88 protein-coding genes and 1 pseudogene (2 of these 89 only partly in view) are annotated in these 115343 nt (G+C 70.8%); 53 read left to right on the forward strand and 36 right to left on the reverse strand.

Going from position 1 to position 115343, the window contains the following annotated elements; all coding sequences use genetic code 11:
- Nucleotides 1-237, forward strand: the 3' portion of a protein-coding gene (locus ACGFNV_RS18355; RefSeq protein WP_393623639.1) for a LysR family transcriptional regulator. It extends 729 nt beyond the left edge of the window; only the last 237 of its 966 coding nucleotides appear in the window; its start codon lies beyond the left edge, outside the window; it ends in the stop codon at nucleotides 235-237.
- 84 nt (nucleotides 238-321) lie between these two features.
- Here ACGFNV_RS18355 and ACGFNV_RS18360 read toward each other — a convergent pair whose 3' ends face one another.
- The 5 genes from ACGFNV_RS18360 to ACGFNV_RS18380 form a co-directional block, all read right to left on the reverse strand.
- A complete protein-coding gene (locus ACGFNV_RS18360) occupies nucleotides 322-1638 on the reverse strand; it encodes an MFS transporter (RefSeq protein ID WP_393623640.1) in 1317 nt (438 codons plus the stop codon).
- A gap of 318 nt (nucleotides 1639-1956) precedes the next feature.
- Nucleotides 1957-4173, reverse strand: a complete 2217-nt coding sequence (katG, locus tag ACGFNV_RS18365; protein ID WP_393623642.1) for a catalase/peroxidase HPI — start codon at nucleotides 4171-4173, stop codon at nucleotides 1957-1959.
- A 33-nt stretch (nucleotides 4174-4206) separates the two neighbouring features.
- A complete protein-coding gene (locus ACGFNV_RS18370; RefSeq protein ID WP_393623643.1) occupies nucleotides 4207-4644 on the reverse strand; it encodes a Fur family transcriptional regulator in 438 nt (145 codons plus the stop codon).
- A 117-nt stretch (nucleotides 4645-4761) separates the two neighbouring features.
- Complete coding sequence (locus ACGFNV_RS18375) at nucleotides 4762-5994, reverse strand: glycosyltransferase family 4 protein (protein WP_393623644.1); 1233 nt, start codon at nucleotides 5992-5994, stop codon at nucleotides 4762-4764.
- Nucleotides 5995-6729: 735 nt separating this feature from the next.
- Nucleotides 6730-6906: a hypothetical protein gene (locus tag ACGFNV_RS18380; RefSeq protein ID WP_393623646.1), complete on the reverse strand. Its 177-nt coding sequence runs from the start codon at nucleotides 6904-6906 to the stop codon at nucleotides 6730-6732.
- A 437-nt stretch (nucleotides 6907-7343) separates the two neighbouring features.
- Here ACGFNV_RS18380 and ACGFNV_RS18385 point away from each other — a divergent pair, with 437 nt between their 5' ends.
- From ACGFNV_RS18385 to ACGFNV_RS18395, 3 genes are all read left to right on the forward strand, one after another.
- Nucleotides 7344-7919 carry a tetratricopeptide repeat protein gene (locus ACGFNV_RS18385; RefSeq protein WP_393623647.1) on the forward strand — a complete coding sequence of 192 codons (576 nt, stop codon included), beginning with the start codon at nucleotides 7344-7346 and terminating at the stop codon, nucleotides 7917-7919.
- A 77-nt stretch (nucleotides 7920-7996) separates the two neighbouring features.
- On the forward strand, nucleotides 7997-8659 hold the full coding sequence (locus ACGFNV_RS18390) for a hypothetical protein (protein WP_393623649.1): 663 nt from the start codon (nucleotides 7997-7999) through the stop codon (nucleotides 8657-8659).
- A 154-nt stretch (nucleotides 8660-8813) separates the two neighbouring features.
- Nucleotides 8814-9458: a sigma-70 family RNA polymerase sigma factor gene (locus ACGFNV_RS18395; protein ID WP_393623651.1), complete on the forward strand. Its 645-nt coding sequence runs from the start codon at nucleotides 8814-8816 to the stop codon at nucleotides 9456-9458.
- 145 nt (nucleotides 9459-9603) lie between these two features.
- Here the strand turns inward: ACGFNV_RS18395 and ACGFNV_RS18400 are convergent, their stop codons facing one another.
- A complete protein-coding gene (locus tag ACGFNV_RS18400) occupies nucleotides 9604-12864 on the reverse strand; it encodes an FAD-binding and (Fe-S)-binding domain-containing protein (protein ID WP_393623653.1) in 3261 nt (1086 codons plus the stop codon).
- Nucleotides 12865-12975: 111 nt separating this feature from the next.
- Complete coding sequence (locus ACGFNV_RS18405; protein ID WP_393623655.1) at nucleotides 12976-13506, reverse strand: MarR family winged helix-turn-helix transcriptional regulator; 531 nt, start codon at nucleotides 13504-13506, stop codon at nucleotides 12976-12978.
- A 121-nt stretch (nucleotides 13507-13627) separates the two neighbouring features.
- On the opposite strand from ACGFNV_RS18405, the gene ACGFNV_RS18410 reads away from it, so the two are divergent.
- A complete protein-coding gene (locus ACGFNV_RS18410; RefSeq protein ID WP_393623657.1) occupies nucleotides 13628-14143 on the forward strand; it encodes a YceI family protein in 516 nt (171 codons plus the stop codon).
- 6 nt (nucleotides 14144-14149) lie between these two features.
- On the opposite strand, the gene ACGFNV_RS18415 is transcribed toward ACGFNV_RS18410, so the two are convergent.
- On the reverse strand, nucleotides 14150-15838 hold the full coding sequence (locus tag ACGFNV_RS18415) for a hypothetical protein (RefSeq protein ID WP_393624063.1): 1689 nt from the start codon (nucleotides 15836-15838) through the stop codon (nucleotides 14150-14152).
- 257 nt (nucleotides 15839-16095) lie between these two features.
- On the opposite strand from ACGFNV_RS18415, the gene ACGFNV_RS18420 reads away from it, so the two are divergent.
- The 4 genes from ACGFNV_RS18420 to ACGFNV_RS18435 all read left to right on the forward strand — a co-directional run bounded on the left by ACGFNV_RS18420 (nucleotide 16096) and on the right by ACGFNV_RS18435 (nucleotide 18870).
- A complete protein-coding gene (locus ACGFNV_RS18420) occupies nucleotides 16096-16485 on the forward strand; it encodes a cell division protein SepF (RefSeq protein WP_393623659.1) in 390 nt (129 codons plus the stop codon).
- A gap of 205 nt (nucleotides 16486-16690) precedes the next feature.
- Nucleotides 16691-17902 (forward strand): ATP-binding protein, encoded by a 1212-nt coding sequence (locus tag ACGFNV_RS18425; protein WP_393623661.1) that lies wholly within the window; start codon nucleotides 16691-16693, stop codon nucleotides 17900-17902.
- A complete protein-coding gene (locus ACGFNV_RS18430) occupies nucleotides 17899-18225 on the forward strand; it encodes a nucleotide pyrophosphohydrolase (protein WP_393623663.1) in 327 nt (108 codons plus the stop codon). Before ACGFNV_RS18425 ends, ACGFNV_RS18430 begins: the two co-directional genes overlap by 4 nt.
- A gap of 183 nt (nucleotides 18226-18408) precedes the next feature.
- Complete coding sequence (locus ACGFNV_RS18435; protein ID WP_393623664.1) at nucleotides 18409-18870, forward strand: DUF6099 family protein; 462 nt, start codon at nucleotides 18409-18411, stop codon at nucleotides 18868-18870.
- A gap of 96 nt (nucleotides 18871-18966) precedes the next feature.
- On the opposite strand, the gene ACGFNV_RS18440 is transcribed toward ACGFNV_RS18435, so the two are convergent.
- On the reverse strand, nucleotides 18967-19146 hold the full coding sequence (locus tag ACGFNV_RS18440) for a hypothetical protein (RefSeq protein WP_393624064.1): 180 nt from the start codon (nucleotides 19144-19146) through the stop codon (nucleotides 18967-18969).
- A 186-nt stretch (nucleotides 19147-19332) separates the two neighbouring features.
- Between ACGFNV_RS18440 and ACGFNV_RS18445 the strand changes: the two genes are divergently transcribed.
- The 6 genes from ACGFNV_RS18445 (at nucleotide 19333) to argF (ending at nucleotide 27938) form a co-directional block, all read left to right on the forward strand.
- Nucleotides 19333-20253, forward strand: a complete 921-nt coding sequence (locus tag ACGFNV_RS18445; RefSeq protein ID WP_393623665.1) for an LLM class F420-dependent oxidoreductase — start codon at nucleotides 19333-19335, stop codon at nucleotides 20251-20253.
- 133 nt (nucleotides 20254-20386) lie between these two features.
- Nucleotides 20387-21268, forward strand: a complete 882-nt coding sequence (locus ACGFNV_RS18450) for a DUF4232 domain-containing protein (RefSeq protein WP_393623667.1) — start codon at nucleotides 20387-20389, stop codon at nucleotides 21266-21268.
- A gap of 163 nt (nucleotides 21269-21431) precedes the next feature.
- The gene (locus ACGFNV_RS18455) at nucleotides 21432-22901 is read left to right on the forward strand and encodes a 3' terminal RNA ribose 2'-O-methyltransferase Hen1 (RefSeq protein ID WP_393623669.1); all 1470 of its coding nucleotides are present in this window, start codon (nucleotides 21432-21434) and stop codon (nucleotides 22899-22901) included.
- Nucleotides 22898-25459: a polynucleotide kinase-phosphatase gene (locus tag ACGFNV_RS18460; protein WP_393623671.1), complete on the forward strand. Its 2562-nt coding sequence runs from the start codon at nucleotides 22898-22900 to the stop codon at nucleotides 25457-25459. Before ACGFNV_RS18455 ends, ACGFNV_RS18460 begins: the two co-directional genes overlap by 4 nt.
- 164 nt (nucleotides 25460-25623) lie before the next feature.
- The gene (locus tag ACGFNV_RS18465) at nucleotides 25624-26847 is read left to right on the forward strand and encodes an arginine deiminase (RefSeq protein WP_166662547.1); all 1224 of its coding nucleotides are present in this window, start codon (nucleotides 25624-25626) and stop codon (nucleotides 26845-26847) included.
- A gap of 83 nt (nucleotides 26848-26930) precedes the next feature.
- Complete coding sequence (argF, locus tag ACGFNV_RS18470) at nucleotides 26931-27938, forward strand: ornithine carbamoyltransferase (protein WP_393623673.1); 1008 nt, start codon at nucleotides 26931-26933, stop codon at nucleotides 27936-27938.
- Nucleotides 27939-27956: 18 nt separating this feature from the next.
- Here the strand turns inward: argF and ACGFNV_RS18475 are convergent, their stop codons facing one another.
- Entirely contained in the window at nucleotides 27957-28409 is a 453-nt protein-coding gene (locus ACGFNV_RS18475; RefSeq protein ID WP_393623675.1) for an ATP-binding protein, read from the reverse strand.
- A 285-nt stretch (nucleotides 28410-28694) separates the two neighbouring features.
- Between ACGFNV_RS18475 and ACGFNV_RS18480 the strand changes: the two genes are divergently transcribed.
- A complete protein-coding gene (locus tag ACGFNV_RS18480; RefSeq protein ID WP_393623676.1) occupies nucleotides 28695-29522 on the forward strand; it encodes an enoyl-CoA hydratase family protein in 828 nt (275 codons plus the stop codon).
- Between the two features lie 80 nt (nucleotides 29523-29602).
- Entirely contained in the window at nucleotides 29603-31870 is a 2268-nt protein-coding gene (locus ACGFNV_RS18485; protein ID WP_393623678.1) for a bifunctional salicylyl-CoA 5-hydroxylase/oxidoreductase, read from the forward strand.
- 48 nt (nucleotides 31871-31918) lie between these two features.
- Here ACGFNV_RS18485 and ACGFNV_RS18490 read toward each other — a convergent pair whose 3' ends face one another.
- Complete coding sequence (locus ACGFNV_RS18490; RefSeq protein WP_393623682.1) at nucleotides 31919-32731, reverse strand: PaaX family transcriptional regulator C-terminal domain-containing protein; 813 nt, start codon at nucleotides 32729-32731, stop codon at nucleotides 31919-31921.
- Nucleotides 32732-32762: 31 nt separating this feature from the next.
- Nucleotides 32763-34355 (reverse strand): AMP-binding protein, encoded by a 1593-nt coding sequence (locus ACGFNV_RS18495; RefSeq protein ID WP_393623683.1) that lies wholly within the window; start codon nucleotides 34353-34355, stop codon nucleotides 32763-32765.
- Between the two features lie 178 nt (nucleotides 34356-34533).
- Between ACGFNV_RS18495 and ACGFNV_RS18500 the strand changes: the two genes are divergently transcribed.
- The 3 genes from ACGFNV_RS18500 (at nucleotide 34534) to ACGFNV_RS18510 (ending at nucleotide 37641) form a co-directional block, all read left to right on the forward strand.
- On the forward strand, nucleotides 34534-35802 hold the full coding sequence (locus ACGFNV_RS18500; protein ID WP_393623685.1) for an acyl-CoA dehydrogenase family protein: 1269 nt from the start codon (nucleotides 34534-34536) through the stop codon (nucleotides 35800-35802).
- The gene (locus tag ACGFNV_RS18505; protein ID WP_393623687.1) at nucleotides 35799-36227 is read left to right on the forward strand and encodes a RidA family protein; all 429 of its coding nucleotides are present in this window, start codon (nucleotides 35799-35801) and stop codon (nucleotides 36225-36227) included. The genes ACGFNV_RS18500 and ACGFNV_RS18505 overlap by 4 nt, the downstream gene beginning before the upstream one ends.
- A gap of 139 nt (nucleotides 36228-36366) precedes the next feature.
- Entirely contained in the window at nucleotides 36367-37641 is a 1275-nt protein-coding gene (locus tag ACGFNV_RS18510) for an MFS transporter (protein WP_393623689.1), read from the forward strand.
- A gap of 138 nt (nucleotides 37642-37779) precedes the next feature.
- Here the strand turns inward: ACGFNV_RS18510 and ACGFNV_RS18515 are convergent, their stop codons facing one another.
- A complete protein-coding gene (locus ACGFNV_RS18515; protein WP_393623691.1) occupies nucleotides 37780-37974 on the reverse strand; it encodes a DUF5999 family protein in 195 nt (64 codons plus the stop codon).
- Between the two features lie 238 nt (nucleotides 37975-38212).
- Between ACGFNV_RS18515 and ACGFNV_RS18520 the strand changes: the two genes are divergently transcribed.
- Nucleotides 38213-38683 carry a DUF6299 family protein gene (locus ACGFNV_RS18520; RefSeq protein ID WP_393623693.1) on the forward strand — a complete coding sequence of 157 codons (471 nt, stop codon included), beginning with the start codon at nucleotides 38213-38215 and terminating at the stop codon, nucleotides 38681-38683.
- A 77-nt stretch (nucleotides 38684-38760) separates the two neighbouring features.
- Here the strand turns inward: ACGFNV_RS18520 and ACGFNV_RS18525 are convergent, their stop codons facing one another.
- Nucleotides 38761-39339 carry a TetR/AcrR family transcriptional regulator gene (locus ACGFNV_RS18525; protein ID WP_393623694.1) on the reverse strand — a complete coding sequence of 193 codons (579 nt, stop codon included), beginning with the start codon at nucleotides 39337-39339 and terminating at the stop codon, nucleotides 38761-38763.
- Between the two features lie 117 nt (nucleotides 39340-39456).
- Between ACGFNV_RS18525 and ACGFNV_RS18530 the strand changes: the two genes are divergently transcribed.
- On the forward strand, nucleotides 39457-40518 hold the full coding sequence (locus tag ACGFNV_RS18530) for an aldo/keto reductase (protein ID WP_393623696.1): 1062 nt from the start codon (nucleotides 39457-39459) through the stop codon (nucleotides 40516-40518).
- Nucleotides 40519-40648: 130 nt separating this feature from the next.
- Here the strand turns inward: ACGFNV_RS18530 and ACGFNV_RS18535 are convergent.
- Nucleotides 40649-41437: pseudogene (locus ACGFNV_RS18535) on the reverse strand (allantoin permease); the annotation flags it as partial.
- 382 nt (nucleotides 41438-41819) lie between these two features.
- On the opposite strand from ACGFNV_RS18535, the gene ACGFNV_RS18540 reads away from it, so the two are divergent.
- A complete protein-coding gene (locus ACGFNV_RS18540) occupies nucleotides 41820-43358 on the forward strand; it encodes a serine/threonine-protein kinase (RefSeq protein WP_393623698.1) in 1539 nt (512 codons plus the stop codon).
- Nucleotides 43359-43383: 25 nt separating this feature from the next.
- Here ACGFNV_RS18540 and ACGFNV_RS18545 read toward each other — a convergent pair whose 3' ends face one another.
- From ACGFNV_RS18545 to ACGFNV_RS18560, 4 genes are all read right to left on the reverse strand, one after another.
- Nucleotides 43384-43788: a tautomerase family protein gene (locus tag ACGFNV_RS18545; protein WP_393623700.1), complete on the reverse strand. Its 405-nt coding sequence runs from the start codon at nucleotides 43786-43788 to the stop codon at nucleotides 43384-43386.
- A gap of 38 nt (nucleotides 43789-43826) precedes the next feature.
- Entirely contained in the window at nucleotides 43827-44630 is an 804-nt protein-coding gene (locus ACGFNV_RS18550) for an MBL fold metallo-hydrolase (protein ID WP_393623702.1), read from the reverse strand.
- 140 nt (nucleotides 44631-44770) lie between these two features.
- Nucleotides 44771-45628 carry a LysR family transcriptional regulator gene (locus tag ACGFNV_RS18555; protein WP_393623703.1) on the reverse strand — a complete coding sequence of 286 codons (858 nt, stop codon included), beginning with the start codon at nucleotides 45626-45628 and terminating at the stop codon, nucleotides 44771-44773.
- A gap of 202 nt (nucleotides 45629-45830) precedes the next feature.
- Nucleotides 45831-46754 (reverse strand): LysR substrate-binding domain-containing protein, encoded by a 924-nt coding sequence (locus ACGFNV_RS18560; protein WP_393623705.1) that lies wholly within the window; start codon nucleotides 46752-46754, stop codon nucleotides 45831-45833.
- Between the two features lie 116 nt (nucleotides 46755-46870).
- Between ACGFNV_RS18560 and ACGFNV_RS18565 the strand changes: the two genes are divergently transcribed.
- The 4 genes from ACGFNV_RS18565 to ACGFNV_RS18580 all read left to right on the forward strand — a co-directional run bounded on the left by ACGFNV_RS18565 (nucleotide 46871) and on the right by ACGFNV_RS18580 (nucleotide 51197).
- Nucleotides 46871-47992 (forward strand): diaminopropionate ammonia-lyase, encoded by a 1122-nt coding sequence (locus tag ACGFNV_RS18565; RefSeq protein WP_393623707.1) that lies wholly within the window; start codon nucleotides 46871-46873, stop codon nucleotides 47990-47992.
- A gap of 328 nt (nucleotides 47993-48320) precedes the next feature.
- The gene (locus tag ACGFNV_RS18570) at nucleotides 48321-49361 is read left to right on the forward strand and encodes an ABC transporter substrate-binding protein (RefSeq protein ID WP_393623708.1); all 1041 of its coding nucleotides are present in this window, start codon (nucleotides 48321-48323) and stop codon (nucleotides 49359-49361) included.
- Between the two features lie 56 nt (nucleotides 49362-49417).
- Nucleotides 49418-50383 (forward strand): FecCD family ABC transporter permease, encoded by a 966-nt coding sequence (locus ACGFNV_RS18575; protein WP_393623710.1) that lies wholly within the window; start codon nucleotides 49418-49420, stop codon nucleotides 50381-50383.
- A gap of 4 nt (nucleotides 50384-50387) precedes the next feature.
- Nucleotides 50388-51197, forward strand: coding sequence for an ABC transporter ATP-binding protein (locus tag ACGFNV_RS18580; RefSeq protein WP_393623711.1), 810 nt, complete (start codon nucleotides 50388-50390; stop codon nucleotides 51195-51197).
- Nucleotides 51198-51271: 74 nt separating this feature from the next.
- Here ACGFNV_RS18580 and ACGFNV_RS18585 read toward each other — a convergent pair whose 3' ends face one another.
- Both ACGFNV_RS18585 and ACGFNV_RS18590 read right to left on the reverse strand, forming a co-directional pair.
- Entirely contained in the window at nucleotides 51272-52801 is a 1530-nt protein-coding gene (locus tag ACGFNV_RS18585; RefSeq protein WP_393623713.1) for a helix-turn-helix domain-containing protein, read from the reverse strand.
- A gap of 64 nt (nucleotides 52802-52865) precedes the next feature.
- Complete coding sequence (locus tag ACGFNV_RS18590) at nucleotides 52866-53063, reverse strand: DUF4236 domain-containing protein (RefSeq protein WP_393623715.1); 198 nt, start codon at nucleotides 53061-53063, stop codon at nucleotides 52866-52868.
- 280 nt (nucleotides 53064-53343) lie between these two features.
- Here ACGFNV_RS18590 and acnA point away from each other — a divergent pair, with 280 nt between their 5' ends.
- Both acnA and ACGFNV_RS18600 read left to right on the forward strand, forming a co-directional pair.
- The gene (gene acnA, locus ACGFNV_RS18595; RefSeq protein ID WP_393624066.1) at nucleotides 53344-56061 is read left to right on the forward strand and encodes an aconitate hydratase AcnA; all 2718 of its coding nucleotides are present in this window, start codon (nucleotides 53344-53346) and stop codon (nucleotides 56059-56061) included.
- Between the two features lie 248 nt (nucleotides 56062-56309).
- Nucleotides 56310-57401, forward strand: coding sequence for a lytic polysaccharide monooxygenase (locus ACGFNV_RS18600; RefSeq protein WP_393623717.1), 1092 nt, complete (start codon nucleotides 56310-56312; stop codon nucleotides 57399-57401).
- A gap of 58 nt (nucleotides 57402-57459) precedes the next feature.
- Here ACGFNV_RS18600 and ACGFNV_RS18605 read toward each other — a convergent pair whose 3' ends face one another.
- The 3 genes from ACGFNV_RS18605 to ACGFNV_RS18615 form a co-directional block, all read right to left on the reverse strand.
- Nucleotides 57460-58008: a hypothetical protein gene (locus ACGFNV_RS18605; protein WP_393623719.1), complete on the reverse strand. Its 549-nt coding sequence runs from the start codon at nucleotides 58006-58008 to the stop codon at nucleotides 57460-57462.
- A complete protein-coding gene (locus ACGFNV_RS18610) occupies nucleotides 58005-64298 on the reverse strand; it encodes an RHS repeat-associated core domain-containing protein (RefSeq protein ID WP_393623721.1) in 6294 nt (2097 codons plus the stop codon). Before ACGFNV_RS18610 ends, ACGFNV_RS18605 begins: the two co-directional genes overlap by 4 nt.
- A gap of 423 nt (nucleotides 64299-64721) precedes the next feature.
- Nucleotides 64722-65711, reverse strand: a complete 990-nt coding sequence (locus tag ACGFNV_RS18615) for an acetylxylan esterase (RefSeq protein WP_393623723.1) — start codon at nucleotides 65709-65711, stop codon at nucleotides 64722-64724.
- 223 nt (nucleotides 65712-65934) lie between these two features.
- Here ACGFNV_RS18615 and ACGFNV_RS18620 point away from each other — a divergent pair, with 223 nt between their 5' ends.
- From ACGFNV_RS18620 to ACGFNV_RS18645, 6 genes are read left to right on the forward strand one after another with little or no spacing between them, the layout of a single operon-like run.
- Nucleotides 65935-66924 carry an ABC transporter permease gene (locus ACGFNV_RS18620; protein ID WP_393623725.1) on the forward strand — a complete coding sequence of 330 codons (990 nt, stop codon included), beginning with the start codon at nucleotides 65935-65937 and terminating at the stop codon, nucleotides 66922-66924.
- The gene (locus ACGFNV_RS18625) at nucleotides 66921-67817 is read left to right on the forward strand and encodes a carbohydrate ABC transporter permease (RefSeq protein ID WP_393623727.1); all 897 of its coding nucleotides are present in this window, start codon (nucleotides 66921-66923) and stop codon (nucleotides 67815-67817) included. Before ACGFNV_RS18620 ends, ACGFNV_RS18625 begins: the two co-directional genes overlap by 4 nt.
- A 37-nt stretch (nucleotides 67818-67854) precedes the next feature.
- Nucleotides 67855-69510 carry an extracellular solute-binding protein gene (locus ACGFNV_RS18630; RefSeq protein ID WP_393623729.1) on the forward strand — a complete coding sequence of 552 codons (1656 nt, stop codon included), beginning with the start codon at nucleotides 67855-67857 and terminating at the stop codon, nucleotides 69508-69510.
- Complete coding sequence (locus ACGFNV_RS18635) at nucleotides 69507-71015, forward strand: xylan 1,4-beta-xylosidase (RefSeq protein ID WP_393623731.1); 1509 nt, start codon at nucleotides 69507-69509, stop codon at nucleotides 71013-71015. The genes ACGFNV_RS18630 and ACGFNV_RS18635 overlap by 4 nt, the downstream gene beginning before the upstream one ends.
- Complete coding sequence (locus ACGFNV_RS18640; protein WP_393623732.1) at nucleotides 71012-71692, forward strand: hypothetical protein; 681 nt, start codon at nucleotides 71012-71014, stop codon at nucleotides 71690-71692. Before ACGFNV_RS18635 ends, ACGFNV_RS18640 begins: the two co-directional genes overlap by 4 nt.
- Nucleotides 71689-73695: a beta-galactosidase gene (locus ACGFNV_RS18645; protein ID WP_393623734.1), complete on the forward strand. Its 2007-nt coding sequence runs from the start codon at nucleotides 71689-71691 to the stop codon at nucleotides 73693-73695. The genes ACGFNV_RS18640 and ACGFNV_RS18645 overlap by 4 nt, the downstream gene beginning before the upstream one ends.
- Nucleotides 73696-73713: 18 nt before the next feature.
- On the opposite strand, the gene ACGFNV_RS18650 is transcribed toward ACGFNV_RS18645, so the two are convergent.
- The 4 genes from ACGFNV_RS18650 to ACGFNV_RS18665 all read right to left on the reverse strand — a co-directional run bounded on the left by ACGFNV_RS18650 (nucleotide 73714) and on the right by ACGFNV_RS18665 (nucleotide 79907).
- Entirely contained in the window at nucleotides 73714-74916 is a 1203-nt protein-coding gene (locus ACGFNV_RS18650; RefSeq protein WP_393624068.1) for a VWA-like domain-containing protein, read from the reverse strand.
- A 131-nt stretch (nucleotides 74917-75047) separates the two neighbouring features.
- Nucleotides 75048-76265 (reverse strand): AAA family ATPase, encoded by a 1218-nt coding sequence (locus tag ACGFNV_RS18655; protein ID WP_393623736.1) that lies wholly within the window; start codon nucleotides 76263-76265, stop codon nucleotides 75048-75050.
- Nucleotides 76266-76362: 97 nt separating this feature from the next.
- A complete protein-coding gene (locus tag ACGFNV_RS18660; protein WP_393623737.1) occupies nucleotides 76363-77787 on the reverse strand; it encodes a hypothetical protein in 1425 nt (474 codons plus the stop codon).
- Nucleotides 77788-77897: 110 nt separating this feature from the next.
- On the reverse strand, nucleotides 77898-79907 hold the full coding sequence (locus tag ACGFNV_RS18665) for an alpha-glucuronidase (RefSeq protein WP_393623739.1): 2010 nt from the start codon (nucleotides 79905-79907) through the stop codon (nucleotides 77898-77900).
- Between the two features lie 314 nt (nucleotides 79908-80221).
- On the opposite strand from ACGFNV_RS18665, the gene ngcE reads away from it, so the two are divergent.
- The 10 genes from ngcE to ACGFNV_RS18715 all read left to right on the forward strand — a co-directional run bounded on the left by ngcE (nucleotide 80222) and on the right by ACGFNV_RS18715 (nucleotide 93826).
- On the forward strand, nucleotides 80222-81670 hold the full coding sequence (gene ngcE / locus ACGFNV_RS18670; protein ID WP_393623741.1) for an N-acetylglucosamine/diacetylchitobiose ABC transporter substrate-binding protein: 1449 nt from the start codon (nucleotides 80222-80224) through the stop codon (nucleotides 81668-81670).
- Nucleotides 81671-81737: 67 nt separating this feature from the next.
- Entirely contained in the window at nucleotides 81738-82673 is a 936-nt protein-coding gene (locus tag ACGFNV_RS18675; RefSeq protein ID WP_393623743.1) for a carbohydrate ABC transporter permease, read from the forward strand.
- A 17-nt stretch (nucleotides 82674-82690) separates the two neighbouring features.
- A complete protein-coding gene (locus ACGFNV_RS18680; RefSeq protein ID WP_393623744.1) occupies nucleotides 82691-83614 on the forward strand; it encodes a carbohydrate ABC transporter permease in 924 nt (307 codons plus the stop codon).
- A 194-nt stretch (nucleotides 83615-83808) separates the two neighbouring features.
- Complete coding sequence (locus ACGFNV_RS18685; RefSeq protein ID WP_393623746.1) at nucleotides 83809-85008, forward strand: ROK family transcriptional regulator; 1200 nt, start codon at nucleotides 83809-83811, stop codon at nucleotides 85006-85008.
- Between the two features lie 136 nt (nucleotides 85009-85144).
- Nucleotides 85145-86245 (forward strand): sugar ABC transporter substrate-binding protein, encoded by a 1101-nt coding sequence (locus tag ACGFNV_RS18690; protein WP_393623748.1) that lies wholly within the window; start codon nucleotides 85145-85147, stop codon nucleotides 86243-86245.
- 232 nt (nucleotides 86246-86477) lie between these two features.
- Complete coding sequence (locus tag ACGFNV_RS18695) at nucleotides 86478-87269, forward strand: ATP-binding cassette domain-containing protein (protein WP_393623750.1); 792 nt, start codon at nucleotides 86478-86480, stop codon at nucleotides 87267-87269.
- Nucleotides 87266-88582 carry a sugar ABC transporter permease gene (locus tag ACGFNV_RS18700; protein ID WP_393623752.1) on the forward strand — a complete coding sequence of 439 codons (1317 nt, stop codon included), beginning with the start codon at nucleotides 87266-87268 and terminating at the stop codon, nucleotides 88580-88582. Before ACGFNV_RS18695 ends, ACGFNV_RS18700 begins: the two co-directional genes overlap by 4 nt.
- 195 nt (nucleotides 88583-88777) lie before the next feature.
- Nucleotides 88778-90706: a 1-deoxy-D-xylulose-5-phosphate synthase gene (dxs, locus tag ACGFNV_RS18705; protein WP_393624070.1), complete on the forward strand. Its 1929-nt coding sequence runs from the start codon at nucleotides 88778-88780 to the stop codon at nucleotides 90704-90706.
- Nucleotides 90707-90853: 147 nt separating this feature from the next.
- Nucleotides 90854-92377, forward strand: a complete 1524-nt coding sequence (locus tag ACGFNV_RS18710) for an amino acid permease (RefSeq protein ID WP_393623753.1) — start codon at nucleotides 90854-90856, stop codon at nucleotides 92375-92377.
- Nucleotides 92378-92695: 318 nt separating this feature from the next.
- A complete protein-coding gene (locus ACGFNV_RS18715; protein WP_393623755.1) occupies nucleotides 92696-93826 on the forward strand; it encodes a methyltransferase in 1131 nt (376 codons plus the stop codon).
- A gap of 22 nt (nucleotides 93827-93848) precedes the next feature.
- On the opposite strand, the gene ACGFNV_RS18720 is transcribed toward ACGFNV_RS18715, so the two are convergent.
- Nucleotides 93849-94226, reverse strand: a complete 378-nt coding sequence (locus tag ACGFNV_RS18720; RefSeq protein WP_393623756.1) for an NTP pyrophosphohydrolase — start codon at nucleotides 94224-94226, stop codon at nucleotides 93849-93851.
- Between the two features lie 58 nt (nucleotides 94227-94284).
- Nucleotides 94285-95178 (reverse strand): NAD(P)-dependent oxidoreductase, encoded by an 894-nt coding sequence (locus tag ACGFNV_RS18725; protein ID WP_393623758.1) that lies wholly within the window; start codon nucleotides 95176-95178, stop codon nucleotides 94285-94287.
- 292 nt (nucleotides 95179-95470) lie between these two features.
- On the opposite strand from ACGFNV_RS18725, the gene ACGFNV_RS18730 reads away from it, so the two are divergent.
- Complete coding sequence (locus ACGFNV_RS18730; protein WP_393623760.1) at nucleotides 95471-96487, forward strand: hypothetical protein; 1017 nt, start codon at nucleotides 95471-95473, stop codon at nucleotides 96485-96487.
- A 71-nt stretch (nucleotides 96488-96558) separates the two neighbouring features.
- On the opposite strand, the gene ACGFNV_RS18735 is transcribed toward ACGFNV_RS18730, so the two are convergent.
- From ACGFNV_RS18735 to ACGFNV_RS18745, 3 genes are all read right to left on the reverse strand, one after another.
- Entirely contained in the window at nucleotides 96559-96783 is a 225-nt protein-coding gene (locus ACGFNV_RS18735) for a cold-shock protein (RefSeq protein ID WP_393623762.1), read from the reverse strand.
- A gap of 761 nt (nucleotides 96784-97544) precedes the next feature.
- Nucleotides 97545-97640: a DUF5959 family protein gene (locus ACGFNV_RS18740; protein ID WP_393623764.1), complete on the reverse strand. Its 96-nt coding sequence runs from the start codon at nucleotides 97638-97640 to the stop codon at nucleotides 97545-97547.
- An 18-nt stretch (nucleotides 97641-97658) separates the two neighbouring features.
- A complete protein-coding gene (locus ACGFNV_RS18745; RefSeq protein ID WP_393623765.1) occupies nucleotides 97659-98774 on the reverse strand; it encodes an LCP family protein in 1116 nt (371 codons plus the stop codon).
- Between the two features lie 202 nt (nucleotides 98775-98976).
- Here ACGFNV_RS18745 and ACGFNV_RS18750 point away from each other — a divergent pair, with 202 nt between their 5' ends.
- The 7 genes from ACGFNV_RS18750 to ACGFNV_RS18780 all read left to right on the forward strand — a co-directional run bounded on the left by ACGFNV_RS18750 (nucleotide 98977) and on the right by ACGFNV_RS18780 (nucleotide 110865).
- On the forward strand, nucleotides 98977-100176 hold the full coding sequence (locus ACGFNV_RS18750) for a hypothetical protein (protein WP_393623766.1): 1200 nt from the start codon (nucleotides 98977-98979) through the stop codon (nucleotides 100174-100176).
- A gap of 58 nt (nucleotides 100177-100234) precedes the next feature.
- Nucleotides 100235-101818, forward strand: coding sequence for a hypothetical protein (locus tag ACGFNV_RS18755; protein WP_393623767.1), 1584 nt, complete (start codon nucleotides 100235-100237; stop codon nucleotides 101816-101818).
- 350 nt (nucleotides 101819-102168) lie between these two features.
- Nucleotides 102169-103404 (forward strand): CDP-alcohol phosphatidyltransferase family protein, encoded by a 1236-nt coding sequence (locus ACGFNV_RS18760; RefSeq protein WP_393623769.1) that lies wholly within the window; start codon nucleotides 102169-102171, stop codon nucleotides 103402-103404.
- Complete coding sequence (locus ACGFNV_RS18765) at nucleotides 103401-108065, forward strand: glycosyltransferase (RefSeq protein ID WP_393623770.1); 4665 nt, start codon at nucleotides 103401-103403, stop codon at nucleotides 108063-108065. Before ACGFNV_RS18760 ends, ACGFNV_RS18765 begins: the two co-directional genes overlap by 4 nt.
- 4 nt (nucleotides 108066-108069) lie before the next feature.
- A complete protein-coding gene (locus ACGFNV_RS18770; RefSeq protein ID WP_393623772.1) occupies nucleotides 108070-108864 on the forward strand; it encodes a rhamnogalacturonan acetylesterase in 795 nt (264 codons plus the stop codon).
- A complete protein-coding gene (locus tag ACGFNV_RS18775) occupies nucleotides 108861-109589 on the forward strand; it encodes a hypothetical protein (protein ID WP_393623774.1) in 729 nt (242 codons plus the stop codon). The genes ACGFNV_RS18770 and ACGFNV_RS18775 overlap by 4 nt, the downstream gene beginning before the upstream one ends.
- Nucleotides 109582-110865, forward strand: a complete 1284-nt coding sequence (locus tag ACGFNV_RS18780; protein ID WP_393623775.1) for a phosphodiester glycosidase family protein — start codon at nucleotides 109582-109584, stop codon at nucleotides 110863-110865. Before ACGFNV_RS18775 ends, ACGFNV_RS18780 begins: the two co-directional genes overlap by 8 nt.
- On the opposite strand, the gene ACGFNV_RS18785 is transcribed toward ACGFNV_RS18780, so the two are convergent.
- The 3 genes from ACGFNV_RS18785 to ACGFNV_RS18795 all read right to left on the reverse strand — a co-directional run.
- Nucleotides 110852-112534 (reverse strand): hypothetical protein, encoded by a 1683-nt coding sequence (locus ACGFNV_RS18785; protein ID WP_393623777.1) that lies wholly within the window; start codon nucleotides 112532-112534, stop codon nucleotides 110852-110854. The genes ACGFNV_RS18780 and ACGFNV_RS18785 overlap by 14 nt on opposite strands.
- Nucleotides 112535-112710: 176 nt before the next feature.
- Nucleotides 112711-114837, reverse strand: a complete 2127-nt coding sequence (locus ACGFNV_RS18790) for a 3-hydroxyacyl-CoA dehydrogenase NAD-binding domain-containing protein (protein ID WP_393623778.1) — start codon at nucleotides 114835-114837, stop codon at nucleotides 112711-112713.
- Nucleotides 114834-115343 carry the 3' portion of a thiolase family protein gene (locus ACGFNV_RS18795; RefSeq protein ID WP_393623779.1) on the reverse strand. The gene runs 711 nt beyond the window's last position, so 510 of the gene's 1221 nt are visible here — the last part of the coding sequence; its start codon lies beyond the right edge, outside the window; the stop codon is at nucleotides 114834-114836. The genes ACGFNV_RS18790 and ACGFNV_RS18795 overlap by 4 nt, the downstream gene beginning before the upstream one ends.

Below are 115343 nucleotides of genomic sequence, written 5' to 3' on the forward strand. Positions count from 1 at the left end.
CAGGAGCGCCTGGCCCGCGGGGCGGTCCGCTCCGCGGCGGTACGCGTCCTGCCCTGCCCCTTCGAGGCGGTACCGGTGCGGGAGGCGATGTGGTGGCACCCGGTGCACGCCCAGGACGCGGCACACATCTGGCTGCGCCGGAAGGCCGCGGAGATCGGCGCGACGCTGACGGGCGACGGGCCGGAGGGGGCGGTGCCGCCGGCGCCGGGCGGGGGATCGGCGCAGGTCCGGTTCTGATCCCGGGGCCGAGCGCACATCCGGACGCACGGCGGGCTGGGCGGCCCACCGGTCTCGGTGCGCCGCCCCGCCCGGTGTCGCGTCTCAGGCCGGCCGCTCCGGCAGCGCCCGGAGATCGGCGGCGTCCACGCGGCGCCGGGTCAGATGCAGGGCCGCTGCCACGACAGCGGCGGCCAGCCCCAGCATGCCCACCGCACCGGCGAGGCCGCCGACCACCGACTCCCCGGCGAGCAGCACCAGCGGGCAGACGAACTCGCCGCCGAAGAAGGCCGCCAGCCACAGGCCCGTGCCACGACCGCGGTCCTCGAACGCCAGCCGGGACATGGCGCTGGTGAGGAGAGCGGGCAACAGCATGCCCGTGCCCAGGCAGTTGACCACCGCTCCCACGACCAGCAGCGGCGCGTTGCCCGCGACGGACATCACCCCGAAACCGGCCGCGCAGACCGCGAGAACGGCGGGCAGCATCGGGTCCGGGGAACGCTTCAGCCGGGCGAAGGCGACCGCTCCGCCCACGGTGGCGGCACTCGCGACCGCCGTGGCCAGCCCGATCACACCGGTGTTCGCCACGCCGAGGTCGTCGAGCAGGTACGACATCTCCACCGGGACCGTGTAGAAGACCATCGCCCCGAAGAACGTGAGCGCGCAGACACCGGCCAACTGCCGCCAGGGGAACGGACGTCGGTCCCGCACCGAGGGCGCCTCCGTCGTCTCCGCCCGCTGCGGGGCGTCGCCGGAGGTCGCGCGGGCCGCCGGGGAGGGCAGCGCCGCCGGGGAGGGCAGCGCGGAGGCCATCAGCGGGGCGAGGGCGAGGCTCACGGCGTAGATCCAGAAGGGCAGCCGCCAGCCCGCCGCGCCGACCGCGCCGCCGAGCACGAAGAAGACGGTGGCGGACGCGGACGCGCACATGGTCTGCAGGGCGAGGTACTTCACCCGCCGTCGACCGGTGTAGTAGTCGCCGATCAGCGTCGTGCAGCACGTCATGATGGCGGCCTCGGTGACGCCGACCAGCACGCGGCTGCCGATGATGGCGCCCAGCGAGTCCAGCCAGAGCGGGGCCGTGCCGAACACGGCGTACAGCAGGGTCGCCACGATCAGCAGGCGCTTGCGGCCCAGCCGGTCCACGATCACCCCGGCGAACGGGGCCAGCAGCGCCAGCGCCAGGGCGGGCACGGTCAGCGCGAGGGGAACCAGCGCCTTGGCCCCCGGCGTGGACGCGAAGTGGTCCTGCATCCGCGGCAGCACGGGGGCGATGAGCACCGCCCCGAGGATCGGCAGACAGCTGCCCGCCATCAGCAGGGTCACGCGCAGCAGATGGGCGGGGCCCGACACGGCGACGGGTGACACGGTGGTCTCGTCGGTGTCGTCCACCACGGAGGTGGGCGGGAGCAGGGAACCGGGCATGGCGACTCCAGGGGGCGGCGTACGGGAGAGGGCATGCCGTCGGGGGCGCCGCCGACGGCGCCCGGCACACCGGGGGAGGCCCCGCACCGGCGGCTGGTCCGGACAGCGGCGGGCGGGTTGGGACGACTATGAGCGGTCCGCGGACCTGCCGCCATCCTCCCGGCGATCGCAATCCCGTATCCGGCTCATCCATGCCGTGGATGTGACCGGGAGGCCGGCCCGGTCGAACGCCGGCCACAAAAAACGCCGGGCCGGCCCATGAGGGCCGGCCCGGACGGTGGCTGATCAGACCTGGTCGCGTCGGACCAGGCCGAGGAATCAGACCAGGTCGAACCGGTCGAGGTTGGAGACCTTGACCCACGCCGCGACGAAGTCCTTCACGAACTTCTCCTTGGCGTCGTCGCTCGCGTAGACCTCCGCGAGGGCGCGCAGCTCGGAGTTGGAGCCGAAGACCAGGTCGGCACGGGTGCCGGTCCACTTGACCTGGCCCGAGGCGTCGCGGCCCTCGAAGGTGGTCTGGTCCGCGGACGTGGACTTCCAGGTCGTACCCAGGTCGAGCAGGTTGACGAAGAAGTCGTTGGTCAGCTTGCCCGGGGTCTCGGTGAAGACGCCGTGCGACGAGCCGCCCTGGTTGGCGCCGAGGACGCGCAGGCCGCCGACGAGGACGGTCAGCTCGGGGGCGCTCAGGGTGAGCAGGTTGGCGCGGTCGAGCAGCAGGTACTCGGCGGGCAGGCGGTTGCCCTTGCCGACGTAGTTGCGGAAGCCGTCCGAGGTCGGCTCCAGCGCGGCGAAGGACTCCACGTCGGTGTGCTCCTCGGTGGCGTCCACACGGCCCGGCGTGAAGGGGACCTCCACGTCGAAGCCGGCGTCCTTGGCGGCCTTCTCCACCGCGGCGGCACCGCCGAGGACGATCAGGTCGGCCAGGGAGACCTTCTTGGCACCGGCGTTGAACTCGGCCTGGACGCCCTCCAGGACGCGCAGGACCTGGGCGAGCTCGTCCGGGTCGTTGACCTCCCAGCCGCGCTGCGGCTCCAGGCGGATACGGGCGCCGTTGGCGCCGCCACGCTTGTCGCTGCCGCGGAACGTCGAGGCCGACGCCCACGCGGTGGACACGAGCTGCGAGACCGTCAGGCCCGACTCGAGAAGCTTGGCCTTCAGGCCGGCGATGTCGGCGGCGTCGATGACCTCGCCCGTGGCCTCCGGCAGCGGGTCCTGCCACAGCAGCGTCTCCGCCGGGACCTCCGGGCCGAGGTACAGGGACTTCGGGCCCAGGTCACGGTGGGTCAGCTTGTACCAGGCGCGGGCGAAGGCGTCCGCGAACTGGTCCGGGTTCTCGTGGAAACGCTTGGAGATCTCGCCGTAGATCGGGTCGAAGCGCAGCGAGAGGTCGGTGGTGAGCATCGTGGGCCGACGCTTCTTCGACGGGTCGTGCGCGTCCGGGATGATCTCCTCGGAGTCCTTGGCCACCCACTGGTTGGCGCCTGCGGGGCTCTGGGTGAGCTCCCACTCGTAGCCGAAGAGGATGTCGAAGAAGTCGTTGCTCCACTGGGTGGGCTTGGTGGTCCAGGTCACCTCGAGGCCGGAGGTGATGGCGTCGCCGCCCTTGCCGGTGCCGTGGGTGGACTTCCAGCCCAGGCCCTGCTGCTCCATGGAGGCGGCCTCGGGGTCGGCGCCGACCGCGTCGGCCGGGCCGGCGCCGTGGGTCTTGCCGAAGGTGTGACCGCCGGCGATCAGGGCGACGGTCTCCTCGTCGTTCATCGCCATGCGGCGGAACGTCTCGCGGATGTCGCGGGCCGCGGCCAGCGGGTCCGGGTTGCCGTTGGGGCCCTCCGGGTTGACGTAGATGAGGCCCATCTGGACGGCGCCGAGCGGGTTCTCCAGCTCACGGTCGCCGGTGTAGCGCTGGTCGTCGAGCCAGGTGGTCTCGGGACCCCAGTACACGTCCTCGTCGGCCTCCCAGACGTCGGCGCGGCCGCCGCCGAAGCCGAAGGTCGTGAAGCCCATCGTCTCCAGCGCGACGTTGCCCGTGAGGATCATGAGGTCGGCCCAGGAGATGGACTGGCCGTACTTCTTCTTGACCGGCCACAGCAGACGGCGGGCCTTGTCCAGGTTGCCGTTGTCCGGCCAGCTGTTCAGCGGCGCGAAGCGCTGCTGACCGCGACCGCCACCGCCGCGGCCGTCGCTGATGCGGTAGGTGCCGGCGCTGTGCCAGGCCATACGGACCATCAGCGGGCCGTAGTTGCCGAAGTCGGCGGGCCACCAGTCCTGCGAGGTGGTCAGTACCTCGGCGATGTCCCGTTTCACGGCCGCCAGGTCGAGGGCCTGGAACGCCTCGGCGTAGTCGAACTCCTCGCCGAGCGGGTTCGCGACGACGGGGTCCTTGGCGAGGATCTTCAGGTTCAGTCGCTCCGGCCACCACTGACGGTTGCCGCCGCCCTGAGTCGGGTGGGGGGCGCGCCCGTGCGCGACGGGGCAGCCGCCGCTCGTCTCCTCCGGCTTCGGGTCGGTGACGATCGCGTCGTGGTTCTCAGTCATGGAAGTCCTTCCGAACTGGGTGGATCACGGTGCTCAGGAACTGCGGGCGGTGGAACAGGCAGGGCACAGGCCCCAGTAGATGACCTCGGCCTCGTCGATCGCGAAGCCCCGGTCGTCGGACGCGCTCAGGCACGGGGCGTGGCCGACCGCGCAGTCGACGTCGGCGACGGAACCGCACGACCGGCACACGAGGTGGTGGTGGTTGTCCCCGACGCGTCCCTCGAAGAGGGCCGGGCTGCCGGGCGGTTCTATACGGCGCACGAGTCCCGCCGTGGTCAGCGCGTGCAGCGCCTCGTACACGGCCTGCAGGGAGATGTGGCCCACGCGGTCGCGCACCCCGCCGGCGATCGCGTCGACACCGAGGTGATCACCGGCCCGGACAGTCTCCAGCAGCGCGACCCGGGCCGCCGTCACCCGCAGGCCGGCACCACGCAGCTCCTCGGCGGTGGTTGGAGGCTGGGGTGAAGTCATGGAGGAGAACCTACCGCCTTAAACACGAACGATTCAAGAGAACGAATGGTTTAAGTCAGATGGCGCGTCGGAATACGTTCCGTGTTCCAGGGCGCGGCGCGGGTGTCCTGCGGGTGCTCAGGAGGAAGCGAGGGTCGCCAGGGCGCCTGCCGCCGAGGTGGTCCAGGTGTAGCGCCGCACCAAGTGCGCATGGATCCGGGCGGCGTTGGCGAAGGCCGCGGTTCGGTCGCCGAGAACGGCCTCGACGGCCCGCGCCCAGCGATCCGTGTCCTCGCGGACGCTCCCTGAGACCGGGATCACATGCCGGACCGCGTCCTCGGCGGGCAACGCCTCGCGCAGGAGCGCGCCGAGACCGCTGACGCCGCTCACCAGCACCGGGGTGCCGGCCATGATCGCCTCGGCGCCGGCCAGGCCGAAGGCCTCCGAGCGTGAGGGCATGAGCACCAGGCTGGCCCGCCGCAGGTCGGCCCCGAGCCGGTCGGTGTCCGAAGAGAAGGGCCGTACGACGATGTTCAGGGACGCCCGTTCGGACCATGCGGCCAACTTGCGGCGCAGCCGCGCCGATGTGTTCGGTGGCGCACCACGGACGATCAGCTCGATCTCGGGGCCCTCGCGGCGCCGGCGCGCGACGACGCCGAGGGCTGCCGCGGCGATGTCCAGGCCCTTGAGCGTGTCGTCCTCGGCCCGGCCCATCAGGAGGATCTTCCACGGCTCCCCGGGAGGCGGTCGGCGCGGCCCCTGCGGCGCGTCGGGTGCCGGCGTCTCGGGATCGAACCCGGGATCGAAACGAAGCGGTGCCGCACACGCGAAGGCGGACAGCTCATTCAGATAGCGGTTGTGCAGGCGCGGTCCGACCGCCAGTACGCGATGGGCCGTGCGGCCGAGCTCGAGCTCGACGGTGGTGCGTTCGTCGGCCCGTGCGCCCGGGTCGTCGTCCCGGCCCGTCTTGTGCCATTCCGTTTCGTCCGGAACCGTGTGCACGACGTGCAGGCGTCCGGCCGTCGGGAAGTGGTCTTCGGCGAGGGCCTGCGCCGCCGGGCCCGTGAAGCGGCCGTGGCCGACGACGTAGTCGGGGGTGAAACCGACGGGCAGCAGCGGTTTGCGGGCCAGCGCCAGGAGGTGCGGCGTGCCGGGGACGACCGGCGCCTCGATGAGGTGCACCCCGCTCTCGGCCGCGTCCTTGCGATCCTGCTCGGTCGCGTGGCAGACCAGGCAGCAGACCTCCGCGCCCGCTTCGGCGAATCCCCGGCAGAACCGGCGGTTGAAGGTGTTGACGCCGCCGTGGGTCGAATTCCAGGCGGTCGCCACCGCGAGGAACCGCCGCGCTCGCGTCCTGCTCTCGTTGTCCATGTCTTCAGGGTCGAGGCGAGGGGCCCTATGAAACGAGCCCGTGATCTATGAAACGCCGTGCCCGGACGACCGGCCCCGCCGGGTATGCAAGAGAGGAACCCGAACCGGCGAGGGGGCGAGCGTGGTGGATCCCGAAGACTGGAACAGTCTGCGTGACGGACTCGTGTTGGTGAGGGACGCGGTCTGGGCGCGGGGTCGATCCCCGATCGAGGAGGAGCGCGCCCTGCTGCGGAGGATCGCGCGCCTCCCCGCGTTCAGCGAGGTCGGCCCCCCGGCCGATCCGCTCCCGCGCGGCACCTGGATCACCACGCGAGTCGTCCAAGCGGTCACCGGGCTGCGTGCGGAACTGCCGCCCACCGCCTGGCGGGACGCGGGCCGGGCGGCCGACAAGGCGGTGCTCCTGTGGGCCCACGCGCTGGAGCACGGGTGGCGGCCGGCGGAACTGGCCGGGGAGTTCCCCGACCTGTTCACCCTGCGTACGCGGTCGACGGACGCCCGGGCGAGAAGGACAGCACTGGAGCTGCGCGTCCGTGGCGCCATGTGGCTCCAGGGAAACCGGCCTCTCCTGCGGGCACAGCAAGGCATCGAGCGGGTCTACTACGCGGTCCTCGCCGCGCTGCGCCAGGACGGGGACGCGGGCGCGCCCGGCCTGGACGACGCCGGGTTCACCTACGAGTGGCGGCGGCTGACCGAGGACCAGTACCGGGACCAGCGCCAGCTGCTGAGCGTACTGGCCTACCTCGCCCCGGAGCCGCTGCCGCTGAGCGCGCTCGGCGACGGTTGGGAGGCCCTGCCGTCGCCGTTGCGGCGCAGGGTCCGGCAGGAGTCCGAAGTGGCGGAGCTGGTCGCCTCGCTGTCGAGCCGCGGGCTGGTGGCCACGGACGGGGAGTCGGTGCGCTGCGGAGCGGGCACGCAGGAACGGCTCCGGCACGCCGTCGGCCTCAAACCGGGCGGTGAGAACGCCGCATGCTCCTTCGCCGTACGCTTCCTGCGGGCCGCGCTGCCCCCGGACACGCACTTCCACGAGTCGTGGGCGCGGTGGCGCACCGGGGCGCCCCATGTGGAGGCCGCTTCGGCCCACGCCGAGAGGCTCGGCGTCCGCCTCGGGGACGTGGCGCATCTGCTCGACCGCCTCGCGGTGTACCGGCGGGAGTCCGACCACGACACCGACGCGGCGGTCGCCTTCTCGCGGCGGGCGGTCGCCGTGGCGGAGGGGGCGGGCCGCCCCGACGAGGAGGAGTACGGCATCTACCTCGGCAACCTCGCCATGGGCTTACAGCTGGGGGATCGCGTGGGCGAGGCCATCGAGGTCATGGACCGCTCCCTGCGGGTGACCGAGCAGAGCGGTCATGGACCGCTCCCTGCGGGTGACCGAGCAGAGCCTCGGCGTCCAGCACGAGGAGTACGCGGGAAGCCTCAACATCAAGGGCAGCATGCTGGAACGCGCGAAGCGGTACGCGGAGGCGGGGGCCGCGCACGAGCAGGCGCTGGAGATCATCAGAGAGGTCTTCTCCCGCCGCTCCGAGCGGTCCGTCGAAGGCACACTCGTGGAGATCCTCAACGACTACGCGGCCTTCCTGCTGCGGAAGAACCCGCACGGGCCGGCCGACGCACTGCCCCGGGCCGTCGCCCTGCTGGACGAGGCGAACGCGCATCTGGAGCGCGGGGAGTACGGCTGGCGGCAGGTCACCATGAACCGCGCCCACGCGCTGCACCAGTCGGGTCGCCTCGATGAGGCGGAGGGGATCTTCCGTGATCTGGTGGGCTTCTGCGAGGAGAACCACGGCCCCGAGTCCTACGAGCTGTCCGTGGCACTGCGCGACCTCGCCGACGTCCTCGAGGACCAGGGCAAGGACGAGGAGTACGAGGCGGTCCTGCTGCGCGCACACGAGGTCGACGACGCGGAGAGCGGCGAGCTTCTCTAGCCTCACGGTGAGTGCACCGGGCGTGAATTCCGTACCCAGGCACGAGGATCGACGCCTGGATGCGAGGATGAGGCGCCATGACGACAGGGTGGGGCGCTCGCGCAGTACGGGCCGCGGTGTTCGCGGCCGTCTGTGTGCTGCTCGCCGCCCTGGGCCACGTCATGATGTCCGGCGTCCACGTGCCCTGGTGGACCCTGGCGGCCGCCTTCGGCGTGACCGGCGCGGCGGGCTGGGGCCTGGCCGGGCGGGAACGCGGGCTGCCGCTGATCGTGTCGGTCGTGGTCGCCGCCCAGACGGCACTGCACTCGGCGTTCTCGCTGGCGCAGCCCGACACGGGTGCCGTGCGCCATGTCATGGGCGCGATGGCCATGGACTCCCTGGACATGGCGCACACGGGGCACGGACAGATGGGCTCCATGGGGCACATGGGCCACATGGACTCCCTGGGCCCGGGCGCGGGTGACGGCACCTCGTCCCTCGGCATGCTCGGCGCCCACCTCCTGGCCGCACTGCTGTGCGGCCTGTGGCTGGCCCACGGGGAGCGGGCCGCCTTCCGCATCCTGCGGGCGGTCGCAGGATGGCTCGCCGCTCCGCTACGACTGCTGCTCGCGCTGCCCGCGCCGTCCCACCACCCCCGCCCGCCGCTGCGCCGACGCCGCGCCACGAGCGCCCCTCGGCTTCTCCTCCTCGTCCACTCGATCATCTCCCGGGGTCCCCCGGCGGGGACCGCTGTCGCCTGACGACAGCCGGCACCCCGAGGCTGCCCCTGCGCGCCTCGGGTCTCGGCCGTACGCCCACCACGGACGTCGTACGGCCGTCTCCCCACCCCGGACGGCGGACCGCCGTGCCCACACCTGGGCCGGCCCGCCCCGGGACGACCGAGAAGGACCCCAAGTGATCGCCACCGTCCTGCCGACGGCCCCGGAGAAGGCCGCGAGGGCCAAGAAGAGCGAGTTCGATAGGGAGGAGGCGCGGTCCCGTGACGCCTCCATCACCGCGTGGGCCCTGGCCGCCCGCGGCGGCGACCGTGCCGCCGGTGAGCACTTCGTGCGGGCGTTGCACCGGGACGTGCTGCGCTACGTCGCCCACCTCTGCGCCGACCCCGAGGCGGTGGACGACCTGGCCCAGGACACGTTCCTGCGGGCGCTGGGCAGCCTGCACCGCTTCGAGGGCCGTTCCTCGGCGCGCACCTGGCTGCTGTCCATCGCCCGCCGGGCGGTGTTCGACAGCTACCGGTACGCCTCCGCGCGGCCCCGTCCCGCCGACGTCCCGGACTGGCAGGCGGCGGTCGAGCGGGCCCAGCCGTGCGGCCTGCCCGGGTTCGACGACGGGGTCGCGCTGCTCGACCTGCTCGCCGCGCTGCCCGAGGAGCGCCGCGAGGCGTTCGTCATGACCCAGCTCCTGGGAGTGCCCTACGCGGAGGCGGCCGAGGCCGACGGCTGCCCCGTCGGCACGATCCGCTCCCGCGTGGCCCGCGCCCGCGCGACCCTGACGGACCTCTTGGCCGAGGCGGAGGGCGCCACACGGGCCGTCGCGTGACCACGGGGCCACTGCCACTGCTCGCGGCGCCATGGCCCGGGCGAAGGGCGCCACGGGGGCCGTCGCCTGACGATGGGGCCGCCGTCCACGGCGCATGGCCCGCCCCTCCCATGCAGGGAGGCGGGCGGTGCGGCGCCCGGTCCTGTCACCGCCTCCGTCCTGCCGGTCGACCCAGGCGTCGGGCGTGCCTTGAGGCGAGGGCGCGGCCGGGCGCGCCGAGGCCGCTGCCGGCGACCCCCGCTGCCCCCGTCGGCTCAGCCGCGGAACCTGCGTCGCACGACCCCGCCGAGCCCCGCCGCCGCCCCCACTCCCACGAGCCCCGCCCCCGCGACGGCGAGGGCGCGGGCCGTGCGGCCCGGGGGCGTGGGGCGGGCGTCCGGGGCGGTGGCGTGGGGCGGGCGTCCGGGGCGGTGGCGTAGGCGCTGGCGGGGGCGTGGGGGAGTGCGGTGGCCAGCAGTTCGGCGAGGTGGACGCCCTCGTGGCCGCCGCTGTCGAACTCGTGGATCTGGGTGCGGCAGCTGAAGCCGTCGGCGAGGACGACCGTGCCGGCGTCGGCCTCGCGCAGGCGGGGCAGCAGGACGCGTTCCGCGCAGGCCTCGCTGACGTCCAGGTGGCCGCGTTCGAAGCCGAAGTTGCCGGCCAGGCCGCAGCAACCTGACTCCAGCTGTGCGGCGTCGACCCCGGCGCGGCGCAGCAGCTCACGGTCGGCGTCCCAGCCGGTGATCGCGTGCTGGTGGCAGTGGACCTGGGCGAGGGCATGGGCGGCGTGGGCGGGGACCTGCGGCGGTTCGTACCCGGGGCTGTGCTCGGTGAGCAGCTCGGCCAGGGTCACCGTCTGGCTGCTCAGCCTGCGCACGTCACGGTCGCCGGGGAACAGTTCCCCGGCGTCGGAACGGAAGACGGCCGTACAGCTCGGCTCCAGGCCCAGCACCAGACCGCCCTCCCGCAGATGCCCGGCGAGACGGCGCACGGTCCGGGTCAGGACGCGCTCGGCGGTGGCCAGTTGGCCGGTCGAGATCCAGGTGAGGCCGCAGCACAGCGGCTCCTGGGGGATCTCCACCCGCCAGCCCGCCTCCTCCAGCACATGGACCGCCGCCCGGCCGATGTGCGGGTGGAAGGAGTTGGTGAACGTGTCCGGCCACAGCATCACGGTCCCGCGGGAGCCGTCGCCACGCGGCTCGTGACGCCGATGCCACTGCTGGAGCGTCTCCTTCGCGAACAGCGGCATCTCCCGGTCCTCGACGCCCGCGACCGCCGTGGCCGCCCGCGCGAGGCCCGGCGTATGGGTGAGGGCGTTCACGGCCGGCCCGAGCCGGGTGCGGCCCACCACCTGCGCCACCGCCGGCAGCCAGCCCATCGACCAGTCCGAGCGGGGCCTGCGCCAGGGACGGCCCTCGTAGTGATGGGACAGGAACTCCGCCTTGTAGGTGGCCATGTCGACGTCGGCCGGGCAGTCCTTCTTGCACCCCTTGCAGGCCAGACAGAGGTCGAGGGCGTCCTTGACCGCCTCCGACCGCCAGCCGTCCCGGATCGCGCTGTCGCCGTGCCCGTCGACCATCTCGAACAGCAGCCGGGCCCGCCCGCGCGTGGAGTGCTCCTCCTCCCGGGTCACCTGGTACGACGGGCACATCACCGCACCGCCGTCGTTGGTGTGCTGACGGCACTTGCCGACGCCGACGCACCGGTTCGTGGCCTGCGCGAAGGAGTTCCCGTCGTGCGGGAAGCGGAAGTGCAGCTCCCGTTCGTCGTACGGCGCCCAGTCGGCGCCGAGCCGCAGGTTCTCGTCGAGCCTGTACGGCGCCACCACCTTCCCGGGGTTCATCCGGTCCAGCGGGTCGAACACCGCCTTGAGCCGCCCGAACGCTTCGACGAGCGTCCGCCCGAACATCCGCGGCAGCAGCTCGCCCCGGCTCTGCCCGTCCCCGTGCTCCCCGGAGAAGGACCCGCCGAACTCCGTGACGAGATCGGCCGCCCGCTCCATGAACCGGCGATAGGTCGCCACCCCGTCGGCGGAGTACAGGTCGAAGGGGATACGGGTGTGCACGCAGCCCTGCCCGAAGTGGCCGTACAGGCTGGGCCCCGTGTCGCTCTGGTAGCCGAACTCCTCGAACAGGCCCCGCAGTCGGCGCAGGTAGTCGCCCAGCCGGTCGACCGGGACCGCCGAGTCCTCCCAGCCCTCGAAGGTGTCGGGCTTGTCGGGGATGTGCGCGGTGGCGCCGAGACCGGCCTCGCGCACCTGCCACAACTCGTCCTCGTGGGCGGGCTCGTCGAGGAACGCGACCTCCGGGTCGTGCTCGCTCTCGTCGAGCCCGTCCAGCATCCGGTGGGCCCGCTCGTCGGCCTCCTCGACGGTGTCCCCGCCGAACTGCACCATCAGGAAGGCGTTTCCGTCCGGCATCTCCGCCAGCGCCTTGGTGTTGAGCGACTTGATCCGCTCGTCCCTGACCAGCCGCGCGTCGACGCCCTCCAGCGCCATCGGCTCGTACGGCAGGATCGTCGGTACGGCGTCGGCGGCCCGGTCGATGGTCTCGAACCCCAGCACCACCAGGGTCCGTTCCTTCACGACCGGCACCAGTTCCAGCTCCGCCCGCAGGACGGTCACCAGCGTCGACTCGCTGCCGACGAGCAGCCCGGCGACGTCGAAGCCGTGCTCGGGGAGCAGGGAGTCGAGGTTGTAGCCGGAGACCCGGCGCGGGATGTCCGGGTAGCGGCGGCGGATCTCGTCGGCGTAGGTGTCCCGCAGGGCGCGCAGTCGCCGGTACACGGTGGCGCGCAGGTCCCCCTGCCTCTCGATCTCGGCGTACTCCTCGTCGCCGGTCTCGCCGCACCAGAAGCGGGTGCCGTCGTACAGCAGCACCTCCAGGCGGGCGACGTTGTCGACGACCTTGCCGGTCGCCTGTGCGGTGGCGCCGCAGGAGTTGTTGCCGATCATGCCGCCGATGGTGCAGTTGGCGTGGGTGGCGGGCTCAGGGCCGTAGCGCAGCCCGGTCGGCGCGAGTTGCCGGTTGAGCGCGTCCAGCACGATGCCGGGCTGGACGACACAGGTGCGGGCGTCCTCGTCGACGGACTCCAGCTTGTCGCAGTACTTGGACCAGTCGATCACCACGGCCGTGTTGGTGCACTGGCCGGCCAGACTCGTCCCGCCGCCCCGCGACAGCACGGGCGCGCCGTGCTCCCGGGCGACGGCGACGGCCTCCGCGGCCGCCTCGGGCGTCCGGGGGACGACCACGCCGATCGGCGTCTGCCGGAAATTGGAGGCGTCCGTCGCGTACGCGGCCCGGCTCCCGGCGTCGAACCGCACCTCTCCGTCCACGCGTTCGCCCAGTGCCCGTGCCAGCGCGGCCGGGTCCACCGGAGGAGCGGCCGAGGGTCGGACAACGGGATCGGGCAGGCTCGGCGCGCCCATGGAGTCCTCCTGTGAAAGCCCGGCAACGAACGACGACCGCACCCGGGGCACGGCAGGCGCCGGGTACCCAGGCGGCCGGGCGGGCAACCTCGGCCTTCCGCCGCGTGCGCCTCAGTGGTCCGCCGCGGGCGGTACGGGTGCCGGGCAGCCCGCGGCGGGGTCCGGCAGCAGCGCCGACACCGCCTCCCGTTGGGCCGGGCCCGTGAACCTCTCCAGCGCCTGGGTGACCGTCTCGGCGAGGGGCCCGGAGGCCTCCTCCAGCAACTGCCGGGCCTTGGCGGTGAGGGCGACCTCGACGCCGCGTTTGTCGCCGCAGACCGACCGGCGGGTGACGAGGCCGGCGTGCTGGAGGCAGGCGATCTGGTAGGTGAGCCGGGTCTTCGGGCGGCCGAGGAGCTCCGCGATCCGGGTCATGCGCAGGCTGTGGCTGTCCGCGGGCTGCTCCGCCAGCAGGCACAGGATCAGGAACTCGTCGTGCGAGACGTCCAGGCTCTCCTTCACGGCGGAGCCCAGCCGCTGCTCCACCGCGCCCGTCATGGCCAGCATGAGCATCCAGGCGCGCAGCTCGGGCGGCAGCAGTCCACCGCCCTGGGCGTTGGGGCATTCGGGCAGGTCGGCGGGGTGCTCATCGGGGTCTGCCATGCCTCCGAGTCTATCTGTTGTCCAAATTTGCAGAACATGGGTTGTTCAGATTTGGATAAATGGCTAGCCTGTCCGTCATCGCCGTCATCCAAATTTGAACTACTCCGGCAGGAGAAAGATCATGACCGTCGCCGTGGAAACCGGTCTGTGGCAGCTCGACGCGAGCGCCTCCACCGTCGCCCTCCAGCACAAGACGATGTGGGGCCTGGTGACCGTGAAGGGCACCTTCACCGGCGTCGCCGGCCAGGGCGAGGTCCGGTCCGACGGGTCCGCCGTCGGCACCCTGACCCTGGACGCGGCCTCCCTCGACACCAAGCACGCCAAGCGCGACACCCACCTGAGGTCGGCGGACTTCTTCGACGTCGACAACCACCCCGAGATCACCTTCGCGGTCCGCAGTGCCGAGCTCCGGGCGGACTCCACCGTGCAGGTCGTCGGTCAGCTGACCGTGCGCGGCATCAGCAGGCCGCAGAGCCTGACCGCACGCCTGGTGCAGGCCGACGGCGACGCGCTCACCGTGGAGGCGGAACTCAGCGTGGACCGCTCGCAGTTCGGCATGGGCTGGAACCAGCTCGGCATGATGCGCGGTCTGACCGCGGTCACCACCACGCTCCGCTTCACCCGTACGCCGGCCTGACGCCCGTCACCTCGAAGGCTCCAGGGCATCCCGCACGTCCGTGCTCGACAACGTCTGCGGGTCGGCCGTGAAGGCACGCAACCGGATCCGGGTGTCCGGCCGGGGCAGGCCGAACCTCCCCGAGGGTGGCCGCAGTTCATAGCGTGCCGTCGTATGGGCGGGGAGCGTGGCCGGGCCCGCGGCGATCGACCAGTACGGGTCCATGCCCTGCCCGGTGGTGAGGGTGAAGTGCGGCGCCAGCGCACGCCCTCCCGTGTTGGTGACCTGGAGCGCCAGCCGGGAGACGGCGCCCGGCCCGGCCCGGTGCACCGCCACGACCTGCATCCGCAACGGTGGCGACCCCGTCACCGCCACCACCGCGCTCACCAGCGCCGGGGCCAGCGTGAGCAGCGCCGCCGTCAGCCGGGCCGGTCGGCGGCGCGACCCGGACAGGAGCCGCGGGCGCGGCTGCCACGCGCCGGCGAACTCCTGAAGGGGCGCGGTGACCGCGGCCGCCAGCCACAGTGGCGTCATCATCAGGTAGTAGCCGTCCTGCGACCGGGTCGCCACGTAGAACGCGCACCAGGGCAGCACGGTCGCCGCGGGCCCCAGCCGGCGGACGAACAGCACGAACAGCGCCAGCAGCCCCGCCGCCAGCAGCATGCTCGCGTGGGAGTACCAGTCGAGCCGGTCCCCGCCGTTCGTCAGGTACAGGGACACGCCCACCAGGCCCTGACCGTGCAGCACCGCGCCCTGCGTCAGCGGCAGCGCCACGCCCGCCAGCCAGGTCCGCGGCTCGTGCACGACGAAGTACGCGTTGATCAGCACCCACACCGTGACGGCGACCCCGACCACCCGCAGCACCACCGCCCCGGCCGCCCGCGGCCCCAGCTCCCCCCGCCGCACCGCGTAGATCCCGGCCAGCAGGAACGGCGCCAGGAACCAGGGGAGTTGCTGCGCCGCGCACGCCGCCCCCAGACACGCCGCCCGCGCGACGCCCGCCGCGCCGAGCCGCCCGCCCCACCCGATCCGCGGCCACCGCACCACGACCGGCACCAGCAGGGCCAGGGCCAGGATCGCCGGATAGCCGAGGCGGCCGTACGACGGGAGGAAGGCGAAGCCCAGGCACGCCATGGTCGCCGCCGACCGCCACGGCACCGGCAGCATCCGCCACAGCGTCACGGTGGCCACGACTAGGGCCCCGGTGCTCACCGCCGTCGCCGGGGCGCCGCCGTGGCCCAGCCACAGCAGCGGCACGGTCAGCAGCGGGGCCAGTGGGGGATAGCCGTAGGTGAAGTCGTAGCCGCCGGAGACCGTCGGGGTGAGGGCGACGCCGTGGCTGAACAGCCAGGGCCACGGCTGCCCGTAGACGGCGTGGCCCGCGAGCAGCTCCCGTGCCGCCTGGGTGGTGAGGTCCGCCTCGTCGCCGCCGCTGTGCAGCATGATCCACGCGCACAGGGTGAGCGTCACGGCCGTCACCAGCACGCACAGGTCGAGGCGTGCCAGCGCGCGAGCGCCGCGGACCACGAGGGTGAGCACACCGCACACCAGGATCGAGGCGTAGCAGACGGAGACGACCGCGGCCACGGGGAGCCGGTGGGTGGCCGCCTGTGTCCACACCGAACGCGTCCCGACGAACAGACTGACGTCGGCGAGCAGGGTCAGGACGCGGTGCCACTGCGCGGGGGCCGGTTCCTCCACGACGACGGACGGCATCGGACGGATCCGCCGGACGGGCGCCACCGGCTGCGTCTGCGCCCGTTTCTCTGCCAACTGCACGCCACCGGACGGTAATCGGGGCCGGTGAGCGGGTTGCCATCGGAGGTGAAGAGTCCGGTGTGAGGGGGGTAAGGCCTGGCGGGATGAGACCCCTGTGACGGTCGCGCACCGTGTCGCTGTTGGGCTGAACGGGTGACTTGGCGTAAGAATTGGCTGGTGCAGGCATTGAAGGCGAGTCAGTTCGGGGGGAGCCGGTGAACCGCTACGACGTCACCGATGAGCAGTGGGAAGGGCTCGCCCAGGTCGTGCCGTTGCGGGGCCGGGACGCCTGGCCGTCCGCAGTCGGCCACCGCACCCTCCCGGAAGCGGAGACGGAGGCCCGCCGGCGCTTCGTCGTCCTCCGCGTCAACGTCTTCGCCGACGCCCGCGAGGTCGCCGAGACCCTCATGGCGGGCATCCCGGTCCTCCTCGACCTCACCGGCGCGGAGACCGAGGTCGCCAAGCGCGTCCTCGACTTCAGCACCGGCGTCGTCTTCGGCCTGGCCAGCGGCATGCACCGCGTCGACCGCAACGTCTTCCTGCTGACCCCACCGGGCACGGAGGTCAGCGGGCTCATGGAGGGGGCGGGGATGCCCGGGGTGTGAGGGCCGACGGGAGAGCCGGCACCGCCGCTCGTCCCCCCGGGGCGCGCCGGGCTGTGTGGTGACCGGCCGGCGCGCGGTCCCTTCGCGTCCTGGGCCGGCCGAGCCGGTCCGCCCGGGTGTTCGGCAACCGGTGTGGTCGCCCGTTCGTGGGAACCGTGCGGGGGCGGAACGGTTCGGCCCTGGAGCGGAGGCCTACGGTCCGGTCATGGCTTCGCCGTCCAAGTCCGTGCCCCCTTCCCCGTCGCCCCCGTCTCCCCCGTTGTCCCCGCAGTCACAGGCGCCCGCAGCTGTGTCCGGAAGGCGCCCCGACCGACCCCACCTCACCGAGCTCAGGCTCTCCGCCTTCGCCCGGCACCGGCGTGTCGGGTTACCGCTCGGGCCGCTCACGCTCGTCGCCGGACCCAGCGGCAGCGGCAAGACGAGCGCGCTGCGCGCGTTCGCGGCGCTGGCGCGGCTCGGCGGTGGGGCCGAGCTCGGGGAGGCGTTCCCCGATCCGGTCGCCTGTGTCCCGGACCGGGCACGGCCGGACGGACAGCGCCGCCGCGGCTTCCGGATCGGCTGTACGGCCGACGGCCCCGAGGGGCCCGTCCGGCTGGACGTGGCTGTGCAGGCCGAACCCCACCTGCGGCTCGCGGGCGAGCGGTTGACGGCCGACGGGCTGGTGCTGCTCGAGACCGCCCTGTGCGAACCGGACCGGCGGGTCGTGCGGGCCGCCTGGTACACGGGCGGTTCGTCGCCGGTGACCCGGGCGACCCTGCCCGACGACCGGCTCGGCACCGCGCTGCTCCCGTTGCGCGTGGCCGGCCGCACCGGCGGACAGCGCCGGGTGCTCGCCGCCGCCGAACAGATGGTGGTCGCCCTGCGCTCCGTCTTCCCCTGCGACCCCCGCCCCGCCCGGATGCGCATCCCCGTCCCCACCGGCTCCGGACGCCTGCTCGGCGGCTGCGACAACCTCGCCGACGTCCTGTGGCGCACCCGCGCCGAGTGCGGCCGACGGTACGCCCAGCTCGTGGCCGCCGTACGGGCCGGATGCACCGGAGAGATCGTGGACGTACACGCCGAACCCCTCGGCGACGGCAGGGTCCGCGCCCTGCTGGACCGGGGCGACGGCACGCGCACGGTGTTCGGGCGGCTGGGCGACGGCGAACTGCGCTACGTCGCCCTCGCGCTCACCCTGCTCACCGGCCCGGGCGTGCTGGAGGTCGACCCGGCCGGCGAGGTGCCCGCCGCCCTGCAGACGCTCACCGTGCTCGCCGACGGCTTCGACCGGTGCCTGGACGTACGCCAGCGCGGCGAACTGCTGCGGCTCGCGGCACGGATGTGCGACCGCGGCCACATCCGCCTCGTCGGCGCGGTGAGCGACGCCTCCTGGGCCGCCGGGGCGGACGGCGTCACGGTGGTACACCTGGACCCGTGACAGAACACCTCGACGTGGCGAAGCTGCAACGCAGGCTGGCCGATTTCGCGGCCGTCCGCGACTGGCAGCCGTACCACACCCCCAAGAACCTCGTCGCCGCGCTCAGCGTGGAGGCCTCCGAACTCGTCGAGATCTTCCAGTGGCTGACGCCCGAGGAGTCGGCCCGCGTCATGGACGCCCCCGAGACCGCGCACCGGGTCACCGACGAGGTCGCGGACGTGCTCGCGTACCTGCTGCAACTGTGCACCGTGCTCGGCATCGATCCGCTGGCGGCACTGGACGCGAAGATCGACCGCAACGAGCGGAGGTTCCCGGCGCCGTAGCGCGGGGGAGTCACCCGGTCCGCTATTACGCTACGTGTTCAACAAGCCGTCCGAAACCGATTTGTTGTCCACAAATTTCCCCCCAGCTCTGGCTTTTCGTCCCACACGCCTTCACTCTGGGTAGTGGACAAGGGTGTTTGGGTGGACGTGCGAGAAGCGCGTCAGGACAGACGGGGGCGGCGCATGGACGCTGTGCGGCTCATTCTCACGAGCAGGCTCGCCCTCGCGGGCAGCCGTGGAGTGCCGGAGATCTTGACGGAGGTGTGGCAGGCGCAGGCCCTGGCACAGGCGATAGGCAGTCGGCTCGCGGTCTCCGGGCCGCCCGAACTGCGAGGCGAGGCACTGGGGTTGACCGAACTGGCGGGCAGAGGCTGCGGTGTGCTGAACGCACCGGCCCTCGATCCCGGGAACTTACGTGCCGCCCAGCTCACCGCCCTCGACGACGCCCGCCAAACGCTCCTCTGCCTCGGCGGCCTCCTCGGCGAGGTCGGCATCGCCCTCGTCGGCGTCGCCAGCGCGGCGGACGACGAAGGCACGTACTGGCAGTGCATGGAGGCGATCGACGCGGCGGACGAGTCGCGGGACCGTGTCCTGGAGATGCTGCGGAAGCTGGCGGACCGGGATCAGGTGTTGCCGGAGCGGTGAGACGGAGCCGGGCAGTGCTCAGCCCGTCCGGCGATTGAGGGCGAGGCCGTTCAGGCCGACGGGGGTCTGGGGGCGCAGCCCTCAGGAGAGGGCGACTCAGCCGACGTCAGCCTCGTCGACGGACGCTCGCCCCGACCCCCCGGCCGACTGAAAATCCGCGTCCAACGCCGACAGGTCCGCGTTCAGCGCCGCCATCAGCTCCTCCATCTGCTGCAGCAGCCCCTTCGGCTGCCCCGCTGGGCCCCCACCCTGCGGCGGCACGGTCTCTTCGGACATCCCGGACATGAACGGCCTCCTCGGCCTGGCCCCCGCGGAGGCCGATGCGGGTGACGCCCCGGCGCTGACCAGCCGGGCGCGGGCGCCGGGTGGTCCGGCACCGCCCGACCAACGATCACCGCCGGACCCGGTCACTGCGGGGGACCGGTGGGGTTGACGCGAGGCACGGGATGCAGGATGGAAGGCATGGATCTCCGCATCTTCACCGAGCCCCAGCAGGGGGCCACCTACGACACCTTGCTCACCGTGGCCAAGGCCACCGAGGACCTCGGCTTCGACGCCTTCTTCCGGTCGGACCACTATCTGAAGATGGGCTCCGTGGACGGTCTCCCCGGCCCCACCGACGCCTGGATCACCCTGGCCGGCCTCGCCCGCGACACCAAGCGCATACGGCTCGGCACGCTGATGACCGCCGCCACCTTCCGGCTGCCCGGCGTGCTCGCCATCCAGGTCGCCGGCGTCGACCAGATGTCCGGCGGCCGGGTCGAACTCGGCCTGGGCGCGGGCTGGTACGAGGAGGAGCACACCGCTTACGGCATACCGTTCCCCAAGGAGAAGTTCGCCCGCCTCGAAGAGCAGCTGGCGATCGTCACGGGGCTGTGGAAGACCGAGGCCGGCAAGAGCTTCGACTTCCACGGCACGTACTACGACCTCAAGGACTCGCCCGCGCTGCCCAAGCCCGCCCAGGCGAAGATCCCGGTCCTGATCGGCGGTCAGGGAGCCTCCCGCACCCCACGGCTCGCCGCCCGCTACGCCGATGAGTTCAACATGCCCTTCGGCTCCGTCGAGGACAGCGAGCGCCAGTTCGGCCGGGTGCGGGCGGCCGCCGAGGAGATCGGCCGCGGCGACGAACTCGTCTACTCCAACGCCCTCGTGGCCTGCGTCGGCAAGGACGACCAGGAGGTCGCCCGCCGTGCGGCCGCCATCGGCCGCGAGGTCGACGAACTGAAGGCCAACGGTCTGGCCGGCACCCCCGCCGAGGTCGTCGAGAAGATCGGCCGGTACGCCGAGATCGGCTCCCGGCGGATCTACCTCCAGATCCTCGACCTGGACGACCTCGACCACCTGGAGCTGATCTCCGCCCAGGTCCAGTCGCAGCTGTCGTAGCACCGCGCCACGGGCGATCCCCGGTCGGTGAGACCCCGCCGACCGGGGAAGGCGCCCTCTCTGTGACAGGCCTGTGACCGGAACTATGGCCTCCGCCACAGTGGGAGCGGTCCCGCGCTGATGAGGTGGCCGGATGCGAAGAGCCACCCCCTTACTCCCCGCCCTCGCCGCCGTCCTGCTGGTCGCCGGATGCGGATCCGAACACGCCGACCCCCAGGGCACGGGAAGCAGCCGGAGCAGCAGGAGCGGAGGGCAGACCCCCGTCTCCGACCCGGGCAAGGACGGCGTGCGGATCACCGCCATGATGGTCCCGTCCGGCGGCAGCACCTCCGAGGTTTCGGCCGCCTACGAGGTCACCAACGACGGCAGTCAAGCGCTGACGTACACCATCGTGTTCACCTTCCTCTCGGCCGACGGCGGGGCGATGACCAACCTGCGCCGGACCGTGGGCGATGTCGCCCCGGGCAAGACCGTGCGGCGGAGCGTCGACATGGGGAAGCTGCCGCCGGGCGCGTCCCCGGTGACCAACGTGAAGGTCCTCGAAGTGACCAGCGTCCCCGCGGACGAGGCGCCCACCGACGTGGGCGCGTGCCCGCCCTCCGGGGTCTGGGTCACGGCGGACCAGGGCGACGCGGCCATGGGACTGCGGGTCGTGGGGCTGTGGGTGGAGAACTGCGGGACCGGCGAGTACAAGATCGAGGGCTATCCCGAACTGACGCTTCTCGACGAGGACCACAAGCAGGTCGACGGTGTGAAGATCCTGCACGGCAGCGGCGGCATCTCAGGCGATCCCGGAGCCGACGACCCGCCCCGGCTCGTGACCCTCAAGCCACGCGAGCGCGCGCGGTCCGTCATCGAGTGGCGCAACACCACCCAGTCCGGTACCGCGGTCAACGCCCCCTACGTCCGTGTCGTGGCGAAGCCCGGAGCCGCACCCGTGATGGTCACGCCGCACCTCGACCTCGGCACCACCGGGAAGCTGGGCGTGGGCCCCTGGAAGAGGGTGGAGGAGTAGGCGCGACAGCGGGTGGGATAAACGAAAGCGCCGGTCGGCCGGGGTGTGCGATCGTAGGACGAGTCGTCCTGCCGAGCCCCCAGGATCACCGTCCTGGGGGCTTTCGCGCGCACGGCACCAGCGAACTCGTCCACCACATCGACCCGCCGGAGAGGCCCTCCGCATGTTCCTGACCATCAGTACCACCGGCACCCCCGAGCGCCCCGCGACCGACCTCGGCTTCCTGCTGCACAAGCATCCGGACAAGGCGCAGGTGTTCTCCACGTCCTACGGCAAGGCGCACGTCCTCTACCCGGAGGCGGACGCCGAGCGCTGCACGGCGGCGCTGCTGCTGGAGGTGGATTCGGTGGCACTGGTCCGGCGCGGCAAGGGCAAGGGCCGGGGCGGCGCCCCGGACGCGGCACTCGCCCAGTACGTCAACGACCGCCCGTACGCCGCTTCCTCACTGCTCGCCGTCGCGCTGAGCGGTGTGTTCTCCAGCGCGATGCGGGGCGTGTGCAACGCCCGGCCCGAGCGCGCCGAGCAGCCGCTGCCGCTGCGCATCGAGGTGCCCGCGCTGCCCGCCCGAGGTGGCCCCGACCTCGTACGCAAGCTCTTCGAGCCGCTCGGCTGGGCGGTCACCGTCGAGCCCGTGGCGCTGGACGTCCAGTTCCCGGAGTGGGGCGAGTCCCGCTACGTACGCCTCGTCCTGGAGTCCGAGGGCCGCACCCTCGCCGCCGCGCTGCGCCACCTCTACGTCCTGCTCCCCGTCCTGGACGACGCCAAGCACTACTGGGTCTCTCCCGACGAGGTCGACAAGCTGCTGCGCGCCGGTGAGGGCTGGCTGCCCGACCACCCGGAGCAGAAGCTGATCACCAGCCGCTACCTGTCCCGCCGCTGGTCGCTGACCCGGCAGGCCATGGAGCGCCTGGAGCTGGTGCGGCTCGCGGAGGCGGACGACAGCGAGGTCGAGGAGATCGACAACGCGGTCGAGGCCGAGGGGGAGACCGAGGAGAAGCCGACCCCGCTCGCCGTGCAGCGCCGGGACGCGATCGTCGCCGCGCTGCACGCGTCCGGCGCCGCCCGGGTGCTCGACCTGGGCTGCGGACAGGGCCAGTTGGTGCAGGCACTGCTCAAGGACGTCCGGTTCACCGAGATCGTCGGCGTGGACGTGTCGATGCGGGCGCTCACCATCGCCTCCCGGCGTCTGAAGCTGGACCGGATGGGCGAGCGGCAGGCCTCCCGCGTGAAGCTCATGCAGGGCTCGCTCGCCTACACCGACAACCGGCTCAAGGGCTACGACGCCGCCGTGCTCAGCGAGGTCATCGAGCACCTCGACCTGCCGCGGCTGCCCGCCCTGGAGTACGCGGTGTTCGGCTCGGCCCGCCCGCGCACGGTCCTCGTGACCACCCCGAACGTCGAGTACAACGTCCGCTGGGAGAGCCTCCCGGCCGGGCACGTCCGGCACGGCGACCACCGCTTCGAGTGGACGCGCGAGGAGTTCCGGACCTGGGCCGAGGCGGTGGCCGAACGACACGGCTACGGCGTGGAGTTCGTGCCCGTCGGACCCGACGACCCGGAGGTGGGACCGCCCACCCAGATGGCCGTGTTCGACATCAAGAACGTGAACGAGAAGGAGGCGAAGGCGGCATGACCGAGAACCAGGCCAAGACCGCGGGGCGGGTCCTGCCCGTCACCGACCTCTCCCTCGTCGTCCTCGTCGGCGCCTCAGGCTCGGGCAAGTCCACCTTCGCCCACCGGCACTTCAAGCCGACGGAGATCATCTCCTCCGACTTCTGCCGGGGCCTCGTCTCCGACGACGAGAACGACCAGAGCGCCACCCGGGACGCCTTCGACGTCCTGCACTACATCGCGGGCAAGCGCCTCGCCGCGGGCCGCCGCACGGTCGTCGACGCGACCAGCGTGCAGCAGGACGCCCGCCGTCAGCTGATCGACCTGGCCAAGCAGTACGACGTGCTGCCCATCGCCATCGTGCTCGACGTCCCGGAGGACGTGTGCGCCGAGCGCAACGCGTCCCGCACCGACCGGGCCGACATGCCCCGCCGGGTCATCCAGCGCCACACCCGCGAACTCCGCCGCTCCCTGAGGCACCTGGAGCGCGAGGGCTTCCGCAAGGTGCACGTCCTGCGCGGGGTGGAGGACATCGAGAACGCCACCGTCGTCACCGAGAAGCGCTTCAACGACCTGACCCACCTCACCGGCCCCTTCGACATCATCGGCGACATCCACGGCTGCTCCTCCGAACTGGAGTCGCTGCTCGGCAAGTTGGGCTACGTCGACGGCGTTCACCCGGACGGCCGCACGGCGGTCTTCGTCGGCGACCTCGTCGACCGCGGCCCGGACAGCCCCGCCGTGCTGCGCCGCGTGATGACCATGGTCGGTTCGGGCAACGCGCTGTGCGTGCCCGGCAACCACGAGAACAAGTACGGGCGTTACCTCAAGGGCCGCAAGGTCCAGCACACCCACGGCCTCGCCGAGACCATCGAGCAGATGGAGGGCGAGAGCGAGGAGTTCAAGAAGCAGGTACGGGAGTTCATCGACGGCCTGGTCAGCCACTACGTCCTCGACGGCGGCAAGCTCGTCGTCTGCCACGCCGGGCTGCCGGAGAAGTACCACGGCCGCACCTCGGGCCGGGTCCGCTCGCACGCCCTGTACGGCGACACCACCGGCGAGACCGACGAGTTCGGCCTGCCGGTGCGCTACCCGTGGGCGGAGGACTACCGGGGCCGGGCGGCCGTGGTCTACGGCCACACCCCGGTCCCGGAGGCCAGCTGGCTCAACAACACCATCTGCCTGGACACCGGCGCCGTCTTCGGCGGCAAGCTGACCGCGCTGCGCTGGCCGGAGCGCGAACTGGTCGACGTACCGGCCGAGCAGGTGTGGTACGAGCCGACCAAGCCGTTGAAGGCGGAGGCGCCCGGCGGGCAGGACGGGCGGCCGCTGGACCTGGCGGACGTGCACGGCCGCCGGGTCGTCGAGACCCGGCACGCGGGCCGGGTGTCGGTCCGGGAGGAGAACGCGGCCGCGGCCCTGGAGGTCATGAGCCGTTTCGCGGTGGACCCGCGGCTCCTGCCGTACCTCCCGCCGACCATGGCGCCGACCGCCACCTCGCGGGTCGAGGGCTACCTGGAGCACCCGGAGGAGGCGTTCGCGCAGTACAAGGAGGACGGTGTCGAGCGGGTCGTGTGCGAGGAGAAGCACATGGGCTCGCGGGCGGTCGCCCTGGTCTGCCGGGACGCGGAGGCGGCCCGCAAGCGCTTCGGCGTCGAGGGCGCCGCGGCTCCCACGGGCTCTCTCTACACCCGAACGGGTCGTCCGTTCTTCGACGACGAGGCGGTGACGGAGCTGATCCTGGGCCGCCTGCGGACGGCGATCAGCGAGGCCGGCCTCTGGGACGACCTCGACACGGACTGGCTCCTGCTCGACGCCGAGCTGATGCCCTGGTCGCTGAAGGCGTCCGGGCTGCTGCGCTCGCAGTACGCGGCGGTGGGCGCCGCGTCCGGGGCGGTGTTCCCGGACGCGCTGGCCGCGCTGGAGGGCGCGGCGGCCCGCGGTGTCGACGTGACCGACCTGCTGGCGCGCCAGCGCGACCGGGCGTCCGACGCCGCCGCCTTCACGGAGGCGTACCGGCGCTACTGCTGGGCCACCGACGGCCTGGACGGCATCCGGCTGGCCCCGTTCCAGATCCTCGCCGTCCAGGGCCGCAGCCTCGCCGCCCTGCCCCACGACGAGCAACTCGCCCTGCTCGACCGGCTGGTGGAGCACGACGCGAGCGGCCTCCTCCAGACCACCCGGCGCCTCTACGTCGACACCGGCGACCCGGAGTCGGTGCGGGCCGGCGTCGACTGGTGGCTGGAGATGACCGGCCGGGGCGGCGAGGGCATGGTCGTCAAGCCGCTCGGCGCGCTGGTCCGCGGCAGCGAGCACGGCCGTCTGGTCCAGCCCGGCATCAAGTGCCGGGGCCGCGAGTACCTGCGGATCATCTACGGCCCGGAGTACACCCGCCCCGACAACCTGGCCCGCCTGCGCCAGCGCTTCCTGAACCACAAGCGCTCCCTCGCGATCCGCGAGTACGCCCTCGGCCTGGAGGCCCTGGACCGGCTCGCCGAGGGCGAGCCGCTGTGGCGGGTGCACGAGGCGGTGTTCGGCGTACTGGCCCTGGAGTCGGAGCCGGTGGACCCGAGGCTGTGAGCGGGCGGCCGCGGCTGGGGTGCGTCCCCGGCCGCGGCCCCGGTTCTGCCCCTGCTCTTCGGCGCCGCTTCTCGCCCCCGGTTCTCGTCGGTGGGACGAAAACAAGCTGTCCGTAAACCTCCGGGCAGGGGGTGAACGAGCGCCCCGTTGGTCAGGATGGAGGCATGGGATTCCAAGTCGACTCCGAGGCCGGGCGGCTGCGCCGCGTCATCCTGCACCGGCCCGATCTCGAGCTCAAAAGGCTCACCCCGAGCAACAAGTTCTCGCTGCTCTTCGACGACGTGCTGTGGGTGCGCAGGGCGCGCGCCGAGCACGACGGGTTCGCCGACGTGCTGCGCGACCGCGGTGTCGCCGTCCACCTCTTCGGGGACCTGCTGGCCGAGGCCCTGGAGATCCCGCAGGCCAGATCGCTCGTCCTGGACCGGATCTTCGACGAGAAGGAGTACGGGCCGCTCGCCACCGACCATCTCAGAGCCGCCTTCGAGAACATGCCCGCGCCCGAGCTGGCCGACAGTCTCGTCGGTGGGATGACCAAGCGGGAGTTCCTGGACGCGCACGCGGAGCCGACCTCCGTGCGGTTCCATGTGATGGAGCTCGACGACTTCCTGCTCGCCCCCCTGCCCAATCACCTCTTCACCCGGGACACCTCCGCCTGGATCTACGACGGCGTCTCCATCAACGCCATGCGCTGGCCGGCCCGGCAGCGCGAGACCGTGCACTTCGAGGCGATCTACCGGCACCATCCGCTGTTCCGCGAGGAAACGTTCAACGTGTGGTCGAGGGGCCAGGCCGACTACCCGTCCACCATCGAGGGCGGGGACGTACTGGTGATCGGCAACGGGGCGGTCCTGATCGGCATGAGCGAGCGCACCACGCCCCAGGCCGTCGAGATGATCGCCCACAAGCTGTTCGCGGCGGGCTCCGCGCAGACGATCGTGGCGCTGGACATGCCGAAGGCGCGCGCCTTCATGCACCTCGACACCGTGATGACCATGGTCGACGGCGACACCTTCACCCAGTACGCCGGGCTCGGCATGCTCCGCTCGTACACCATCGAACCGGGCGCCGGCGACAAGGAGCTGAAGGTCACCGACCACCCGCCGGAGCACATGCACCGCGCGATCGCCGCCGCCCTCGGGCTGAGCGAGATCCGGGTGCTGACCGCGACCCAGGACGTGCACGCGGCCGAGCGCGAGCAGTGGGACGACGGCTGCAACGTCCTGGCCGTCGAACCCGGAGTGGTCATCGCCTACGAACGCAACTCCACGACCAACACCCATCTGCGCAAGCAGGGCATCGAGGTGATCGAGATCCCCGGCAGCGAACTGGGGCGGGGGAGGGGAGGGCCGCGCTGTATGAGCTGTCCGGTGGTGCGGGATCCCGTATAGCGAGACCAGGTCTGTATATAAATGCTGAGCATCGTATAGAGTTCCAAGGTCCTTTGATCCTGCCGTAACCCTGGAGCGCCCCCATGGCGACAGTCCCGACCGCCCTCGCCGGCCGCCACTTCCTCAAGGAGCTCGACTTCTCGGGCGAGGAGTTCCGCGGTCTGATCGAGCTGGCCGCCGAGCTGAAGGCCGCCAAGAAGGCGGGGACGGAGACGCCGTACCTGCGGGGCAAGAACATCGCGCTGATCTTCGAGAAGACCTCGACCCGCACCCGCTGTGCCTTCGAGGTCGCCGCCGCCGACCAGGGCGCCTCGACGACCTACCTCGACCCCTCCGGCTCGCAGATCGGGCACAAGGAGTCCGTGCGGGACACCGCGCGTGTGCTCGGCCGGATGTACGACGGGATCGAGTACCGGGGGGACAGTCAGGCCAACGTCGAGGAACTCGCCGCCTTCGCGGGCGTGCCCGTCTTCAACGGTCTCACCGACGACTGGCACCCCACCCAGATGCTCGCCGACGTGCTCACCATGACCGAGCACTGCGCCAAGCCCCTCACGGAGACGGCCTTCGCCTACCTCGGCGACGCCCGCTTCAACATGGGCAACTCCTACCTGGTCACCGGCGCTCTGCTCGGCATGGACGTCAGGATCGCCGCCCCCCGTGAGTACTGGCCCGCCGAGGACGTCGTCGCCGACGCCCGCAAGCTCGCCGAGGGCAGCGGCGCCCGCATCACCCTCACCGAGGACGTGAGCGAGGGCGTCCGGGGCGCCGACTTCGTCGCCACCGACGTGTGGGTCTCCATGGGCGAGCCCAAGGAGGTCTGGGCCGAGCGCATCGGCGCCCTGGTGCCGTACGCCGTGACCATGGACGTCCTGCGCGCCACCGGCAACCCGGACGTGAAGTTCCTGCACTGCCTGCCGGCCTTCCACGACCTCGGCACCAAGGTCGGGCGGGAGATCCACGAGACCTACGGCCTGGACTCCCTGGAGGTGACGGACGAGGTCTTCGAGTCGGCCCACTCCGTCGTCTTCGACGAGGCCGAGAACCGCCTGCACACCATCAAGGCGGTCCTGGTCGCGACCCTCGCCTGACGGAGCCCGGAGGGTCGGCTACGAGGGGCGCCGCTGGTGCGGCACCACCGGCAGCCGGAACCACACCGCCTTGCCCGTCTCCGTGGGCCGGTGGCCGCAGGACGAGCTGAGGGCGCGGATCAGCAGCAGGCCGCGCCCGTGTTCCTGCCAGGGGTCGGGCGGTCCGCCGTGCGGGCGGGTGAGATCACCGGGCGGCGCCGGGTCCGGATCGTGCACCTCGACCTGGCAGCCGGTCGGCAGCAGCTCCACCACGAGCTCGATCGGGGACCGGCCTGCCGTGTGCTCCACGGCGTTCGCCACCAGCTCCGCGGTGAGCAGTTCCGCGGTGTCGCTGTCGGCCCCGTGCTCCAGCTCCGCCAGCGCCGTACGGACCAGAGCGCGCGCCACCGGGACCGCCGCGGCGGAGTGGGGCAGCGCGATGCGCCAGGAGGCGGGGGCGGAGGGGCGTTCTTGCAAGGCAGGTCCGTTCATGGCGCAGGCTGTCCTGCTTTCAACTTTATGAATGGTACGGCGCAACCGGCCGACTGACTCGGTCGGTGCCGTCCCGGGATCCCTCGACCCCGGTACCGGCGGCTTACCCACGGCAACGATCCGCCGCTCACGACCGCTCCCGCTGTTACCTCCCTGTCGCCGATCTGACGGGGTTCGGCCACATCATGACGACGCTATAGCGCACTCGTGACGACAGTCACGGACGAGTGATAACTTCGAGGGGCAGGGCAGCGCCCGCGCCACCGTCCGAGGAGGCCGCACGTCATGAGTCCCTTCACCGGCTCCGCCCCCCACACCTCCGACTGGCATCACCTGCGCGTCGAGCACACCGACGGCGTCGCCACCGTCACCCTGGCCCGCCCCGAGAAGCTCAACGCGCTCACCTTCGGCGCCTACGCCGACCTGCGCGACCTGCTCGCCGAGCTGTCCCGCGAGCGGTCGGTACGCGCCCTGGTGCTGGCCGGCGAGGGGCGCGGCTTCTGCTCGGGCGGCGACGTCGACGAGATCATCGGCGCGACCCTGTCCATGGACACCGCCCAGCTCCTCGACTTCAACCGGATGACCGGCCAGGTCGTACGGGCCGTACGGGAATGCCCGTTCCCGGTGATCGCCGCCGTCCACGGCGTCGCGGCCGGCGCGGGAGCCGTCCTCGCCCTCGCCGCCGACTTCCGCGTGGCCGACCCCACCGCCCGCTTCGCCTTCCTCTTCACCCGCGTGGGCCTCTCCGGCGGCGACATGGGCGCGGCCTACCTCCTGCCCCGAGTGGTCGGCCTCGGCCACGCCACCCGCCTGCTGATGCTCGGCGACCCCGTCCGCGCCCCTGAGGCCGAGCGCATCGGCCTGATCAGCGAACTGACGGAGGAGGGCCACGCCGACGAGGCAGCTCAGGCCCTGGCCCACCGCCTGGCCGAGGGGCCAGCCCTGGCGTACGCCCAGACGAAGGCCCTCCTGACAGCCGAACTGGACATGCCGCTCGCGGCGGCGGTGGAGCTGGACGCCTCCACCCAGGCCCTCCTGATGAACGGCGAGGACTACGCGGAGTTCCACGCGGCTTTCACGGAGAAGCGCCCTCCCAAATGGAGCGGACGGTGACTGTACCCACCTCAGGGGCGCGGGGAACTGCGCGATCAACCACGAACAACCCGCAGCCGCGGGACGGGACAAGGTCCCCCATGCGAGTCGCGATCATCGGCGGCGGCCCCGGAGGCCTCTACACCGCCGCCCTCCTCAAACGCCTCGACCCAGCCCGCGAAATAACCGTCTGGGAACGCAACCCCCCTGACACCACCTTCGGCTTCGGAGTGGTCCTCTCCGACGAAACCCTCGGCGGCATCGAACACGCCGACCCTGTCGTCTACAAGGCGTTGAAGGCCGACTTCATCCGCTGGGACGACATCCACATCACCCACCGCAACACCCGCCACACCTCCGGAGGACACCGCTTCGCGGCCCTGGGCAGGCAACGCCTCCTGGAGATCCTCCACGCCCGCTGCCGCTCCCTGGGCGTAGAGCTCCGCTTCTCCACGGAAGCCCCCTACCCCGCATGGCTGACGGAGACGTACGACCTCGTCATCGCCGCCGACGGCGTGCACAGCTCCACCCGCGAAAGCTTCGCCGAGGTCTTCCGACCGCAGATCACCCCCCACCGCTGCCGCTACATCTGGCTCGCCGCCGACTTCGCCTTCGACGCCTTCCGCTTCGAGATCGCCGAGACCGAGCACGGCGTGATGCAACTGCACGGCTACCCCTATGCGGCCGACGCCTCCACCGTGATCGTCGAGATGCGCGAGGAGGTGTGGCGGGCGGCCGGGTTCGACGCGATGGAGGAGCGCGAGTCGGTCGAGCGCTGCGCGAAGATCTTCACCGACGCCCTGGGCGGCCGCCCCCTGAAGTCCAACAACTCCGCCTGGACCACCTTCCGCACGGTCGTCAACGAGCGCTGGTCGCACGGCAACGTCGTCCTCCTCGGCGACGCCGCCCACACCGCCCACTTCTCCATCGGCTCCGGCACCAAGCTCGCCGTCGAGGACGCCCTCGCCCTGGCGGCCTGTCTGGAGGAACAACCCACGCTGGCCGAGGCGTTGACGGCCTACGAGGAGGAGCGCAGGCCGGTCGTCGCCTCCACCCAGCGGGCCGCCCGGGCCAGCCTGGAGTGGTTCGAGAACGTGGGGCTGTACCTGCGCCAGCCGCCCCGCCAGTTCGCCTTCAACCTGCTCACCCGCAGCCGCCGCGTCACCCACGACAACCTCCGGCTGCGCGACGCGCACTTCACCTCCGCCGTGGAGCGCTCCTTCGGCTGGCCGCCGGGCACGCCCCCGATGTTCACCCCGTTCCGGCTGCGCGGCCTGACCCTGCGCAACCGGGTCGTGGTCTCGCCCATGGACATGTACGAGGCCACCGACGGCGTCCCCGGCGACTTCCACCTCGTCCACCTGGGCGCCCGGGCGCTCGGCGGCGCCGGCCTGGTGATGACCGAGATGGTGTGCGTGAGCGAGCAGGGCCGCATCACGCCCGGCTGCACCGGCCTCTACACCGGCCGCCAGGCCGAGGCATGGCGGCGGATCATCCGCTTCGTGCACGCGCAGGCGCCGGGCACCGCGATCGGCGTGCAGCTCGGCCACTCCGGCCGCAAGGGCTCGACGAGGCTGATGTGGGAGGGCATCGACGAGCCGCTTCCCGAGGGCAACTGGCCGCTGGTGGCGGCCTCCCCACTGCCGTACAAGCCGGGCAGCCAGGTTCCCCGCCAGCTCTCCCGGGCCCAACTGACCGACATCCGGGAGCAGTTCACCTCCGCCGCCTGGCGGGCCGCACGGGTCGGCTTCGACCTGCTCGAACTGCACTGCGCCCACGGCTACTTACTGTCCGGTTTCCTCTCCCCGCTGACCAACCGACGGACCGACGCCTACGGCGGCTCACTGGAGAAACGGCTGCGCTTCCCGCTGGAGGTCTTCGACTCCGTGCGCGCGGTGTGGCCCGAGGAGCGGCCGCTGACCGTGCGCATCTCGGCCACCGACTGGGCCGAGGGCGGCACCACCGCCGACGAGGCCGTCGAGATCGCCCGTGCCTTCGCCGCGCACGGCGCCGACGCGATCGACGTGTCGACCGGGCAGGTGGTGTCCGAGGAACGCCCGGAGTTCGGGCGGTCGTACCAGACGCCGTTCGCCGACCGCATCCGGCACGTGGTGGGCATCCCGGTGATCGCGGTCGGCGCGATCTCCTCCTGGGACGACGTCAACTCGCTGATCCTCGCCGGGCGTGCGGACCTGTGCGCGCTGGCCCGCCCGCACCTCTACGACCCGCACTGGACCCTGCACGCGGCCGCCGAGCAGGGTTACGACGGACCGGGCGTCGTCTGGCCCGCGCCGTACCGGGCGGGCAGCAGGCGGCCGCAGACGGGCCGGACGGACGCGCCCAAGCCCCGCCTGGAACTGGGGAGTTGACGCCCCGGCCGGTCGCCCTCCCCCTCGCCCTTCGACTCGCCCTTCCACTCACCCCTCGACGAAGACCGCCCCCGCGTCCCTGAGCCGCTCGTGCAGCCCCAGGAACACCGCCGCGGAGCGCACGCCCGGCCAGTTCGCGGGGAGCAGCCGAGCGGGCAGGCCGGGGTCGGCGTAGGGGAGGTGGCGCCAGGAGTCCAGGGCGAGGAGGTAGTCGTGGTACGCCTCCTCGGGCGGGGTGTCCGGGCGTCGCTCCCAGGTGTGCAGCACGGGCGCGTGGCGGTCGAGGAACGCCTCGTGCTCCTTGGCGATCGCCGCCAGGTCCCACCACCGGGCGACCGACTCGACGGTCGGCGCGAAGCCGAGGTGCTCGCCGCGGAAGAGGTCCACGTACGGGTCGAGGCGCAGCCGCTGGAGGGTGTGCCGGGTCTCCTCGTACAGGCGGGCCGGGGCGATCCACACGCCGGGCGCCGCCGTGCCGAAGCCGAGACCGGACAGGCGCGAGCGCAGCACGTGCCGCTTCTGCCGCTCCGACTCCGGTACCGAGAACACCGCGAGGACCCAGCCCTCGTCCTCCGACGGGGCGGTGGCGTAGATGCGCCGGTCGCCGTCGTCGAGCATCTGCCGCGCCTCCTCGGACAGCTCGTACCCGGCCGCGCCGTGCGCGGTGCGGGCCGGCAGCAGCAGACCGCGACGCTTCAGCCGGGACACCGAGGAGCGTACGGAAGGCGCGTCCACGCCCACCGCCGCGAGCAGCCGGATCAGCTCGGCGACGGGCACCGGGCCGGGCATGAAGCGGCCGTACGCGCCGTAGAGCGTGACGATCAGAGACCGTGGAGCATGCTGGTCGGACACGTTGATCATCTTAGGTCGTCGGCATCACTGCTGGTCGCCGTCACGGCTGGTCACCTCCGGTCCGCAGGCGGAACCGCTGGAGCTTCCCGGTCGCGGTGCGAGGCAGCGCGTCCAGGAAGACGATCTCGCGCGGACACTTGTAGGGCGCCAGCTCGCCCTTGACGAAGGCCCGCAGCGCCTCCGCGTCCCGCGCCGCGCCCTCCCTCAGGACGGCGAACGCCACCACCACGTGCCCGCGCGCCTCGTCGGGCCGCCCGACCACCGCCGCCTCCACCACGTCCGGGTGCCGCAGCAACGCCTCCTCGACCTCCGGTCCGGCGATGTTGTACCCGGCGGAGATGATCATGTCGTCGGCGCGGGCGACATAGCGGAAGTAGCCGTCGCCCTCACGGACGTAGGTGTCGCCGGTGATGTTCCAGCCGCCGCGCACGTAGTCCCCTTGCCGCGGGTCGGCGAGATACCGGCACCCGACCGGTCCGCGCACGGCGAGCAGCCCCGGCTCGCCGTCCGGTTTCTCCCGCCCCCGCTCGTCGACCACGCGCGCGTGCCACCCCGGTACGGGCAGTCCGGTCGTGCCGGGTCTGATGTGCTCGTCGGCGGCGGAGATGAAGATGTGCAGCAGCTCGGTGGCCCCGATGCCGTTGATGATCGGCAGCCCGGTCCGCTCCCGCCAGGCCCGCCAGGTGACGGCGGGCAGGTTCTCCCCCGCGGACACGCACCGGCGCAGGGACGACAGGTCGTGCGAGTCGAGCCCGTCCAGCATCGCCCGGTAGGCGGTGGGGGCCGTGAACAGCACGGAGACGCGGTGCGCGGCCACCGCCGGCAACAACTGCCGGGGGCCCGCCTCCTCCAGCAGCAACGCACTGGCGCCGGCCCGCAGCGGGAAGACGACCAGCCCGCCCAGGCCGAAGGTGAAGCCGAGCGGGGGACTGCCCGCGAACACGTCGTCGGGGCGGGGGCGGAGGACGTGCCGCGAGAAGGTGTCGGCGATCGCCAGCACGTCCCGGTGGAAGTGCATGCACCCCTTCGGACGCCCGGTGGTCCCCGACGTGAACGCGATCAGCGCCACGTCGTCGGCCGCGGTGTCCACGGCCCGGTACGGCGTCCCGGGCGCCGGACGGCTCAGCAGGTCGTCCGGGGCGTCACCGCCGTACGTCGTGATCCGCAGGCCCGGGATCTCCGCCTTGGCCAGGTCGTCGACGGCCCGGATGTCGCACAGCGCGTGCCGCACGTGCGCGATCTCGCACATCGTCGTCAGCTCCTGCGGGCGCTGCTGGGCCAGCACGGTGACGGCGACCGCGCCCGCCTTCAGCACCGCCAGCCAGCAGGCGGCCAGCCAGGGGGAGGTGGGGCCGCGCAACAGCACCCGGTTGCCGGGAACGATGCCCAGGTCCCCGCTCAGAAGGTGCGCGAGCCGGTCGACCTGGGCGCGCAGCTCGCCGTACGTCCAGGTCGTGGCCGCCGTACGGAACGCCACGCGGTCCGGGTCGGTGTGGTGGTCGAGGAGCTCGGCGGCGCAGTTGAGCCGTTCGGGGTAGCGCAGCTCCGGCAGGTCGAAGCGCAGCTCGGGCCACTGTTCGGGTGGCGGGAGGTGGTCGCGCGCGAAGGTGTCGACGTGGGCCGAGACGTTCATGGCGGTTCGCCCCCTGTGTCGTGGTGGGCTCGCGCGGTCGGGGTGGGGCCGTGTCGCGGTGCTTGACCCGCCTTGTCGACCTGGGCTCGCACCGAGCGTATCGCGTTGATGACGACAGTCAACGGGGCGCGATATCGTCGGGAGGTGGCCGTGGGGCCGCAGGGAGAGAGGACCGGCGATGCCCGCATTCTCGCTCGAACCGGAACGGATCGCCTGGGGCGCACGGCTGCGCACGCTGGCGGCCGACCGGCTGCGCCCGCTCGCGGAGAAGGGTGAACCCGGCCGCGTCAACCGCCCGCTCGTCGCCGAACTGGGCCAACTGGGTTTGCTGTCACGCCTGTTCACATCCGGTGCCGTCGATCTCTGCCTGATGCGCGAATCCCTCGCCCACGCCTGTACGGAGGCCGAGACCGCCCTCGCCCTCCAGGGCCTCGGCGCCCACCCCGTCCACGCCCACGGCACCCCGGCCCAGCGCGACCGCTGGCTCCCCCGCCTCCACGCCGGCACAGCCGTCGCCGCGTTCGCCCTGAGTGAGCCGGGGGCGGGCTCGGACGCGGCCGCACTACGGCTTCGGGCGGAGGGGACGGACGGGCGCCCGGGGGGCGCGGGGGTGGTGAACAGCGCGGGGCCGCGACCGTCGGCGGGGGTGGAAGGCGCCGAACCGCAGCCCACCGCCCCTGCCCCCGCATCCGCATCCGTCCCCGCTCCCGCCGCCGAGCGCGACGGCCCCCGGCGCTGGCGGTTGACCGGGGAGAAGTGCTGGATCTCCAACGCTCCCGAGGCCGACTTCTACACCGTGTTCGCGCGGACCACTCCCGGCGCCGGCGCCCGGGGCGTCACCGCGTTCCTGGTGCCCGCGGACCGGCCCGGCCTCACCGGAACCGGCCTGGACATGCTGTCCCCGCACCCGATCGGCGCCCTGGACTTCGACGCCGTCCCGGTCACGGCGGAGGACGTGCTCGGCGAGGTCGACCGCGGGTTCCGGGTCGCCATGGGCACCCTCAACCTCTTCCGGCCCAGCGTCGGCGCCTTCGCCGTCGGCATGGCGCAGGCGGCACTGGACGCGACCCTCGCGCACACCGCCCGACGCGACGCCTTCGAGGGCAAGTTGCGGGACCTCCAGACGGTCGCCCACCAGGTCGCCGAGATGGCGCTGCGGACAGAGGCGGCGCGGCTGATGGTGTACGCGGCGGCGACGGCGTACGACACCGGCGCCCCGGACGTCCCCCGCCGCTCCGCGATGGCGAAACTCCTCGCCACCGAGACCGCCCAGTACGTCGTCGACACGGCCGTCCAACTCCACGGCGCCAGGGCGCTGCAACGCGGCCACGTCCTGGAACACCTCTACCGGGAGGTGCGGGCGCCGCGCATCTACGAGGGGGCGAGCGAGGTGCAGCGAGGCATCATCGCGAAGGAGCTGTACAAGGAGTGGGAGGCCGCCCTGTGACCACCGAACGCGTCAACCCGCCGGAGCTGTCGCCGCCCACCGGCTTCTCCCACGCGGTCGTCGCCACCGGCTCCCGCGTCGTCTTCCTGGCGGGCCAGACCGCACTCGACGGCGACGGCAAGGTCGTGGGCGAGACCCTGCCGGAGCAGTTCGAGCGAGCGCTCACCAACCTGCTGACCGCCCTGACCGCCGTCGGCGGCACCCCCTCCGACCTCGCCCGCGTCACCGTCTACACCACGGACGTCACCGCGTACCGCACCCACGCCCCCCAACTCGGCAGTATCTGGCGACAGTTGGCGGGCCGGGACTACCCGGCCATGGCGGTCGTCGGGATCGTACGCCTGTGGGACGAGCAGGCACTCGTGGAACTCGACGGGTTCGCGGTCCTGGGGGACCGACCGGGCCCGCGCGCTGCGAGGACGTGAGGCTCGGGCGAATTCGATTGCGGCCCTGCCACGCCTTGGGTACGGTCCGCCCATGTTCACAACGCCCCGTGTTTCTTAGCTCGGACACAAGCTTCGACGCCACCCTTGTGCCCTTGAGCTGTTACGGAGCGTAACAACAATGAACACCCTTCGCGGTCCCGGCCTGTTCCGGAACCGGGACTTCTCGCTGCTGCTGAGCGGCCAGCTGATCTCTTCCATCGGCAACCAGGCCGAGAGCATGGCCCTGCCGCTCATCGTCCTGGCCCTCACCGGGTCGGCCACCCAAGCCGGCTTCGTACTCGGCCTCGGTACCGTCACCTTCCTGGCGTTCGGGCTTGTCGCGGGCGCCCTCGTCGACCGGTGGGACCGCAAGGCCACCATGATCTGGTGCGAGCTCGGTCGGACCGTGCTCGCCGGAGGTGTCGCCGTCGCGCTGTGGCTGGACAGGCTCACGATGCCCCAGCTCTACGCGACGACCGTACTCGCCGGGATCCTGACCACCCTCTTCCAGGTGGCGAACACCGCGGCGCTGCCCAACGTGGTCGGTCGGCGGCAGCTGTCCGCCGCGCTCGGCTACTCGCAGTCCGCGGGCAGCGCGGTGAGTGTCCTCGGGGCCTCACTCGCCGGCGCGCTCTACGCCGCCGGGCGGACCGTGCCGTTCGCCGTCAACGCGGTCTCCTTCGCGGTGTCCGCGGCATCGCTCCGTCTGATGCGCGCCCGGTTCCAGCTGGACCGGCAGCCCGCGCGGACGTCCCGGCTCACCGCCGAGATCCGTGAGGGCCTCGGCTGGCTCTGGCGCCAACCGGTCATTCGCTTCCTCACCCTGGTCTCGGCCGCCGACAAGGTGCGCTACGGCGCCGGGTATCTGCTGATCATCACCCTCGCCCGGCAACTCGGCGCCTCGTCCCTGTGGATGGGCGCCATCTTCAGCGGCGCGGCGGTCGGCGCCCTGGCGGGGGCGCTGGTCGCGGACAGGGCCACGCGTCGCTTCCCGCTCGGCAGGATCGCCGTGGTGATGCTGTGGTTGGAGGCGCTGATGTTCCCGCTGTACGCGCTCGCCCCCGACCCGCTGACGCTGGCAGCGGTCGCGGCCGCCGAGTCACTGGTGGCTCCGGTGTACGCGGTGGCCATGACCACCCACCAACTGGCCATCACCCCCGACGAGTTGCGGGGCCGCGCCACGAGCGCGGTCTCGACGCTCACGACGGGAGCCCTGTCGATCGGCGCGCTGGCGGGCGGCGCGCTGATCACCACGCTCGGCGCCAAGCCCCTGGTCTGGCTCTGCGGAGCATGGCTGCTCACCCTGGCCCTCCTCGCCACGGCCAACCGAGCCGTACGACAGGCACCACCAGCAGGCACGATCCCGCAACAGAGGGGCACCGACACCACCGAGACCGCGGACATGGCCGGCTAAGGGCCCCTAAGGGCTCCACCATCTCGTGCTCCACGCAACTCCCGGAGCGGCTGCGGGCTTCGCCCCCGTCTGGTCCGAACGGCCCGTGGCCGGCCGGGTCGCGCAGCCGCAGTCCGGCAGTTGCCACCGGGCCCGCGCTCAGGCCGCTGCCGTCAGCCGCCCGACCGGTACCCGGTGCGGTGCGACGACGCGGCCGTCGGGCAGCAGCTCGCCGGTGTCGTCGAAGGTGATGGTGCCGTCGCACAGGAGACTCCACCCCTGCTCGGGGTGGCCGGCGACGACGTGCGGGGCGCGGGCGTCGGCCGAGGGGCACGAGGGCTGGTGGGAACACATGGCGCACCTCCACGTCGATGGGGCCGGACGGCCGTAGGAGTCCGTATCCCTTGGGAACAGACCATCCTCCTGTCGCGAAGCCCTTGGAACAGCTGGACGCCAAGCGTGACAACACCAGGACAACTCCACGACCGTTCCACGACGGCCGTGCCGGACTCGCCACCGAAGGGGTGACGATTCACGGCTGACGGCCTACCCGCCCGGTACCGGTGGAACCCCCATCACAGGAGGTCTCCCCATGTCATCGCGCCCCCTGCTCCCCCCGCGCCCCCTTCGGCACGCCCTCGCCGCGGCCGCAGGCGCCGCCCTGCTCGTGCTCGCCGTGCCCGCCCAGGCCGCCACCGCGGCCTCCTACGGGACCGGCACCCTGACCGTCGACCCCACCGGCACCCTCGCCGCGGACGGCACCGTCACCCTCTCCGGCACCTACCGCTGCCTCGGCAACACGGGCCCCGTGTTCATCAGCTCCTCCGTGTCCCAGGCCGCCCCGGACATCCGCTACGGCATCGGAGGCAGCCGCGCCGTGTGCGACGGCGTGAAACACCGCTGGCAGAACACCGGCCGCCCCCCACTCGACTCACCCGACGCCCTCAAGCCCGGCTCGGCCCAGGTGTACGCCACGGTCATGGAGCTTTACCCCGCGGGCGGGCTTCCGTTGCCCCTCCTCCACGCGGCCGGTGAGCGGGCCGTCAGGCTGACCGCGGTCTGATCTCCCAGGCCCTCACCCCCGGCACATCCCACCGCGACCCTCCCGACGGGGCGCGGTGTCTGCTTCCGTACGCTCCCTCAGACTTCCCCGTCCCTCCCCGGGCGCAGGCCGTCGAGCGCCGCCCGCAGGATCGGCTCGACGTAGGCCGGATCGCCGTGAATGGTGGCCACGGCGGTGATCATGTCGCAGATCTGCTCCAGGGTGAGGTCGTCGCGGACCTCGCGTGCCTCCTGCGCGGCTGCGAGGAGCGGTCTGCCGGCGGCCAGTACCCGGGAGCGGTTCCGGCTGAAGACGGGGTCGTCGCTGCCGGAGTGCGCCAGCAGCTCGGAGGCGATGTCCTGCTTGCTGGTGAAGTAGGCGAAGAACCGGTGCAGCCAGGCCGTGAACACCGCTCCCGGCGTCTCGCCGCCGACGGTCGCCGCGGCCTCGCAGAGGGCGTCGACCTCGTCGACGTAGAGAGCCTCCAGAAGCTCTCGGCGGCCGGGGAAGTTGCGGTAGAGCGTCGCCATGCCGACCCCGGCGCGGCGCGAGATCTCGGCCATGGACACCTGGGCGCCGAGTTCGGCGAACGCGGCGCGGGCGGCCGCGAGGATCTTCTCGCGATTGCGCTCGGCGTCGGCACGCCTGGGCGGTGGGGACTGCGGGTCCGAAGTCATGACTTCCTAAGTGGACAGGTTGTCCGGTACGTTGAAGTGGACAGGCTGTCCGCTTCTGCGGGAGCCCGATTCTATCCACCTGCCGCGACCGTCTTGCGCGGCGACTCAGGAGTTTTCATGGACTACCGGCCTCTCGGGCGCACCGGCGTCTCCGTCAGCCAGCTGTGCCTCGGCGCGATGATGCTCGGCGCCTTCGGCAACACCGACCACGACGACTCGATCAAGATCATCCACCGCGCTCTCGACGCGGGGATCAACTTCATCGACACCGCCGACTTCTACTCCGCCGGGGAGTCGGAGCGGATCGTCGCAAAGGCCCTCGCCGGCCGCCGGCGCGAGAACGTCGTGCTCGCCACGAAGGCCGGCCTGCCCTTCGGCGAGGATCCCAACCAGCGCGGGACGTCGCGGCGCTGGCTCACGCAGGCGGTCGAGGGCTCGCTGCGCCGGCTGGGGACCGACTGGATCGACCTCTTCCAGGTCCACCGTCTCGACGCGGCGGTCGACATCGACGAGACCCTGGGTGTCCTGTCCGATCTGGTCCACGCCGGGAAGATCCGGATGTTCGGCGCGTCCACGGTCCCCGCCTCCGAGATCGTCGAGGCGCAGTGGACCGCCGAACGCCGTGGCCGCGAACGGCTGCGCACCGAGCAGCCGCCTTACTCCCTCCTGGCCCGCGCCGTCGAGTACGACGTACTGCCGACGTGCCGACGACACGGGATGGGCGTGCTGACCTACAGCCCGCTCGCCGGCGGCTGGCTCACCGGCCGTTACCGCAAGGGCCACGAGGTCACCGGGCCGGGCTCGGACGTCCGGCAGCGACGCTTCGCCGCCCTCTACGACGTCACGTCCCCGGCGAACGCGGCGAAGCTCGATGCCGCCGACGCCCTCGGAGCGCTCGCCGACGAGGCCGGGATGTCGCTCATCCAGATGGCGATCGCGTTCGTCACCCGCCACCCGGCGGTCACCTCCGCGATCGTCGGCCCCCGCACCATGGAGCACCTCGACTCCTACCTTGCGGCCGACGGCATCCGCCTCTCCGACGACCTGCTCGACCGCATCGACGAGATCGTGCCCCCCGGACACACGGTCAACATCGCCGACAACATGTGGCACACCAGCACGTCCGCCCTCGACGCGGCATCCCGCCGCCGTCCCGTAGGCTCGGCAACCCCGTTCTGATCTCCGCCGAACTGCTCATCCAGGCGCTCAGGACGGGACGTAGCCGTTCGACTGCTTCCTTGTCCCGGTGCACCAGCCGGATCGCTGTTTCCCCCTGTGGGTGCTGGTTCGGCACCCACAGGGGGGTGCCTCACGTGGTCGCCGGCAGTACGTGGTCGCCGACCTTGTCCGTGCTCAGGCAGAGGGAGCAGACCGCCGCCTCATGGGTGGTGCAGGCGGTCAGGTCGGGGCGTTCGTAGGGCTGCCGGCAGACGTGGCAGTCCAGGGTGACCGCGCTGGGGTTGCCGTCGGCGTCGAGCAGCGGCTCGGCGATGCCGTCGTCGGTGCGGCGCAGGTAGTACCGGCCCTTGGTGAGGATCGCCATCAGCGGGGTGAGGACGAAGGCGATCACGGCCGCGGCGACGGGGGAGTACGGCTGGAACGTGTCGCCGAGGGCGTGGAAGTACATGGCGATCGACAGGCCGGAGGCCGCGACGAACGCGACGACGCCGACCGGGTTGACGGCGTAGAGCATGCCGCGGCGGAACTCCGGCCGGAGCGGCGAGAGTTTGAGCAGGTACTTGTTGACGCCGATGTCGGTGGCGACGGTGACCACCCAGGCGATCGCGCAGTTCGAGTAGAAGCCGAGGATGTCGTTGAGGAAGCCGAACATGTCGGCTTCCATCAGGGCGAGCGCGAAGCCCAGGTTGACCAGGACGAAGACCATGCGGCCCGGGGAGTGCTTGGTGACCCGGGTGAAGGAGTTGGTCCACGCCAGCGAACCGGAGTACGCGTTCGTGACGTTGATTTTGATCTGGCTGATGACAACCAGGGCGACGGCCAGCGGGACGACCAGCCAGGACGGCATCATCGCGTCGAAGGCGCCGCGGAACTGCTGGATCGGCTCGGTCGCCGCCGCCGGTCCCACCTTGGCGGCGACGGCGATCGCCACGACCATGGGGGTCCAGCGGCGGTAACTGCGCGGTGCGAAGCGGAGGGTGTAGTCCTCCAGAGTCTCCTTGACCGCCTGGTCGGCTGAGTTCGTCGGGTCTGCCGGTGCCAGCCGTGGCTCGGTGGTACTCATGTCACGCCTCCGGTGGTACTGGGTGCGGTGCGGGTGGGGGGATGAGCGCGGCCGTGCATACGACTCCGAACTCACGGCTGGTCACGTTAGAAAGCGGTTGTTACCTCCGGTGTCCGGCGGAGCCCAAAGGGACTGCGAGTCAAGCAAGTTGACGACAGGCGACCCCCATGTACTCCGCTATGCTCAGGCGTTCGAACGGACGACGGCCGGTGGGCACTCGGACCGCCGGGAAGGAAACGTGAGCGAGCGCGTGACAGCCGGAGATGGTGATCAGCAGGCGACGGTGCATCCCGGACGCGGGGCGGAGCGGCTGATCGCCGACCGGTATCAGCTCCACGAGGTCCTCGGCACGGGCGGCATGGGCACGGTCTGGCGGGCCCACGACCGGCTGCTGGACCGTCCGGTGGCCGTCAAGGAACTGCACGTCCTCACCGTCGGCGACGAGGAACACCGCATACGGCTGCGCCGGGCGAGCCGTGAGGCGCGTGCCGTCGCCCGGGTGCCGCACCCGCACGTGGTCGGCGTCCATGACCTGGTCGAGTCGGAGGACCGGCTGTGGATCGTCATGGAACTCGTCGAGGGGCCCTCGCTGGCCGGCCGGATCCTCGAGGCCGGACCGCTGACGCCGGAGCACACCGCCGTCATCGGACTGCAACTGCTCGACGCGCTGGAAGCGGTACACGCGGTCGGCGCCCTGCACCGGGAGGTCAAGCCCGCCAACGTCCTGCTGCGCCGCGACGACAACGCCGTCCTCACCGACTTCGGCATCGCGGCCCTGGACGACGGCGACTTCCTCACCACCACCGGTGAACTCGTCGGCTCCCTGGAGTTCATGGCGCCCGAGCGGGTGACCGGAGCGGAGACCGGCCCGGCCTCCGACCTGTGGTCACTGGGCGTGACCCTCGCCACGGTCTGCGGCGGTCGGTCCCCGTTCCGCAGGCCGGCGGCGCCCGCGACCCTGCACGCGGTGGCGTACGAGGAACCCGTCCTGCCGGAACGGCTGGGCCCCCTGCGTCCCCTCGTCGAGGCGCTGCTGCGCAAGTCCCCCGAGGAGCGCCCTTCGGCGGCCGTCCTGCGTTCCGAGCTGCGGCGCGTCGCGGCGGGGGAGACGGGCACCGGCCCGCTGCCGCCGGCGACCGTGCGCGTGCTCCAGGCCTCGCCACCGTGGGCCGACGCGGACACGGTGACCAGGGGCCGGCAGCCGATCGTCGCGCAGGGGGAGCCCGTTCCGACGGCACATGGCGGCACCTCCCGCTCGGCGGGCCCGAAGCGGCTGTGGTGGGCACTGGCCGGTACGGCGGTGCTGGCGGCCGGGGCCGTGGGAGGGCTGTTCCTCGCCGGGGCGCCCCCGTTCAAGGAGGACCCGACGACGACCACCGTCAGCCAGGTCGTCCAGTCGGCGACCGGCTGGCAGCCGGTCGCCGGCGTGTCCGTCCAGCGGGGAGACCGGGTCACCGTGCGGTTCGTCTCGGGGCAATGGACGGCCGATCACCGCAACATGCCCCTGGCCGGATCGGCCGGTTACGACGCGAAAACCGACAAGCTGTTCGAGGGTGCGAAGGACTGCAAGGTCAAGCCCGAGGCACCGTTCGCCGCTCTGCTGGCGGTCCTCGCGGGCGAGAAGAACGCTCCCGTCCACACCGTCGGACGGAAGCTGAACTTCAGGGCCGCCGGAAGCGGCACTCTCCAACTGGGCATGAACGACACCGCCGGGCCCTGCTCCGAGGACAACAGGGGCACGCTGACCGTGCGGGTGAGTGTGACGCACGAGAACTGAGCACGCGGCGGCGTGCGCCGCGTCGTCAGCGGCCGGGGACGGCCAGGTCGCCCTCGACGTACTGGGCACGGCCGAAGCCGAAGGACCAGTCCTGGGGGCCGTTCTCCATGAAGCTGATGAAGAGGTCCTCGCCGCCGACGCCGAGCGGTTCCAACTGCTTGGCGACGGTCCGGAAGACCCGTTGCTTGACCTCGGCGGCGCGCCCCGACTGGGTGAAGATCTGGATCATCACCAGCCGGTCCGAGCGCTCGAAGCCCAGGTCGGCGTCGAGGGCGATGACGTGGTCCGCGTCGTGCTCCGTGATGACCTGGAACCGGTCCCGCTCGGGGATCTCCAGCACGTCCACGAGCGCCCGGTGCGCCGCGTCGGCGATCGCCCTGATGTCCTCGGGACGGCGTCCACGGATGAGGTCGATCCGTACGAAAGGCATGTGGTTCGTTCCTTGCTTGTCGTTCTGGTGCGGGTGAGTCAGGGGGCCAGCGGCACCCACGTGCCGTGGGGCGCGACCCGGAGGAGGGAGGAGAGGCCGGCCTCGTGGAAGGCCCGCTCGATCTCCGGCAACCCCTCGGAGAAGTGGGCCCAGCCGTCGTAGTGGGCCGGAATCACGGTGTGGGCGCCCAGGACGGCGGCCGCGGCGGCGGCCCCGCGGCTGTCCAGGGACAGGGGGCGGCCGCCGAACTTCGCCGGTACGCGTGCCGCTCCCGCGTGCAGGACGGCCGCGGCGATGTCCGGCACCCGGCGGGAGATCTCCGCGACCGTGCGGATCGAGGCGTTGTCGCCGCTGACGTACACGGTGGGAAGCCCCTGCCCGGACAGCACGAACCCGGTGACCTCGCAGTTGACGTCGCCGTTCGCGTCGCGCTCGCCGTCCTCGGGGCCGTGCACCGCCGGGACCGCCAGCACGGTCAGATCACCGCCGCCGTCCGGGCGGGGGAGGGCGTGGGTGGTCCAGGGGGACAGACCGGTGGCCGGTGGGCCGAGGCGCTCGGCGGCCACCGGGCCGGTGAGTATCAGCGGAGCGGTCCTCGCGAACGCGCGGCCCCGCACGTCGAGGTTGTCCGGATGGGCTTCGTGGCTGACGAGAACGAGGTCGACCGCTCCGACCGCGTCCGCGTCGACGGCCGGACCGGCCGCCTTCGTGAGGTGGCCCTGCGGGCCGGCCGGGTCGAAGGTCGGATCGCTGACGACGCGCAGGCCGCCGATGTCGATGACGGCCGTCGGGCCGCCCAGGACGGTGACCGCGCATTCCTGCCGGGACAGCCCAGCGCTCATCGCGACCCTCGCAGCATGATCCTCAACGTTTCGCTCACACGTCGACGCTAGGGACGACCGGGTGCCGCGTGAAATGCCTGTGGTGACACATCCATGTGTGGCATGCATGGATGCTGTTCACCGCCCGGCCGGGGCGGGCGTCACTCCGCCGCGGTCTCCAGGGCGGCGTCCAGGAACCGGCGGATCAGTGTCCGCTGGGCATCGGGCACATGGACGAGGCTGACCGGGCTCGGCGGCGCGTTGGTGAGCGGGACGAAGCGCACGGCGGGGTGTTGCGTACGGCGCCGCGCGACCTCGGGGACGATGCCGATGCCACGGCCCGCGGCCACCGTCTCCAGCCACTCGTCGTAGTTCGACGTCTCGATGATCCGCTTCGGGCGCTGGTCGGCGGGCCACGACCAGGGGCCGGTGGTGCCACTGACCGTGTTGACCACGAGCGGCCAGTACCGGACGTCCGTCCAGTCCAGCTGGGCGAGGCGGGTCAGATCGGAGTGCTCGGAGCACAAGGCGACGCGCGGCTCGTCGAACAGATGCAGGACGCGCGCCCCTCTGGGCGCGTCGACCTCGCCCCGGACCACCGCGATGTCGAGCGTGCGCTGACGCAACGCCTGAAGGGGGTCGTCGGACCGGGTCAGGGCGACCGTGGCTCCCGTGCGCTCCTCGAAGCGGCTGACGGTCTGCTGCGTCCAGGGATCGGGCAGCAGCCAGCTGAAGCCGAGCCGGAGGGTGACGCGGTGGCTCACGACGGCGAGGGCCTGGTCCAGCGTCGCGAGGACCCGCTCGACGTGGACGAGGAACTCCGCGCCGGTGTCGGTGAGTTCGACGTGCCGTGACGAGCGGTCGAGCAGGCGGACGCTCAGGTTGCCCTCCAGCTGCGCGATCGTACGGCTCAGCGCCGGCTGCGTGATCAGCAGTTCCTCGGCGGCACGGGAGAACGAGCGGTGGTGGGCCACGGACGCGAAGGCCCGCAGGTGACGGAGTTCGACGTCCACGCTCATCGCGTCCCTTTCCGGCATCCATGCCTGCCGTGCATAGCGGCAGCTTAATCGGTGTTTCACAGGTTCACGCGCGCTGCCCGGCGGGAGATGCGGCTGGTGGGGAGCGGGGGCCGTTTCCATGCCTGCCGCGCATCGGTGCGCCGCGGAAGGCGGCTCTGAAGATGGCCCGCGCTGATCAGGGGGAACCGCGCCGCCACGCCCCTCACAGACCCTGGTCGGAGCGGAGGGCGACCGCCCGAAGGAGGGCGTCCCGGCACGCCCGGATGGCGGGGTGCCGACCGCGGCCGTCGCGTACGACGGTGAAGACGCGGCGAGCGCGCTGGCCGCGGGGGAGCGGCCGCAGGGTGACGGTGGAGGGTTGTCCGCTCCGGACGAGGCCGGGCAGGAAGGCCGCGGCGTGATGTTGCTCGACGAGGCGCTGGTGGAGCAGGAGGTCGGTGGTCTCGAACCGCACGTCGGGTTCGAAGCCGGCGTTGCGGCACAGGGTCATGGCCCAGTGCCGGGCGGCGGTGCCTTCGGGCTCCATCACCCAGGGGTGGTCGGCGAGTGAGCGCAGGACCGCCGTCGGGCCGTCGGCGGCCGACGTGCCCGCCGCTTTCGGCAGGGCGAGGTGCAGGGGGTCGTCGAGCAGGTCTTCCTGTTCGAGTTCGGCGGGTCGCGGGTTGGGGTTGTCGGGGTACTCCTCGGCGAGGACGAGGTCGAAGTCGCGGGCCTGCAGGGCGGGAAGGGCCTTCTCCGGTTCCAACTGCGTGACGTGGACGCGCAGGTGCGGGTGCTGGTCACGCAGCAGGCCGAGCGCGGTCGGGACGAGGGCCAGGGCGGCCGTCTGGAACGAGGCGATGCGCAGGGTGCCGGTCAGGTCGGTCAGGGAGGCGGCGATGTCCGCCTCCGCGCGCTCCAGGCGTTCGAGGACCACCTCGGTGTGGGCGACGAGGATCTCGGCCTGCTCGGTCAGCCGCACTCGCCGCCCGACCGGTTCCAGCAGCGGGACGCCCACTTCGGCTTCCAGCTGGGAGAGTTGCTGGGAGACGGACGAGGGGGCGTAGGACAGGGCGGCGGCGACGGCTGCCAGGGTGCCGCGGTGCTTGAGTTCGCGCAGCAGGCGCAGCCGGTGCAGATCGAACATGGGCGGCCCGCTCCCCTCACCACCTCGGAGCGACCCTCAATGGTCGCTTTCTCCGATGAGTATCGGTCGGAAACATTCGCTGGACCGATTGTACGAGGGGGCGCACCCTGAATCGTGTGTCTGAGACCTCCTCTTCCCCTCGTACGCTGCCGTGGCTTGCGCGGCCCGGCGCCCGCGCCTGGCGGTGCGCACCCGCCCCTGCCGAAGTGCGCGACTTCCACACCGCGCTGCCCGGCCACTTACCCACTCCACTGACCGAACTTCCCGCGCTGGCATCCGAGTTGCGGGTCGGCCGGGTCTTCGTCAAGGACGAGTCGTGGCGCCTCGGGCTGCCCGCGTTCAAGGCGCTGGGCGCGTCCTGGGCGGTCCACCGCACCCTCGCCGAGCGGGCCACGAACGGCTCAGGGCCGGTCCCGGTCACCCTGGTGACCGCCACCGACGGCAACCACGGCCGCGCCGTGGCCCGCATGGCCCGCCTGCTCGGGCAGCACGCCCACGTCTTCGTTCCCCGGGGCGTGCATCCGCAGGCCGTGGCGGCCATCGCCGCCGAACAGGCGAAGGTCACCGAGGTCTTGGGGCCGTACGACGAGGCCGTACGTCTGGCGGCCGAGGCGGCTGCCGCGCCGGACGCGGTCCTGGTCCAGGACACCGCCTGGCCGGGCTATGAGCAGATCCCGGGGTGGATCGTCGAGGGTTACTCCACCCTCTGCGCCGAGACCGACGAACAACTGGCGGCCGGAGGGGTCGTCGAAGGACCGGACCTCGTCGCCGTACCCGTGGGCGTGGGGTCCTTGGCCCAGGCCGTGGTCACCCACTACCGCAGTCGCCCCTCCGGGCACGCTCCGGCGCTGCTGTCCGTGGAGCCGGAGGCCGCGGCCTGCGTCCTGGAAAGCCTCGTCCTCGGTGCACCCGTCAGCGTCACCACCGGCGAAACCAGCATGGCGGGGCTGAACTGCGGCACCCCGTCCAGCATCGCCTGGCCCTACCTGAGCGGCGGGCTCGACGCAGCGGTCGCCGTCCGGGACACCGACAGCGTCCGCGCGGCCGCCCGCCTCGCGGCCCTCGGCGTCTCCTCGGGCCCCTGCGGGGCCGCGGCACTCGCCGGTCTCCGCGCGGCACTCACCGGCGAGGGAGCCGAGGAACGCCGTAGGGCACTGGGGCTCGGGCCGGCCTCAGTGGTCGTGCTGCTGAGCACCGAGGGCACGGCCGCCAACCCGCACTCCACCACCGCTCACTGAAGGTCGCAGCGCCGGGGTGCGCCGGCCGTGACCGGGGTCGCGGCCGGCTTGGGGGCGTGCGGCGAAAGTCCCGCCTGCCCTGCGGGCGGACGACGGGCCTTTCGCCACACGCCGGCTCGCACCCACGCCATACCCTCCTGCGCCTGGCCGACCAGCACTGACCGCGAACACCGCCAGTTCCGGCGACGCTCGGAAAGCAGTCGGCAACTGCCGGGAACTCAGGGCCAGTTCGCCCCGACTACTGCAACACGAGCCTTTCACCCCGGTGAGCGCAGAAGCCCCTCAGCCCGGTGAGGGCAGCCCGTAGGTCCGTACACAAGGAGCCCGCATGTCGATGAACCGGCCGGTCGTCACCGCCCTGGCCGCAGCCCTCTGTCTGCTCACGACGGCATGCGGTGCCTCCTCGTCCGACGACAGCGCGAGCGACAGCACGACCGAGGCCGCGGCCTCCAAGACCGGCTACCCGGTGACCCTCGACAACTGTGGACGGACGGAGACTTTCAAGAAGGCCCCCAGCCGGGTCGTCGTCATGAACGGAGCCTCCGTCGCCGAGGTCTCCACCCTCCTCGCCCTCGGCCTCCAGGGCAAGATCGTCGCCAACCAGCAGAGCTACGGCATGTCCGAGGTGCCCGGCCGGGCCGCCGCCATCAAGAAGCTCCCCACCGGGAGCGTCAAGCTCAACGAGGCCTACGACATCCCACGCGAGGCGATGCTCGGCCTGCGCCCCGACCTCGTCCTGTCCGTCACCACGTACGGCTTCGACGAGAAGAACGGCTTCGCCACCCGCGACCAACTGGGGCAGGTCGGCGCCCACAGCTACGTCTCCCCGAAGGGCTGCGACGACGACCCTTCCCGGATGACCGTCGCCGACAGCTACCAGCTGCTGCGCGACATGGGAAAGATCTTCAACGTCAGTGACCGGGCCGAGAAGCTGATCGCCGCCTCCGAGAAGAACATCGCGGCGGTCTCCGAGAAGGTCACGGGGGAGAAGAAGCCCGAGGTCATGGTGCTCTTCTCCAACATGTCCATGGGCAGCAACGACTTCAGCTCCGTCCTCGCCAACGGCATCGTCAACGACATCCTCGCCAAGGCCGGCGGCACCAACGCCTTCTCGGACACCACCAAGGCCACCTTCGCCGACCTGAGCAAGGAGAAGGTGGCCGCCACCGACGTCGACGCCGTCGTCGTCATCAGCTACAACGACCCGAACCCGGCGGCGTACGCCAAGAAACTGCTCGAGGAGTTCCCCCAGTGGCCGGCCGCCAAGAACAACACGTACGTGACGCTGTCCGACTCGATGTACCTCGGCCCGAGCAACGACCTGGCCGTGGAGAAGATCGCCAGGCTGCTGCACCCGGCGGCGTTCTGAGCCGGCTCAGGGTCCCCCTGGCATTCACGCTCCTGCCCGTCGCGCTGGTCGCCACCATGATCGTGGCGATCAGCATCGGTGCCGTCGGCGTCCCGGTCGGTGACGTGTGGAGGATCGTCCTGCATCACGTCACCGGCGCCGGGACGGCGCCCTCCGATCCCGCCGTCGACCAGATCGTCTGGAACTTCCGCACCCCGCGGGTGGTCCTGGCGGCCCTGGTCGGCGCGGGCCTGGCGGTGTCCGGGGCGGTGCTCCAGACGGTGGTGTCCAACCCGCTCGCCGACCCCATCGTCCTCGGTTTCTCCTACGGCGCCACGCTCGGCGCGGTCCTCGTCATCACCCTGGGCGGGGGCGCGGCACTCGCCGGGCTCGGGGTGTCGGCGGCGGCCTTCCTCGGGGCGGTCGTCGCCGGTGCCCTCGTGTTCGCGCTCGGGCAGCGGCGCGGACGGCTGTCCCCGACCCGGCTGGTGCTGGCGGGTGTCGCCGTCGGCTACGTCTTCCTCTCGGCCACCAGCTACGTGCAACTCCAGGCGACGCCGACCGAGTTGCGGACGGTGATGTTCTGGATGCTGGGCAGCGTCGCCGGCGCCCAGTGGGACCAACTCCCCACGGTCACCGTGGTCGTGCTCGTCACGACCGCCCTGTTGTCCCTGTTCGGCCGGCGCCTCAACGTGCTGCTGGCCGGCGACGAGTCCGCCACCGCGCTCGGTGTCGACGTCAACCGGCTGAGGGCTGTGCTGCTGGTGCTCAGCGCGCTGCTGACCGGCACGGTCATCGCCGTCGCCGGCAGCATCGGCTTCGTCGGCCTGATGATCCCGCACCTGGTACGTCTGACCACTGGCGCCGACCACCGTCGTCTGCTGCCCCTGACCGCTCTGCTGGGTGCCGTCTACCTGGTTCTCGTCGACCTGCTCTCCCGCACCCTCGACCGCCCCAACGAACTGCCGCTGGGCATCCTCACCGCGCTCCTCGGCGCCCCGTTCTTCCTGTGGCTGCTGCGCCGCAACAAGGGTCTGGACTGATCTCGTGAAACTGACCGTCGACCAGATCCGCATCACCCTGGACCGGACCGCGATCCTGCGCGACGTGAGCCTTCAGGCCCACAAGGGCGACATCGTCGGCCTCGTCGGCCCGAACGGCAGTGGCAAGTCCACCCTGTTGCGCGCGGTCTATCGCTCGCTGCGTCCGGCGGACGGGGCCGTCAGGGTCGGCGAGGACGACGTGTGGGCGCTGTCCCCCCGCGCCGCGGCCCGCCGTACCGCCGCCGTCCTCCAGGACGCGGGCGGCAACACCACCGGGCTGACCGTCACCGAGATCGTCGCCCTCGGCCGCGCTCCCCACCACGGCCTGCTGGGCCGCGACGGAGCCGAGGACCACCGGGCCGTGGCCGACGCCGTCGACCGCTGCGGCGTACGGCCCCTCGCGGACCGCGACTACGCCTCGCTGTCCGGCGGCGAACGCCAACGTGTCCTGCTGGCCCGCGCGTTGGCCCAGGATCCGCAGCTGCTGGTCCTGGACGAACTCACCAACCACCTGGACATCCGGGCCCGGTTCGAACTCCTCGACCTGATCCGGGCCACCGGCGTCACCACCCTCGCCGTCCTGCACGACCTCGACCTCGCCGCCCGCCTCTGCGACCGACTGGTCGTCCTGCACGAGGGAACCGTGGTGGCGGCGGGACCGGTCCTCGAGGTACTGACGCCGCGGATCCTCGCCGACGTCTTCGGCGTCCGCGCCCACACCGAACGGCACGCCGACGGCGTCGTCCGGATCACGTACGCGGCCCAGCCCCTCGCGGACGGGGACGCCCTCCACGTGCCGGGGGCGGGCCGCTGACACGACGCACTGCGCGTGCGCCGCGCGTGGGACCTTCCCGCCCGGCCCCGGCTCGCGTACCTTGCGGCTTTCGTTCAGATGTCCCGGAAGATCTCGATCTGCGCCCCGATCGTGTTCAGCCGCTCCGCGAGGTCCTCGTAGCCGCGGTTGATGACGTAGACGTTGCGCAGGACGGACGTGCCCTCGGCGGCCATCATCGCCAGCAGGACGACGACGGCGGGGCGCAGGGCGGGCGGGCACATCATCTCGGCGGCGCGCCAGCGGGTGGGGCCCTCGACGAGGACGCGGTGGGGGTCGAGGAGTTGCAGGCGTCCGCCGAGGCGGTTGAGGTCGGTCAGGTAGATCGCGCGGTTGTCGTAGACCCAGTCGTGGATGAGGGTCTTGCCGGACGCGGCGGCCGCGATCGCCGCGAAGAACGGGACGTTGTCGATGTTCAGGCCGGGGAACGGCATGGGGTGGATCTTGTCGATCGGGGCCTCCAGCTTGGAGGGCCGGACGGTGAGGTCCACCAGGCGCGTGCGGCCGTTGTCGGCGAAGTACTCGGGCGTGCGGTCGTGGTCGAGCCCCATCTCCTCGAGCACGGCGAGCTCGATCTCCAGGAACTCGATCGGCACCCGGCGTACGGTCAGCTCCGACTCGGTGACGAGGGCCGCGGCCACCAGGCTCATCGCCTCGACCGGGTCCTCGGAGGGGGAGTAGTCCACGTCGACGTCGATGTCGGGCACACCGTGCACGGTGAGGGTGGTGGTGCCGATGCCCTCGACCCGGACGCCGAGCGCCTCCAGGAAGAAGCACAGATCCTGCACCATGTAGTTGGAGGAGGCGTTGCGGATGATCGTCACACCGTCGTGCCGGGCGGCGGCCAGCAGCGCGTTCTCGGTGACCGTGTCGCCGCGCTCGGTCAGGACGATCGGGCGGTCCGGGCGCACGGAGCGGTCCACCGTGGCGTGGTACTGGCCCTCGGTGGCGGCCACCTCCAGGCCGAACCGGCGCAGCGCGATCATGTGCGGCTCGATGGTCCGGGTGCCGAGGTCGCAGCCACCGGCGTAGGGCAGCTTGAAGCGGTCCATGCGGTGCAGCAGCGGGCCGAGGAACATGATGATGGACCGTGTGCGCACGGCCGCCTCCGCGTCGATCGCCGCCATGTCCGGTTCGGCCGGCGGCACGATCTCCAGGTCGACGCCCCCGTTGATCCAGCGGGCGCGGACACCGATCGAGCCGAGGACCTCCAGCAGGCGGTAGACCTCCTCGATGCGGGCGACCCTGCGCAGCACTGTGCGCCCCTTGTTGAGCAGCGAGGCGCACAGCAGGGCCACGCAGGCGTTCTTGCTCGTCTTGACGTCGATGGCGCCGGAGAGCCGACGGCCGCCGACGACCCGCAGATGCATCGGTCCCGCGTAGCCGAGGGAGACGATCTCGCTGTCCAGGGCCTCACCGATGCGGGCGATCATCTCAAGGCTGATGTTCTGGTTGCCGCGCTCGATGCGGTTGACGGCACTCTGGCTGGTTCCGAGCGCCTCCGCGAGTTGGGCCTGTGTCCAGCCACGGTGTTGCCGTGCGTCACGGATGAGCTTGCCGATGCGTACGAGGTAGTCGTCTGCCATGAGGCTGAGGTTATCTCAGATATGAGATGGCGCCTCTTGGGGGGTCCATTCGGGTGACAGGGCGTCAATGCTCCCTGGTGCTCCGCGTGCGGCGCCACCCGAAAGGTCCGGGCAGATCCATCGATGTCGTACGACGTCCGGTGCTGCTGCGGGTGTGACGCGGTCCGTTTTTTCCGCCGGTGGTGATGGACCAGGAGCGCTTGTTGATGTTCAGGCGCACCCCGGGAAGGATCCGGAAACTCTTGCGGAACGTGAGGGGCATCGTTCCTCCCTTCGAAGAGCTCGGCGTACGTGCCCTCCCTGGTCGGTTACCCCCACTTGACGCATTGATGGGCCCGCCCCGCCGACGGGAGGCGGGGGTCCGGGCATGACCAGCCCGCGCCCATGTACTAGAGTTATCTCGACATCGAGATATCTGCCGAGGCGCACCACAGCCGCCGGAGCGGTAAGGGTTACCTAACTTAGCCTTACCTTAGCGGATCGGCCAGGCCCGCGTGGCGGCAGGATGCGGTGGTACGCGCACATCAATGAAGGAGACCGTCGTGTCGGCGAACAGCTTCGACGCCCGCAGCACGCTGCAGGTGGGCGACGAGTCGTACGAGATCTTCCGCCTGGACAAGGTGGAGGGCTCGGCCCGACTCCCTTACAGCCTCAAGGTCCTGCTGGAGAACCTGCTCCGCACGGAGGACGGCGCGAACATCACCGCCGACCACATCCGCGCCCTCGGCAACTGGGACTCGCAGGCCCAGCCCAGCCAGGAGATCCAGTTCACGCCGGCCCGCGTGATCATGCAGGACTTCACCGGCGTTCCCTGTGTGGTCGACCTCGCCACCATGCGTGAGGCCGTCAAGGAGCTCGGCGGCGACCCGGCGAAGATCAACCCGCTGGCCCCGGCCGAGCTGGTCATCGACCACTCCGTCATCGCGGACAAGTTCGGCACGCACGAGGCCTTCTCCCAGAACGTGGAGCTGGAGTACGGCCGCAACCGGGAGCGCTACCAGTTCCTGCGCTGGGGCCAGACCGCCTTCGACGAGTTCAAGGTCGTGCCCCCCGGCACCGGCATCGTGCACCAGGTGAACATCGAGCACCTGGCCCGCACGGTCATGGTCCGCAATGGCCAGGCGTACCCGGACACCCTGGTCGGCACCGACTCGCACACCACCATGGTCAACGGCCTCGGTGTGCTGGGCTGGGGCGTCGGCGGCATCGAGGCCGAGGCCGCGATGCTCGGCCAGCCGGTCTCCATGCTCATCCCGCGCGTCGTCGGCTTCAAGCTGACCGGTGAGCTGAAGCCGGGCACCACCGCCACCGACCTCGTGCTGACCATCACCGAGATGCTGCGCAAGCACGGTGTCGTCGGCAAGTTCGTCGAGTTCTACGGCGAGGGTGTCGCCGCCACCTCCCTCGCCAACCGCGCCACCATCGGCAACATGTCGCCGGAGTTCGGCTCGACCGCCGCGATCTTCCCGATCGACGACGAGACCATCAAGTACCTCAAGCTCACCGGCCGCTCCGAGCAGCAGCTCGCGCTCGTCGAGGCGTACGCCAAGGAGCAGGGCCTCTGGCTGGACCCGAAGGCCGAGCCGGACTTCTCCGAGAAGCTCGAGCTCGACCTGTCCACGGTCGTCCCCTCCATCGCCGGCCCGAAGCGCCCGCAGGACCGTATCGTCCTCGCGAACGCCGCCGAGCAGTTCAAGCAGGACGTCCGCGCCTACGTCAACGACGAGTACGAGGCCAGCAAGGAGTCCTTCCCGAGCTCCGACGCCCCCTCCTCGATCCCGAACGGCGCCCCGTCCAAGCCGGTCACCGTGACCGCCCCCGACGGCTCGACCTACGAGATCGACCACGGTGCCGTGACGGTCGCCGCGATCACCTCCTGCACCAACACCTCGAACCCGTACGTCATGGTCGCCGCCGCGCTCGTCGCGAAGAAGGCCGTGGAGAAGGGCCTGACCCGCAAGCCGTGGGTCAAGACCACCCTCGCCCCGGGGTCGAAGGTCGTCACCGACTACTTCGACAAGGCGGGCCTGACCCCGTACCTCGACAAGGTCGGCTTCAACCTCGTCGGCTACGGCTGCACCACCTGCATCGGCAACTCCGGCCCGCTGCCGGAGGAGGTCTCCAAGGCCGTCAACGACCACGACCTCGCGGTCACCTCGGTCCTGTCCGGCAACCGGAACTTCGAGGGCCGTATCAACCCCGACGTCAAGATGAACTACCTGGCGTCCCCGCCGCTGGTCGTCGCGTACGCCATCGCCGGTTCGATGAAGGTGGACATCACCAAGGACGCCCTGGGCACCGACCAGGACGGCAACCCGGTCTTCCTCAAGGACATCTGGCCCTCCGAGGCCGAGGTCAACGACGTCGTGGCGAACGCCATCGGCGAGGACATGTTCAACAAGTCCTACCAGGACGTCTTCGCGGGCGACGCCCAGTGGCAGGCGCTGCCGATCCCGACCGGCAACACCTTCGAGTGGGACGCGGAGTCGACGTACGTCCGCAAGCCCCCGTACTTCGAGGGCATGGCCCACGAGCCGTCCCCGGTCAGCGACATCGCCGGTGCGCGCGTGCTCGCCAAGCTGGGCGACTCGGTCACCACCGACCACATCTCCCCGGCCGGTGCGATCAAGGCCGACACCCCGGCCGGCAAGTACCTCACCGAGCACGGTGTGGAGCGTCGTGACTTCAACTCCTACGGCTCCCGCCGAGGCAACCACGAGGTCATGATCCGCGGTACGTTCGCCAACATCCGCCTGCGCAACCAGATCGCGCCGGGCACCGAGGGCGGCTACACCCGCGACTTCACCCAGGCCGACGGCCCGGTGAGCTTCATCTACGACGCCTCCCGCAACTACATCGAGCAGGGCATCCCGCTCGTCGTGCTCGCGGGCAAGGAGTACGGCTCCGGCTCGTCCCGCGACTGGGCCGCCAAGGGCACCGCGCTCCTCGGCGTCAAGGCCGTCATCGCCGAGTCCTACGAGCGCATCCACCGCTCCAACCTCATCGGCATGGGCGTCCTGCCGCTCCAGTTCCCCGAGGGCCAGTCCGCCGCGACGCTCGGCCTGACCGGCGAGGAGACCTTCTCCTTCACCGGCGTCGAGGAGCTGAACAACGGCACCACCCCGCGCACGGTGAAGGTCACCACCGACACGGGCGTCGAGTTCGACGCGGTCGTCCGCATCGACACCCCCGGCGAGGCCGACTACTACCGCAACGGCGGCATCATGCAGTACGTGCTGCGCAGCCTGATCCGCAAGTAAGGGATCCGGTACGGCGGTCAGGGCCGCGCTCCCCGAGGGGGCGCGGCCCTTCGTCGTGCGTCAGGCGTTTACAACTGGAGCTTCCGGCGCTACTTTGCCCAACAGGGTGAGGTGGGAGCGCTCCCATACCGGTGGACCGGAACCCGTCGGCACAGGCGCCCCCACCTCCCCGCCATCCCCATGTGCAACCCCCCATGCGCAACGTTCCTCCCGACCGCCGAGCGAAGGGACGTGACTCTGTCATGCCTATGACAAGATCCACAACCGCTCCTCCCGGAACCCCACGATTACCGCGTCGCAGCTCCCGCGGTGCCCTGTTCCTCGTCCTGCTCGCCCTGCTCACCACGATCCCGGCCCTGGGTCTGATCGTCACGGCGGGCGGCAAGGCGGAGGCCCACGGCACCCCGATGAAGCCGGGCAGCCGCACCTTCCTGTGCTGGCAGGACGCCCTCACCGACACCGGTGAGATCAAGCCGATCAACCAGGCGTGCAAGGCGGCGCAACAGGTCAGCGGGACCACGCCGTTCTACAACTGGTTCTCCGTGCTGCGCTCGGACGGCGCCGGCCGCACCCGCGGCTTCGTGCCGGACGGGGAGCTGTGCAGCGGCGGCAACCCCAACTTCACCGGATTCAACAAGCCCAGCAGCGAGTGGCCGCTCACCCACCTCACCGCGGGCAAGACCGTCGACTTCTCGTACAACGCCTGGGCGGCGCACCCGGGTTGGTTCTACGTCTACGTCACCAAGGACGGCTTCGACCCGACCAAGACGCTCACCTGGAACGACATGGAGGCCCAGCCCTTCCTGAGCGTCGACCACCCACCGCTCAACGGCAGCCCCGGCACGGTCGAGGCGAACTACTCCTGGAGCGGCAAGCTGCCCGCCAACAAGTCGGGGCGCCACATCATCTACATGGTGTGGCAGCGCTCCGACAGCCAGGAGACGTTCTACTCCTGCTCCGACGTAGTCTTCGACGGCGGCAACGGCGAGGTGACCGGGATCCACGACCCGGGCAACCCCCCGACCGAGCCTCCGCCCGGCGCCTGCACCGCGACCCGCAGGACCACCGGCAGTTGGAGCGGTGGCTATCAGTCCGAGGTGACCGTCACCAACACGGGCAACGTCCCGATGCTCGGCTGGATGGTCAACTGGACGCTGCCCGGCGGCCAGAAGGTCGACAGCCTGTGGAACGGCAGCGCGACCTACACGGGCCAGGACGTGATGGTCCACAACGCCGGCTGGAACGGGTCGTTGGATCCAGGCAGGAGCGCGACCTTCGGGTACGTGGTCACGGGATCCGGCGGTGATACCGCCACGACCCTGCCCTGCCGGGTCGGCTGAACCGGCGCGCGGTCGTTCGCCCTTGAGCCGTCTGCGGCTCAAGGGCGAACGGATCCACTCAGTCGCTGGGGGACAGGTCGCTCTGGATGCCGGAGATCAGTGCAGTGATCTTCTGCATCCGGGGCGGGCGGCCCGGGAAGAGCAGTGGATGCCGTGGTGCGGTCTCGACGGTGATCGATTCCGCGGCGACGCTCACGGTGACGCGCGCGAACCAGCGAACACCGGTACCCATGTCGATGTCCCAGGTGCCCGGGCGGTAGGGCGTCACCCCTCTGACGCCCGGCAGGGACCGGATGGACTCCAAGGCCTGATCACTGCGGTCCGAGCGGAGCGTGACGCGGTGGACCGACCGCAGCGAGGCCGCTGAGATCCGCCGCGTCCGGTGGACCCGCACGAAGTGCGCCCCGGTGACCACCGCCGAGATCGCGGCGGCCACGACGGGAGCCCTCTGAAGAGCGTGTGCTCCGGCCTGGGGAACGGAATAGAAGAACACCCCTTCCAGGAACAGAAGGACAGTCAGGCAGAGGAAGAGGAACGTGAACTGCGCGGCCAGCATGGCGATCGCGATCATCACGATGCTCCCGGCTCCCTCGTCTTCCCGGGTCACCAGCAATTTCTTCCTCCCACCGCTTCGGGATAGAGGGGGACGAACATGTACCCGATCGTGGTCCACGTGGGGAACGTGGTTTTCATCGCGAAGCAGATGTGGTGGTTGTGGGCACGGTCCGCCGCGTCGATGATGAGTGCGGCCATGACGCCGAAGTAGGTGCCGATGGCCCACGCGCAGTACGCGCTCCCCTCACACATGACCAGCCCCAGCAGGGCGCCGACCGCCGCGCTCACGGCTGCGGTGGTCCAGCCCCAGTCCGCCATCAGGTTGTACAGATGGTTGCTTCCCCAGTGGCTCAGGTAGAAGGTGCAGGTGGCGTACCCGCACGTGACGTGGCCGTGGGGGAAAGTGAAGGCCCCGGAGACGTCGCTGTTGCCGACGGGGTTCTGGTAGGCGAAATCGTAGGCATTGGCGCTGCCGCCGGGAACGGGGTCGCGTTGGTCGAAGCGGCCCAGGTAGGGGTTGTAGCCCCGCACGCCCATGAGGATCTGCCCGGCTTGGCCCGTGCCCTCCCGCTGGGCGCCCGCCGTCCATCCGTACGAGGCCGTCGGGCCTGCTTCCACCAGCCCGAACTCGGTGTACGTGGACGTGGAAGTGACGGAGTCGCTCGCGACATCCTCCGTGGCCATGAGGTCGCCGTGCAGATCCATCAGCTGCAGCGACACACCCGACGCGGTGACGGTGGCGGCCAGGTGGTCGTTCGGCCCCAGCACGTTCCGCGACCAAGCGCCGTTGGACGCGGTGATCAGATCCGGCTTGTCGGACTGGTTGGCGTAGTCGTTGGTGAAGGTGATGCCGCTGCTCGCGACAGTGGTGGTGGAGGCGCGGGTGCCCGTCGGGTCCAGTGTCCAGCTGCTGGTGCCGCCGGCCTGTGCCTGGCTCGCGAGCATTCCGTTGGCGTAGAAGCCGGCTGTCAGGGCGCCGGAGCCGCCGGCGTCGACGGACGGGGTGGTCGTGATGTCACCGAGTGTGTCGTACGTGAAGCCCGCGTCGGTGATCCGGTCAGCCGCGTCGTACGTGTGGTTCTCGGTGGTGCTGGTACTGGTCTGACACGTGCCGTCCGGGTTGGGGGCGCTCGTCGTCAGGTTCGTGCGGTTGGAGTCGGCGTCGTAGCCGTAGGCACGGGTGGTGCACTGGCCGGACTGAGTGTCGGCCACGGCGGACAGCCGGTCCGCAGCGTCGTAGCTGTAGGTCTTGGTGGTGGACAGCTCCGTGCGGTTGGTCCAGTCCCCGGCGTCGTTGGTCTGGACGGAATCCGTCAGCGCACCGGCCCAGTCGCTGTTCGTGTAGGCCAATGAGGTCGCTGTCCCCGTCGCGTCGAACGTGTAGGTCGCCGTGGTGCCGCCGGGGTAGGTCTCGGTGACGAGGTTGCCGTCCGGGTCGTAACCGGCGCCGAAGGTCCCGGCATGTGCGTCCGTCTCGCTGGTGAGACTGCCGTCGTGCACGGTCCCGCCGTTGTAGCCGTACGTCGTGGTGTCACTGCCGTCGCTCCGGCTGACGACGCGTTCCGCCAGGTCGTAGGTGTAGTCGGTGACCCTTCCGTTGGCGTCCGCGTAACTGCTCGGGTCGCCGAAGTCGTCGTAGGAGGTTGCCAGATCCGCCGTCGCGTTCCCCGAGGCGTCCAGGCTCTGCAGATCGATGGGCAGGCCCGTCGTGGAGCTGTAGACGGTCTTGGCCGGAGCCACCGCGGATCCCATACCGGGTCCGGTCGTGGAAACGGTGCTGCGCGTCGTACGCCCGGCCGCGTCGTAGGTGGTGGTCGTGGTGCGGGTGGCACCGGTGCCGTCGGCCGCGGTGTACGTCTCGGTCCTGGTCAGTGGCTGCAGGTAGACGTTGTAGGTGTAGGTGGTGACCGGAAGGCTCGCAAGGCCGGACGTGTTCGGCTGGGCGGCGGGTTCGGTCTTGCAGACCAGGTCGGCCCAGGCGGGTTTGCCGCCGCAGTCCGAGTCGGCGCTGTTGCTGCCCGCGGTGTAGTAGACGGTACGGGTGGTGCCGGCGCCGCCACCGCTGGTGTTGCCGGGCAGGCGGGTTTCGACGGGAAGGAACTCTCCTCCGTAGAGGGAGCTGTTCTCGTTGTAGACGGTGGTGCTGGTGATGCCGAGGTGGCCGGTTCCGGGGTCGGTGACGGTCTGCAGCGGAGTGCGCAGGGTCCAGCCGGTGGTGTCCGTGCCGTTGCTGTAGAGGTACTGAGTGGTGCGGGCGTCGACGTCGGAGGAGCCGGGCGCGCCGGCGCCGAGACCGGCCGTCACCGTCTCGCTGGTCTTGAGCTGGTAGGGGTTGCCGTTGGCGTCCTTGTCGCCATTGGGGGCGTCCTGGTCGTAGACGTCGTGGGTGTGGGTCCGTACGGTCTGCAGGGTGCCGGCGGCCATCGCCTGGTGGGCCGGGCCGTAGGTGTCGAGGAGTTCCGATCCGTCGGCGGTGTAGCGGGACTCGGTGTCGAGCTGGCCGGCGACGGCTGCCGACGTGGAGCCGGCGGCGAGGGCGGTGGCTCTGTTGCCCGCGCTCAGCTCACGGATGTCGTTGCCGTACTGGTCGTACTCGGTGGTGCTGACGTTCCAGCCGTTGTCGTAGCCGGCTTCGTTGACCTGGCGGCCACTGGCGTCGTAGTACAGGATCTGCGCGTACGTCCAGTCCGAGGGCGGGCTGGAGGTGGGGGCGTGGTCCGGCGGGAAGATCGCGACGGCGGAGACCGGGGTGTCCTGCTGCCCCCACGTGGCGGTGGTGGCCGGATCCATGTCGAGGGGGCCGCCGGCGGCGGTGGTCAGCGGGACGCTGTAGGCGATGACGTTCTTCGCGGTGCCACTGCCGTGGGCCGCGTCGTGGGTGCGGGTCACCGAGACGACCTTGCCGAAATCGGCGTCACCGGGCGTGTAGTCGTATGCCAGTGTCCACGGTTGGAGGACGTTGCTCGGCTGGCCCCGGTCCTGGGCGGGATAGACGGCGGTGATACGGCCGTAGTCCGAGTCCGACGCGGCCTCGTCGTACAGGTACATCGACTTCAGCGGGGTGCTGACGCGCGGGTCCCACTCGTACTTCAGCCGGCCGGTGGAGTCGTAGGTGTAGTCGGCGACGGGGGTCTGGGTCAGGGTGCTGCCGTCGGAGCTGACGAAGTCGATCTCCGAGACGTTGCCCGTGGTCGCGTCGTACGACAGCTTCAGCGCCCGGCATCCGGCGTCCCAGGTGGCGGCGGCCGGCGGGTTCGGGCAGGAGGAGGTGGGGGAGGTGCCGACGGGGGCGTCGGCGTCCGGGGCGACGACCAGGATCGGCTTGCCGTAGGCGCTGTCCGAGCTGACGGCGTCGTAGACGTAACCGGTGTTGTCACCGCCGGCCTGCGTGACCACGGCGGGCAGGTAGGTGCCTGGGGCGCCTCCCGCCGGGGTGGTGAAGGTGGTCACGACGCCGGTGGTGTCGGCGAGGGTGAAGGCGCCGGACTTCTTGGTGAGGGTGAGGCCCGCGGTGACGGCCGGCCCCTGCGCGCTGTAGGTGGTGAGACCGTTGCCGTCGGTGCCGATGGTGGCGAAGGTCAGTTTGGAACCGTCGGCGCCGGTGAGGGTGGCGTAGCTGGTGGAGCTGGTGATGGAGGACCACGTCGCACTGGTGCCCGCCACGGGGAGGCTGGTGGTCCAGCCGGGACCGAAGACGGACGAAGCCGCGGGCGCCAGCGAGTTGAACGTGCGGGTGACGCCCAGGCCACTGCCGAAGCTCGCGATGGCGACATCGCTCGCGGTGATGGACGCGTTGCCCGACTGCAGGCCGATGGTGACGGGGCCAACTTCGGTGGTGCCGAAATCGGCTCCGGTACCGACGCGGTCGAGGGTGACGTTGACCGGCGGTGTGGTGGCCGGGTTGTTGCCGGAGGAGTCGGTGAAGACCGCCTCTGTCTGGAGCAGTCCGTCGTCGTTGAGCGTGCGCGTGACGTTCCATGTCAGCGCGGGCGACTGGACATCACTGGAGCCGGCGGTCACGTTCACCGGCCAAGTGACCGACGAGGAGCCGTTCGTGACGTCACCGGCGGGGATGGTGGTGAAGGCGCCGGACGTTCCCTTGCGGTACTGGAAGGTCACCTTCGTCGAGCCCGGTGGCGCCGTGGCCTTGAGGGGGAAGGTGGTGGAGGTGGTGGCCTGGTCGTCGGGCGCCGTCATGCCGGCTGATCCGACGCCGAAGGAGTAATTGCCCGCCGGCCCCGCGGTGTTGGCGTTGTTGTGGTCACGCGCCCACAGCGTGTGGAACCCGGCGGAGGGGGTGATGGTGATGGTGGGCGACGTGCCGGTGACCCAGTTTCCGGGGTCGTTGTCGAGACCCCAGGTGTAGGCGTAGGTGTCGGTGGCCGTGTCGGTCAGCGTGCAGGTGACACCGCCGCTGACCGCTGCGGTCCAGGTGCCGGCCGGGTAGCCCGGGCAGGAGATGCTGGGCGCGGGCGGTGTGATGGTGTCGATCGTGAACGACTTGGCGGTGGTCCAGGCCGAGTAGTCCGCGCCGTCGTAGGCGCGTACTTGCCAGGTGTAGGCGCCGTCGGCCAGGGCAGTCGTCGGCTTCCAGGTGGCGGCGGTGCCGGCGGTGACGAACGCGGTGTTCCCGGACGCCTTTACCGTCGTGCCGGACAGGATCTGGTAGTCCAGTTGCACCGTGTCACTGTTGGCGTCGGTGGCCGAGGACGAGAGGGTCGGAGTGCCGGTCGAGGTGTATGTCGTGGAGCCGACCGCGTTCGACGGTGATATCGACAGGCTGGACGGCGTGGCCGGCGGGTTGTTGTAGGTGATGGAGAACGTGGGGTTGGCGGCGAACCGGACAAGGTCGACGTCGTTGGTCTCGGTCGCGTTGTACAGGCCCAGCGTCCAGTGGTTGAGATCGATGTTCGCGATGTACTGCATGCCGGAGGTCACATTGAAGGAGACCGGCAGGTTCGGGCTGGAGCTCGTCGTGGTGAACGTCGCCGAACCGTTCGCGCTCGGGTAGTTCGGGTTGGACGCCCCGGTCGCCTTCGCCGGCTGGGTGTTCCACGTGGTCGAGGAGCTGATGGACCCGGTGGAGAACGCTCCGACGGTCGTGGAGTTGGAACCGGACGCCGCCGCGTAGGTGACGGTGGTGTTCAGCTTGGCCGAGACGATGTGCGCGCCGTAGATCGCCGAGGGGATGCTCAGGTTGTAGAACGTCCGCTCGATGCCCGTCGGGGACGAGAAACCCTGGTAACCCACCGCCAGGCCGCTGCCGGGAGCCGCGTCGTAGTTGGACACGGTCGGATACGCCTGCTGGACCTCGTCATACTGCAAGGTCGACCCGGACGCCGGATGGGGAACGTACGCCGGATCGATGAACACCGGATAGGTCGTCGTCCTGCCCCTCAGCAACGCCCGGTCCGGCGTCAGTGCCAGCCGGTGCCCGGCCAGCCCCACGCGCACCCGCGCCACGCGCGCCCGCGCGCCCGGACCTCGGATGCTGGACGAAACCTTGGAGGAAGCCGAGGTGGACTCGGGGGCTGCCGCACGCGTTCCCCCGTGCACCGGCGTGGTCGGCGCGGTCGTGCTGGAGTCCCACATGACCGGTGCCGGGGAGGTGATCAGCGCTCGCCCGTGGCTGTCCTTGAACGTCAGGTTGCCGCCCGCGTCGGCCGAGAGCTTCGTTCTGCCGCTGGTGGCCGTCGCCAGGGTCAGGTTCGCCAGCGCCGGGTCGGCGGCGGCCTTCGCGTTCTTGACGATCAGTGTCTCTTCCACGCCACCCGCGGGCGTGGCCGTGACCTCGAGATCCACACCGCTGGGGAGGACATCGGCATACGTGGCCGTCGCACCGGAAATCCTGGGCTTCGGCAGTGGCGTCGGCCAACTGATCGACAATTTCCGGCCGTCGACCGTCATCGTGGCCAGGGGACCGCTGCCGCCGCCCGACAGCACCAGGGGCGACTCGGAGCGAGCGGGGACCACGGTGTGCGCGTCGCTCCAGGTCAAGGTGGCGTCCAACGACTGCCACGAACGGCCACGCTTCACCCGGCGCGGCTGCGCCGAGACCGAATAGCTGAACGATCCGTCCGGGTTGGCGAACGTCTGCGAGGCGTCCGTCCGGTCAGCCAGCACTTCCACCCGCGAGTGCTGCGTCCGTGCGGCCATCATCGCCGCCACCGCGTCGGGACGGGCGCTCACGGCCTTCGCCCTGGCCTTGGCCGGGGCAGCGACCGCCGGGCCGGCGACCACCGTACCGAGGAAGGTCGAGAGCAGAGCACCGGTGACCACCAGCGCTGTCCCCCCGCCACCAGGCAGACGTCTCAGTCTGCTGTTGAACATGCGCAACCGCATCGCGCACTCCTTTTGCCGACGTCAGCTCACCACTGACTGTTCACAGATCACACACATGTGACCGCGAGCATGGCATTCGCCTGTTCAAGGCCCAGGCCTCGGCAACACAGCTGACCGAAAGGAGGCTTGACAGCCCCGGCGAGTTGATCACCGTGAGTATTCAATGAGTCGGGATCGGGCTCATCTTCGAGTGACGGTCCATCAACTGATGAGCAGTCAATGAATAAGGCAGGTGACATCGCCAAGAGGAACCCAAGTTGTTGCTGGTTGAACCTTTAGAGGATTTATGAATAAGTTTGAATGAATCCCCTCAAAGACGCCTATTGGGCGCTAAAGATTCTCACTCGTGACAATGGGGATCACCGCGCGCCGATCTCTTCAGCGGCGGTGAGGGGTTGGGTAAAGACAGACCCTTGAAAGTGCTCAGCTCCTCAGCACCCCGCGCAGCCAGTCCAGTTGACGGCGCACCTGCACCGCGTCCCCACCCTCGTGGCCGTTGAAGGGATACGCGTGGATCTCCTTGCGCGGGGCCGTGCCGGTCAGTTCCCCGTAGCGGTTGTACGCGGCGTACGCCCCGCTCGGCGGGCAGACCGTGTCGCGCAGGCCGACGCCGAAGTGGGCGGGGGCCTGGGCGCGACGGGCGAAGGAGACGCCCTCCAGGTAGGACAGGGTGCGGTACGCGGCCCGCTCGGCGCCGCGGTGCACGGAGAGGTACGCGGCGATCTCGCCGTAGGGACCCGCGTCGGTGAGGTCCAGGGCGCGCCGGATCCCGCACAGCAGCGGGGCGGTGACCACGGCGGCGGCCAGGTCGGGGACCAGTCCGGCGACGGCCAGGGCGAGTCCGCCGCCCTGGCTGTTGCCGACGGCGGCGGTGCGTGAGGCGTCGACGCCGGGCAGGGCGCGGACCGCGGTGACCGCGCGCACGGCGTCCGTGATGAGCCGCCGGTAGTGGTGGTCGTGCGGGGAGAGCAGGCCCCGTACGGCCGGGCCGGGGCCGCCCGGCGCCGAGGCGTGCGGGTCGGGGGTGTCGCCGCCGTTGCCGTACTGGTCGCCCTGCCCGCGGTTGTCCATCAGCAGATGCGCGTACCCGGCGTTCACCCAGGTCAGCCGCTCATGGGGGAGGCCCCGGCCACGCCCGTAGCCGGCGTACTCGACGACCGCCGGGAGCGGTTCGCCGACTCCCGCGGGTCGGCTGAACCAGGCTCGTACCGGGTCGCCGTCGAAGCCGCGGAACGTGACGTCCCAACTGTCCGTCAGGCGCAGACCGTTCTCCACCGGCCGCACCGACACGAGCACCTCCGGCTGCGCGGCCTCCTTCAGGGTGGCGTGCCAGAACTCCTCGAAGTCCGGGGGCTCCTGGAGGTCGGGGCGGTGGTCTTCCAGCTCCCTCAGTGGCAGGTCGAACGCGGGCACGGCACCTCGCAGGAGTCGGTCTGAACACGGAAACTTGCGACGGGAAAGCGAATTCGCCGGGTGTCATACCCAGGCGCAGCCGAATCCCAACGCCCCACAGGCGCCTCAAGAGATCGCCGCAACACCCATTGACAGCGGTTTCTCACTGCCCTTAAGTTGCCGCGAGTTACCGGTAAGCGCTCGAAAGTTTCGGTTGTCCATCCGTCCCCCGGGAGGCCCGAGCATGAGCACCACCACGTCGGCTCCACCCCCCGGCACCCAGGACCCACCCCCGACGAAGGCAGCCGCACGTTCCGCGCGCCCGGCCCCGCGCCCCGGTTGGCGGCGCGCCCTGCGCCGGGACTGGCAGCTGTACTCGCTGGCCGTCCTGCCGCTGCTGTTCTTCCTGGTCTTCCGCTATCTGCCGATGATCGGCAACGTGATCGCCTTCCGGCGCTTCGAGCCCGGCGGCTCGATGTTCGGCGAGGACTGGGTGGGCCTGCGCTATGTGCGTATGTTCCTCAGCGACCCGACCTTCTGGCAGGTGTTCCGCAACACCCTGTGGCTGGGCGGGCTCACGCTGGTGTTCTGCTTCCCGATCCCGATCGTCCTCGCCCTCCTGCTGAACGAGGTGCGCCGGCGCTCCCTGAAGCGGTTCGTGCAGTCGGTGTCGTACCTCCCGCACTTCCTGTCGATCGTGATCGTCGCGGGTCTGACCATGCAGATGCTCGCCACGGACGGCCCGGTCAACCACGTCCTCGGCTGGTTCGGCCACGAAGAGATCCGCTTCATCCAGGAACCCGACTGGTTCCGCACGATCTACGTCGGCTCGGAGATCTGGCAGACCGCCGGCTGGGGCACCATCCTCTACCTCGCCGCGCTCACCACCATCGACGAGGACCTGTACGAGGCGGCGCGCATCGACGGCGCCAACCGCTGGCAGCAGATCTGGCACGTCACCCTGCCCGGCATCCGCCCCACCATGATCACGCTGCTGATCCTCAACGTCGGCACCTTCATGGCGGTCGGGTTCGAGAAGGTCCTGCTGCTGTACAACCCGCTGACCTACCCGACCGCCGATGTGATCTCGACGTACGTGTACCGGGCGGGCGTCGAGTCCAACAGCTTCAGCTACGCCGCCGCCATCGGGCTGTTCGAGGCGATCATCGGCCTGGTCCTGATCACGTCCGCCAACACGCTCTCGCGTCGCACAGTGGGGACCAGTCTGTGGTGAGTGTCAACCGGACGGTGAGCGCCCATCGGCCCACCCGGGGCTACCGCGTCTTCCAGGGCGTCAACGGGGTGATCCTCACCCTCGTCGTGGTCGTGACCCTGTACCCGTTCGTCAACATCGTCGCGAGGTCCTTCAGCGGGGAGCGGCAGATCCGGGCGGGTGAAGTGACCCTGTGGCCCAAGGGGTTCAACCTCACCACGTACAAGATCGTGTTCCAGGACTCGATGTTCTGGCGGAACTACGGCAACACCGTGTTCTACACGGTCGTGGCGACCGCCGTCGCCATGGTCCTGACGACCTGTTACGCCTACGTCCTGTCGAAGAAGCACCTCAAGGGCCGCGGGGTGCTCGTCGGCATCGCCGTGTTCACCATGTTCTTCACCGGCGGCCTGATCCCCAACTACGTCCTGGTCACCAGCCTCGGACTGAAGAACAGCGTCTGGGCGATCGCACTGCCCAACGCGATCAGCGTCTTCAACCTGCTGGTGATGAAGGCCTTCTTCGAGAGCCTGCCGACCGAGCTGGAGGAGGCCGCGCAGATCGACGGCCTGAGCACGTACGGCATCCTGCTCAGGATCGTGCTGCCGCTGTCCAAGGCGGTCGTCGCGACCATGGTGCTCTTCTACACGGTGTCGTTCTGGAACTCCTGGTTCAGCGCGTTCCTGTACATGGACCACTCCGACCTGATGCCGGTCACCGTCTATCTGCGCAACCTCATCGCGGGGGCCACCGGCGGCGGCAACGCGGGCGCCTCCACCGCGGAGCTCAGCCAGGTCGGCGCGAGCATCCAGGCGGTCACGATCGTGCTCACCGCGCTGCCCATCCTCTGCGTGTACCCGTTCGTCCAGCGCTTCTTCGTCTCGGGCGTGATGCTCGGCGCGGTCAAGGGCTGACGTCCCCGCAACTCACCTACGCATCAAGGGAGTCCTCGTGAAGAACGCAGGAGAGCTGTCGCGGCGTCAGATCCTGGCCGCCGCCGGCTTCATCGGCCTCGCCACCCTCACCGGCTGCAGCAGCGGCGACGACGGAGGCGACTCCAAGGACCTTTCGAAGAAGCAGAACGGCGCGATGAAGGAGTACCGCGCCGGACAGCAGTTCAAGGCCACCAAGGCGCTGTCCTTCTCCATGCTGCACAACGACAACCCGGTCTACCCCCTCAAGAACAGCTGGCTGTTCTGGAAGGAGGTCACCAGGCGCACCGGGATCACCATCAAGCCCCTCGACGTCCCGCTGGCCGACTACGAGAAGAAGCGCAGCGTCCTCATCGGCGCGGGCGACGCCCCCTTCCTGATCCCCAAGACGTACCACCCCGCCGAGGTCGCCTTCGTGTCGTCGGGCGCGATCCTCCCGGTCAGCGAGTACGTGCACCTGATGCCCAACTTCCGGGCGAAGGTCAAGAAGTGGAGACTGGAGCCCGAGCTGGACTCCATCCGCCAGTCCGACGGCAAGTACTACCTGCTGCCCGGCCTGCACGAGAAGCCCAAGTCCGGCTACTCGCTGTCCTTCCGCACGGACGTCCTCGACAAGCACGGACTGACCCTGCCGAGCACGTGGGACGAGGTGTACGACGTCCTCAAGGCGCTCAAGGCGGAGTACCCCGACAAATACCCCTGGACCGACCGCTGGAGCACCAACACCCCGTTCCCGTGCGGCGCGTTGTTCAGCTATCTCGGCCAGGCGTACGGCGTCAAGGCGGGCTGGACGTACGACAACATCAGCTTCGACACCAAGGCGCGGAAGTTCGTCTTCACCGCGACCCAGGACGCCTACCGGCAGATGATCGAGTACCTGAGAAGAATCGTCGCCGAGAAGCTCCTCGACCCCGAGAGCTTCACCCAGCAGGACGACCAGGCCACGCAGAAGCTGCTGGCCGAGAAGTCCTATGTGATCAGCGCCAATCCGCAGGAGCTGGTGCAGAACTACCGCTACAACCTGGGCAAGCAGGTCAAGGGCTCGAAGATCGAGATGGTCCCGGTGCCCCTCGGCCCGGCCGGCCCGGTCCTCCTGAGCGGCATCCGGCTGGAGAACGGCGTCATGATCTCCAGCAAGGCCCTCAAGAGCGCCGACTTCGTGGCGATGATGCAGTTCGTGGACTGGCTCTGGTACTCCGACGAGGGCCAGAAGTTCTGCAAGTGGGGCGTCAAGGACGTCACGTACACCGAGTCCGGCGGCACGTACCAGCTGAAGCCGGGGATCTCACTGATGGGCTCCGACCCCGACGCCCCGAAGGACCTGCAGAAGGACTACGGCTTCTTCAACGGCGTGTTCACCTACGGCGGCAGCTGGGAGCTGGTGTCCTCCAGCTTCAGCCCGGACGAGAAGAAGTTCCAGGACGTCATGTCCCAGCGCAAGGAACTGCCCGTCGACCCGGCCCACCCGCTGCAGTCCTTCGAGCAGGAGCAGGCGACCCTCTGGGACACCCCGCTCAAGGACCACGCCATCCAGAACACCCTCCAGTTCGTGCTCGGCAAGCGCCCGATGTCCGAATGGGACGCGTTCGTCGCCGAGTTGAAGGCGAAGAACATGCAGCAGCTGGTCGACCTGCACAACAAGGCGTACGAGCGATTCAAGAAGGAGAACGGGTGATCCGCGTCCCCGCCGAGCCGTCCGGCCGGCTCTCCGACGCCTGGCGCCACTGTGTCGGCACCGGCCGCATCGAACTCGCCCTGCGCCGCGACTACCAGGACTCCCTCGCCCTGCTCCAGCGCGAGATCGGCTTCCGGTACATCCGCGGCCACGGCCTGCTCAGCGACGGCATGGGCGTCCACCGCGCCTACGAGTGGGAGGGCGCCCAGCACGTCCACCACTCCTTCACCTACGTCGACCAGGTCGTCGACGCCTACCTCGGCCTCGGCATCCGCCCCTTCCTCGAACTCGGATTCATGCCCGGCGGGCTGGCCTCCGGAGACCAGACCGTCTTCTGGTGGCGCGGCAACGTCACCCCGCCCCGCTCCCACAAGGAGTGGGCCGCCCTCGTCCGCGCCACCCTCGCCCACCTGGTGGACCGCTACGGCCTCGACGAGGTCCGCACCTGGCCGATCGAGGTGTGGAACGAGCCCAACCTGCCGGACTTCTGGCAGGGCGCCGACGAGGCCGCATACCACCGGCTGTACGAGGTCACCGCGCACGCCGTGAAAGAGGTCGACGCCGGCCTCCAGGTCGGCGGCCCGGCGATCTCGCCCGGCGCCGACGAATGGCTCGTCCGCTTCGCCGAGTTCGCCGAACACCGGGACGTGCCCGTGGACTTCGTGTCCAAGCACGCGTACACCTCGGGCCCCGCCCAGCGCGTGCCCTTCGCTTCGTACCAGACGCTGGCGCCCGCGCGGCACCTCCTGGACCAGTTCGCCACGCCGCGCGACCTCCTGAAGGACACGCGGCTCGCCGGACTCCCCGTCCACATCACCGAGTTCAACTCCTCGTACTGCCCCGACAACCCGATCCACGACACCGCCTTCAACGCCGCGTACCTGGCCCCGGTTCTCGCGGGCGGTGGCGAGCACGCCGACTCGTTCTCGTACTGGACGTTCAGCGACATGTTCGAGGAGGCCGGCGTCCCCACCGCCCTCTTCCACGGCGGCTTCGGCCTGCTCACCCACCGCCAGGTGAAGAAGCCGACGTACCACCTGTACGCCTTCATGGCGCGGATGGGGCAGGAACTGCTGGCGCGCGGCGAGGACCATCTGGTGACGCGGCACGCGGACGGCCGGGTCACCGTCCTCGCCTGGGCCCCCGTGGACGCGAGCGGGGAGACCCCCGGACCCGAGCGGCATGCCGTGCGTCTGTCGGTCCCGGTGCGCGCGGCGCAGGCGTTCGCGCGGCGGTCCACGGTGGACGAGGAGCACGGCAACGCCCGTACCGCGTGGCAACGGATGGGCAGCCCGCGTTCGCCCCGCCCGTACCAGCTCGACGTCCTGCACGAGGCCGCCGAGCCCGCCCGCAGCCACCACCGGCTCCCCGTGGAGGACGGCCGGGTCCGCCTGGACCTGACGCTCACCCGCCACGAGGTCACGCTGGTCGAGATCAGCCCCGTCGAGGAGGAAGCCCCGCCCTGGTCGGACGAGCGCCGGCTGCTCGGAAGGGAACCGCGGTGAGCGCTCCGTCGATCGCCTTCGGCGCGGGCCCCCTCTCCCGCGCCGCCGCCCTGATCCACACCGTGATCACCGTCGAGGCCCTGCTGCTCCTGGCCGCCGCACCGGGCCTGGCCGGGCTCTTCCTGCTCGACCCGGCCCCCTCCAACCTCCCCCTCGCCGCCGCCTGTCTCCTCCCGCTCGGCCCGGCACTCTCGGCCGCCCTGTACGCCCTGCACCACCGCGGCCGCGACCTCACCGAACTCCACCCCGCCCGCGTCTACGTGCGCGGCTGGCGGCTCAACGCCCTGCCCGCCCTGAAACTGTGGGCGCCGCTCCTGGCGTGGCTGACCGTCATCGCCTTCACCCTCACCCACTTCGCCGCCACCGGCCTGCCCGGCTGGTGGGCGGTGCTGCTCGCGGTGATCGGCTGCGCCGCCCTCCTCTGGGGCGCGCACGCGCTCGTCCTCACCTCCCTGTTCTCCTTCCGCGCCCGTGACACCGCCCGTCTGGCCGGGTACTTCCTGCTCCGGCACGGCCGTGCCACGCTCGCCGCGGCCTCTCTGCTCGTCCTGGCCGGCGGCCTGACCTCCCTGCTGACGGAGGCCCTGACCGCCCTGCTCGCCGCCCCGCTGCTGCTCTCCCTGCTGCACGCCGCCCGCCCGGTGATCGCCGAGACCCAGGAGGAATTCACCGCATGACCCCGAAGATCCCCTACGGCGGCGACTACAACCCCGAGCAGTGGCCGGAGGAGATGTGGGACGAGGACCACCGGCTGTTCACCGACGCGGGCATCGACACCCTCACGGTCGGCGTCTTCTCCTGGTCGCTCACTCAACCCGCCGAGGACACCTACGACTTCACCGTCCTCGACCGCGTCCTGGACCGGGCCGCCGCCGAGGGGCGAGGCGTCTGTCTCGCCACCGGTACCGCGGCGCTCCCGCCCTGGCTGGCGAAGAAGTACCCCGAGGTCAACCGGACCGACTTCGAGGGCCGTCGGCACCGCTACGGCCAGCGGCACAACTTCTGCCCCAGCTCACCCGCTTACCGCCGTCTCGCCACCGAGCTCGCAGGGCGCCTCGCCGAACGGTACGGCGACCACGAGGGGCTGCTCGCCTGGCACGTCAACAACGAGTACGGCGGCACCTGTTACTGCGACCTGTGCGCCCGGGCGTTCCGGGGCTGGCTCCGCGAACGGCACGGCACCCTGGACGCCCTCAACGACGCCTGGTGGACCACCTTCTGGTCGCACCGCTACACCGACTGGGACCAGATCGAACCGCCGAGCGCCCTCACCGAGCACTGGCGCGGCCCCGACCACACCGCCTTCCAGGGCATCACCCTCGACTACCAGCGCTTCATGACCGACGCCCTGCTCGGCTGCTTCACCGCCGAGAAGGAGGCCATCCGCGTCCACGACCAGGACACCCCCGTCACCACCAACTTCATGGGCGCCTACCGCCCGCTCGACTACCACCGCTGGGCGCCCCACCTCGACTTCGCCTCCTGGGACAGCTACCCGCCCCTCGACGCCCCGCCCACCCGTCCGGCCCTCGGCCACGACCTGATGCGCGGCCTGAAGGACGGCGCCCCCTTCTGGCTCATGGAGCAGACCCCGTCCACCACCGCCTGCCGCGACGTGAACCCCCTCCGGCGCCCCGGCGAGCTCCGCCTCGCCACCTGGCAGGCCATCGCCCACGGCGCCGACGCCGCCCTGTACTTCCAGATGCGCGCCTCACGCGGCGCCTGCGAGAAGTACCACGGCGCGGTCATCGGCCACGCGGGCCGCGACGACACCCGCGTCTTCCGCGAAGTGGCCGCGCTGGGCGGGGAGTTGGCGTTCTTCGGTGACGTCTCGCTCGGCGCCCGCACCCCGTCCCGTACGGCCCTGCTCTTCGACTGGGACAGCTGGTGGGCGCTGGAGATCTCCGACGGCCCCTCCCGACTGGTCCGCTACCAGGACGTGCTGCACACCTACTACCGGGCCGCCCGCGAGGCCGGCGCCGACGTGGACGTCGTCCCGGTCACCGTCGACCTCACCCCGTACGACGTGGTCCTCGCCCCCGTACTCCACCTGGTCAAGGGCGACCTCGCAGGGCGCCTGGAGGCGGTCGCCCGGCGCGGCGGCAGCGTGCTCGCCACCTTCCTGTCCGCCCGCTCCGACGAGCACGACCGCGCCTTCCTGACCGATGTGCCCGGACCGCTCGCCCCGCTCCTCGGCATTCGGGTCGACGAGTGGGACGCCCGACCGGAGGACGTCGTACAGCCCGTGCACATGGGGGAGTTCACGACCACGGCCCGGCTCGTCTTCGAGATCGTCCAGCCGCGCGGCGCCGAGCCGGTCGGCACGTACGGCGCGGACTTCTACGCGGGCACCCCGGCCGTCACCCGGAACGCCTTCGGCGCGGGGGAGGGCTGGTACGTGGCCACCGCTCTCGACCAGCCCGGCGTCGACCACGTCGTACGGCGGGTGCTCGCGAGGCACGACCTGATCGGCCCGTACGCCGACCACACCGCCGTGGAGACCGCGACCCGCGTCGCCCCCGACGGCACCCGGCTGCTGTTCCTCCTCAACCACGCGGCCGCCCCGGCCCACCTGACCGCCCACACCACCGCCACCGACCTGCTCACCGGCAAACGGGTCGAGCGGGGCGAGCCCTTGTCCCTCGATCCGCTGGGGGTGGCGGTCCTGCGCATCGAGTAGACCGCCGCACCGGCCCGGTCAGCCGATCGTGACGACACGTGCCCAGGCCGGCGGCGTGTCGGGGACGTAGTCGGGGTTCCGCTCGTTCACCCGGGCGGGACGGGGGAAGAGGCCGACGACGGTACGGCAGGGCGGCGGTGCGGAGGGCCACGGCGTCTGGCCGTCCGTCAGGGCGACGATCACGTCCGGGCGGGGTCGCGAGCGGAGGGCACGGTCGAAACCGGAGCGCAGATCCGTGCCCCCGCCGCCGATCAGTGCGATGTCCTCGGCGCGGCAGAGCGGGGCGGCGACCCCGGCCGCCGCGTCGCAGGAGATCACCGAGACCAGATCGCGGCGCCCGCCCACCGCCCGCGCGATCGCCGCCACCTCCAGCAGCGCGCTGCCCAGCTCCGCGTCGCTCACCGACCCGGAGGTGTCGATCACGACGCAGACCCGGGGCGGAATACGGCGCAGACTCGGCAGCAGCACCCCGGGGACGGCGGCCGAGCGCCGGGACGGACGCCGATAACTGTGGTCCTCGCCCACCCCCGGCGCACTCGCCGCGGACCGTACCGCCGCCCCCAGCAACTGCCGCCACGGCTGCGGCGGATGAAAGGCCTCGTCCGCCCATCGCCGCCACCCGTCCGGGGCATCGCCCGGCCGTCCCTTGATCCCCTCGGCGACCCGGAAGCGCACCGCGTCCCGCTGCTGCCCGGTCAGCCCGTGGGCCCCGTCGGGGCCCAGCTCCCACGGCCGCTCCTGCCCGTCGGCCCCGCTGCCGCAGTCCAGCCAGGCCAGGTCGGAGGCGAGCCCGGACAGCGACGCCCTGCGCAGGTACTCCTCCATCAGCAGCCCGTCGGGCAGCCCCAGCAGCGACGGAAGCAGCACCCCGGCGGGCCGGGGCAGACCGTCGCCGTAGATGTCGTCATTGATCTCGAAGTCGGCGGCGATGTTCCGCCGCAGGCGCTCGCCCGGCCCGTGCTCCTCGTTCTCGCGCGCGTAGCGCTCGCCCCGCGCGTGGTGGTCCCGGAGCAGATGGGAGACCTCGTGCACCCAGACGCCCGCCAGCTCCTCCACCGGGGTCCGTGCCACGAAGCCGGGGGAGACGTAACAGCGCCAGTGGGCGTCCACCGCCATCGTGGGCACGGACCGGTCCTCCACCACGTGCAGCGCGAACAGCGCGTCGGCGAGGTACGGGCGCACCTTGACCGCGTGCAGCCGGGCGGCCAGCAACTTCTCCATGTCCAGCGGGAGCCGGGGGCCGCCGTCCGGCCCGCCCGCGCCGGCCGGCGGCGTCGGCAGCGTGGCCCGCACCGGGCGCGGCGGCGGAGGCGGGGACATCGGCCGCGGCAACGGCCGCGTCACGGATCCCGTCATCGGCGGGCACCCACGCCGGCCTCGGCCCGCTCCACCGACCGGTCCGCGCGGTCGGCGATCCCGACGACCGCGGCCAGCCGTTCCACCGCCTCCGGAACCTCCCAGTCGTCGCGCCGCAGCGAGGCCAGCGCCTTGGCCGGGGCGACCAGCAGGTCCGGGGCGCCGGTCTCCAGCGCACGGACCAGCACCGCCCAGCCCGCCTCCCACCGGTCCCGCTCCGGCCGCGCCCCGACGGCGGCCACCACCGCCTCCAGCGCGGCCTGACGCAGATCGCCCCGCACCGGCAGCTCGGCGGAGGCAGGGTCGGACAGCAGCGACTCCGGGTCCGGCAGGTCCATCCGGTCGAGATGGGCGAGGAGTTCGAGCCCCGGTCCGTCTCCCACCGCGCCCCGCACCAGCAGCGCCAGCACCTCACGGGAGACGGCGGCCGCGGTGCCGAACGCCAGCAGGGTCAACGCGGTCTCCCAGCTCCGGGGCGAGGGCCAGGCTCCGCCGCGCCGAGTCTCGGTGCTCGGCAGCCGGTGGATCAGCGTCGGTCGGGCCTTCAGGAAGCCGCAGACCACGCGCCGGGCGAAGGCCACCGCCTCCGGCAACCGCTCCGGCCGGAGGCGGGGCAGCTCGGCCCGGGGCCAGACCCCGCCCAGCCCGCGCACCACCACGTCCTGGTCGTGCACCCAGTACAGGTGCACGAACCGGTTGGCCAGCGGCGGGCTCAGTTCCCATCCGTCCGCCGCCGACGCACGCGGATTGGCGGCGGCTACGATCCGTACCCCCGGCGGCAGTTGCAGGGCACCGACCCTCCTCTCCAGCACGACCCGGAGCAGCGCGGCCTGCACGGCCGGCGTGGCGGTGGAGAGTTCGTCCAGGAAGAGCAGCCCCCGCCCCGCCCGGACGAGCTCCACGGCCCACTGCGGCGGTGCCATCGGCACGCCCCGTACCGCCGGGTCGTCGCCCACGATGGGCAGTCCGGAGAAGTCCGTCGGCTCGTGGACGCTCGCGATCACGGTCGTCAGCGGCAGGTCGAGGGAGGCGGCGAGCTGCGTCAGCGCCGCCGTCTTGCCGATGCCCGGCTCACCCCAGAGCAGCACGGGCAGGTCCGCCGCGACGGCCAGGGTGAGCGCTTCGAGCTGGTCGTCGGGGCGCGGTTCGGTGGTGGTGGCCCGAAGAAGTGTCAGGAGATCGTCGGAGAGGGCGAGTTGAGTGCGAGAAGTCATGGCGTATCACCTGGGTGGCATAAGGGGGACGGGCAGCCCGGCCCGGATGGCGTGGAAGCGTGAGGTGAGAGGTTCGCGCGAGCCCCTGCGGACGCGGTCAGCAGGCCAGACCCGTACGGGGTCGGCCCCGGCTGCTCCGCTTGAGGCGCATCGCGTGAGGCATACGGCGGTCGATCCGGGGACGGTGGCCCGGCTCCGTCCGCCCCACGCCCGCCGCGTCACCGCGCGCTGCCTCACCGGCGGCCGGGTGCGTGATGACCAACCCCGAACGGAAGAGTCCTTGCTCGATACGGCGGGCCGCGGCCGCCTCCAGTTCCTCCCGCAGCGGCCCGTCGCGCAGGACCGCGGCCGGACCGAGCAGCCCTTCGACCACGGCCAGCGCCCCGGCGACGTCACCGTGGCCGAGCCGCTCCCGGACCGCCGGAAGTGCCTCCGGGTTGCGGTGCGCCGCGTCGATCGCCCGCAGGCAGGGCAGCCCCGGACCGCCGAGCGCCACCAGAAGCTCCTCCCGGCGCAGTTGGGCCGGGTCGTGGTCGATCGCGGTGAGCACCCCGTCCCGCAGCGCGATCCGATGGACCTCGCCGCGGCACTCCACCCGGTGCGGATCACCCGGCGCGGCGGCGTGTGCCGGACCATGGGCCGCCACCGAGCCGTACGCCGTCAACGCGGCGGCGACGAGCGGATGCAGTCGATCGGCCGCGACCAGCCCGGCTCGCACCAGCTCCAGATCAGGAAGGACCCGGGCCGCCGCCTCCGGCAGCACCGGAAGCGCGGCGACCTCCTGCGGCGGCAACGCCTCCCGCACCGGCCGGAACGTCGGGACGTGGCTGTCGTCGGGGGCGACGAGTTCGAGCACGGCACGGCTGCGCGCACCGAGCCGCACGGTGAAGGCCCCGCGAGGCCGGCCCTCGGCCTCCAACAGCACCTCCGCCTCGGCGGCCCAACGTGCCACCGCCCACGAGGAGTCGGAGCCCGCGTCGCACCGGCGCGCCAACTCGCCGCTCCGCCCGGCGTCCCACAGGTGCCGGTGCAGATCGAGCCGGAAACGCCGGTCGGGATGGGGGTGGGGATGGTGCCCGGGGTGACCGGGGACGCTGTGCCCGGACTCCTGCCACAAGGACAGGGACATCCGTTGTCCGGCGTCCGCCCAGGCCGGGGGTGTCCGTACCACCAGCTGCAGCGGACCGGCACCGGGACGTCGGTAACGGGCCAGGGAGAGGGTGAGACCGGGCCGGAGCCGCCCGTCGGGGGCGATCCGGGGCATGTGCCAGCGGAGCAGATCGGGTGCCAGCCGGCGCAGGTCCGCACGGAGTCGGGTGGCGATATCGGTGCCGTGGCGGTCGCGCACGGCGCGCAGATCGAGATCGACGTCGATCCGGGCGGCGGCGCAGGCCCCCGCCCAGTCACCGGCCGCACGCCGCGCGGTCGCGGTCTCGATCATGGACAGTGGCACGGCGTACTCACGCACGCGCTGCCACATCAACAGGCGGGTCGGAATCGCGTTCGCGAGGTGATGTGCCATCAGCACTCACCTTGCGTGGACGATTCCCCCAATCCGAGCGAGGAGAAGTTCATCATCGGCGGCATCATAAGCACCACGATCAGAATCTGTCAGCACGGTTTCCGTCGGACTCAGTGGATGTGCCGCCCCCGCGCGTCGGGCACCCCCGACTTCCGGAAGAAGTAGCTGTTGATCTGATCGCGCCACTCGCGGGCGCAGCGGAGCTGTTCCTCGTAGCGCTCGGCCACCCGCTCGTGGCGCGCCGGCGCCACGAGGTCCGCGAGCGAGTCCCACACCCGCCGGGCCTCCTCCACCTCGGCCACACCGGCGAAGTGCGTGTCGTAGATGTGCTGGATCACGGTCGTGCCGCTGTGCAGGACGTGCCCGTACGGCACGTGGTGGAAGAACAGCAGCAGCTCGTCGGGGCAGGTCCGCACGGACTCGTACAGTTCGGCCCACGGTTTGGCGTACTGCGCCGCGTACCCGGTGCCGGTGGCCGCGGTGCGGTCGACGCCGATGCCGTCGCGGTCGGCGAAGTGGTAGGTGCCCCAGGGGCTGTACTCGTAGCCGTCGACGCTCGGCCCGTAGTGGTGGCCGGGCTGCACCATGAAGCCGACGCCGAGCGGCGCGGTGTACTTCTCGTACGTCCGCCACGAGCCGTGGAGAACGGCGCGCAGCCCCTCCCGCAGCCGTCCGGGGTCGGCGCTCGCCCCGGCCGGGAAGGTGAGCCGGATCCACTCGTCGAGCAGGTCGTGCGGGTCGGTGTCCGGCCGCCAGCCGAGCCGGCCGACGGTGTACAGGTTGGCCTGGGCGAGGGGGTGCCCGGTCCAGAAGGGGTCGTCGCCCACGTTGGACACGGCGACCAGACCGCCGGCCAGGTCACCCACACCGGGCCCGCCGTCCTCACCGTCGGGCCGGAACCGCAGTACCTCGCTCCACATCGGCCCGAGCCAGCACACGTGCCGCTGCTGCCCGGTGTACTCCTGCGTGGCCTGCACCTCCAGTGCGAGCCGGGTGCGGGGCAGGGCCCCGAGCACGGGTGAGACCGGCTCGCGCGCCTGGAAGTCCACGGGCCCGTGCTTGACCTGGAGTACGGCGTTCTCCGCGAACTCGCCGTCCAAGGGGGCGAAATGGTCGTAGGCCGCACGTGCCCGGTCCGTCGACCGGTCCCGCCAGTCCTGCCGGTGGTTGTAGACGAAGGCCCGCCAGCGGACGGTGCCGCCGTGCGGGGCGAGCGCCGCGGCGAGCATGTTGGCGCCGTCGGCGTGCGTGCGGCCGTAGGTGAACGGGCCCGGCTGGCCCTCCGAGTCGGCCTTCACCACGAACCCGCCGAAGTCCCCGATCACCTCGTACACCCGTGCGGCCGTGGCCGCCCACCACCGGCGCACGCCCTCGTCCAGCGGGTCGGCCGTGGGCAGTCCGCCGAGCACGACGGGCGCGGCGAAGGTGACCGACAGATGCGTCCGGATGCCGTACGGCCGCAGCGCGTCGGCGAGGGCGGCGACCTCGCCGATCCGGTCGGTGAGCAGCCGCGCCTCGGTGGCGTGCACGTTGACGTTGTTGACGGTCACGGCGTTGATCCCGCAGGCCGCGAGCAGCCTGCCGTACGCGCGTACCCGCTCGGTCTCCCCGCGGGCCTCGCCGTCCCGCCAGAACAGCGACCCGCCGGCGTACCCGCGCTCGACCTGACCCATCACCGGGTGCACGGCCACGTTGTCCCAGTGGTCCAGCGCCCGCAGCGCCACCGCCGGCCGGTGCGTCTCGAGCGGCCGCTCGGAGCCGAACGCGTCCTCGCCCAGCCGCACGACGTGGAACAGCCCGTACAGCAGCCCCCGCCCACCGGCCGCCGTGACGGTGGTCGTCCCGTCGCGGCGCACGCAGGTGAATCCCTCGTCGCCGAGGTCCGGTGCGTCGGTCACGTCCAGCACCAGGTCGTACGGGGCGGCGGCCCGCGCGTCGCGCACCACCTCGCCCCCGAACCGGGCGCAGGCGGCGGCCACCTCGCCGTGCGCGGTGTCCACGAGCGGCCCATGGCCACGGACCAGCGTCCGACGGCGGCCGAGGGGCCGGAAGACCTCCGGAGGCAACCACGCGGGATCGACGCCTTCGGGCAGGACGGGCGGCGGCTCGGGACGCGACACGGTACCCCCTCGGCGACGACCCGACCATTGTGGGACAGGGGACACGGGCGGGTCTCGGGTGACGCGGGGGAATGGCCGAATAAGATCGCCAGAAAACCCTTTCCCGTTATTTCCACGAGGTCTCAACGGTCTCAACTCGGAAAAGACCGGTGGTCAACCTTGCATTCGATCTTGCTCAGTCGACGGGAAGTGGACTATACCTGTCGGCACTTCCACATGATGAGCACTTCCCGCACGACCCTGCTTGACCTGACCGCGGTGCCCGGGAGGATCCGGTTCACCGCCTGAGTCCTGGAGAAGGCGAGGACTTGAGCATGGGATCCACTTCCGCAGAGCACCACGGTTCCGAAGGCGTCGGCCGACGCGATCTGATCAAGCGGTCCGCCGCGCTCGGCCTGGTCACCATTCCCACCATGGGCTTCCTCGCCGCGTGTGCCAGCGGCGGCGGGGGAGACGAGTCGAACGACAACACCTCCAAGGGCAAGACCACCAAGGACAACCCGTTCGGCGCGGAGAAGGGCAGCAAACTCGACGTCGTCGTCTTCAAGGGCGGGTACGGCGACGACTACGCCAAGGCGTGGGAGGCCGACTTCAACAAGAAGCTGGGCATCACCTCCAGCCACACCGGCACACAGGAGATCACCGGCAAACTCCAGCCACGCTTCAACGCCGGAACCCCGCCGGACATCGTCGACGACTCCGGCGCCCAGCAGATCAAGGTCGACGTGCTCAACAAGAACGGCCAGCTCCTCGATCTCGCCGTGGTCCTGGACGCGCCGTCCGTGGACGACCCCGCCAAGAAGGTCCGCGACACCCTGATCCCCGGCACGCTCGACCCGGGCACGTTCGAGGGCAAGGTCGTCGCCCTCAACTACATCTACACGGTCTGGGGCCTGTGGTACTCGGGCAAGCTCTTCAAGGAGAAGGGCTGGGAGGAGCCCAAGACCTGGGCCGACTTCCTCGCCGTCTGCCAGGACGCCAAGAAGCAGGGCATCGGCGGCCTCGCCCACCAGGGCAAATACCCGTACTACATCAACGTCGCCATCATGGACATGATCGCCAAGAAGGGCGGTCTCGACGCCATGAAGGCGATCGACAACCTCGACCCCAAGGCGTTCGTCGGCTCCGCCGCGGCGCAGGCCGGCGTCGAGGCGATCTACGAGGTCGTCGAGAAGGGCCTGCTGATGCCCGGCACGAACGGCCTCACCCACACCGAGTCGCAGACCCGCTGGAACCAGTACAAGGCCGCGTTCATCACCTGTGGCTCCTGGCTGGAGAACGAACAGCTGAAGCAGACGCCGACCGACTTCGACATGAAGTTCATGCCGATGCCGCTGCTGCCCGACAGCAAGCTGCCCTTCGAGGCGATCCGGGCCGGCGCCGGCGAGCCCTTCATCATCCCGGCCAAGGCCAAGAACCTCGCCGGCGCCCAGGAGTTCATGCGCAGGATGCTCTCCAAGGAGTGGTCGACGCAGTTCGCCAAGGCGGCCAACTCGCTGACCATCCTCAAGGACGGCGTCGACCCGAGCGTCCAGCTCCGCCCGGGAACCCAGTCCACCGTCGAGGCGACCAAGGCAGCGGGCGACAACACCTTCCGCTACATGTACGTCGACTGGTACAGCGAGATGGGTGCCGCCCTCGAGGCCGCGTCCAACGAGCTGATGGCCAAGCGCATCCAGCCGAAGGAGTGGCTCAAGCGAGCCCAGGCCGCGGTCGACAAGCAGGCCAAGGACCCGGCGTCGAAGAAGAACCACCGGGACTGACCGCATGTCGTCCCCCGGGCCGGAACACCCCCGGCCCGGTGGCGACACCCAGGGGCAGGAATCGCCAATGCGCAAAGGGCAGTACAGGTTCATCGCGGGGTTTCTGTTCATCCCCGTGGCGCTCTATCTGATCTTCGTCATCTGGCCTTACATCCAGACCTTCGGCTATTCGCTGACCGACTGGAAGGGGCAGTCGCAGACTTTCAATTTCGTCGGTCTCGACAACTACAAGGCGCTGTTCCAGGACGACGTCTTCCTGCAGGCCATCTGGCACAACATCCAGTTCCTGGTGTTCATCCCGGTGATCACCATTCTGCTCGCGCTGTTCTTCGCCTTCATGGTGAACGTGGGCGGCCGCGGCCACGCCGGCGGAGTCAGCGGGGTCGCCGGGTCCGGGTTCTACAAGATCGTCTACTTCTTCCCGCAGGTGCTGTCGCTCGCGATCGTCGCGGTGCTGTTCAACGCGGTGTACCGCAGCGACGGCGGCGGCATGCTCAACGGCCTCCTCATCAAGCTCGGGCTGGTCGACGCGGACAACCCCGTGGAATGGCTGAACGAGCCGGGGTTCGTGCGCTGGGCGCTGATCCTGGTCGTCGTCTGGCACGGCGTCGGCTTCTACCTCGTGCTGTTCTCCGCCGCCATGCAGTCCATCCCGAAGGACATCTACGAGGCCGCCCTCATCGACGGCGCGGGCCGCTCCCAGTCCTTCCTCCGCATCACACTGCCCCTGCTGTGGGACAGCGTGCAGACCGCCTGGGTGTACCTGGGCATCGTGGCGATGGACATGTTCGTGCTGGTCGCCTCCATGACCCAGAACATGGGCGCCTACGGCGGCGGCCCCGACCACGCCAGTGACGTCATGTCGTCCGTGATGATGCGCAACTTCCTCTACTTCGGAAAGAGCGGCTACGCCTGCGCCATGGGTGTGGTCATGTTGCTGCTCACCCTCGTCCTGTCCGTGGTCACGCTGCGCGTCACCCGCCGCGAGCGCGTCGAGTTCTGAGCGGGAGAGAGACGACGATGAGCGCACCCATCAAGGAACCCGCGGCCGTCCCCGTCGAACGGCCCGTGGCCAAGACCCCGCCCCGCTCCGGCGACCGGCGCGGCGAGGGCCTCGTACTGAACGTCTTCTCGCACGGCTTCCTCGCCCTGTGGGCCCTGCTGATCGTGCTGCCCCTGCTGTGGCTGGTGCTCAGCTCCTTCAAGACCGACGCGCAGATCGGAGGTTCGGCCTTCGGGTGGCCGCAGAACTGGTCCCTCGACGTGTTCTCCCGGGCCTGGTCCAAGGGCATCGGGGACTACTTCCTCAACACGGTCGTCGTGCTGGTGTTCTCGGTGCCGCTGACGATGCTGTTCGGGTCGATGGCTGCGTACGTCCTGGCGCGTTACCAGTTCTGGGGCAACCGGTTCCTGTACTACTTCTTCGTCGCGGGCGCGATGTTCCCGGTGTTCCTGGCGCTGGTGCCGCTGTTCTTCATGGTCAAGCGGCTCGACATGCTGAACACCTTCCAGGGTCTGATCCTGGTCTACGTCGCGTACTCGATGCCGTTCACGGTGTTCTTCATGCACGCCTTCTTCCGGACCCTGCCCACGGCGGTCTTCGAGGCGGCCATCCTGGACGGCGCTTCGCATGCGCGAACGTTCTTCCAGGTGATGCTGCCGATGGCGAAGCCGGGTCTGGTCAGCGTCGGCATCTTCAACACCCTGGGCCAGTGGAACCAGTTCATCCTGCCGACGGTCCTCATGCAGCCGCAGACCGGCGACGATCCGGAGCGCTATGTCCTCACCCAGGGCCTCATCCAGCTCCAGCAGCAGATGGGGTACGCCTCCGACCTGCCGGTCCTCTTCGCGGGCGTGACCATCGCGATGATCCCGATGCTGGTCGTGTACCTGTCCTTCCAGCGGCAGGTGCAGGCGGGCCTGACCTCGGCCACGCTCAAGTAGGCCGCGCCGGTAGCCCTCCGCAGCCGTCCGTACGCACGCCGTCCCCGCCCGGGGGCGGCGTGCGCCGCTGTGTGCGAGCACCTGGAAATCGTTCAACCTCTTGACGTGAGGCGACCCGAACGGCTCAGCTTAGAGTTCACTAGTTGGACATAGGCGGGGCCTCATCGCTGCGGTCCCGCGCGCAGGAGGTCGTCGTGGAGACTCCGGGGTCGCAGTCATCGCTGCACCGAGCCAACCTGGAGCGTGTCGTACGAGCCGTGCGGCTGGCCGGGTCCCTCACGCAGGCCGAGATCGCCAGGACGACGGGACTTTCCGCCGCGACCGTCTCCAATATCGTCCGGGAGTTGAAGGACGGCGGAACGGTCGAGGTCACGCCCACCTCGGCGGGCGGCCGTCGGGCCCGCGCCGTGTCCCTGAGCGGTGACGCCGGCATCGTCATAGGGGTCGACTTCGGGCACACCCATTTGCGCGTCGCGGTCGGGAACCTCGCCCACCAGGTGCTGGCCGAGGAGTCCGAGCCGCTCGACGTGGACGCCTCCGCGACCCAGGGCTTCGACCGGGCGGAAGAGCTGGTCAACCGCCTGATCGCGGCAACCGGGGTGGACGAGTCCAAGATCGCCGGTGTGGGTCTGGGCGTCCCCGGCCCCATCGACGGCGAGTCCGGGACCCTGGGCTCGACCGCCATCCTGCCCGGCTGGACCGGCAGCAAGCCGGCCGAGGAGATGCGCGGGCGGCTCGGCGTGCCCGTCCACGTGGACAACGACGCCAACCTCGGCGCCCTCGGTGAGCTGGTCTGGGGCAGCGGCAGGGGCGTTCGTGATCTTGCTTACATCAAGGTCTCCAGCGGTGTCGGCGCCGGCCTGGTGATCGACGGGAAGATCTACCGCGGCCCGGGTGGCACCGCAGGGGAAATCGGACATATTACTCTGGATGAGTCCGGTCCTGTCTGCCGCTGCGGCAACCGGGGCTGCCTGGAGACCTTCGCGGCCGCGCGCTATGTGCTGCCGCTCCTCCAGCCCAGCCACGGGCCCGACCTGACCATGGAGGGCATGGTGCGGCTGGCCAGGGACGGAGACCCGGGCTGCCGTCGGGTGATCGCCGACGTCGGCCGACACATCGGCAGCGGAGTGGCGAACCTTTGTAATCTGTTGAACCCGAGCCGAGTCGTTCTTGGCGGTGATCTCGCCGAGGCCGGCGAGCTCGTCCTCGGTCCGATCAGGGAGTCCGTCGGCCGCTACGCGATCCCCAGCGCCGCGCGCCAACTCTCCGTTCTCCCGGGGGCACTTGGTGGTCGCGCGGAGGTGCTCGGAGCGCTCGCCCTCGCCCTGAGCGAGATGGGCGATTCGACCCTTCTGGACGGTGCGCTGACCGCGGCCACGCCCGCCTTCACCTAGAGAACGAATAACGCCGTTGCCATCTCGTTAAGTATTTACTTCTTGACGTCGCACGTGTGGCCGAGTTGACTTCCAGCCACCTCGGCCGCAGCGCTGCGGCCCTGTCAGGGAGGTACAGCCCCAAATGAACGCAACGATGCGTAGAGTCGTGATCGGTACGGCCGCGGTCTCGCTGGCCCTGTCCGTGGCCGCCTGCGGCAAGGCCGGCGACAACAAGGACTCCGGCAGCGGCAGCACCACCTCGGGCGGTGGCGGTGGTGACAAGACCATCGGTCTGCTGTTGCCGGACAGCGTCACCGCGCGCTACGAGAAGTTCGACAAGCCGTACTTCGAGGCCAAGACCAAGGAGCTCTGCTCCGACTGCAAGGTCGAGTACGCGAACGCGGCCGGTGACGCGGCCAAGCAGGCCCAGCAGGTCAGCAGCATGATCACCAAGGGCGTCAAGGTCCTCGTGATCAGCGCCCAGGACTCCGCCGCCATCAAGTCCTCGATCCAGTCCGCGGTCGACAAGGGCATCAAGGTCGTCGCCTATGACCGCCTCGCCCAGGGCCCGGTCTCCGCGTACGTCTCCTTCGACAACGTGAAGGTCGGCGAGCTCCAGGGCCAGGCGCTGCTCGACGCGCTGGGCTCCAAGGCCACCCCGAAGTCGAAGATCGTCATGATCAACGGTGACGACGCCGACCCCAACGCCGGCCAGTTCAAGGAAGGCGCCCACAAGGCCCTCAACGGCAAGGTCGACATCGCCTACGAGCAGTCCGGCCTGTGGAAGGACACGATCGCCGCGCAGAAGATGTCCGCGGCCATCACCCAGCTCGGTGCCAAGAACATCGTGGGCGTCTACGCCGCCAACGACGGCATGGCCGGTGGTATCGCCAACACCCTCAAGGGCGCGGGCATCAGCGGCATCCCGCTGACCGGTCAGGACGCGGAGCTCGCGGGCATCCAGCGCATCGTCGCCGGCACCCAGTCGTCCACCGTCTACAAGGCCTTCAAGCCCGAGGCCGACGCCGCCGCCCAGCTCGCGGTCAACCTGCTCGAGGGCAAGGACATCAAGTCCCTCGCCACCGAGACGCAGACCAGCGGCTCCGGCGACAAGGTGCCCTCGCAGCTGCTGACCCCGGTGTCGGTCACCAAGGCCAACATCAAGGACACGGTGGTCAAGGACAAGCTGTACACGATCCAGGACATCTGCACCGCTGACTACGCCGCCGCCTGCAAGAAGGCCGGCCTGCAGTAAGGCTCGGTTTCCGAGCAACGGCCCGAGCCCACCGCAGGGCTCGGGCCCGACCGCTCGTCGGTCCCTGCGAACCACTCCGACGCCCGTCCCACCTTCCACCCCGCTGCGGGGTGGGCGTCGGAGCTGTAGCTCTTCATCTTGTAAACCTTGTGCGCCACACCGCGGGGCGTCGCGCACATCCCTCCGCGCATGTCCCAAGCGCGGCATCCCCGCCGGTCAGGCGGCGAAGGAGATGGTTCACGTGTCCGCTACGCCCGTGTTGGCGTTGCGCGGAGTCTCCAAGCGATTCGGTGCGGTGCAGGCACTCACCGATGTCGAACTGGAGGTCCACGCCGGAGAAGTCGTCGCCCTGGTCGGCGACAACGGCGCAGGAAAGTCCACCCTGGTCAAGACGATCGCGGGTGTCCACCCCATCGATGAGGGCGTCATCGAGTGGGAGGGCAGGGCGGTCAGCATCAACAAGCCGCACGACGCCCAGGGACTCGGCGTCGCGACGGTCTACCAGGACCTCGCGTTGTGCGACAACCTCGACGTGGTCGGCAACCTCTACCTCGGGCGCGAGCTGCTGCACCGCGGCGTCATCGACGAGGTGTCGATGGAGAAGAACGCCCGGGAACTGCTGAGCACGCTCTCCATCCGCATCCCGAGCGTGCGCATCCCGATCGCCAGCCTCTCCGGCGGTCAGCGCCAGGTCGTGGCGATCGCCCGCGCCCTGATCGGCGACCCCAAGGTCGTGATCCTCGACGAGCCCACCGCCGCCCTCGGCGTCGAGCAGACCGCCCAGGTCCTCGACCTGGTCGAGCGGCTGCGCGAGCGTGACCTCGGCGTCATCCTCATCAGCCACAACATGGCCGACGTGAAGGCGGTCGCCGACACCGTCGCCGTGCTGCGCCTGGGCAAGAACAACGGCTCCTTCTCGGTGAAGGACACCAGCCACGAAGAGATCATCGCCGCCATCACGGGCGCCACGGAGAACGCCGTGACCCGTCGTGCGGGGCGTCGCAGCACGGAGGCGGCAAAGTGAGTGACACGTCCAAGACCGTGAAGTCGGAGGTGGAGAAGCAGTCCACCGTGGCGCCCGCGGACGACCCGACGGCAGCGCCGGTCTCCGTCGTCGACCCGCGACTGCTCGTCCGCGAAGAGGGCCTCAAGGGCTACCTCACCGAGTTCAAGCGCAAGGTGAGGGGCGGTGAGCTGGGCTCGCTGCCGGTGGTCATCGGCCTCATCGTCATCTGGACGATCTTCCAGCTCCAGAACGACCGCTTCCTCAGCGCCGACAACCTCTCGAACATCAGCTACTTCATGTCGGCCACCGGCATGCTGGCCATCGGCCTGGTGTTCGTGCTGCTGCTCGGCGAGATCGACCTCTCCGTCGGCTCCGTCAGCGGCCTCGCCTCCACGCTGTTCGCGGTGTTCGTGGTGGACCACACCATGAACGCCTGGCTGGCCCTGGCCCTGTCCGTCCTCACCGGTGCTGTCATCGGCGCGCTGCAGGGCTGGTTCTTCGCGAAGATCGGGGTCCCCGCGTTCGTGGTGACCCTGGCCGGCTTCCTCGGCTGGAACGGTCTGATGCTGTGGCTGCTGGGTTCCAGCGGCACGATCAACATCCCGTCCGACAAGGGCCCGGTGCACCTGCTCGGCCAGAACTCCTTCTTCATGGACCAGGCCATCATCGGCGCGTACATCCTGGCCGGTCTCGGTGTGCTGTCCATGCTGTTCGGCTCGTTCAGCGAGCAGCGCCGCCGCCGGGCGGCGGGTGTGCCCTTCCGGCCCACCAGCGAGATCCTGCTGCGCGTGGGCGCGCTCGCCGTGGCGTCCTTCGTCGCCGCGGCCGTGCTGAACAACGCCGCGGGTGTGTCCAACGCGCTGGTGATCTTCCTGGCGGCGCTGGTGATCGTGGACTTCGTGCTGCGTCGTACGACGTACGGGCGCAAGGTCTTCGCGGTCGGTGGCGGCATCGAGGCGGCGCGGCGTGCGGGTATCAACGTGCCGGTGGTACGGATCACCGTGTTCGCGATCTCGGGCGGGTTCGCCGCGGTGGGCGGCATGTTCTTCGCCGGTCAGACGGCGAGCGCCACGCTGAACGCCGGCGGTGGCAACACGCTGATGCTGGCGATCGCGGCGGCGGTCATCGGTGGTACGTCGCTGTTCGGTGGGCGTGGGTCGGTGTGGTCCGCGCTCCTCGGCATGCTGGTGATCCAGTCGATCCAGACGGGTCTGGACCTGCTGAACATGAACACGTCGATTCAGTACATGATCACTGGTGCGGTTCTGCTGGGTGCGGTGGTCATCGACTCCGTCTCCCGTAAGAGTCAGAAGGCCGCGGGGCGCGCGTAGGCGCGGCCGCGCCGTGGGGGTGCGGTGGTTTCTGCGTGTGCCGGCTCGTTGTGGCTGGTCGCGCAGTTCCCCGCGCCCCTGAGGGTGTAAATGTGCCCGGTACCCCATGGGTGCCGGGCGTTGTCGCGTCCGGGGAAACATTAGACTCGACGAGCCCGGCGAATGCTCGAACAGCTCTACTGCAAGGAGGCACGGGTGCCGCTGCTGACCCGCATCAGGGGACCGCGCGATCTGGACCGGCTCAGCCTGGAGGAGCTGGACCAGCTGGCAGAGGAGATCCGGGGCTATCTGGTCGAGGCCGTGTCCAAGACCGGTGGGCATCTGGGCCCCAACCTCGGAGTGGTCGAGCTCACCATCGCGCTGCACCGGGTCTTCGAGTCCCCGAAGGACAAGGTGCTGTGGGACACCGGTCACCAGTCCTACGTGCACAAGCTGCTGACCGGGCGCCAGGACTTCTCCAGGCTGAAGATGAAGGGCGGCCTGTCGGGCTACCCCTCGCAGGCCGAGTCCGAGCACGACGTCATCGAGAACAGCCACGCGTCGACGGTCCTCGGCTGGGCCGACGGCATCGCCAAGGCCAACCAGCTTCTCGAACGCGACAGCCACGTCGTCGCCGTCATCGGTGACGGCGCGCTCACCGGCGGCATGGCCTGGGAGGCGCTCAACAACATCGCCGAGGCCAAGGACCGCCCGCTCGTCATCGTCGTCAACGACAACGAGCGGTCGTACGCCCCGACCATCGGCGGCCTCGCCAACCACCTCGCCACGCTGCGGACGACCGACGGCTACGAGCGTTTCCTCACCCGCACCAAGGAGATCCTCGACCGCACGCCGGTCGTCGGAAAGCCGCTGTACGAGACGCTGCACGGCGCGAAGAAGGGCCTCAAGGACTTCATCGCCCCCCAGGGCATGTTCGAGGACCTCGGGCTGAAGTACGTCGGCCCGATCGACGGGCACGACATCGAGGCGCTGGAGTCGGCGCTCGCGCGGGCCAAGCGGTTCAACGGTCCCGTCATCGTGCACTGCCTCACCGAGAAGGGCCGCGGCTACCAGCCCGCCCTCCAGGACGAGGCCGACCGCTTCCACGGCATCGGCCCCATCCACCCGGACACCGGCCTGCCGATCAAGGCCTCCGGGGCCGACTGGACCTCCGTCTTCGGCGACGAGATGGTCCAGCTCGGCAAGGAGCGCGAGGACATCGTGGCGATCACCGCGGCGATGCTGCAGCCGGTGGGCCTGAAGAAGTTCGCGGAGGCCTTCCCGGACCGGATCTACGACGTCGGCATCGCGGAGCAGCACGGCGCCGTCTCCGCGGCGGGCCTCGCCCACGCGGGCGTGCACCCCGTCTTCGCCGTGTACGCCACGTTCCTCAACCGCGCCTTCGACCAGGTCCTCATGGACGTGGCCCTGCACAAGTGCGGTGTCACCTTCGTCCTGGACCGCGCCGGCGTCACCGGCACCGACGGCGCCTCGCACAACGGCATGTGGGACATGTCGATCCTCCAGGTGGTCCCGGGGCTGCGGCTGGCCGCCCCGCGCGACGCCGACCAGGTGCGCGCGCAACTGCGCGAGGCCGTCGCCGTCGAGGACGCGCCGACCGTCGTGCGCTTCTCCAAGGGCGCCGTCGGTCCCGCCGTACCGGCCGTGGGACGCGTCGGCGGCATGGACGTGCTGCGCGAGCCGGGCACCGACCGGCCCGACGTGCTCCTGGTGTCCGTGGGCGCCCTCGCGCCGATGTGCCTGGAGATCGCCGCCCTGCTCGACCGGCAGGGCATCTCCACCACCGTCGTCGACCCGCGCTGGGTCAAGCCCGTCGACGAGGCGATGGCCCCGCTCGCCGAGCGGCACCGCGTGGTCGTCACCGTCGAGGACAACTCCCGCGTCGGCGGTGTCGGCTCGGCGATCGCCCAGGCCCTGCGCGACGCGGGCGTCGACGTGCCGCTGCGCGACTTCGGCATCCCGCCCCGCTTCCTCGACCACGCCTCCCGCGCCGAGGTCATGGCGGAGATCGGTCTGACGGCCCCCGACATCGCCCGCCAGGTCACCGGCCTGGTCTCCAAGCTCGATGGCCGGTTCGACCGTACGGCCGCCGAGGTCGAGTCCGTGCAGCCCGCGCGCGACTGACGCGGCACGACTCGTCCGGGCGGGCCGGTCTCGCCACTCTTTGCAGTGGTGTGACCGGCCCGTTTGCGTGAATCCGCCCGCGTCGGGGCATACGCAGTACGCCCCCTCTCGATCATGTCGAGGACGACAAGCGTGGGAGGTAGTCCCGTGAGCAGCACCCTCTTCCGGACGAAGAAGGTCGAGCAGTCCATCCTCGATACCGAGGAGCCGGAGCACGCGCTCAAGAAGTCCTTGTCCGCGCTGGACCTGACCGTCTTCGGCGTCGGCGTCATCATCGGCACCGGCATCTTCGTTCTCACCGGCACTGTCGCCAAGAACAACGCCGGTCCCGCCGTGGCCCTGGCCTTCGTGGCGGCCGGGGTCGCCTGCGCGCTCGCCGCGCTCTGCTACGCCGAGTTCGCCTCCACCGTCCCGGTGGCCGGCTCGGCGTACACGTTCTCGTACGCCTCTCTCGGGGAACTGCCTGCCTGGATCATCGGCTGGGACCTGGTCCTGGAGTTCGCGCTGGGCACCGCGGTGGTCGCTGTCGGCTGGTCCGGCTACATCGCCTCGCTGCTCGACAACGCGGGCTGGCACCTGCCCGCGTCCCTCAGCGGGAGAGAGGGAGCCGACGGGTTCGGCTTCGACATCCTCGCGGCCGCTCTCGTCCTGGCGCTGACCGCCATCCTCGTGGTCGGCACGAAGCTCTCCGCCCGGTTCACCTCCGTCGTGGTCGCCATCAAGGTGACCGTCGTCCTCACCGTGATCGTCGCGGGCGCCTTCCTCATCAACGGTGACAACTACGACCCGTTCATCCCGAAGGCGCAGGCCGTGGAGGCGGGCAACAACCTCCAGGCACCGCTCATCCAGCTGATGTTCGGCTGGGCGCCGTCCAACTTCGGCGTGATGGGCATCTTCACCGCCGCCTCCGTCGTCTTCTTCGCGTTCATCGGTTTCGACGTCGTCGCCACGGCCGCCGAGGAGACCAGGAACCCGCAGCGCGACATGCCCCGCGGCATCCTCGGCTCCCTCATCATCTGCACGGTCCTGTACGTCGCCGTGTCGATCGTCGTCACCGGCATGGAGCACTACACCAAGCTGTCCGTGAGCGCCCCGCTCGCCGACGCCTTCAAAGCCACCGGGCACCCGTGGTTCGCGGGCTTCATCAGCTTCGGCGCCGCCGTCGGCCTGACCACGGTCTGCATGATCCTGCTCCTGGGCCAGACCCGGGTCTTCTTCGCGATGAGCCGCGACGGACTGCTGCCCCGCTTCTTCTCCCACGTCCACCCGCGGTTCAAGACCCCGCACCGGCCGACCATCCTGCTCGGCGTGCTCATCGCGATCCTGGCCGGCTTCACCAGCCTCAGCGAACTCGCCGAGCTGGTGAACATCGGCACGCTGTTCGCCTTCGTCGTCGTCGCGATCGGCGTGATCATCCTCCGCCGCACCCGCCCCGACCTGCCCCGCGCCTTCCGCACTCCCTGGGTGCCGGTCATCCCGATCCTGTCGGTGTGCGCCTCCCTGTGGCTGATGCTGAACCTGCCGGCCGAGACCTGGCTGCGCTTCGGCATCTGGATGGTGGTCGGCTTCTTCGTCTACTTCCTCTACGGCCGCTCCCACAGCCGCCTCGCCCGCCGCGAGGAGGCCGTGGCCGCCGGAACGGAGGGGCCCCCGAACGGTGGCGGGCGCTAGCCCCACCCCTTCCCCCCGGCCCCGTACGTCCCGCTCCCACGCGGACGTACGGGGCCGGACCGTTGGGGCCGGGGCGGGTGCACTAGGCTGCCGGTCCGCGACTTCGTCTCCCGGAAAGGGCCGGTCATGACACTCGGCATGGTTCTCGGCGACCGCCACTCCCGCGCTTCGGCGCGGACGCGGTAGCCGCCACCAGCCCCCTCCTCCCCACACCCGGCCCGCTCGACGCACCGGGTGGCGGTCGAGCCTGCTCGCACGCTCCTCGTCCCGTCGAAGTGCTCTTCGTGTCACCGCACTCACGACCACGAGGAGTACCTGGTGTCCACCCTTCACTGGACCGAGGACCACACCCGCCGTTCCGCCCGCTGGCACTCCGAGAACGGCACCCCCGCGCCCCGCCGGACCGTCCTCGCCGACGACCGTACGAAGGCCGCCACCGCCCACCGCCTGGCCCGCGAGGGCACCGCCCTGCTCTGGCGGGGCGACTACCACAACGCCCGCCGCCTGCTCGCCGCGATGGCCCGCCGAACCGACCGCGCCCCGGCCCGCCCCGGCACCACCTCCGCCGACGCCTTCCACCTGGAGCGCCGGGCCCGCCGGCACCGCGCCCGCCTCCTCGGCCGACTGCTGGTCCTCCTGGAGGAGGACCACACCCTCGCCCTGCGCCGGGCCCCCGACCTCCGCGAGGCCTGCCGCCAGGCCTACGGCCCGCCGACCGGGCCCACGGTGGTCTCGCTCCGGGAACTGCTCGGGGTGATCGGCGCCCATCAGTGGCGTACGAAGGGAGTCGACGTACCGGCGCTGGGCGCCCGGATCCATCCGCACTACGGCGTGTTCTCACCGGTCAGGGGGGAGTACGTCGACCTGGTCGCGCGGGCGCCGCTGCCCCCCGCGGCGGGGCTCGACGCGGGCACGGCGTTCGACCTCGGCACCGGGACCGGGGTGCTCGCGGCGGTGCTGGCGCGTCGGGGCGTACGGCGTGTCGTGGCGACCGACATCGCTCCCCGGGCGCTCGCCTGCGCCGAGGACAACGTGCGGCGGCTCGGGCTGGCCGGCCGGGTCGACGTGGTGGGCCCCTGCCTGTTCCCCGAGGGGCGCGCCGGGCTCGTCGTATGCAATCCGCCCTGGCTTCCCGCCCGACCGAGCAGTGCCCTGGAGCAGGGCGTCTACGACCCCGACGGTGCCATGCTCCACGGCTTCCTCGCCGGACTGCCCGACCGTCTCCTGCCGGGCGGCGAGGGCTGGCTCGTCCTGTCGGACCTGGCGGAGCACCTGGGGCTGCGTACGCGTGCACAGTTGCTCGCCGCCTTCGAGACGGCCCGCCTGCGGGTGGTGGACCGGCTCGACGCCGCGCCACGCCATCCACGGGCCCGGGACAGCACGGACCCGCTGCACGCGGCCCGCGCGGCGGAGACCACGTCCCTGTGGCGGCTGGCGCCGAGGGAGTGACGGGACCCTGAGGCCGTGGAGGTCACTCGCGCACCGCGCGCGGGCCCGTGACCTCCGCCCCCAACTCCGTGACCCGGCGCCGGAGTTCACGGTCCGCGGTGACGACCAGGCAGGCGCGGTCGGCGGCGCGGGCGGCATCGACCACCTGGACGAGGTGGTCGTCCCCGCTGCCCGGCGCGGACTCGACACGGACGCCGGGTACGGACTCCACACCGCGGGCCGCGCCCTCGACGACGAGGACGATCTCCACGGGACCGGCATGACCGGGCAGCCCGTCGGCCGCCAGCCGGTCCCGCAGCCGCTCCGCGGCGCCGCGCCGGTCCCGCCACCATCCGTCGGGCACCGACCCGACGACGTTCGCCGCGTCGACGATCAGCAGGAGCGGGGTGTTGTCGTCCATGGGGCCAGGGTGCCACGCCGGCCGGTCCCGGTTCGTGGCGCTCGGGCCGTCGAGGCCGTCAGTCGGCGGTGCGCGGCTCGTCGAAGCTGGCGAAGTACGCGGCGACCATGTCCTCGTCGGCATGCCCCTGCGCGGCGGCCCGGCTCAGGCGCTCGGCGCTCGCGGCGGCCACGTCGAGACGCACGCCGTTGCGCTCGCCGGCCTCCACGATCAGCCGGGCGTCCTTCGCGGCGGTGGCCACGGCGAACTGCGGAGGGGTGAGGCGGTCGTCGAGGACGAGACCGGCCTTGGCACGCAGGTAGCCCATGTCGAGCGGGCCGCCGGAGATCAGCTCGAAGAAGGACTCCGGGTCGACGCCGAGCGCCTGCGACAGGGCCAGCACCTCGCCGGCCGCCGCGGTCGCCGCGATGACCCAGCTGTTGGCGACCAGCTTCAGCCGGGTCGCGGTGCCGGCCGCGCCGTCCTCGCCGGTCCACACCGTGCGGGCGCCGACCGCGTCGAAGACCGGCGTGAGCGTGTCCCGGCCCTCGGCGGGACCGGCCGCGAGCACGGTGAGCTGACCGGCCTCGGCGGGCTGGCGGGTGCCCAGCACGGGGGCGTCGTAGAAGAGCAGGCCGTGTTCGCCGGCGAGGGCGGCGAGGTCGCCGATCGCGTCGATGCCGGCGGTGGTGGACTGCATCCAGGCGACGCCCGGGCGCAGTTCGGGGGCGGCCTGCCGCATGACGTCCAGGGCGGCGCCACCGTCGTAGAGCATGGTGAGGACGACGTCGGCGCCGCGGACCGCCTCGGCGGGGGTGGCGGCGATGTGGATGCCGTCGGCGGCCAGCGGTTCGGCCTTGGCGCCGCTGCGGTTCCAGGCGCGGACGGTGTGTCCGGCGCGGGCGAGGTTACGGGCCATCGCGGCGCCCATGATGCCCGTACCCAGCACGCTCACGGTGAGCTTGTCGGTCATGTTCGTCAGCTTCCTGCCTGTCGTGCTTGTGTCGTGCGTGTGGTCGCTGTCCTCGACCGTAGGGGCACGCCCCGTCGGCGAGCCAACGGGAATCGCGCTGTCCCGGCACCGGTCACCCGATCCGCCCGGCCCGTCGGGCGAGGGGTGTGGGGCGTGGTCGGGGGCAGTCCCGCTTAGGGGTCCTTGCACTATGAGCGCCCGATGAGGTCGCGTGGTCCGGCGCCTTGCGATGCACGGCACCAGGCCGCGCGACCCGGGCGGGCATAGTGCAAGGACCCCTTAAAGTTATCCGGTGAACGGCGACTGGCTCATACGCGGCCGCGACGGGCTGCTCAGTGTCTATGTGCCGGCGGACGACGGCGTCGTGTGCCGGGCGGAACGTACACCCGGCGGCCCCTGGGACGCACCCCGCAAGGTGGGCGGCGACCAGAAACTGCACCCCGTCCTGGCGATCGGGCAGGGCGCGGACGGCTACGCCCATCTGGTGAGCTGGCGGCCGACCGTGCCCCGTGAGTCGGGCCTGGTGCACTCCACCCACTTCCGGCCCCGGCTCGCGGCGCTGGACTGGCACCCGGTCGGCCACCCCAACCGGACGGGCGACCGCACCGGCACCCCGGCCGTCGCCGTGGACGCCCAGGGGCGGGCGCACCTGTTCATCCCCAACAGGGGTGGCGGGGTCAGCATGCTCGGGCAGAAGGAGAAGGGCGGTTGGGGACCGTGGCGCGACCTGAAGGGGCGTGACGTGCGCGACGGTCTGGCCGCGGTGACGGGGGAGTCGGGCCGGGTCGAGCTGTACGCGGCGGCCCCGGACGCGATCCTGTACTGGCGTCAGGAGGAGCCGGGGACCCCGCCGGTGCTCCAGGAGGAGACGGAGGCGGCGGTCCGTCCCGGCACGCTACGCGCGTTGGCGACGTCCCCGGACCGTACGACGCTCTTCTTCACCGACGACTCGGGAGATCTGTGCGCCTGGCGCCCCGGCACCAAACCGGTCCCCGTCCTCGCGTCGGCCGGCCCCGGCCCCGTCTCCGCGATCCGCTGCGAACTCGACGGCCACGACTGCACGTTACTCGCCCAGCGTTCCTCGAGCGACCGTGTCGCCTTCGCCGCGTACCCCACCGAACAGGAGAACGCCGGCGCCTGGTGGACCGAGTCGGGCCCCCCACTCCCCACCGACGCCGAACTGTGCCTGGCCCTGGACGCCGACGACCGCGTGGTCGCCGCGACGCTCTCCCCGTCGACCGGCCAACTCCTCATCACCCGCCGGAAGAACGAGCCGGGCTTGGCGCTGACGGCTTGGCAGGAAGTGTGAGAGGGAGATTCCCCCGGTGCAGAGGGCTCACGGAGAGGTGATGTGCCCCTCCTCGATGCCACGTGTGGACGTCAGGCGGGGCGTGGCACGATGCTCACCGCTCGGTAGTCGTACCCGTCCTGCTTGAAGCCGGGTGCCTCCCAGACGAGGTCCACCCGCTGACCCTGCGACAGCGTGCGGAACCCGCCCGTCTCGATGTTGGAGTAATGCCCCCAGCAACCGCCGGGAGTCTCAGCCGAGTCGAGCACACCCCAGCCTTCCTCGTCACGCCATTCGCGGACCGTCGCAGTCACCATGGGCGCCACCTTACGGGTTCTGCCGTCCGGTCACTGGCTCGCGTCGCGAGCCGAGCTGATCACGTATGCGGGCATACGATCGACCCATGGTGGGGCGTGATCGTGGTGGGCTCCGTGCCGGAGGTGCTCCGGGGCCCGTCAAGGCGTCGTACGCCCGGCGGCGGACGGTACTGGGGCTGTGGGGCGTGACGTCGCTCTGGGCGGTGACCGTGCTTGCCGACGGCGAACTGGTTCGATTCCACGTGCTCAAGAGCACGTACACGGGAATCTCCGTCGTGGCAGGTGCCGTGGCCGGCCCGGTGCTGCTCGCGATCTGGTACGGCTTCGCGGGCCGACCCTCCATGGTGGTGCAAGGCGGTCGGTACTTCGTCTCCGCCAGAACCATGACAGGGGTACGTACGATCTGCCTGGACCGCTTGGTCAGCGTGCGCCGCTACTCCACGATTTCCCGCTACGGCGGCTACACCGACGAGTTGCGCATGCGGGACGAGAACCAGGTCCGGCTCACGGTCGACAACGAGCATCCGGTCAGTACCCAAGTCCGCCAGGCCGTCCGGCGTGCGGAATCACGTCCTGATTCCGCCGTCACGGTAACCCGACACGCACGCACGGGCCTGGGTCTGGAGCCCCGCTCCCGCCTCCCCGAGGGAGTACACAGGTTCTGGGGACTCTGGTTGCTGATGGCGTTCTTCTTCATTCCTCCCGTGATCAGCTACGCGGCGGCCTGCACACTTGCGGGCACCGGCAACGATCACGGTCGCTCAGCCGTCGTTCAGACCCCAGGTCTCCCGGACCCGGTCGAGGCGGTGGTACGCGTCGTCGAACCAAGCCTCGTTCAATGAGACGGTCACCGTCACCGTCTCAGCTGCCGCGGGTCAGGAAGCCCCGCCCGTCGCCGGGGACTTCTTCGCCGACTCCGGGATGTCCGCGTCCGTGCGGATGGCCTTCCAGAGGGTGGAGGCCTGGGGCTCGGCGGCCACCACCCGGTTCGGGTCGACCTTGTCGTAGGCCACGGGAAGCATGATCGTTTCCATGTTGGCGGGGTCGATGCCGTTGAGGCTGCGGCCGAACTCGGTGAGCTTGGTGAGGGAGGCGAGGTCGGAGTCGGTGGTGAGGGCCTCGGTGAGGCTGTCGGCGATCTTGTAGGCCTTGGTGGGGCTGCCCAGCAGGTCCTGCTTCTTGATCTCGGCGAGCAGGGCGATCATGAACTTCTGCTGGAGGCCGATGCGACCGAGGTCGCTGCCGTCGCCGTAGCCGTAGCGGGTCCGCACGAACTTCAGGGCGTCCGTGCCGTCCAGCGTGTGCGTGCCGGCGTCCAGCGACAGGCCGGTCTTGCTGCCCTTGATGGGCTTGTCGAGGGTGACGGGCACTCCGCCTATCGCGTCCACCAGCCCCTTGAAGCCGGCGAAGTCGATCTCGACGTAGTGGTCCATGCGGACCCCGGACATCTGCTCCACGGTCTTCACCGTGCAGGCCGGGCCGGCCAGCGAGTAGACGGAGTTGAACATCACGCGCTTCGCCGAGGGGACCTTGTCGCCGTCGGACTTGGTGCACTCGGGCCGGGTGACGAGGGTGTCGCGCGGGATGCTGACGGCGACGGCCTTCTTGCGGCCCTCGGGTACGTGCACCACCAGCGCGGTGTCGGAACGCGCCCCGGAGACGTCGGCCTTGTCCAGATCGCCGTTGGCGCCGGCGCGCGAGTCGGAGCCCAGGATCAGGATGTTCTGCCCGGACGTGGGCAGCTTCTCGGGCCGGTCGTCACCGATCGCCTTGTCGATGTCGACGCCCTTGATGTTGTTGTTCAGGTCGCTGTAGAGCCAGTAACCGGTACCGGCCGCGGCCACGACGACGACACCCAGGCCGATCAGGATCTTCCGGCCGATGCGGCGGCCACCCGCCTTCTCGCGCTTGCGCCCTCGGCCGCCGCGGCGCCGGGACGGAGACGGTGCGTCGGAGTCGTCGCTGCGCTGGGGCGTCGAGACGTGGCTCATCCTGGTCCGAGTCCTTGTTGGTCGAGCCCCGCAGGGCGGTAGGTGTGGCGCTGGGGACTCGGGTGGGGGGAGGCCGGTCCGTATGCTGCCCGATCAGTCCCGCACTATAGGCAGCCGCACTATAGGCAGAGGATCGACCGATCATGCACGTAACGTGATGCATTTGTAAACATGAACCGAACAAATAGGATGCGGCTGCGTCTTGACCGATCAGGTTGCCGACCGCTTCACCACAGACGATCACTTCGACCACTTCAACACATACGTGGAGAGGACTGTACGGGCCATGCGGGCCAGCACCGCGCGTGACGACGAACGACGGCAGCGGCCGGCGAACGGCGAGGCCACGGACCTCACCGGCCGGTCTCACGCCGTGCTGTCCGGACCGTGGCTGCTGCCCGGGCACGACGGCCGGCTCGTCGTCTACGCGCATGTGGACCAGGCCGTGCTGCGCTGGACCGAGAGCCGCCCCGGCGGCCCGGACTGGCTCGGCCCGGACGTCCTGCCCGCCAAGAACGTGACCCGTCTCACGGTCGCCCAGGGCCGCAACCGCTACGCGCATCTGCTCGGCCGCCGGGTGCGCGGCGGCGACGGCCCGCTCACCGTGGACCTGGTCTACGCGATCCAGTACCAGGCGGGCCGCCCGATGAGCGAGTGGAGCTCCGTCGGCAACCCCCTGTCGGGGCCGGGGCGTTCCGCGTCGACAGGGCTGCCGGCCGCCGCCGTGACCACCTCCGGCACGCTGTACGTCGTCGCGCCCACCGCCCACGGCCACCTGGCCCTGCGCCGCGAGGACGCCCAGGGCCGCTGGGAGCCCTGGCTCGACCTCAAGGTCGCCGCCGCCCTCGACACCCCGGCCGCGGTGGCCACCTCCACCGGACACGTCGAACTCCTCGCCCCCGCCCGGGGCGGCGCCCTCACCTGGTTCCAACGGCAGCCCGGCGCGGCCCTGGAGCGCGGTCACGACCTCGGCGTGGTGCCGCTGCCCGGGTCCGTCACCGGCCTGGAGACCTCACCGGGCCGCGTGACCTACTACCTGACCGACGTCCAGGGCGGCCAGGTCGTCGCCGTACGCCCCGGCGAGTGGCCCGTACCCGTGGGCGGGAGCCCGGGCGACGGACGCCACGCGGCGCTCGCCGCCACCATCGACGGCTACACCTGCACCGTCCTCGCCCACCGCGACACCGAGGGCCGGGTCGTGGTCGGCCTGTGCCCGGCGGAGGACGAGCGGTACGGCGTGTGGTGGACCGACACCGGCATCGCCTGCCTGGGCGACCCGGTGCTCGCCCTCGACGCGTTCGGACGCGTCGTCGTCCTCGCCGTGGCCGCCGACGGCACGCTGACCCTGGCCCGCCAGGACGACGGCTCCGGACTGACACTCGGCGAGTGGATCCGCATATGAACGGGCGGGCGACCGCCCCCGCACGCGCGGGACGTGAGGGGCGAAGGGGCGTGAGGACATGAGCCGCAAGCCGGACCGAAGAGCCGGGACCGGGACCGGATCCGGCCCCGGGAGCGGTCCTGCGCACGTCGTCGCCGTCGTCGTCACGGAACCCGCGGACGCCGTGCCCTTGGTCGCGCTGGAGCCGGCCGGTGCCGAGATCGCCGTCGTGTGTCTGCGGGCGGGCGGCAAGGACGGGCGGGCGGCGTTGGACCGGGCCCTCACCGGTGCCGCCGACCGGGGCTGCCGGGTGCTCGGGGGCCCCAGGGTGCTCGGGGTCGACGGCACCGACGACCCCGCCACCGTCGCCGCGCTGCTCGAAGTCCTGCGCGACCTCGAACCGGAGCGGCTGCACACGCTCGACCCCGATCCCGCGCACACGTCGTACGACCAGGCGAGCGGCATGCCGACGTACGACGTCCCGGCCGAGCACGGCGAGACCGCGGTCGGTGCCCTGGCCGCGGCCCGGGCCTGGCAGGCGGAGACCGGCCGACCGCTGCACGTGGACTGCCACCGGGCCCACGGGGACCCCGAGTTGGGCTTCGCGGCCTGTCGCCGCTACCCGGTGCCCGCGAACTGGCTGTCCGCCGGGTTCGACGGGCGGCTGACCGCCTTCCTGCCGACGGCCGCGGGGGTGGTGCGCCGGCACCAGGACACCCAGGGCCGTTGGAGTGCCCCGGAGCCGGTGGAGGGGCCGGGGTTGCTGCCGGGTCTCCTCGTGGTGCGTGATCCGCACGGCTTCCCGCACCTGTTCGCGCTGCGCAGGACCGCGCGCGACGACGGCGGGGCGGACGTCGAGGTCGTGCACGCGGCGCAGTACCGCACCTCGGAGCCACCCACCCCGTGGCAGTCGGTCGGCGGGCCGAACGCCGTCGACTGGCGGCGGGGGCGTGCGATCGGGTTCCCGGCGGCCGCCTTCGACGCGGCGGGCAACCTCTTCGTCTTCGTACGCAACTTCGGGCACAGCATCAGCTGGCGCTGCCTGTCGGCCGACGGCGGCTGGACGAAGTGGCAGCACCTGAGCGGCCTGCGGGTCGCGGACGACCTCGTCGCGGTGACGGGCCCGCACGGCGGGGTCGAGGTCTACGGCCGGGTCCGCGACACCCCGGGCGTGGTCCGCTGGTACCCGGGGCAGGGCGGCGCCTGGACCGAGGACCGTACGGTGCCGTTCGCGGCGCGTCCCGGCACCCTGACGCCGGCCCCGGAACCGGGTGCCGTGCTCTTCCGCGACCTGCGCACCAGCGAGGCCTGCGTCTGGCGTCCGGGCGCGCAGGCGCCGTTCCCGCTGGGCGACGCCGGGGGGAGCGGGCCACTGGCCGCGGTACGGGGCGTCGAGATGGACGGCTGGGCGTACTCGGTGCTGGTGGCCCATGGGGTGGGCGGCACCTGCGCGGTGGGCGCGTATCCCGAGGGCCGGCCGGACACGGGGGTGTGGTGGCAGGACCTGGGGGCGCCCTCGTACGGCGCACCGGCCGCCGCCGTGACCCGGACCGGGCTGCTCACCCTGGCGGCCCGGACACCGGACCGTCAGGTGCTGACGGCCCGCCGCGAGGAGCGCCCCGGCGCCCTCACGTTCACCGACTGGCGCCCCGCGCGCCGTTGACGCGAGGCAGTCACTTACGGGCGGAACGAGCCCCGGGCGGGCCGCCGTTGGTCGGAATCGAGCCATCCGCTTGCCTGTGCACCGGCCCTGACCACGGGTGATCCGTCCCTGTGGGATGCACTTCGCCCGATCACGAAGGGTTGTAAGGAAAATGTGTGATCAAAGTCGCGGTCGGACGCGAGTCAATGCGCGTCGACACTCGAATGAAGGATTGTTAAAGTTCAGTCCGCTCATGTGATCGGCTTGTGAAAGCAATCGTTCATCTTCGAGCACCCTGCGGCGCACCGAGGCGACCACAGGGCATTGTGTCCTGTCTTGTGTGTGACTGAGGGGTTATGGCCAGGCTATCGTTGCGGGCTGTCCAAAAACTGACCTGCAAGAAGCGTGACGCCTGGTGGACCGTCTTCCTGGTCGACCCCACCGCGACCCGTCTCCTGCTGCTCTTCGCCCGCTTCCGCTTCATCACTCCGAACCGTGTCACCTGGGCCGCCCTCTTCATCGGCCTCGGCTCGGCCGGCTTCTTCCTCGAGGGCGACCACAAGTCCCTGCTCATCGGCGCCGCGCTGTACCACCTGAGCTTCATCCTCGACTGCATCGACGGCAAGCTGGCCCGCCTCAAGGGCAACGGCACCGTCTTCGGCGGCTGGCTCGACTACGTCTTCGACCGCATCCGCGTCCTGTTCTGCGCCCTCGCGCTGATGGGCGGTCAGTTCCTGCGCACGGACGACGAGCGCTACCTGCTCGCCGCCCTCTGCGTGGTCTTCCTCGACATGCTCCGCTACGTCGACGCGCTGCAGATCTACAAGATGCGCATGTCGATGCGGACGAAGATCGAGAAGGTCACCAAGGAGCGCGCCGACGCCGAGCGCGCCGAGCGGGAGGCCGAGGCGAAGGAGCGGGCCCAGGCCCAGGGGGAGCCCGAGGGTCCGCAGATCGTCTTCATGGAAGACCTGCTGCGCGACAACCCGGGCACGCCCGCGGAGGTGCTCCGCGAGGAGGCCGGCGGGTCCAACGTGGTCGACCTGCACGAGCAGTTCCGCGACCAGTTCCCGTGGTACACGCGCCTGCGCCGGGCGATGCTGCGCACCCGGATACGCCCGCACCTGATCAGCGGCATCGAGTTCCAGATGTTCATCTTCATCGTGGGCCCGATCATCGGTCAGATCCTGTGGACCACGGTGGTCTCGGCGGCGCTGCTGATGCTCTTCGAGCTCGTGATCATGTACAAGTTCTGGCTGTCCACGCGTGACTTCACCCGCGTGATGGAGGAGATGAACGCGACCTCGGACACCGCCGGCACGATCGCCCCGCACCTGTACAAGGGCCGCCACCGCGGGGCCGCGCCGGAGGCGCTGCTGGACGACGAGCGCTACCGGGCTCCGGAGCCCGAGGAGGATCCCTTCTTCCAGCCCTATCCGCAGCCGCAGTTCCACCAGCTCGACGAGCAGGACAGCTTCGACATCGTGCAGGCCGAGGGCATCCCCAGTCCGCGAGTCGTGACACCCGAGCCGCTGACCCTGCCGATCCGGATCCGGCGCTTCGACGACGCGCAGGAACGTGCGGAGCAGGAGGGGCACTGGCGATGACCGACCCGACCGGCTCCGACGCTTTCGAGGAGGCGTCCGGGTACGGCGAACCGTCCGGCCGCGACGAGCGCTCCGGACACGACGACCCCGCCGACTTCGACGACCCCACCGGCCTCGACGAGCAGTCCGCGTACGACGACTCCTCCGGCTTCGACGACCGGCTCGGGCCCGCGACCTCCGCCTCCTCTACCGCGCGGGTCGACACCGTCTCGTACCAGGACCCCTCCGCGTACACCGTCACCATCGTCGTCGCCGCCTACAACGCGAGCGCCACCCTCGACCGGGCCCTGCGCTCCACCCTGAACCAGACCCACCGGGGCGTCGAGGTGCTCGTCGTCGACGACGCCTCCACCGACGGCACCCTCGCGGTGGCACAGGGCTACGCGCAGAAGGACGCGCGCGTACGGATCGTCAGCCGGCACCAGAACAGCGGCGGTGTCGGCGCGCCCCGCAACAACGGCATCGAGGCGGCCACCGGCGAGTACCTGATGTTCCTCGACGCCGACGACGAGCTCCCGCACAAGGCGTGCGAGCTGCTGCTGGCCTCCGCGCTGGCCACCGGCGCCGAGATCACCGCGGGCCGGGCGCTGCGGGTCAACCTCGCCAAGGACGAGATCACGGTCTGGCAGCCGCAGCTCTACGGCACCGACCGCACGGTCACCGGCGGCCTCACCGCCGCGCCGGAGCTCTTCGAGGACCCGATCGCCGCGGCCAAGCTGTACCGCGTCGACTTCCTGCACGACAACGGCATCCGCTTCCCCGAGGGCGTCTTCTTCGAGGACACCTACTTCTCCACGGTCGCCAATCTCTGCGCGCACACCATCACCCTGCTCACCGCGCCCGTCTACCGGTGGATCTGGGAGCGGGAGACGGACACGCCCTCCATCACGAACCGGCGCGGCGAACTGCGCAGCATCCGCGACCGGGTGCTGGTGCACCAGTGGGCCGACGAGTTCCTCGCCCAGCACGGCGCGCGCGAGCTCGTCGCGCACAAGGCCGCCAAGTTCCTCTCGCACGACCTCAGGCTCTACACGCCCGAACTGCGCTCCGGTGACGACGCGTTCCGGGACGGCTTCGTCGCCGTCGTCGCCCCCTACCTGCGCTCGTTGCCGCCCGAGACGTACGACCTGTGCGGCCCGCTGGAGCGGGTGCGCGCCTTCGGTCTGATGCACGGCCGGACCGACGTGGCCGTGTCCGTCGCCGACTACACCCAGCGGCGCAGCGTCCTCAGCTCCGACCTGGTGGAGAAGGACGGCAAGGTCTACTGGTCCGGCTCGCTGCTCGGCCGTCCGCACGCCGAACGCTTCCTGGACGTCACCGACCTCGATCTCACGGGTACGTCGCTGTCGGACGCCCGCCTGTTCAACCAGGCGACCCGCGTGGAGATCAAGGGCGGCGAACTCCACGTCACCGGCTACATACGCAACCAGTTCGGCCGGGTCGGCCCCAAGGACAAGGTCGAGCTCACCGCGGTCCTGCGCCGCCGCAGTCCCAAGACCGACCACACCTTCAAGGTCACCGGTGTCGAGGTCGACGAAGAGCACATCCGCTTCCACACCACCGTCGACCTGGACGACACCCTCGGCAAGGCCGGCCGCGCCGCCATCTGGAACCTCTTCGTCCAGATCCGGCACGCCGGACAGCGCGCGACCACCACGGTGTGCGTGCGCGGCCTGGACCTGGAGCGCGAGCGCTACACCGGTGGCGGGACGACGTACGAGATCTACGAGACCGTCAGCGGCAACCTCGCGCTGCGCCAGGAGACCAGCGAGCAGCGCCAGAAGGCCGACCCGCGCGGTGAGCCGTGGCTGTGGTGGAAGGACCGGCAGCTGCCGGACACGTTCGCCCCGCAGGAGACGTACGGTGCCGCCGTCGTCGTGCACTGCCACAACGACGAGTACAACCTGTACGAATTCCTCCGCTCGCTCGCCGTGCAGCGCGACTTCGAGCAGACGCAGGTGATCCTCGTCGACGACGGCTCGACCGACTCCACCGCCGGACAGCTGGAGAAGTTCGCCGCCCACTACCCGAACACGCGGGTCGTCCCGCAGGTCTCCATGGGCATGCGGGCGGCCTTCGACCACGGGCTGCGCCACGTGAACGCGCCCTACGTCATGTTCGCGCGCGCCCGGGACATCCTCGGCCGGGACAGCGTCAGCCATCTGCTGGCCGCTGCCCAGAAGGCCGACGCCGACGTCGTCGTGGGCAACCCCGACAACTTCCCCGGGCCGCGCAAGGGCGCCGACGAGCCGTGGAAGCGGTACTTCGGCAAGAAACCGACCGCTGTGCAGCGGCTGCACAAAGCCCCGTACCTGATCTTCTCCACCGGACTCGGCGCGAAGCTGCTCAGGACCGAGCTGGTGCGCGAGCAGCGACTGCGCGCCGGCGGCGGCCCCGGCTTCGAGGACGCCTGGCTCGTCGTCCCCGCTCTGCTGCACGCCGAGCGCGTCACCACCGCGCCCCGCGCCACCAGCTACGAGCGCGACCAGGAGCAGAGCGACTCCCTGTTCGACCTGCCCTGGAACGACCCGGTCAAGGCGCAGGAGCTGATCCGCCTCGCCCGGCACCTCCTGCGGCGCACCGCCCCGCTGGACGAGCGCACCCGTCGCCTCGCCCAGCGCTTCGTGGTCCGCACCCTCCAGCCGTACCTGCGCAACCTGCACCGCATCATGAGCCGGGTCGAGCTGGCGGCGATCTTCCCGACGCTGCACGAGGTCTACACGGAGATACCCGACGACCTGATCCTGCAGTACGCCGTCGCTCCCGGCTCCCGGCTCCAGCACCACGCCGTGCGCACCGACAACCTCGACCTGTTCTGCGAGCCGCACGGCAAGCAGGCGTACCTGCCCCATCTGCACATCGACGACGAGGGACTGCACCGCAGGCTGACCGTCGACCGGGTGGAGACCGCACTGCTGCGCGTGGAGCGGCAGAAGTTCGTCCTGGAGACCTGCCACGTCGATCCGCAGCAGGTCACCTTCGAGGGCCTGATGGTCCTCACCGGCGCCGACATCGACCAGGTCTTCGACAACCGCATCGAACTCGTCCTGAGCGACGGCCGCACCGAGCGGGCGCTGCGGGTCGAGCAGGTCTACCGGCGCGACCGCTGGCGCACCCGCAAGGAACAGGACTGGTACTCCGGCTGGCGTGCCGTCGCCCGCCCCGAGGACTTCGCGGCTCTCAACAACCGCGACCTCACGCTTACGCTGCGCGTCCACGACGGCGAACGGCACCTCGACACCCCCGTCGACGCCCGCCAGATGCTGCACCGCTTCAAGGGTGTGCACCGGGCCGGCCGGGCCCGCGTGATCCTCTCCATCGACAAGAACGAGAAGGTCACCGTGCGCCGCGTCGCCGGGATCGTCAGCCGCTCCACGCACAAGGTGCGTCGCTTCTTCAAGGAGCTGCGGGCCGCCCTGCCCGGCCGCCCGGGCTGGCGCACCCGGCTGCTGTACTGGCTGTTCCACCTGTGGCTGCGCGGCAAGGACATCTGGATCATCGGCGAGCGCGAGGACACCGCGCAGGACAACTCGTACCACCTGTTCACCTGGATCAGGCAGAACGAGCGCAAGCGCAAGGTGTTCTACGCCATCAACGGCAACGCCGCCGACCGCAAGAAGATCGACCACCTCGGCAACGTCATCGACCGCCTGTCGTGGAAGTACCGCGTGTACCTGCTGCACGCGACCCGGCTCATCAACGCCTACGACCTGGAGGCCTACCTGGGCTTCCCGGGCCTGTCCAAGCGCGCCTTCCTCACCGGCTACGGCGACCTGATGCGCTACAAGCGGGTCTTCCTCCAGCACGGCGTGGTCTACAACGACGTCGCCCCGTCCATCCACGCCCAGGTCACCAACGTCGACCTGGTGCTGACCACGGGCCGCAGCGAACGCGCCTACTACGCCGAGCACTGTGGCTACGGCTACGACCGGGTCGCGGCCACCGGACTGCCCCGCTTCGACGCCCTTGAACCCGTGCCGGGGCTTCGCCGCATCCTCGTCATGCCGACGTGGCGGCGGGACATCGTGGCGCCCTCGTACAACAAGGCGGCCAAGCCGGAGATCCCCTTCGCGGCCTCCGAGTACTACCGCTTCTTCTCGGCGCTGCTGCGGGACGAGCGGCTGCTGAAGGCGCTCCAGTACCACAACGTGCAACTGGAGTTCATGCCGCACTACGAGATCCGGCCCTACCTCAAGCACTTCCGCATCGACCACCCGTCGATCACGGTCTCCACCACCGGACGCGACGTGCAGCTGGCGATGCGCGAGTGCTCGATGCTCGTCACCGACTACTCCTCGGTGTTCTTCGACGTCGCCTACATGGGCAAGCCGATCGTCTACACCAACTTCGACGACGAGGCGTTCTACAGCAAGCACTACAAGCGCGGCTACTTCGACCTGGCGCGGGACGGCTTCGGCCCCACCTGCGGCACGGTCGACCGGGCGGTGGACGAGATCATCGCCTCCATCGAGCGGGGTTTCCAGGTGGAGCCGCGGTACCGGCAGCGCGCGGAGGAGTTCTTCGTGCTGCGCGACACCCACAACTGTGAGCGGGCCTTCGACGTGATCGACACCATGGACGTGTCCGTCGTCGGCGACCCGGGTCCGCCTCCCGCGCCCCTCGTCATGGGGCGGCCGGGCGAGCAGCAAGGAAGGGGCTGACGCCGTGCAGCACACGAGAGTCTTCCTGGCCGGCGACTCCAGCGTGACCAGCCGGCCGCACAGCATGGCCCCCATGGTCGGCTGGGGCCAGGTGCTCCAGTTCTTCGTCCAGGGCGCCGAGGTGGTCAACGCCGCCCGCGCGGGCTCCAGTTCGCGCAGCTTCCTGGAGCGCGGCCGGCTCGCCTGGATCCTGGAGAACATCACCCCCGGCGACCTGCTGCTGGTCTCCTTCGGCCTCATCGACATGAAGCCGGGCGACGGCCGCTTCACCGAGCCGTTCGGCGACTTCCAGCACTTCCTGCGCCAGTACGTGCACGGCGCCCGCGAACGTGGCGCCCACCCGGTCCTGGTGACCAGCCACGAGCGGCGCGTCTTCGACGACTACGGCAACATGCGCCGGCCCCTCGGTCTGTACCCGGCGGCGATGCGCGAGGTCGCGGCGGGCCTGTCCGTGCCGCTGATCGACCTCAACGAGTGGAGCGTCGCCTGGTGGCGCCAGGCGGGAGCGCAGGGCACCAAGGAGCTCTTCCTCTACCTGGAGCCAGGCGAGCACCCCAACTACCCCGACGGCATCGCCGACAACACGCACCTGCGCGGCCACGGCGCCCTGGAGTGCGCCCGGTTCGTGGCGAGCGAGATGCAGGGCAAGGGACTGCTCACCCCGCCGTACTTCCGCAACCTCGACGCGCACATCCCGGAGACCGCCATCGAGTTCCTCGACGACCACGTCTTCGAGCAGCTCACCAAGGAACGCGTGGGCGGACGAGGCGCCCTCGCGGGGAGCGGGGCCCCGCGATGAGCGACTGGTACCCGATCGCCCGCGCCTGGGTGACCCACCCGCAGGCCCCGCAGATCGGCGGCACGCTGGACCTGTACGCCGACACCGACCCCACCCACCCCGTGACGCCCGGCCAGGAGATCACCTTCACCCTGGCCGTCACACCCACCGGCGGGGCCTACCGCACCTACGGCTACCTGCTCGACGACTTCCTCGGTGACATCGCCACGATGGTCCGCCACCAGGGCATGAGCCACCTCACCAACGGCCGGTACGCGACCTACGCGAGCGACGCGGCACCCCGCACCGTCACCTGCGCCGTCAAGGTCAACGACGACGCCCAGGACGGCGCGGTGCTGCTGCCGCGCGTCATCATCGGTCTGATGCCGGCGCAGGGCGAGAAGCTGATCCCCTCGACGGCGATCTCCGACGCGGGCTACCGGGTACGGCGCCACTGGTTGCCCGGCCAGAGCCTCACCCTGCCGCCCGGCGGTCACGCCGTCCTGCCCCCGGGGCACATCCACGCCCCCGGCCTGCGCTTCATGGGCGTCGGCATCGCCCGGCACGGCGTCCTCACCTGCACGCCCGACGGCAGCGTCACCTACCAGGCGGACCCCGCCCACCTCGGCTACGACCGCTTCGAGCTCGCCTTCGAGGACGAGCGCGGGAACCGGATCTGGTCCGAGGTGACGGTCCACATCGGCGACTTCGGGGCCTCGCCGGGAGCGCTCGCGTCGTATGGGTAAGCCCTGGGCGGCGTTTCTGGCCGCCGTGCTCTGCCTCGCCCTGACGGGCTGCACCTCGTCGTCGGACTCCTCCGGCGGGGCGACGAGTTCGGGCCCGGTGACGCCGAAGCCCACGCCCGCGCTGCCCGCCGGGGTGACGTACCAGGAGCTCACCCGGAGCGTCGGCTCCGGTGACCCCGTGCGGCTGAACGTACTGCGGGTCGCGCCCGACGCGCGGGTGCGGGTCGCCGGTGCGCACGGCACGACCATGACCAAGGCGAACACCGTCCGCTCCCTGGCGAAGGCGGCGGGGGCGATCGCCGCGGTCAACGGCACCTACTACGACATCCGCACCGGCCGCGACACCTCCGGCTACGAGGGCGACCCGATCGGGCTGTACGCCGAGGGCGGTCGGGTGCTGAGCGAGGCGCTCGCCGGCCGGCCCGCACTCCTCCTCGGACACGCGGACAACGGCAGGCTCATCGCCCGCGTCGCCGAGGCCTCCACCATCGGGCGGCTGCGGGCCGCCGACGGGGCACGCCTCGTGCTCGACGGCGTCAACCGGGTCGCGGGCCGCATCCTCGGCTGCGGGGGAGTGGGCGGCGACCGGCTCGCCACCACCGGCAAACTCCAGGGCAAGCCGTCCACCGGGCTGTGCGTCGACCCCGACGAGGTCGTCTCCTACAGCAAGGAGTGGGGCGCGAACACCCCGCCGGGGCCGCCCGGCAGCACCGAGGCCCTGCTCGCCGCCGACGGGACGGTCCGCTCGACACGCTCCCCGGCGGGCGGCCCGCTGCCGAAGGGCGGCAGCTCCCTGTACGGCATCGGCACCGGCGCGACCTGGCTGCGCGTCCACGCCGTGCCGGGCACGCGCATGGCGGTGTCCCTGCGGATGACCGACCCGAAGGGGCGGGACCTCAGCAGTCCGCTGGAGACGGCCCTCGGCGGCAGCGCGCGGCTGCTGCGCGACGGCGCCGTCGACCCGGACGTGCAACAGATCGGCAGCGACCGCGAGCCCAGGACCGTCGCCGGGATCACGACGGACGGCACGCTGCTCCTCGTCACCGTCGACGGCCGCGACAAGGGCGTGAGTGTCGGCGCGACCCCCACCGAGGCGGCCCGACTCGTGAAGGCCCTCGGCGCGGTCGACGCGGTCAACCTCGACGGCGGCGGCTCCACCACGTTCGTGCTGGACGGGCAACTGCGCAACAGTCCGCGCGCCACCGACGAGGAACCCGTGATCGAACGGCCGGTGGCGGACGCGATAGCGGTTCTCCCGGAACTCAGGAAAGAGTGATGCCCCCGGCCGACGCCGAGAACAGCGCCCCGCCCGTGCTCATCGAGATGAACACCTCGTAATCCCCGGGGGCCGCATTCGGCAAGGCCACCCCCTTGTATCCGGACGTGGCGAAGTAAGCGAAGTCGTACGTTCCGAAGTCACCACGCCGGACATGCGGACGCACTGCCGCCGGTTTGCGCGACATGCCCAGCCGGAAGGAATACGTGGACTGGCCCCGCAGCACCAGGTAGTAACTCGCGTGCCCGTGCGCGGCCGCCTCGATCCCGTGGACGAAGAACACGCCCTCGACGTGCAGCGTGCGGTCCTTCAGCCAGTTCTTCTCCAGTGAGAAGGCCGTCTCCTGGGAGAAGTGCCCGATGACGGGACGCCGGATCAGCCGTACCCGCTGGTCGTCCCCGATGAGTGAGATCTCGAGACCGCCGAACGGCCGCCGCAGATCGAAGGGCCGGCGCGCCACGAGTTTCGTCCGCCGGTCTATTCCCTCGGCGGGGCTGCTCACCCGCACGGAAAGCTCGTAGACACCCCCGGACATCCCCGCCATCGATATCCCGGTCTTCTCCTGCGGTTCGAACCCGCCGTCGGCGTAGTCACGGGCGAACCGGTCGAAGTACAGGCTGTAGGTGTGCTTCGCCTCCGCCGTGGCGAGCGGGAACTCCCAGTGGCGTCCGCCGCCTTCGGCGATCAGCGTCTTGACCGACGGGAATTCCCCGTGCGGCGACTCGCCCGGGATGAAGGCGTGGCCGCTGAGAATCAGGTTGTTGCCGCGGATGTCCTGCTTGTTGAGCACGGCCGTCAGCGCCTCGGTGCCGCGCAGCTCAGCCAGATAGTGCTGCCGCCGCACCGGGTCGACCTGGCCGTCCCCGTTCTCCACGAAGCCGAGCCGGGGCTGCGCACCGTCCGACAGGGCGGCCAGGACGCCCAGGACGAGGGGGAGGTTGTAGCCCGAGACCTCGCCGTGCTGGCGCACCAGTTCCGAACGGGTCCGGATCAGGTTGAAGTTCTCGCACGCCCAGAACAACTGGAGATGCGGATTGATCTCGGTCAGGTACTGCTCGTCGGCCTCCGACGTGAACAGGTAGATGTTGTGGCCCTGTCCGCCGTACTGCTTCAGCAGTTCCGGAATGGCGCCGTCGAGCAGGTCGACGTGGTACTGCGGCATGTCCGCGCCCAGCATGTAGCGGCCGGTTTCCGCGCGGTCGCGCACATAACTGCCGACCAGGAACTGCGGGACCACGGTGACGATGTTCCGGAATCCGTACTTCAGCCCGAAGTACAGGGCCGCGCTGCCGCCCTTGGACACCCCGAGCAGACTGACCTGCTCGCGCGTGAGCCCTAGTTGGCCCATGGTGTTCTCGATGAGCGCGTGCACGGACGCCTCGATGTCGAAGTTCATCGAGCGGCACATGTAGTAGCTGTAATGCCCGTCGAAATCGTCGCGGATCCACAGCACATTGGCGCGAAGATCGTTCAGCGACTTTCCGGCGAAGTGATATCCGTTCGGGGCGGCGAACCCCGAGAAGACGACGATCAGATGACGTACATCGCCTTCGGCGGCCCGGAACCGGTACTCCACCGGAACGGCCCCCCTGGTGTCCGTTCCGGTGGCCACGCTCCGCTTGTCGACGGCCGCGAGGTTCGGCGCGAGTGCAGGGAGTTCCGTATTCATGAATCGTCGAGCCCGCTTCTGTGTGATGTCCGCCCCCAACTTCCCCAAGGTGCAAGGAAGCCTCGAAAGTGTATACGGCAGTTGTTCGAGAGGCGACAGTGAGAAAAGCCATGCGGTGCACGACGACAGAGGGCCTCCGCCGGTCGGCGGAGGCCCTCTTCGGGTGTGTACGACGGTTACGCGGGCACCGACGCCACGCCCGGCGCCAGGAACTTCTTGCCGTTCACGCGCTCGGAGACACCCTCGCGGTCCAGGTACGGCGTGATGCCGCCCAGGTGGAAGGGCCAGCCGGCACCGGTGATCAGGCAGAGGTCGATGTCCTGGGCCTCGGCGACGACACCCTCGTCGAGCATGAGCCCGATCTCCTGGGCGACGGCGTCCAGGACACGGTCACGGACCTGCTCCTCGGTCAGGACGACATCGCCCTGCTTCAGGAGCGCGGCGACCTCGGGGTCCAGCTCGGGCTTGCCGCTGTCGTAGACGTAGAAGCCGCGCTTGCCCGCCTTGACGACGGCCGCGAGGTTCGGGGAGACCTTGAAGCGGTCCGGGAAGGCGCCGTTGAGGGTCTCGGAGACGTGCAGACCGATCGCGGGACCGACCAGCTCCAGCAGCACCAGCGGCGACATCGGCAGACCGAGCGGCTCGACCGCCTTCTCGGCGACCTCGACCGGGGTGCCCTCGTCGATGACGTTCTGGATCTCGCCCATGAAGCGGGTGAGGATGCGGTTCACGACGAACGCCGGGGCGTCCTTCGTCAGCACCGCCGTCTTCTTCAGCTTCTTGGCGACGGCGAACGCCGTGGCCAGGGAGGCGTCGTCCGTCTTCTCACCGCGCACGATCTCCAGCAGCGGAAGGACGGCGACCGGGTTGAAGAAGTGGAAGCCCACGACCCGCTCGGGGTGCTGGAGCTTCGACGCCATCTCCGAGACGGACAGCGAGGAGGTGTTGGTGGCGAAGATCGCGTGCGCCGGGGCGACCGCCTCGACCTCCGCGAACACCTGCTGCTTGACGCCGATCTCCTCGAACACGGCCTCGATGACGAAGTCCGCGTCGGAGAAGCCCTCCGCCTTGTCCAGGACACCCGTCACCAGCGCCTTGAGGCGGTTGGCCTTGTCCTGGTTGATGCGGCCCTTGCCGAGCAGCTTCTCGATCTCGGCGTGGACGTAGCCCACACCCTTGTCGACGCGCTCCTGGTCGATGTCGGTCAGCACGACCGGCACCTCCAGACGGCGCAGGAACAGCAGCGCGAGCTGCGAGGCCATCAGACCCGCGCCCACGACGCCCACCTTGGTGACCGGGCGGGCCAGGTTCTTGTCCGGGGCGCCCGCGGGACGCTTGCCGCGCTTCTGCACCAGGTTGAACGCGTAGATGCCGGCGCGCAGTTCGCCACCCATGATCAGGTCGGCGAGGGCCTTGTCCTCGGCGTCGTAGCCCTGCTGGAGGTCGCCGTTCTTGGCGGCGGCGATGATGTCCAGGGCACGGTAGGCGGCCGGAGCGGCCCCGTGCACCTTGGAGTCCGCGATGAAGCGGCCCTTGGCGACGGCCTGGTCCCAGGCCTCACCGCGGTCGATCACCGGACGGTCGATGACGATCTCGCCCTTGAGGACGGACGCCGTCCACAGCAGGGACTGCTCCAGGAAGTCCGCGCCCTCGAACAGCGCGTCGGCGATGCCCAGTTCGTAGACCTGCGCGCCCTTGAGCTGCTTGTTCTGGTTGAGCGAGTTCTCGATGATGACCGAGACGGCCTTCTCGGCGCCGATCAGGTTCGGCAGCAGGGTGCAGCCGCCCCAGCCGGGGACCAGACCGAGGAAGACCTCGGGGAGCGAGAAGGCGGGCAGGGCCGCGGACACCGTGCGGTAGGTGCAGTGCAGGCCGACCTCGACGCCACCGCCCATGGCGGCACCGTTGTAGTACGCGAAGGTCGGGACCGCGATACCGGCGAGGCGCTTGAAGACCTCGTGGCCGCCCTTGCCGATGGCGAGCGCGTGGTCGTACTCCTTGAGGATCTCCACGCCCTTGAGGTCGGCGCCGACCGCGAAGATGAACGGCTTGCCGGTGATGCCGACACCGACGATCTCGCCGGCCGCGGCCTCCTTCTCGACCTGGTCGATGGCGGTGTTGAGGTTCGCCAGCGACGCCGGGCCGAAGGTGGTCGGCTTGGTGTGGTCGAAGCCGTTGTCCAGGGTGATGAGCGCGAAGCGCCCGGCACCGAACGGCAGGTCGAGGTGGCGGACGTGCGCGGACGTCACGACCTCGTCGGGGAACAGCTCGGCAGCGCCCTTCAGGAGTTCGGTGGTGCTCACTTGTTGCCTCCGTCGAAGTGCGGGTTCTCCCAGATGACCGTCGCGCCCATGCCGAAGCCGACGCACATGGTGGTCAGGCCGTAGCGGACGTTCGGCTGCTCCTCGAACTGGCGGGCCAGCTGCGTCATCAGACGGACGCCGGAGGAGGCGAGCGGGTGACCGAAGGCGATGGCGCCGCCGTACTGGTTGACGCGCTCGTCGTCGTCGGCGATGCCGTAGTGGTCGAGGAAGGCCAGGACCTGGACGGCGAAGGCCTCGTTGATCTCGAACAGGCCGATGTCGGAGATCGACAGACCCGCCTGCGCGAGGGCCTTCTCGGTGGCCGGGATGGGGCCGTAGCCCATGACCTCCGGCTCGACACCCGCGAAGGAGTAGGAGACGAGGCGCATCTTGACCGGGAGGTCGTTCTCCCGCGCGAAGTCCTCGGAGGCGATCAGCGAGGCGGTGGCGCCGTCGTTCAGACCGGCCGCGTTGCCGGCGGTGACCCGGCCGTGGACACGGAACGG

Origin of the sequence: Streptomyces sp. NPDC048751, from assembly GCF_043198595.1 — a bacterium.
Classification (GTDB): Bacteria; Actinomycetota; Actinomycetes; order Streptomycetales; family Streptomycetaceae; genus Streptomyces.

Excerpts from the sequence above, each read along its gene's own strand:
- ACGFNV_RS18360 (WP_393623640.1), bottom strand. The coding sequence starts at position 1,638 with ATGCCCGGTTCCCTGCTCCCGCCCACCTCCGTGGTGGACGACACCGAC.
- katG (WP_393623642.1), bottom strand. The coding sequence starts at position 4,173 with ATGACTGAGAACCACGACGCGATCGTCACCGACCCGAAGCCGGAGGAG.
- ACGFNV_RS18370 (WP_393623643.1), bottom strand. The coding sequence starts at position 4,644 with ATGACTTCACCCCAGCCTCCAACCACCGCCGAGGAGCTGCGTGGTGCC.
- ACGFNV_RS18375 (WP_393623644.1), bottom strand. The coding sequence starts at position 5,994 with ATGGACAACGAGAGCAGGACGCGAGCGCGGCGGTTCCTCGCGGTGGCG.
- ACGFNV_RS18385 (WP_393623647.1), top strand. The coding sequence starts at position 7,344 with ATGGACCGCTCCCTGCGGGTGACCGAGCAGAGCCTCGGCGTCCAGCAC.
- ACGFNV_RS18390 (WP_393623649.1), top strand. The coding sequence starts at position 7,997 with ATGACGACAGGGTGGGGCGCTCGCGCAGTACGGGCCGCGGTGTTCGCG.
- ACGFNV_RS18400 (WP_393623653.1), bottom strand. The coding sequence starts at position 12,864 with ATGGGCGCGCCGAGCCTGCCCGATCCCGTTGTCCGACCCTCGGCCGCT.
- ACGFNV_RS18405 (WP_393623655.1), bottom strand. The coding sequence starts at position 13,506 with ATGGCAGACCCCGATGAGCACCCCGCCGACCTGCCCGAATGCCCCAAC.
- ACGFNV_RS18410 (WP_393623657.1), top strand. The coding sequence starts at position 13,628 with ATGACCGTCGCCGTGGAAACCGGTCTGTGGCAGCTCGACGCGAGCGCC.
- ACGFNV_RS18415 (WP_393624063.1), bottom strand. The coding sequence starts at position 15,838 with ATGCCGTCCGTCGTCGTGGAGGAACCGGCCCCCGCGCAGTGGCACCGC.
- ACGFNV_RS18425 (WP_393623661.1), top strand. The coding sequence starts at position 16,691 with ATGGCTTCGCCGTCCAAGTCCGTGCCCCCTTCCCCGTCGCCCCCGTCT.
- ACGFNV_RS18435 (WP_393623664.1), top strand. The coding sequence starts at position 18,409 with ATGGACGCTGTGCGGCTCATTCTCACGAGCAGGCTCGCCCTCGCGGGC.
- ACGFNV_RS18440 (WP_393624064.1), bottom strand. The coding sequence starts at position 19,146 with ATGTCCGAAGAGACCGTGCCGCCGCAGGGTGGGGGCCCAGCGGGGCAG.
- ACGFNV_RS18445 (WP_393623665.1), top strand. The coding sequence starts at position 19,333 with ATGGATCTCCGCATCTTCACCGAGCCCCAGCAGGGGGCCACCTACGAC.
- ACGFNV_RS18450 (WP_393623667.1), top strand. The coding sequence starts at position 20,387 with ATGCGAAGAGCCACCCCCTTACTCCCCGCCCTCGCCGCCGTCCTGCTG.
- ACGFNV_RS18455 (WP_393623669.1), top strand. The coding sequence starts at position 21,432 with ATGTTCCTGACCATCAGTACCACCGGCACCCCCGAGCGCCCCGCGACC.
- ACGFNV_RS18460 (WP_393623671.1), top strand. The coding sequence starts at position 22,898 with ATGACCGAGAACCAGGCCAAGACCGCGGGGCGGGTCCTGCCCGTCACC.
- ACGFNV_RS18465 (WP_166662547.1), top strand. The coding sequence starts at position 25,624 with ATGGGATTCCAAGTCGACTCCGAGGCCGGGCGGCTGCGCCGCGTCATC.
- argF (WP_393623673.1), top strand. The coding sequence starts at position 26,931 with ATGGCGACAGTCCCGACCGCCCTCGCCGGCCGCCACTTCCTCAAGGAG.
- ACGFNV_RS18475 (WP_393623675.1), bottom strand. The coding sequence starts at position 28,409 with ATGAACGGACCTGCCTTGCAAGAACGCCCCTCCGCCCCCGCCTCCTGG.
- ACGFNV_RS18480 (WP_393623676.1), top strand. The coding sequence starts at position 28,695 with ATGAGTCCCTTCACCGGCTCCGCCCCCCACACCTCCGACTGGCATCAC.
- ACGFNV_RS18485 (WP_393623678.1), top strand. The coding sequence starts at position 29,603 with ATGCGAGTCGCGATCATCGGCGGCGGCCCCGGAGGCCTCTACACCGCC.
- ACGFNV_RS18490 (WP_393623682.1), bottom strand. The coding sequence starts at position 32,731 with ATGATCAACGTGTCCGACCAGCATGCTCCACGGTCTCTGATCGTCACG.
- ACGFNV_RS18495 (WP_393623683.1), bottom strand. The coding sequence starts at position 34,355 with ATGAACGTCTCGGCCCACGTCGACACCTTCGCGCGCGACCACCTCCCG.
- ACGFNV_RS18500 (WP_393623685.1), top strand. The coding sequence starts at position 34,534 with ATGCCCGCATTCTCGCTCGAACCGGAACGGATCGCCTGGGGCGCACGG.
- ACGFNV_RS18510 (WP_393623689.1), top strand. The coding sequence starts at position 36,367 with ATGAACACCCTTCGCGGTCCCGGCCTGTTCCGGAACCGGGACTTCTCG.
- ACGFNV_RS18515 (WP_393623691.1), bottom strand. The coding sequence starts at position 37,974 with ATGTGTTCCCACCAGCCCTCGTGCCCCTCGGCCGACGCCCGCGCCCCG.
- ACGFNV_RS18520 (WP_393623693.1), top strand. The coding sequence starts at position 38,213 with ATGTCATCGCGCCCCCTGCTCCCCCCGCGCCCCCTTCGGCACGCCCTC.
- ACGFNV_RS18525 (WP_393623694.1), bottom strand. The coding sequence starts at position 39,339 with ATGACTTCGGACCCGCAGTCCCCACCGCCCAGGCGTGCCGACGCCGAG.
- ACGFNV_RS18530 (WP_393623696.1), top strand. The coding sequence starts at position 39,457 with ATGGACTACCGGCCTCTCGGGCGCACCGGCGTCTCCGTCAGCCAGCTG.
- ACGFNV_RS18545 (WP_393623700.1), bottom strand. The coding sequence starts at position 43,788 with ATGCCTTTCGTACGGATCGACCTCATCCGTGGACGCCGTCCCGAGGAC.
- ACGFNV_RS18550 (WP_393623702.1), bottom strand. The coding sequence starts at position 44,630 with ATGAGCGCTGGGCTGTCCCGGCAGGAATGCGCGGTCACCGTCCTGGGC.
- ACGFNV_RS18555 (WP_393623703.1), bottom strand. The coding sequence starts at position 45,628 with ATGAGCGTGGACGTCGAACTCCGTCACCTGCGGGCCTTCGCGTCCGTG.
- ACGFNV_RS18560 (WP_393623705.1), bottom strand. The coding sequence starts at position 46,754 with ATGTTCGATCTGCACCGGCTGCGCCTGCTGCGCGAACTCAAGCACCGC.
- ACGFNV_RS18570 (WP_393623708.1), top strand. The coding sequence starts at position 48,321 with ATGTCGATGAACCGGCCGGTCGTCACCGCCCTGGCCGCAGCCCTCTGT.
- ACGFNV_RS18575 (WP_393623710.1), top strand. The coding sequence starts at position 49,418 with ATGATCGTGGCGATCAGCATCGGTGCCGTCGGCGTCCCGGTCGGTGAC.
- ACGFNV_RS18585 (WP_393623713.1), bottom strand. The coding sequence starts at position 52,801 with ATGGCAGACGACTACCTCGTACGCATCGGCAAGCTCATCCGTGACGCA.
- ACGFNV_RS18590 (WP_393623715.1), bottom strand. The coding sequence starts at position 53,063 with ATGCCCCTCACGTTCCGCAAGAGTTTCCGGATCCTTCCCGGGGTGCGC.
- ACGFNV_RS18600 (WP_393623717.1), top strand. The coding sequence starts at position 56,310 with ATGACAAGATCCACAACCGCTCCTCCCGGAACCCCACGATTACCGCGT.
- ACGFNV_RS18610 (WP_393623721.1), bottom strand. The coding sequence starts at position 64,298 with ATGCGGTTGCGCATGTTCAACAGCAGACTGAGACGTCTGCCTGGTGGC.
- ACGFNV_RS18620 (WP_393623725.1), top strand. The coding sequence starts at position 65,935 with ATGAGCACCACCACGTCGGCTCCACCCCCCGGCACCCAGGACCCACCC.
- ACGFNV_RS18645 (WP_393623734.1), top strand. The coding sequence starts at position 71,689 with ATGACCCCGAAGATCCCCTACGGCGGCGACTACAACCCCGAGCAGTGG.
- ACGFNV_RS18650 (WP_393624068.1), bottom strand. The coding sequence starts at position 74,916 with ATGGAGAAGTTGCTGGCCGCCCGGCTGCACGCGGTCAAGGTGCGCCCG.
- ACGFNV_RS18655 (WP_393623736.1), bottom strand. The coding sequence starts at position 76,265 with ATGACTTCTCGCACTCAACTCGCCCTCTCCGACGATCTCCTGACACTT.
- ACGFNV_RS18660 (WP_393623737.1), bottom strand. The coding sequence starts at position 77,787 with ATGGCACATCACCTCGCGAACGCGATTCCGACCCGCCTGTTGATGTGG.
- ngcE (WP_393623741.1), top strand. The coding sequence starts at position 80,222 with ATGGGATCCACTTCCGCAGAGCACCACGGTTCCGAAGGCGTCGGCCGA.
- ACGFNV_RS18675 (WP_393623743.1), top strand. The coding sequence starts at position 81,738 with ATGCGCAAAGGGCAGTACAGGTTCATCGCGGGGTTTCTGTTCATCCCC.
- ACGFNV_RS18680 (WP_393623744.1), top strand. The coding sequence starts at position 82,691 with ATGAGCGCACCCATCAAGGAACCCGCGGCCGTCCCCGTCGAACGGCCC.
- ACGFNV_RS18690 (WP_393623748.1), top strand. The coding sequence starts at position 85,145 with ATGCGTAGAGTCGTGATCGGTACGGCCGCGGTCTCGCTGGCCCTGTCC.
- ACGFNV_RS18695 (WP_393623750.1), top strand. The coding sequence starts at position 86,478 with ATGGTTCACGTGTCCGCTACGCCCGTGTTGGCGTTGCGCGGAGTCTCC.
- ACGFNV_RS18720 (WP_393623756.1), bottom strand. The coding sequence starts at position 94,226 with ATGGACGACAACACCCCGCTCCTGCTGATCGTCGACGCGGCGAACGTC.
- ACGFNV_RS18725 (WP_393623758.1), bottom strand. The coding sequence starts at position 95,178 with ATGACCGACAAGCTCACCGTGAGCGTGCTGGGTACGGGCATCATGGGC.
- ACGFNV_RS18735 (WP_393623762.1), bottom strand. The coding sequence starts at position 96,783 with ATGGTGACTGCGACGGTCCGCGAATGGCGTGACGAGGAAGGCTGGGGT.
- ACGFNV_RS18745 (WP_393623765.1), bottom strand. The coding sequence starts at position 98,774 with ATGAGCCACGTCTCGACGCCCCAGCGCAGCGACGACTCCGACGCACCG.
- ACGFNV_RS18755 (WP_393623767.1), top strand. The coding sequence starts at position 100,235 with ATGAGCCGCAAGCCGGACCGAAGAGCCGGGACCGGGACCGGATCCGGC.
- ACGFNV_RS18765 (WP_393623770.1), top strand. The coding sequence starts at position 103,401 with ATGACCGACCCGACCGGCTCCGACGCTTTCGAGGAGGCGTCCGGGTAC.
- ACGFNV_RS18775 (WP_393623774.1), top strand. The coding sequence starts at position 108,861 with ATGAGCGACTGGTACCCGATCGCCCGCGCCTGGGTGACCCACCCGCAG.
- ACGFNV_RS18780 (WP_393623775.1), top strand. The coding sequence starts at position 109,582 with ATGGGTAAGCCCTGGGCGGCGTTTCTGGCCGCCGTGCTCTGCCTCGCC.
- ACGFNV_RS18785 (WP_393623777.1), bottom strand. The coding sequence starts at position 112,534 with ATGAATACGGAACTCCCTGCACTCGCGCCGAACCTCGCGGCCGTCGAC.